Here is a 112,288-nt window from a genome sequence, read left to right on the forward strand (position 1 = left end):
ACGTTGTGCTTTTGTGCTTGCGCTTCATGAAGTCCTTGGCGGTCTCGACCGCCACCGCGGCGTCGCGGCAATAGGCGTCGGCGCCGACGGCCTTGCCGAATTCCTCGTTCAGCGGCGCACCGCCGACCAGCACGACATAATCGTCGCGGATGCCCTTTTCCTTCATCGTGTCGATGACGACCTTCATGTAGGGCATGGTCGTGGTCAGCAGTGCCGACATGCCGATGATGTCGGGCTGGTGCTGTTCGATCGCATCGAGATATTTCTCGACCGCATTGTTGATGCCGAGGTCGATGACGTCGAAGCCGGCACCTTCCATCATCATGCCGACGAGGTTCTTGCCGATGTCGTGGATGTCGCCCTTGACGGTGCCGATGACCATCTTGCCCTGCTTCGGCGCGCCGGTRGCGGCAAGCAGCGGACGCAGGATGAACATGCCGGCCTTCATCGCRTTGGCCGACAACAGCACTTCGGGAACGAACAGGATGCCGTCGCGAAAATCCTCGCCGACGATGCGCATGCCTTCGACCAGCGCYTCGGTCAGCACCTTGTAAGGCRCCCAGCCGCGCTCGAGCAGGATGTTGGTGCCTTCCTCGATCTCTTCCTTCAGCCCGTCATAGAGATCGTCGTGCATCTGCTGCACCAACTCGTCGTCGGAAAGTTCGGAAAGGATGATCTCGTCGTCGGACATTTGTATCGAGCTCCTGCCGGCATCGCGACTGCGTCGCAAGGCACACAATATTCGCGTTCATACCTAACCCGCTGGGGGCATGTATCCATAGCTGATTTGCGACTTCCCGCAAAAGGAAAGCGACCGTAACTCTCTTGGAATTCTTGTCGATTTTGCGACAGCCGTTGGCGCTGGCGGGCCGTTTCGAATAGGGTGCTTGGCTACGATCCGGCAAGAAGCGGCGATACGCTGCCGCAATGGATTCCGGACAAGAACAAATTCAGGGAAGAGCGATCATGAGCGAACACGCGGCAGTCGATCAGGAAGCGTCAAACGCGCGACGCGGGCGCGGCGCCAGCGGCGGAGCGGCTGCCCGGCGTGCAGCCCGTTCGGGCGGCGGCCCCGGCACCCAGCTCACCTATATCAAGCGCAAGATCAACGTCTATGAGGTGCTGGACGAGGAAGGCCTGGCGCTGATCGAGAAGAACACCGACACGGTGCTCGAGGAGATCGGCATCATCTTCCGCGACGACGCGGAAGCGTTGCAGCTGTGGAAAGAAGCCGGCGCCGACGTCAAGGGCGAACGCGTGCACTTTCCCAAAGGGCTCTGCCGGTCACTGCTCAAGACCGCGCCGTCCGTCTACACCCAGCACGCCCGCAATTCCGAGCGCTCGGTGCAGATCGGCGGCAACGCCACCGTCTTTGCGCCGGTCTATGGACCGCCCTTCGTGCGCGATCTCGACGGCGTCAGGCGCTATGCGACGATCGAGGATTTCCAGAATTTCGTGAAGCTCGCCTATATGGCGCCGTCGATCCACCATTCGGGCGGCACCGTGTGCGAGCCGGTCGATGTGCCGGTCAACAAGCGCCATCTCGACATGATCTACAGCCACATCAAATATTCGGACAAGCCGTTCATGGGCTCGGTGACAGCGCCCGAGCGCGCCGAGGACACCGTCGCCATGGCCAAGATCGTGTTCGGCGACGACTTCGTCGAAAACAACACGGTGCTGACCAGCCTGATCAACGCCAACTCGCCGATGGTGTTCGACGAGACCATGCTCGGCGCGCTGAAAGTCTATTCGCGCCACAACCAGGCCTGCATCGTCACGCCGTTCATTCTCGCCGGTGCGATGAGCCCGGTGACGGTCGCCGGGACGCTGACGCAGGTTTTGGCCGAGGTGCTGGCCGGCGCGTCGTTCACCCAGCTGATCCGGCCGGGCGCGCCGGTGCTGTTCGGCACTTTCGCCTCGTCGATCTCCATGCAATCGGGCGCGCCGACCTTCGGCACGCCCGAGCCGTCGCTGGTGTCCTATGGCGCCGCACAGCTCGCACGTCGCCTCGGCCTGCCGTTCCGCACCGGCGGCTCGCTTTGCGCATCCAAGGTTCCGGACGCTCAGGCGGCCTATGAAAGCGCCAACACGCTGAACTCGACCATCCTGGCCGGCACCAACTTCGTGCTGCATTCAGCCGGCTGGCTCGAGGGCGGGCTCGCCTCCTGCTACGAAAAATTCATGATGGACATCGACCAGCTCGGCATGACGCAGAAGTTCTCCGAGGGCGTCGATCTGTCGGAAAACGGCCAGGCGATGGATGCCATCCGCCAGGTCGGACCGGGCAGCCATTATCTCGGCTGCGACCACACCCAGGCCAATTTCCAGACCGCCTTCTATCGCTCCAACATCGCCGACAACAATTCCTACGAACAGTGGCTGGCCGAGGGCGAGAAGACCGCGCCGCAGCGCGCCAACGAGCTCGCCCGCCGTTGGCTGGAAAGCTATGAGGCACCACACCTCGATCCGAGCACCGACGAAGCCTTGAAGGACTTCATCGCCAAGAAGAAGGGGTCGATGCCCGACGCCTTCACTTGAAAGGAGCCCGAGTCAGGCGGGGCTAAAGTCGCCAACATCATTCACAAGGAAGTCTGGCGGAGCGCATTCTCCGATCCGGTCAAGAAGGAATGATTGCGCCTGCCGGCAGCGTTGACCGTATCGCTTCGGCGCTTCTCGCCAACGGCCTTGTTCTGCGTGGCGGCTTCAATTTTGTGCCGGGCGATGTACCGCCACCGGGCCAGTCAGGCGCTCCGGCCAAATCCGTGCTGCTGGTGGGGCAGGCGGGTGCTGCGTCCTGGCCGCATTTCCTGCGCTGGCGGGAACAGCAATCGCCGACCATTGCCAATCCGCTCGACACCTGGTCGCGTGAAGTGATCGGGGCGGTGGCGGAGGTATTCGGGGCGAGGGCCATTTCACCGTCCGACAAGCCCTATCTGCCATTTCAGCAATGGGCGATGCGGGCGGAGGGGCTGAAGCCGTCACCGCTCGGCATCCTCATGCATCCGCACTATGGGCTGTGGCACGCCTATCGTGGTGCGCTGCTGTTCGAGCAAGAACTTCCTCTCCAAGCCGTTGAGACGCCGCTCCACCTTTGCGATGCATGTGTGGAAAAACCTTGCCTGAAATCCTGTCCGGTCGACGCTTATTCCGAACAAGGTTTCGCCCACCAATCCTGTCTGGCGCATGTGCGGGGAGCGAATGGCGGACCGTGCCGAAGCGGCGGCTGCCTCGACCGCAACGCCTGTCCGTACGGCACGGCCTATCGCTATCCATCGGAGGTCCAGGCCTTTCATATGGCGGCATTCGCCGGTCTGTAGTCGCCACGCCATCCTGCACGAAATGTTGACTGCCGGGTTCAGGGAACGCCTTGTTCTGGCGGCTCACGCGGATATGTATCGCGCATCTAATGAACGGAGCAGGCGATGACGAAACAAGACCTTCAGATCAAGACCAGGGATGGCGTTGCCAGGGCAGGACTTTTCCGCGCCGCGAACGCGTCCCCGGCCAAGGCCGGCATCATCCTGTATATGGATGCGTTCGGGCCGCGCGCTGCGCTCGATGGCATGGCGGAACGGTTGGCGGGCGAAGGCTATGCGGTGTTGGTGCCGGACCTGTTCTACCGCAATGCGCCCTACGGGCCGTTCGACGCCAAGACCGCCTTTGCCGAGGAAAAGACCAAGACAGTGCTGATGGCGCTGGTCACCGGCACCACGCAAGAGATGACCATCAGCGACAGTGGTGCATTCGTCGATGCGCTGGCTGCCGAGGGTGTTACCGGACCGATCGGGACGGTGGGCTATTGCATGGGCGGCGCACGGGCATTGAACGCCGCTGCAACCTATCCCGAGCAGATAAGGGCGGCGGCCAGTTTCCATGGCGGCAATCTGGCCAGCGATGCCGCCGACAGCCCGCATCGCAAGGCTGCCTCGATCAAGGCGCGTGTCTATGTCGGCACGTCCGGTGTCGACAGAAGTTTCCCGCCTGAGCAGTCAGCACGACTTGCCGAGGCGCTGCGAGTTGCGGAAGTCGACCATGTGATCGAGAACTATGTCGGCATGGCGCATGGCTGGTGCGTGCCGGATCATAGCGTATTCGATGCGATCGGCGCCGAGCGCCATTGGAAGCGGTTGACGACGCTTTTTGCCGAAACGCTGATCTAAAACGGACCGGGACGTTGCCTGCGGTCGCACCGAACTGGTAGAGACTTGCACGATTGGCGCCGCCTGCTGAACGGCGCCGTCAGCGGGAACGATTTAGCCTGATGCAATCCTATGATGTCGTGATCATCGGTGCGGGTGCCGCCGGAATGATGTGCGCCGTGGAGACGGCCAAGCGCGGCCGTTCGGTGCTGATCCTCGATCACGCGGCGATGCCTGGCGAAAAGATCCGCATCTCCGGCGGAGGCCGGTGTAATTTCACCAACATCCATGCCAGCCCGAAGAACTTTCTCTCAGGCAATCCGCATTTCTGCATCTCGGCGCTCAGCCGCTATACGCAGCGCGATTTCATCGCGCTCGTCGAACGCCACCGCATCGCCTATCACGAAAAGACGCTGGGGCAGTTGTTCTGCGACGGCTCCGCACGCCAGATCATCGACATGATGGTCGCGGAAATGCGGGGCAGGGGCGTGGAACTGGTACTATCGTCTGAGGTCGTGGACGTCCGCAGAACCCTGGAAGGATTTGCGGTCACCCTCTCCACCGGCAAAGTCATTTGCCCGTCTCTGGTCGTGGCATGCGGCGGCAAGTCGATCCCCAAGATGGGGGCGACCGGCTTCGGCTACGAGCTTGCCGAACGGTTTGGCCTTGCGATTGTCGAAACGCGGCCAGCGCTGGTGCCGCTGACCTTCGACGCAAAAACGCTCGACGTGGCGGACCTCATTCGCACCGCCAAGCGCGGCAACGGGCGGCAAGCCGTGCAGACGGTGCTGGCAAATCATCTGCCGAAACGGCTTGCACAGTCGATCGCCGAGCGCACCGGGATCGACGCCAACCTCGCCGATCTTTCGGACGCTGAGATCAAAATCATCGCCGCGGCGGTCAATGACTGGCGCATCAAGCCGGCCGGTTCGGAGGGCTATCGTACCGCCGAAGTGACGTTGGGCGGGGTCGACACAAACGGACTCGACCAGAAGACGATGCAGGCGAAATCCGTGCCGGGCCTGTTTTTCATTGGCGAAGTCGTCGATGTCACGGGCTGGCTGGGTGGCTATAATTTCCAGTGGGCGTGGTCGTCCGGCTGGGTTGCGGGGCAAGCGGCCTAAAGCACCAAAAATGGCGACGATGCTACTTCCGTGCCTTCGCCAGCGCTTTCTTCTGCTTTTTAGCCTGGTTGTAATCGATGGCGGCCCGGACGAGGTCTTTCAGCGCGCGCTCATCGAGCTCATCGCCCTCGAAAAGATCGATCGCACGCCACACCTTGCCGTCCAAACCCGCGTTGAAGAGCTTGCCGGGGTCCGGCAGGCTGGCGCCGTGGGAAAAGGTCAGTTTCACCTTGTCCTTGTGGGCGTTGCCGACGGCGATCATTCCGTGGCGGGACCACACCGGGCTTCCCATCCACTTCCATTCCTCGATGATCTCGCCATCGGCTTCAAGAATGGTCTTGCGGACGCTGGCGAGCGTCTTGCCACGCCAGTCCGTGAGGCCCGCGATCAGCTGGTCGATCTGTTGCGATGGAATCATTGCGTGCCTTTCTCTGCCACGACGCGTTTTGTTTGCCGCGCTTTACCAGCGCGCCAGCTGGGTGATCTGAACGAGGTTGCCGCAGGTGTCGTTCAACTGGGCGATGGTCGAGCCGGTCACCTCGGTCGGCGGCATGGTGAACTCGCCACCGCTCGCCTTGATGCGCTCGTAGTCACCCTTCACGTCGTCGGTGAAGAACATGACGGCGGGCTGGCCCTGCTTGAAGATGGCTTGCTGATAGGCCTTGGCGGCCGGGTTGTCGTTGAGCGCGAGTTGCAGCTCGGTTCCATCGGGCTCTTCGGCCGAGGCCACGGTCAGCCAGCGATAGGGCCCGTTGCTGAAGTCGGCCTTCTTGGTGAGGCCGAGCACTTCAGTATAGAAGCGCAGGGCGTTTTCCTGGTCGTCCACATAGACGCTGGTCAGCTTGATCTTCATCGCTATTTCTCCTCTGTCCGCCCTGTCGGAAGGGCGTGGTTTGAATTGTGCTGGCAGGCTTCGATCAGTCCGCTGGCGCGGCTACGGGATCCAGCCGGGCAGGGCGGCGGCCTGCTTCATCCAGTCCGCCATCTGCTCCTCGTCGAACGCGTCGCCTTCGCGGATGTCGATCCAGCGTGCGTCCTTGCTTTTCGCCGTGCCGCCCGGCGGGACCGGCCGCAACGACATGCCGCTGAAAAAAGTCACCTTCACGTAGTGGGCCAGGACATGGAACGTCACGAACCAGCCTTGGCCCTCGATGCCGTAGAACGGCGAATTCCATCTCACGGCTTTGCGTACATCAGGCACATTGCGCACGATGAGTGCGTCGAGGCGCTCGCCGAGGCCGCGTTTCCAGCCCGGCATAGCAGCGATATAGGCCTGCACCGGCGCGTCGCCGTCCCCTTTCGCGATTTGCGGGTTGCCGCCCGACAGCAGGACTGGTGCGGCCTTGGCCGCGACCTTGGTCGATTGCCCCTGCGTCTTGGCCATTCTGCCCATTCCTATGCGCCCGCGCGTTCCCTGCCGGTTCCTTTGGCGGCATACGGCAGCACGAACATGTACAAGCCACTGAACAGCAGCAAGAAGAGCGGCAAGAGCGGCGAGTAGACAATCCAGGCAGGCGGCTGCCCCAATGCCATGGCAACGAAGTTGGCGATGACGGTCAGCGTAAAGATGATCGACAGCCAGCGATGAGTTTGCCGAATCCACTTGTTCCAGTCCAATGAGACCTCCCGTTAAAAACGAGCCGAAGCGGACCCGGTGATCCGCTCGGCGGGTTTCAATCCATTCGCGCCAGGACCTCAGCCAGGTTTGCAAAGTACTGCCGCCACCCACTCGTCGCACCCCGGTATGCCTGCTCCTGATCCGGCCGGAAGCCGGACTGCTCCATGCGCAATCGAGTGCCTGTGCTGGTCGGAATGAGAGTCCATGTGACGACACTCTCGAGGCCATAGGCCTGCCAGGTGTAGGACAGTGTCTTGTTCGGCTCGATTGCGGTTACCTGACAGTCAACGACGATGCTCACGTCAGGCTGCGGGTCCTTTCGCAGATTGAAACGGTGACCCGCGACTGGCTTGAAATCATTCTTCATCAGCCACTCCTCGATCAAATGCGGTTGGGTGAGCGCGCGCCAGATCTTTTCAGGCGGATGAGGTATCTCTCGTTCGACAACGACGGAGCGCGTTTCGGTCGCAATGTTGGTCATTGGTCCATTCTATTGAGCAGATTTTCGAGGTCGTCGAACCGGCTCTGCCAGAATGCGTTCATCTGGTTCGTCCAGTCAGTCAGCGGTGCAAGTGCGCGGAGTTGGGCGCTGTAATGGGTCTGTCGTCCCTCATGGCGGTCGCGCACCAGCCCGGCATGCCTGAGCACGCCGAGATGCTTTGATACGGCTGGTTGCGAGACCCCGGACTGAGCCGTCAGAGCGCCGACCGTCTGTTCGCCTTCCCGGCACAGGCGCTCGAAGATTGCCCGACGCGTCGGATCGGAGAGCGTTCGGAAAAGGACATCGTGAGCATTCGTCATTGGGATCGATAACTCGGCGGCTATTGATCGACGTATAACTGCAGAGATATGTATCTGTCAAGCAGGGCAGCGATGGCCACGATCTGCCGTTTCCAAAAAAATCTTTCCATTGCCCCAAGGAATCGCCATTAGCCTTCGTCCAACAGGCAAATGATGGCGATGATGCTGGATGAGAGCGAAGCCTCCGACGCCGAACTGATCGGGCGGGCGAAGGGCGGAGACAGGGGGGCCTTCAGCAAATTGCTGGAAAGGCACTATGACTTCGTCTATCGCGCCGCCTATCGCTGGTGCGGCAAGAAGGCCGATGCCGAAGACATCGCCCAGGAAGTCTGCGTCCGGCTCGGCCGGGCGATCCGCGACTATCGCGGCGGCGGCGCCTTCACGACATGGCTCTACTCCGTGACCCTGAACGCCGCGCGCGACATGATGCGCAAGTCCGCTCGCGATATGGCAAAGACGGAGGCCTACGGCGTTCACGCGCTGATCTCGGGCGAGGCTTCGGCAGAGCCGGAAGACCCGGCCGAAGCATTGTGGGCGGCGGTGCGACAACTGCCGGACAAGCAGCGCGACGCCGTGCTGCTTGTTTACGGCGAGGGCTTGAGCCATGCGGCTGCCGCCGAGGCGATGGCGATCTCGGAGGCGACGGTTTCCTGGCACATCCATGAAGCGAAGAAACGGCTGAAGACGCTGATGCGCTCGGCCGGGGAAGTGTGACCATGGTCGACGACAACGAACTCAACAGACTGCGCGACATCGCGGCACCGGCGCCGGGCGAGAGCGCGAAGGCTCGCGCCTTCGAAGCCGCCATGCGCGCCTATGACCAGGAGAATATTTCGACCGTGGCCCAAGGATCGGTTGGCGGGCTTCGTCTCACAGAGCGAGCACAAAAGCTCTGGAGCGAGATCATGCAAAAGAAACTCATTGCCGCGCCGGCTCTTGCCGGGCTCGTCGCCCTGCCGATCGCCGGATACGCCACCTTCCACATGCTGAGGGAACAGCCGCCGAAATTCGGCGGCGACGAGAAGATCGGCGAAACGCTGGCCGACAAGCCTGCGACGGTGAAGCAGACGACCAACGAGCTCAAGCCGGCCCGCACCGAACTGGAGAAAGACAAGAAGGCCGACGCGGACGTGGAAAGCCGCGACGCCACCGATGCGCTTGTCGCGCCGGCCTCACCGCCGAAATCCGAATCGACCATTGCAATCGGCGGTGCACAGCAGGAGGCGGCGAAGAGCGCTCCCCGACAGGATGCTACTGGCGCCGGAAGTGTGGCAATGAATAGTGCACCCCCGGCACCGGCCCCGACAGGCGAATTTGCGCTGGACGGTACTGTAAGTGCCCCCAGCATGTCGCGGAGTCTCGCGCCGGCCGAGTCCAAGCTGATGGCGCAGCAGCCAGCCATGGCTCCGGCCGACCAGGTTCAGCCGCAAGAGCAAAACCGCGACCGCATCGAGGATTTCAAGACCAATCCGGTGCATGCCGCGCTTGAGGATCCGGTCTCGACCTTCTCGATCGATGTCGACACGGCTTCCTATTCCTTCGTGCGGCGTTCGCTGAAGGAAGGGTTCGTGCCGCAGGCCGATACGGTCCGCGTCGAGGAGATGATCAACTACTTCCCTTATGACTGGAAGGGCCCGGACACCGCCACGACGCCGTTCAACTCGACGGTCAGCGTCATGCCGACACCGTGGAATACGCACACCAAGCTGATGCATGTCGCCATCAAGGGTTTTGACGTCAAGCCGACCGAGCAGCCGAAAGCCAATCTGGTCTTCCTGATCGACGTGTCGGGCTCGATGGACGAGCCGGACAAGCTGCCGCTGCTCAAGTCGGCTTTCCGGCTTCTGGTCGGCAAATTGAAGGCAGACGACACGATCTCGATCGTGACCTATGCGGGTGAGGCCGGCACCGTGCTGATGCCGACAAAAGTTGCCGAGAAGGACAAGATACTCAATGCCATCGACAATCTGCAGCCCGGCGGCTCGACGGCCGGCGAGGCGGGCATCAAGGAAGCCTACAGGCTTGCCCAGCAATCCTTCGTCAAGGACGGCGTCAACCGGGTGATGCTCGCCACCGATGGCGACTTCAACGTTGGCCAGACGGATGACGACGACCTGAAGCGGTTGATCGAGAGCGAGCGCAAGACCGGTGTCTTCCTGTCGGTGTTCGGCTTTGGCCGCGGCAATCTGAACGACCAGATGATGCAGACCATCGCCCAGAACGGCAACGGCACGGCCGCCTATATCGACACGCTCGCCGAGGCCGAGAAGGTGCTGGTCGAGGACGCCTCCTCGACGCTGTTCACCATCGCCAAGGACGTGAAGATCCAGGTCGAGTTCAACCCGAACAAGGTCTCGGAATACCGGCTGATCGGCTACGAGACCCGGGCGCTCAACCGCGAGGATTTCAACAATGACCGCGTCGATGCCGGCGATATCGGTTCGGGTCATTCGGTCACCGCGATCTACGAGATCACGCCGAAGGGCAGCGGTGGCGAGCAGATCGATCCGCTGCGCTACGGCCAGGCGTCGGTGGACAATGGGGGCGTCGCCAATGCCGGCGAATATGCCTTCGTCAAGATCCGCTACAAGCTGCCCAACGAGGACGTCTCGAAGCTGATCACCACGCCGGTGACTTCGGCCAACGAGGTGGCGTCGTTCGACGAGGCCGGCACCGACCAGCGCTTCTCCGTGGCCGTCGCGGCCTTCGGCCAGAAGCTGCGCGACGAGGATGCAACCGCGAAGTTCGGTTACGACAAGATCATGGAGATTGCCACTGCCGCTCGAGGATCCGACCCGTTTGGGTACAGGTCCGAGTTCCTCTCGCTTGTGCGCCTTGCCTCGGCGCTGGGCGGAAATCGGTAGTGGTGATGACGGCCGGTTTCTTTCAGATGGGATCGTTCTGATACGGGAAACCGACCCACGGGCGGGTGAGGCAGGCCGGCGAGGGATTCATTCCTTGCCGGCCTTTTTTTGCGGATTGTTAAATTGCGTTGGATTTCCGGTAGATGATCGCAATTTCCTCTTGTTACGCAGAGGCTAATGTTTGGGCTTGAGGGGGCCGGAATTGCTGATCAGGACTGTTGCGAACTCGATAACCCGAGATATGCCGGCACTTGGATCGCCAGCCTCCACGCCATCGGCGGAATCCAGGCGCATCAGCGATGATGTCGCTCAAGCGCGTAACACCGCCATATCAGCGCTGAACAATGATCGTTTTCGAGTCATGCTGGAGCAGATCTCCGACCCCACTGCATCGGGCGCACTTATGACGATGCGCGGCGATACGGCCGCCGGCGCCGGTACCGATTTCAAGTCGGCGCAGTCGAGCTACGCCGACAACAGCGAATAATCAGAAACGATAAGGGTCAGGCCCGGCTGCGGCGACGCTCGCGGCGGGCTTCGCTGGTCTCAGCGGTGTTTTCCGTCGCCACCTTGTTGCGCATCGGACCGATACGCTCGACAATCGCGCCAACGGTCGGACGATCCGCCTTGGTGTGCGCGTCGAGTGCCTTGCGCATGGCGGCAAGGTGCTGGAACGAGGTGCCGCAGCAGCCGCCGACGATTTTCGCACCGGCATCGACGGCGAGACGCACATAGTCGGCCATCAGTTCCGGCGTGCCGGAATAATGAATCTCGGTGCCGCGGAATTCGGGAATGCCGCAATTGCCCTTGACGATCACAGTCGCCTCCGGCTTCGCCTCGGTCATGTCGAGCAGCGATGCCAGGATGTCGGAGGCGCCGACGCCGCAATTGGCACCGACGCCGAGCGGCGCTTGCGACAAGCCGTCGACGACGCCGTGGATGTCCTTCGGCAGCAGGCCCATCATGGTGCGGCCGGCGGTGTCGAAGGACCCGGTGTAGGTGTAGGGCAGGCCGACGCGGATGGCGGCTTCGGCAGCGGCGCGGATCTCGTCGGGAGCCGACATGGTCTCGATCCAGGCGACTTCGGCGCCACCGGCCTTGAGACCCTCGATCTGTTCGGCAAAGGCGTCGACAGCCTCGTCAAAGGTCATGGCGCCAAGCGGCACCAGCAATTCACCGGTCGGGCCGACCGAGCCGGCGACGATCACCTTGCGGCCGGCCTTGTCGGCGACGGCACGCGCAATCTCGGCGGCGCGCTTGTTCAGCGCGTGCACGCGGTCCTGCGCATGATGCAGCTTCAGCCGGTGACGGGTGCCGCCGAAGGAATTGGTGAGAATGATGTCGGCGCCCGCATCGACGAAATTCTGGTGCAGGCTGGTGATGGTGTCGGGCGCCGTCTCGTTCAGCAGCTCCGGCGCTTCGCCAGCCTCCAGCCCCATGGCGAACAGGTTGGTGCCGGTGGCGCCATCGGCCAACAGCACGCCCTTTTCAGCCAGCAGCGCATCGATCGGGTTGGTCGTCGTCATCGGATTGGCTTTCATGTTTCGAAATTCGGATAAGGATATAAAGAAGTCTTTATGTGTAGTCAATGATATTGCGGCGATTGACTGGCGATGTCGACGGCCGGGCGTTGGGTTGAATGGCCAACGATTGCCGTCGATCAGGCAGAGCTTGATGCGAAGGACATGTCAGCCAGATTGCGCGCGAAGGCGGCGGCTTCGTGCGGGTTGACGTCGGCGGCACGGATCAGATTGTCGAAATGCTGGGTCAAGGCCTGGACCGGCTGGGTGGCGTTCAGCACCACATACATGTCGCCGACATAGATGGCCGCCCGATAGGGGCCGAAGATGGTGAGGGGAATGGAATAGCGCATGCGGCCGTCATACAGAAACAAGCGGAACGTCGGGTAGAGATCGTCAAGCAGCGTTGCCATATGGGCCAGTTGTTGTCGGCGGTCGGCCTCCGGAAAACGGTCCCACACGCCCAGGCCGCGGGCAAAGATCTCCAACGTATGGCGTGGCATGCAGACTTCCATGTCGGTTTCCGGCCGCCGGTTGTAGTCGATGCGGTATTGGGTTTCGTTGGCTTGCGTCTGACGGCTCCTGTTGGTGATGTTGGCTTCATAGTCGACGAGCGCGTGTGTTCGCAGAAGATCGGGGATGCCTGCCGGCACATAGCGGATCTTGGTACCGGCCGCCTCGGCGAACCACTTTGCCAGCAGCGTGCGGTCGAAGCCGTCGCGCGCTTCCTCGATCTCCAGGCTCTCGCGGATCTCGCCGGTGACACCCTCGTCCTGGCTGAGGCCAAGCAGCCAGTCCAGCGACACTTTGAACTCGGCAGCGATATTGAGCAGGGTTTCCGCCCGGGGCAGGCGTGTCGAGGCGCCGGACAGCAGTTGCGACAGGGCCGACCGATCGATGCCGACCGCGGTCGCGAAAGATGACTGGTTGAGATCGGACCTTGTCAGGAGCAGCTTCAGACGCTCCCGAAAGATTGCTGACAGATCTCGTTTGTCCATCACTTGGCTCCGCGAATCAGGAGGAAAAATTTGCGCCAAAGCTGCCGAATGGATGCCTCAGGCGTAAATGAATCCCCAAGTTTGTTTACAATGTGTAACATGTGCTGTCAAAAATGCGCAATCGCAACATTTTGTACACTTTGTCTCGTTGAGTGGAATCGCTTCTCCTGACACAATGATGTCAGGAACCAGTTGGGGTTCCGGCGACTGAGGGACAGTGGTCGATAGCATGACTAGCATGAGCATCAGACAGCGTAGCGTACCGGCCATCGAATGGCCGACCGTGGTTCTCGCATTCCTCTGCTACGCAACATGGTTCGCCACCGGCTTCCTGCTCTGGCCATCCTACCCGATCTCCGCGCTCGCCGTCCTGGCCTTCACCGCCGCATTGCAGTCGTCGATCATGCACGAAGTGCTGCACGGTCATCCGACGCGCAATGCTCGGATCAATGAGGCCTTTGTGTTCCTGCCGATCGGTCTCGTCTGGCCGTTCCGCCGCTTCAAGACCATTCATCTGCGCCATCATGCCGACGAGCGGCTGACCGATCCGCTGGACGATCCCGAGAGCTACTACCAGGCGCTCTGGCAGCATGACGACTTGCCGCCGACGATGAAATTCCTGCTCAAGATCAACAACACCATGGCTGGCCGCTTCGTGCTCGGCCCCTGGCTGTCCTGCGTCGGCTTCTTCATCGACGACGCCAAGCACATAATCGCCGGCGACAAGGCGATCCGCAAGGCGTGGTTGCTGCATGCGATAGGCCTCGCCATCGTGATGCCCATCGTGCAGTTCGGCTTCGGCATCCCGCTGTGGCTCTACATCCTGGTGCCGGTCTGGCTCGGCCAGTCGCTGATCTCGATCCGCACCTTCGCCGAGCATCAATGGTCCGAACACCCGGAGGGCCGCACGGTGATCGTCGAGCGCTCGCCACTGTCGTTCCTGTTCCTCAACAACAATCTGCATTTCGTCCACCACAAGAGCCCGACCGTGGCGTGGTACCGGCTGCCGAAGCTGTTTCGCGACCGTCGCGACGAATGGTTGCGGATGAACAATGGCTATGCCTATCCGAACTATTTCGCGCTGATCAAAGCCTATGCCTTCAAGGCGAAGGAGCCGATCGTGCATCCGGTGCTGCGGCGCGCGCCGGAGCCAGGCAGGGCGTTCAAACCTCGCATCAGGGCGCGCAACATAAATGGGCTCGGCTCCGCGCCGGTTCCCGCCGAGCCGCCCAAGGAATGAGTTTTGCGGCGAGTGGGTAATGCCTGCTAGACTGGCTGCGGTCGGTCCCCTTCAATCCCAGATACAACGGTCAGATTCCGGCATGAGCGAATTGGTTGCGGCGTTGCCGATGTATGACTGGCCCGAAGCGCGCGACGAGGTCGACGCCCAATGGGCGCGCTTGCGCGACGCCTTCCGGCGGAGGGGTATCGACGCGCCGCAAACGATCGTGCGCCGCAATGGCGACCTGCCGCCGGTGCCGGGTGGCATTCATGATGCCCTGGGAAAACTGATCGCGCCAGACCCGGCGACATTGCCGCCGGACGAACTCGACTTTCACAAGCTTTGGCTGCATCCGGCGCTGCTGTTTGCGCAGACCTGCTGGGGGCCAATGGAACTCGGCCTGTCCAAACACGTTCAGGTGGTCGGCCAGCCGAGCTACGACGCCTGTGAAGGCGGGCAGGGCGAGCTCTATTCGAGCGCGCTGGTGATGAGGGCGGGCGAGGGGCTGGAGGTTCGATCGCCTGCGGACGGCCGCGCACTCGTCCCGCGCGATCTGATCCGTGGCAAGCGCTTCACCTTCAACAGCCTTGATTCCATGTCAGGCATCATTGCGCTGACGCGCGACCTGCAAGCGGCCGGCGAAGACCTGGATATATTCTCGACGCGCAGCGAAAGCGGCGGCCATCGCGACTCGATCGTCGCTGTGGCCGAAGGCAAGGCGGACGTCGCGGCCATCGACTGCGGAAGCTGGGCGCTGGCGCAGCGTTTCGAGCCGGCGGCGCAAGCGGTGAAGGTCGTCGGCTGGACGGGACGGCGCAAAGGCCTGCCGTTCATCACCGCCGCAACGACACCGGAAAAGACGGTCAGGGCGATGCGCGAGGCCCTTGCCGGACTAGCCGAGCAGCCTCGCATCCAACGGGTAGGTTGAAAGTTTTTCGTTGCCGGTTTCGGTGATGAGAATCTGCTCTTCGATCTTGACGCCTTCGCGTCCGCCAAGCCGGCCGATATAACTTTCCACGCACAGCACCATGCCTGACTCCAGCACGCCGTCCGGCGTGTCGGGGGTCCAGTCGCTGGCATGCGGCAAGGTCGGGTATTCGTCGGCCAGGCCGACGCCGTGATAGAGCACGCCGTAGCGCGTAGGAAAACAGTCTCCGGGCGGCACCGCCGAGCGTTCGACAAGGTCGCGGAACGAGGTGCCCGGCTGCATCAATTTGGTATTGTAGGTGATTTGATCTGCGGCGATGCGGAACAGGTCGCGCTGTTCGTTGGTCGGCTTTGCATCGCCGCACAGCCAGGTGCGCGACAGGTCGGCGCAGAAGCCGTAGGGGCCGATCAGGTCGGTGTCGAAGGCGACGAGGTCGCCGGCTTCGATCTTGCGCGACGAGCATTCCTGGAACCACGGGTTGGTGCGCGGGCCTGACGTCAGCAGCCGTGTCTCGATCCATTCGCCACCGCGCGCAATGTTGCCGCGATGCAGTTCGGCCCACAGTTCGTTCTCGGAAATGCCAGGCCGCAGAGCCTGCTCCATCTCGCCCATCGCCGCCTCGCAAGCGACGATGGCGCGGCGCATGGCGAGAATCTCGTCCGATGATTTGATCAGCCGCGCATTTTCCATCACCGCTTCGCCATTGCCGATCGTCACACCGAGCCGGGCGAGTTCCTCGACGCCTTCCGGGTTGATGTGATCGACCGCGATGCGGCTGTTGCCACCGCCATGTTCCCTGACCAGATCGGCAATGCTGGCGGCCCAGCGGCGGACTTTTTGCTCGGTCAGTTCGCCGCCATAGAGATACATCCATGAGACAGCCGGCCGCACCTCGTCGACGACGCCGGAATGGTCGGACAGGTGCTCGCAGGAAAAATAATCGAACAGCACCACCGGCCCGTCGGTGGCGACGAAACAATGCCGTGTCGGATTGTGCGCCACCCACAGCTGCATGTTGGTGGAATCGGTAGCATAGCGGATGTTGACCGGGTCGTAGAGCAAGGCGCCGGCATAGTCGCGGCGCTTCAACTCGGCGCGGATGCGGTCCAGCCGGTATCGGCGCATCGTCGGCAGATCGGGAGCGGTAATACCTGCCGCTGCCCATTCAGCTTCCGCCTGCGCGCCATAGCCCAGCACATGCTGGTTGAGCGACGCCGCCTTCTGGCGGGAAACGTCGCGCAGCGCCTCGATCGAGCCCGGCTCGAACGGCATGATCTTGCGATGGCGGCCAAAGCTTCCCTTCGGCCCAGCGCTGTCCATGGCCGAACCTCAGGTCCGCATCTTCTCGCCACTCGGGTCGAACGGTGCTTCGACGTTGATGCGGGCCGGGCGCCGGTGTCCCAAGATCTCGATCTCGAACAGCCCGGCACTTTCGTCCTCGGCAAGTGCCGCCGGGACGTAACCCTGCGCCATCGACTTCTGCACATAGTGCGCATAGCCGCCTGATGTCACCCAGCCGACCACGCGCCAGTCGCCGTCGACGATGCCGCGCACGGCCGAAGCGCCTTCAGCTGCCTTGGAGCCGCGTACTTCCTCGCCGCCATCGTCGAAGCGCGGCGCGCCGTAGCCATGCGGCTTTTCCACCGTGCCGTAGTCCTTGGAGACCTTGGCCCAGATCGGCTCGTCGCCCATCACATCGGCGTCGGCGGCATCGACGATGAAGGAGACACGGCGCAGTTTTGGCCCCTCGGCCTGTTCCTTAGCGGCAGCCTCGCGGCCGATGAAATCGTTCTTCTCGAGCTTGATGAAGCGGTCCATCGCACCTTCGAATGGTCCGTAGATCGGCCGCAATTCGCGAAACCAGGTCGGGAAGTTCTTTTCCAGGCGCATCGAAAGCAAAGCGCGCATGCCGAAATCGACGAGGCCGAATTCCTCGCCGGCATCCTTGATCGCCTTATACACAAGGCGCTGGTAGGCCGGCGCCATCCAGATCTCGTAGCCGAGATCACCGGTGTAGGTGATGCGGTTGACCAAACAGGGCGCACCGCCGACCGCCATCTCGCGGAAATCCATGAAGCGGAAGGCTTTTGTCGAGATGTCGACATCGACGAGCTTCTGCAAGAGGTCGCGGGACTTAGGCCCGGCGATCGACAGACCGACCAGCGTCTGGTCGAAACGGTGGATGCGCACGGAACCGTCCTTAGGCAGATGCTTCTCGAACCAGCGCATGTGATATTTCTGCGCCGCCGACGAGCCCCAGATCATGAAGCGGTCTTCGCCGGCCTTGGCAATGGTGAAGTCGCCGATCAGCTTGCCGAATTCGTTGATCATCGGCGTCAGCACGATGCGGCCGGTCTTCGGCATACGGTTGGTCATCAGCCGGTTGAGGAATTCCTCCGCCCCCGGTCCGGACACTTCGTATTTGGCGAAGTTGGCGATCTCGGTCACGCCGACGCGCTCGCGGGTCGCGCGCACTTCCTCGCCGATCGGCCCAAAATCATTGGAGCGATGGAAGGAGACGATGTCCTTCGGCTCCTTGCCCTTCGGGGCGAACCAGAGCGGGGTTTCGAGACCCCAGGAGTCGCCCATGACGGCGTTGTTTGCGAGCATCGTGTCGTAGAGCGGCGTCGTCTGCGCCGGGCGTGCGGCCGGCAGTTCCTCATTGGGGAAGCGGATGGAGAAGCGGCGCGAATAATTTTCGCGCACCTTGGCGTTGGTGTACCGCAGGCCGGCCCATTCGCCGAAGCGGGCGACGTCCATGCCCCAAACGTCGAAGCCGGGATCGCCGTGGACCATCCAGTTCGACAGCGCCAGACCGACGCCGCCACCCTGGCTGAAGCCGGCCATGACGGCGCAGGCGCACCAGAAATTGGTCAGGCCCTGCACCGGGCCGACCAGCGGGTTGCCGTCGAGCGCGAAGGTGAAGGGGCCGTTGATGATCTGCTTGATGCCGGCCTTCTCGATGCCGGGGAAATGCTTGAAGCCGATCTCCAGCGACGGCGCAATGCGGTCGAGGTCGGGGGCGAGCAATTCATGGCCGAAATCCCACGGCGTGTTGACCGGCGACCACGGCTTGCATGCCTTTTCATAGGTGCCGAGCAGAATGCCGTTGCGCTCCTGGCGGGTGTAGATCTCGCCCTTGAAGTCAAGCACGCCGATCATCTCGCGACCGGTCGACTTGTTGAATTCCTCGACCTCCGGCATTGGCTCGGTGAGCAGGTACATGTGCTCCATGGCCAGCACCGGCAGTTCGACGCCGACCATGCGGCCGATCTCACGTGCCCACAGGCCGCCGCAGTTGACGACATGCTCGGCATGAACCGTGCCTTGTTCGGTGACGACATTCCAGGTGCCGTCGACCTCTTGCGTCAGCTCGACGACGCGGTTGCGCAGCACGATCTCGGCGCCAAGCTTCTTGGCCGCCTTGGAATAGGCGATCGTGGTGCCGGACGGATCAAGATGGCCCTCGACCGGATCCCACATGGCGCCGACGAAATTGGTCTCGTCCATCAGTGGGAACATCGCCTTGGCTTCGGATGGCGTGATCAACTCGGTGTCCATGCCGAGATAGCGGCCCTTGGCGTGGGCGAGCCGCAGGAAGTCCATGCGCTCCGGGGTATCTGCCATCATCACGCCGCCAGTCAGGTGCAGCGAGCAGGATTGGCCGGAAATCTCCTCGATCTCCTTGTAGAGTTGCACCGTATAGGCCTGCAGCTTGGCGACGTTGGGGTCGCCGTTCAGCGTGTGGAAGCCGCCCGCCGCGTGCCAGGACGAGCCGGAGGTAAGCTCCGAGCGCTCGATCAGCATGATGTCGGTCCAGCCGGCCTTGGCCAGATGGTAGAGAACCGAGCAGCCGACGACGCCGCCGCCGATGACAACCGCTTTTACATGAGATTTCATCAAGATAGGTCCGTTTTTGCGTAAACTGAGTCAGGTTTTTGGGTCGGCGGTGGAACGCGCCTCGACGCCGAGGTCAGCGGTCGCCGCGTGCCATTCAAAAGTCGGTCGGTGCACCGCCCTCGGACCGGCGCTTTTCGACGAAGGCGTTGAGTTCCTCGCGAATGGCCGGGTCCATATAGGGCTCTTCAAATGATGCTAGCCGTTCCTTCCACACCTTGTTGGCCTTTTCCAGCGCCGTCGGCGAGCCGGCTTCCGCCCAGGTCTCGAAATTGCGCCAGTCGGAGAGGATCGGCGAGTAGAAGGCGGTCTTGTAGCGGTCCTGCGTGTGCTGGGTGCCGAAGAAATGGCCGCCGGGACCGACCGACTGGATGGCATCGAAGCCGAGCGCTTCTTCGGACAGGTCGAGCGGGGTCAGGAATTCCGCCACCATCTGCAGCAGGTCGATGTCCAATATGGTCTTCTCATAGGAGCAGCGCAGGCCGCCCTCGAGCCAGCCGGCCGCATGCATCATCAGATTGCCGCCGCCCTGGATGGCGCCCCACAGCGAGAACACGCTCTCGTAAGCCGCCTGCGCATCGACCGTGTTGGCGGCGCAGGTGTTGGAGGTGCGGTAGGGTATGTTGTAGCGGCGGGCAAGCTGGCCGCCGACCAGCTGTGCCTTCATGTATTCGGGCGTGCCGAAGGCCGGCGAACCGGACTTCATGTCGACATTGGAGGTGAAGCCGCCATAGCCGACGGGCGCGCCCTTGCGCACCATCTGGGCAAAGGCGATGCCGGACAGCGCCTCGGCGTTCTGCTGCACCAGCGCGCCGGCGATCGTCACCGGCGCCATGGCCCCTGAAAGGGTGAACGGCGTGACGACGACGACCTGGCCCTTGCTCGACATCTGGATGATGCCTTCCATCATCGGCACATCGAGCTTGAGCGGCGAATTGGTGTTGATGATGGTGAAGACCGACGGCTCCTCGATCAACTGCTCGTGGCTGATGCCGCGCGCGATCCTGGCGATCTCGATGCCGTCGACGTTGCGCTCCTTGCCGAGCGAGTAGATGTGAAACACCTTGTCGGTCAGCGTGGCGAGGTCGCGGACGCACTCCAGGTGCCGGACCGACGGATGGATATCGGTCGGCTCGACCGGATAGCCGCCGGTGCAGTTCAGGATGTTGTGCATCTGAGCGAGCTTGAGGAAGTTGCGGTAATCCTGCTGGTTGCCGGGCCGGCGGCCGCGGTCGATGTCGGAGCAGTTGGGCGCCGATGCCATCATCGAGATGATCAGATTGTTGCCGCCGAAGCGCACATTGTGCGCCGGGTTGCGCGAGTGGATGGTGAACTCCGAAGGGCAGTGCGACACCAGCTCGAGGATCATGTCGCTGTCGAAGCGCACCCGCTCGCTGCCGTCGCGCACGTCGGCGCCATGTGCCTTCATGATGCGGCGGGCTTCGTCATGCAGAACATCGACGCCGATTTCCCTCAGCACGCGCAAGGAGGCGAGATGGATCGATTCCAGCTCGTCGTCCGAAACCAGCCTGGTCGGCGCGAGCGGGTTCTTCAGCTGGCGGAAAGCCGGCTGCTCGAACGCGGCCGAACCGCCGGCGCGCTTTCCAGCGCGGCCGCCACGACGGGCGCGGTCGGTGGCCAATGCCGGTTCTGCAGGTTGTAGGGCGGCGGTCATGATGGTCCTCGTACGATGCGGTAGCGGGCGGCATAATGGACCGGCGACCCGCCGGTCGTTGCGGAGGCGGCGACCACTAGGGCGAGGGAAGCGACATGCCGGAACGGCAGTTGCACGGCCAGAATATCGCGCGGATCGCGGCGATGCGCTGGCCTGAGAGCGGCGGCCGGATCGACGCAAAGTGAAACGCGTTACACATCCGTCTTTTACTTCTGCTATATTGGCGTGCCGAACGTCTCTGGAGGGAAAGCCATGCCTGACGTCGTCAAAGTGCGCGCCGCGACAAACAACGAAGTCGCGTTCCTTTCCTGGGATATAGACGGCATGATCCCGGGCTGCCTCGGCTTCGAGATCGTGCGCATCTATCCCGACACCGGCGAGGAACGCTGCCTGGCCTCCTGGGTGCCTTTCAAGGGCCAACGCAATCCACGATGGATTCCCCAGGATACCGGCGTCTGGCCGGTGCAGAAGACATTCTGGCGCGATCTCACCGTGCGGCGGCGGCGCGACAGCATCGACGTCAGGCCAGAGGGTGAAATGATAGCCTACCGGGTGCGGCCGGTCGGCGACATGAAGCCGGGTCTCGACCCGGTGCCGGTGCGACCCGATCAGATCGTCGATGGCAAACCCGCCTATACCGGGCCGGCGCGTCCGCTCGGTTATCTCGGCCAGGGTGCGGTCAGCCCACCGATCTTTCTCGGGCAGATGTTCGGTAAGGCGCGGGTTGCCTTCACCAATGGCGTGCTGTCGACGCAATGGATGTCGCATGCGCTGCAAGAGGCCGGCATCAAGGTCGGGCAGCGCGACAAGATCAGGGCGGTGCTGCAGGATCCGACCAGCAAGATACGCGCCTATCTGCATGGCGATGTGCCTGACGTGCTGACCAGCCTGCTGAAGCGGGCCAAGACCGAAGGCGGCACCGTCAGGCTGGCGCTCTACGAGCTTGGCGACGACGAGCTGTGCGACGCGATCGTCGCCGCCAAGGATGTCGTCGAGGTCATTCTTGCCAATTCGGGCAGGGACGACCAGACCAAGGCCTGGGACGCCGGCAACGCGCCGTACAGGAAGCGCTTGCACGACGCGGGCGTCGTGGTGAGTGACCGCCTGTTCAACAACAGCCATATCGGCCACAACAAGTTCGCAGTCTACCGCGATGGCCAGGGCAAGCCGCAAGCGGTGATGACTGGCAGCACCAACTGGACGTCGACTGGCATCTGCGGACAATCCAACAACGCCTTCATCCGCGACGATCCGGCGATGGCCGAGATATTCGACGCCTATTGGCAGCGCATGAAGGCCGACGTGTTCCCGCCGCCAGCCTCGGAAAGCGCTGCCGGCCACGTCGTGCAGACGCAAGGCGTGCCGTTTCGTAGGGAAAACCACCTGCCCAATCCGCTGAACGGCGCCACGGCAACGCTGGACGGCATGACGGTCTGGTTCTCGCCCAACGATCCCGACCGCAACAAGAAGGACATCTCGGTGCGGCCGGTCGACCTCGAGGATGTCTTCGCCCGCATCAAGGCGGCGAAACGCGCGGTGCTGTTCCTGGTGTTCAATCCGTCGCTGCTCGGCGAAAACTCGATCGTCGACCAGGCGGTCGCGGCAGCCAAGGCCGATCCGAATCTGATCGTGCAAGGCGCGATCAGCGACGAAACCGCGATGCCCAACTATGTCGCGCCGACCAAGGATCCAGTCACCCACAAATCGAACAAGGACGGCAAGTCGCCCTTCGTATTCCCGGAGAAGGTCTGGGAGATGCCGAACGTTTCCATCGTGCGGGCGGCAAACCTGACCGGCGCCACGATCGCCCGCGACTTCCAGGCAGAAGTACTGACCGTCGGCCATGCGATCGTGCACGACAAGATCGTCATCATCGATCCGATGGAGGACAACGCCACGGTCATCACCGGCAGCCACAATCTCGGTTACAAGGCGTCCTATGAGAATGACGAGAACATGGTGATCGTGGAAGGCGACAAGACTTTCGCCGCCGCCTATGCGGTGCATATGCTCGACGTGTTCGACCACTACAAGTTCCGCGCTTGGCGCAGGACGATCGGCAAGGGACCTTCCGACGATGACGGGATTTCCATCGACGACAAGTGGCTGAAGCCTTACGCCGACGGCAAGAAGGGGGCGATCGCCCGGTATTTTCCGTAGCCTCCACCAGGTCCAGCACCCGCCTGCCATTCGATGAGCGACCGATCGGCTTCAGCCGACAGGACGGGTCCGGTGGCGCAAGCGGATTTCGTCGTCCGGCCCTTCCTTTCCCCAAATCGAACCAGTAGCTAGTCGGGCTTGCCGGCGGGATGGCCTGCACTTTCAAATGGATGACAGTATCAGTATGGTCGCGACCGGCTCGAGCGAAGGCGAAGCGGGAACGCAGTGGGCAGCGCTTGCCGGCGTCACCGCAGCACTTGCCATGTTCGGCGCCGCGCAAGGGCTGAGCTCGCCGCTGTTCACGCTGCTGATGCAGAAGCAGGGAATGTCGCCCGCGCTGATCGGCTTGTCGGCGGCGATGATGCCGCTCGGCCTGATCCTTTCGGCTTCCTTCGTGCCAGCCGCGGTGCGGCTGGTCGGCGCACGCACGCTGGCGGTCGGCTGCTCGCTGATCGGCGCGCTCTGCTTTCTGGGCATCGGCTATCTGCAGGACTGGGTGGCCTGGTTCGTCATCCGCTTCATCATCGGCGTGGTCATCAATCCGCTTTACATACTTGGCGAGGTCTGGGCGCTGTCGCTGGCGCCGCCATCGCGGCGGGGCCGGGTCATGGGCGTGTTCAACACGCTGCTGGGCGCCGGCTATGCGGCCGGGCCATTCGCACTGACCCTGCTGGGCACGTCGGGCTGGGCTCCCTTCCTGGTCGGTGTCGCCGGCTTCACGCTCTGCGCGGTGATCCTGCACGCCGTCTCTTCGAAGCTCACCGGTTTCGAGGATGACGGCCAACCTGCCAGTGGCCTCGTCGGCTTTGCCAAGGTGGCGCCGGCACTGCTGCTTGCCGTCCTGGTTTCGGCAGCGGTCCAGCAAAGCACCTATGCGCTGCTGCCGGTGTTCGGCGCCAGCTACGGCCTGGCGGAGGCCGTGCTTGCCTCGCTGGTGATGGCGCTTTCGCTGGGCAACATCCTGCTGCAGATCCCACTCGGCCTGCTGGCGGAGCGTTTTGGCGGTCGTGCCATGATCATCGTCTGTGCGCTGGCAACCGCGACTTGCGCGCTTTTGCTGCCGCTGCTGGTCATGACGCCGCTGATCTGGGTCGTGCTGCTGGTGATGGGCGCCGTCGGCTACGGCGTCTACACAATGGCGCTGGTCGAACTGGGCAGCCGCTTCAAGGGCTCGGTGCTGGTCGCCGGCAACGCCGCCTTCGCGCTGATGTGGGGCGTCGGCGGTATTGTCGGCCCGCCGGGTGCCGGGCTGCTCATGCAAGGCATCGGCCCGCTCGGCCTGCCGGTCGTGATCGCCGGTCTCGACGCGTTGCTGGTGATGTTCGCGCTGTATCGCTCGTCCGTGCGCCGGAGCGGCAAGGCATGATCGCGAACGGTTCGAGCGACAGTGAGACGGCGATGCAGTGGGCGGCGATCACCGGCGTGATCGCGACCGTCTCGGTGTTCGCCATCGCGCAAGGCCTGTCCTATCCGCTGCTGAGCTTCATCCTGCAGCGCCAGGGCGTCTCACCGGCGATGATCGGCTTGTCGGCGGCAATGACACCGATAGGTTTCATCGTCTCGTCACCACTGATCCCGGCGCTGGCGCGCCGGTTCGGGGCAGGGCGCACGGCACTCTCCTGCGCGGCGCTTTCGGCGATCGTGCTGGTGCTGATCGGCTGGACGCAGGATGTCTATCTCTGGTTTCCGCTGCGCTTCCTGATTGGCGTCGTCACCAACCCGCTTTACGTGCTGAGCGAGATCTGGGTGATCGCGCTGGCGCCGCCGGCCCGGCGCGGCCGCGTCATGGGCGTCTATTCGACGATCATCTCGGCCGGCTTCGCGGCCGGGCCGCTTTGCCTGCTTGCCGTCGGCACGGAGGGCTGGCCGCCCTTCCTCGTCGGCATTTTCGCCTTCGTGCTGTGCGGCATCTGCCTGGCCTCGGTGCTGCCGCGTCTGCCCAAGGTCGACGAGGCCGGGCATCGGGTTTCCGTCCTGGGCTTCGTGCCGTTGGCGTGGCTGCTTTTGTTTGCCGTTATCGTTGCCGCCGGCTTCGAGCAGGGCGCGCTGGCCTTGCTGCCCGTCTATGGCACCCATCACGGCATCACTGAGACCCGCATGTCGGCGCTACTTTCGGTGATGATCGCCGGCAACATCGCCATGCAGGTGCCACTTGGCCTGCTGGCCGAAAGGCTCTCCGCGCGTCTGGTGCGGCTTGCTTGTGTCGCGATCACGGTGCTCGGCTGCCTGCTCCTGCCGTTTCTCATCGAGACGCCACTGATCTGGCCGATGATCTTTGTCTGGGGCGCTGTCTCCTATGGCATCTATACGATGTCGATCATCGAGCTCGGCGAGCGCTTCACCGGCTCGACACTGGTTGCCGGCAACGCCGCCTTCTCCCTGATGTGGGGAGTCGGTGGCATCGCCGTGCCGCCGCTGGCCGGCACGGCGATGGATATTCTGGGTGCAAGAGGCCTGCCGATTATCCTTGGCCTGATGTGTCTGACGCTGGCGGTTGCGAGCATCGTAGGTCGAAGGTCAGCCTGACGCTATTGTGGGATGCCGCAGCTCGTCATCGCCTCGCCATCTCGAAATTGCCCATATGTTACAATGGGCGTGACGTTCCTCAGGGTGCATCCGGCGCAGCATATCCTGAATTTCAACGGCACGATCAAAGTCGGGTATCAGGCCAAACTGAGACAACTCCGAATTCGCAAACACGTCGGGAAATCCACCGCAGTTGGTCAACGCGCTTATGGAACCTTCTTGATCCAACAAATCATAGCCCAGGAAGATGAAACCGCCCCAATCAATCGAATGCACGTCCGTCGACGGCTTTCGAATTACGCTTAAAATATTCAGTTCGTTCGTATCTGACAGTTGCGAAAGCAGAAACTCCAGGTCCACAAAGAAATCGAGCATCCAGTCCTCGTTGACAATGTGGGGCCAGTAGCTGTCCTTTGTCTCGCCAAGCGCGACCGGGCCAAGCATTCCATCGAGGGTGACGACTTCGGTCAGTTGGGTGAGGCCCGACCACTCGATGTATTTCGTCCATTCCGTGCCCCTGGACGGATCAAATCTCTCTTTCGCAATGTAGAGAAATTGCATGAGGCTTCCTCGTAGCGACACATGGCCGGATAAGGTTTCGCACTTGATGCGGTATGGCGGGTCGCTTCTCTCGCGCGTTCCAATTGAATTTCGGTAGTGGCATGACGATGTGTGCGACACCGAGCCTTGATGAGTTTACCGGAGACCCTATGACCAAGTCGACCACACAGACCCTGCCAAATTCCACCCCTTCGACCGAAGATCCCTTTCTCTGGCTGGAGGACAGGACAGCCAAGCAGTCGCTCGACTGGGTGCATGGTCAGAACGAGGTAACGGTCGGTGAACTGCAGGGCGATCCGTCCTATCAGGCGTCGTTCCAGACCGCGCTCGACCTGATGACGGCCGAGGACAATATCGCGGTCGGTGCCGCGATTGCCGGCCATGTCTACAATTTCTGGCAGGACAAGACCAATGTGCTCGGGCTGTGGCGCCGCACGACGGTGGCTTCCTACAAGACCGAGAAGCCCGACTGGGAAACGATCGTCGACTTCGACCAGCTAGCGGCCAAGGACGGAATCAAGTGGGTGTTCAGCGGCGCCAGCCGGCTCCATCCGGGCTTCAACCTCTGCCTTGTCTCGATGTCGCCGGATGGCGGTGACGCCAGCGAGATGCGCGAATTCGACATCGCGACCAAATCCTTTGTCGAGGGCGGCTTTCGCGCACCCGCTTCCAAGTCGGGCTTCAGCTGGCTGGACAAGGACACCGTCATCGTCTCGGCGGCTTTCGAGGAGGCGGACAAGACGCAATCTGGTTATCCGCGCGTGGTCAAGCTGTGGAAGCGCGGCACCAAACTGGAAGACGCGACACCGATCTTCGAGGGGCGGAAGGAGGATCTCGCGGTTGGCGCTGGCGTCGAGTTCGACGGCGACAGACGTTATCTGATCCTGGCCCAGACACTCGATTTCTTCGCCTCGCATATCTTCTTGCGGTTGCCTTCCGGCGAGAACAAACGTCTGCCGCTGCCTGACGACGTGACCGATACGGCGATCTTCAGGGACCAGCTCGTCTTCGGCGTGCGCAGCCCGTGGACGGCGCCGGATGGCACCTTGTGCAAGCCTGACGGCCTCTATTCGCTGGATTTGGCACACTGGGTAGAAACCGGCACGCTCGGCCTGGTGGAGACCTTGCTTGAGCCGGCATATCGCGTGTCGATTGCCGGCATTGCCCGCACGCAGGACCGCCTGTTCATCAATCTGATGGACAATGTGCGCGGCAAGGTTGTCGTCTGCGAGCGAAAGGATGGCGGCTGGTCGCAGAAGCCCGTGGCACTGCCCGAGAACGGCAATGTCGGCATCAGCCACGCCGAGCATTTCGGCTCCAGCGTTTCCTTCTCCTTCACCGACTTCCTGACGCCGAGTTCGATCATCTGGTCGGACGACGATGGCGAGACGCTCGCCACCGTGAAGTCGCAGCCGGCCCGCTTCGATGCGGCGCCGCTGATCTCGGAGCAGTTCGAGGCGCGCTCGAAGGACGGCACAATGATCCCGTACTTCGTCGTCCGGCGGCGCGACCACAAGGGTCCGGTGCCGACGCTGCTTTATGGCTATGGTGGTTTCGAAGTCCCGCTTCTGCCAAGCTACGCCGGCGTGCGCGGCAGGCTGTGGCTGGAAAGGGGCAATGCCTATGTCCAAGCCTGCATTCGCGGCGGTGGCGAGTTCGGTCCGGCCTGGCATCAGGCGGCGCTCAAGGGCAACCGCCAGAACGCCTTCGACGATTTTGCCGCGGTCGCGCAGGACGTCGTCAAGCGCGGGATTGCCACGGCGGCTTCGCTCGGCATCCAGGGCGGCTCGAACGGCGGCTTGCTGACCGGCGTTTCCTTGACGCAGCATCCCGAGCTTTTCGGTGCCGTCATCATCGAGGTGCCGCTGCTCGACATGCTGCGCTACACCGAATTGCCGCCCGGTGCCTCGTGGATGGCCGAATATGGCGATCCGTCGAAACCGGAAGATGCGAAGTGGCTTTCGGCCTATTCGCCCTACCAGCATGTCGCGGCCGATGCCGCCTATCCTCCGGTGCTGCTGACCACCTCGACCGCTGACGACCGCGTCCATCCCGGTCATGCGCGCAAGATGGCGGCCCGCCTGCAGGAAGCCGGCCACACCCGGACGCTGTTCTTCGAGGAGACCGAGGGCGGACATGGCGGCCGCGGCGACCGCCGGCCGCAGGCGGCGCAGACGGCGATGAAATATGTGTTCCTACAAAGGGCGCTGAGCGGCAACGCATGAGCCGGAGTCCCGGCGCTGCAAACGCAAAGGGTGGTTCGCCTCGACCGCCCTTTGCTCGCTCTTTGTTTTGACTCAATCCCTGGGGGAAAGCGCTACGCGCTTTTCCCGGGAAACCGCTTCACACTTTTCCCGGAATTGCTCTAAGGTGCCGTCCATGGCTCTCGTCAGGACATTGGCTCCCTTATTTGGGGCTCGCGCATTCCGGGTCGCGGTGACACCGTCACCGCGCACGCTGCGCGCCGAGCTTTTGCGGCTGTGCGCCCGCATCGGTTATTCACCACCTGCTTGCCTCTGACGCATTCGCTCCCGGCACGGCCGGATAGAATCCAGAGGAAAGATCAGATCAATGACCTATCAGAATTATTCGCTGAAGCAGCTTCAGCAGATCGACGCCGCGCACCATCTCCACCCGTTCACCGACCATAAGGAATTGCGCGAAGCGGGTTCGCGCATCATCACCCATGCCAACGGGCCGTTCATCTACGATACCGAGGGGACTGAGATCCTCGACGGCATGGCCGGGCTGTGGTGCGTCAACATCGGCTATGGCCGCGACGAACTGGCCGAGGCCGCCTACGCGCAGATGAAGGAGCTGCCCTACTACAACTCCTTCTTCAAATGCTCGACGCCGACGCCGGTGCTGTTGTCCAAGAAGCTGGCGGAAATCGCGCCGAAGCACGTCAACCAGGTGTTCTACGGCTCGTCCGGTTCGGAAGCCAACGACACGGCTCTGCGCCTTGTCCGCCACTACTGGGTGCTGGAAGGCAAGCCGGAGAAGAACCGCATCATCTCGCGCAAGATGGCTTATCACGGCTCGACCGTCGCCGGCACCTCGCTTGGCGGCATGGATGCCATGCACAAGCAGCTCGGCGGCGCGGTGCCCAACATCGTCCATGTGATGATGCCTTATGCCTATGAACTGGCACTGCCGGGCGAGAGCGATCATGATTTCGGCCTGCGGGCGGCCAAGGCCGTCGAGGATGCGATCCTCGAAGCCGGTGCCGACAAGGTTGCGGCCTTCATCGGCGAGCCGGTGATGGGGGCAGGCGGCGTGAAGATACCGCCGGTCAGCTACTGGCCGGAAGTGCAGCGCATCTGCCGCAAATACGATGTCCTGCTGATGCTGGACGAGGTCATCACCGGCTACGGCCGCACCGGTGAATGGTTCGCATCACAAACGCTCGGCATCGAGCCGGACACCATCACCACGGCCAAGGCACTGACCTCGGGCTACCAGCCGCTGTCGGCATTGCTGGTCGGCGACCGCATCGCCGCGACACTGGTCGGGAAGGGCGGCGAGTTCAATCACGGCTATACCTATTCCGGTCATCCGGTGGCGTGTGCCGTGGCGCTGAAGAACCTTGAGATCATCGAGCGGGAAGGGCTGGTCGATCGCGTCAGGAACGATACCGGGCCGTATTTCGCCAAGGCGTTGCAGGAGCGCATTGCCGGGCATGATCTGGTCGGCGAGGTGCGCTCGATCGGGCTGATGGGCGCGATCGAAATCGTCAAGGACAAGGCCACCAAGGAGCGGTTCCTGCCGTCGGGAAGTGCGGCGGTGACCGTGCGCGACCATGCGATCGCGCACGGCATGATGCTGCGCGCCACCGGCGACACGATGATCCTGTCGCCGCCGCTGATCTGGACCCGTGACACGATCGACATGGCTTGCGAGCGCATCTCCAAGGCGCTGGACCTGGCGCAGGCGGATCTGCGCAAGCGATAGGGATCGATACCTCGACCGGGCGTTCTCGATGGGAATGCCCGGCTTCGAGAAACATTTCGTTGGGGAACGAATTTCACCCTCAGCGCTTAGTGTGCGGGTCAGCAGCCGACGTGGCTGCGACAAGGGGACTGTTTCCATGAAAAAGACCGGCAAGAGCCGACGGCTGCAAGATGCAGCCAGCATCGGCGGTGACCTGATGCTGGCGCCGATGGTGGCGCTGATGCGGCTGCCGTTGATGGCGCTGGATGCCGGGAGCGGGAAGCCATGGGGCACGGAGACGGCGCGCGCGGTGAACGAGAAGACCGTGGCGATGGCCGAAGGGGCGTTTGCGGCGCAAATGTCCTTCCTGCAGTCGGCATCGCGGTTCTGGCCGGAAATCCTTGCCGGCCGCACGCCGTCGTTGTTCAACGGCGTCGCGGCGGAACGGTCGATCAGCGCCGCGCTGAAACCGGCAAGCCGTACGGTGAAGGCGAATTTTCGCCGGCTTTCCAACAAGGCCTGACAAAGAAAGGCCGCTCGGGAAAAACCGATTCCCGTTTTTCGAGGTCATACGCTAGAACCCATCAAGCACATCTGCCGATGGGGGAACATCATGGCCGGACAGCCGCTCAACCAGCCCGCCGAAATTCCGGCCGAACTTGACCGCTGGAACTGGGGCGCCTTCTTCCTCAACTGGATCTGGGGTATCGGCAACAGCACCTTCATCGCGCTGCTGGCACTGATCCCTGTCGTCAACATCGTCATGATCATCGTACTGGGTGCGCGCGGCAGCCGCTGGGCCTGGCAGAACCGCGCCTGGCGCGACGCGGAACAGTTCCGCAAGACGCAACGCAACTGGGCGATCGCCGGCCTTGTCATCTGAGTGGTCAGCATCGGCGGCTGTGCGGCGATGGTCGGCGGTATTCCTTACGTGCTGAAAGGCAGCGATGCCTATCACATGACCATGGACAAGCTTCGCGCCGACGACCGCGTCAAGGCCGCCCTCGGTGATGACCTGACCGAGAGTTTCTGGGTCGGTGGCCATCTCAATGTCAACGCGAATGGGGCGGGCGATGCCCAGTTCAGCATTCCGGTCCATGGCGCCAAGGGCAAGGGCACCGCCTTCTCGACCGCTGTCCGGACAGCAGGCACGTGGAGCCTGCGCCTGCTGGTCGTCAGGGTCGAGGGAGCCGATGCACCGATCGTACTGATCAATGAAGATCATGTCGCGATCGCGAATGCGGCAATCGGTATATAAAACAGGCTGCACTGATGAAACCGGGCGGAAATGCAAAAACCGCGCTCCATCGGGAACGCGGCTTTGCCAGATACGCATGGCGTTTCGCTACGCAAACACTTGGCGAAACTTACGGGCTCCGGTACGCGAGACCTGATCCGGAGCGCCGGGCGGATGCGATATGTCCGCCTCGCATTCCGTTTTACAGAAACATCGTTACCGGGGGGTTATCGAGAGCTTAAGCAAACCTAAATTTGACCGGTTTCTCTCAAGATACGCAAAAAACCCAGTTATATTAGGAGTTTATGGATTGGCTCCGCGCAGAAAATTAATGATTCCGGAAAAATCGGCGCCTGCATGCCCCTGGGCGTTGAACAGCGCATAGAGCTGAGCCGCCTCAGCACCAAGCGGGGTCACCGCGCCGGATCCTTGTGCTGCCTCCTGCGCCAGCTTCAGGTCCTTCAGCATCAGAGCGGCGGCAAAGCCCGGCTTGTAGTCGCGGTTGGCGGGCGAGGTCGGCACAGGGCCGGGCACCGGGCAGTAGGTGGTCAGCGACCAGCACTGGCCGGACGAAGTCGAGGCGACGTCGAATAGCGCCTGGTGCGAGAGGCCGAGCTTTTCCGCCAGCACGAAGGCCTCGGCGACGCCGATCATCGAAATGCCGAGGATCATGTTGTTGCAGATCTTGGCGGCCTGTCCTGCGCCGTCGCCGCCGCAATGGACGACACGCCCGGCCATCGGCTTCAGGATCGGCTCGGCGGCGGCGAAGGCATTGTCGGAGCCACCGGCCATGAAGGTCAGCGTGCCGGCCGCCGCACCGCCGGTGCCGCCTGAGACCGGTGCGTCGATGGACAGCAGGCCGTGCTTGGTGGCGACGGCATGCGCCTTGCGGGCCGATTCGACATCGATGGTCGAGGAATCAATGAACAGCGCTCCCTTTTTGGCCTTGGGAGCAATGTCTTCATAGACCGACAGCACATGCTTGCCGGCCGGCAGCATGGTGATCACCACATCGGCGTCCTTCACCGCGGCCGGTGCATTGGCCATGATGATGACGCCATGCTCGCGGGCGACCTTCAGATTCTCCGGCATCAAGTCGAAGCCATGCACGGCATGCCCGGCCTTGACCAGATTGGCCGCCATTGGATTGCCCATGTTGCCGAGGCCGATGAAGGCGATCGTCGTCATTGTCTGTCTCCCAGGTTCTTCTGGCGTCAGCGTCCGATCAAGGCTCGCGCGATGATGACGCGCATGATCTCGTTGGTGCCTTCGAGGATCTGGTGGACGCGCAGGTCCCGCACCAGCTTCTCGATGCCGTAATCGTGCAGGTAGCCGTAGCCGCCGAGCAGCTGCAGCGCGTCGTTGGCCACGGTGAAGCCGGTGTCGGTGACGAAGCGCTTGGCCATCGCCGACCATTTGCCGGCGTCCGGCGCCTTGCGGTCGAGCTTTGAGGCGGCGGCGTAGAGGAAGATGCGCGCCGCCTGCAGTTCGGTCTCCATATCGGCCAGCCTGAACTGCAGCGCCTGGAACTGGTTGATCCTGGAGCCGAACGCCTTGCGCTCGGCGGCGTAGGACAGCGCCTTGTCGAGCGCCGATTGCGCGCCGCCCAGCGAACAGGCGGCGATGTTCAGCCGGCCGCCGTCGAGCCCGGCCATGGCGATGCCGAAGCCGGCGCCTTCGCCCGACAAAAGGTTTTCCGCCGGCACCTTGCAGTCCTCGAAGATGACCTGGCGGGTCGACTGCATATGCCAGCCCATCTTGTGCTCGTTGGCGCCGAAGGATAGGCCGGGCGCGTCTTTGGGGACGACGATGGTGGAAATGCCTTTCGGCCCATCGGCGCCGGTGCGCACCATGACGGCGTAGATATCGCTGTCGCCGGCGCCCGAGATGAACTGCTTGGTGCCGTTGAGGACATAGTCGCCGCCGCTTTTCACCGCGCGCGTCTTCAGCGCCGCGGCATCCGACCCGGAGCCCGGTTCGGTCAGGCAGTAGCTCGCCAGCCATTCCATCGTAGTGAGCTTCGGCAGGAATCGCTGGCGTTGCTCCTCATTGCCGAAACGGTCGATCATCGAGGCGACCATGTTGTGGATCGAGATGAAGGACGAAAAGGCCGGATCGGCGTGCGAGAGCGCCTCGAAGATCAGCACAGCGTCGAGCCGGCCGAGCGCGGAGCCGCCGACATCGTCTCGGACATAGATGCCGCCGAGGCCCAGCGGCCCAGTCTCGCGGATCACGTCGGCGGGGAAGTGTTTCCTGCGGTCCCAATCGAGTGCGTTCGGCGCGACGCGGTCGGCGGCGAAGGCCTGCGCCATCTCCTGGATGGCGCGCTGTTCCTCGTTGAGTTCGAACTGGCTGGTGCTCGCATCGACCGCGGCGTCCATGGCGTGCTCCCTATGTGCTGGCCAGCTAAGATATGTTGATACTCAGGTGATGCCGGCCTGCAAACGTCGGTTTCCTGCACTTCCGGTGCTCACGTACCTTAAGTACGCTCCGCTCCGGTTCTCGAAAACCGCCGTTTTCGGCTCGGCCTGACCTGAATCTCAACACATCTTAAGCTCGCTGGCCTGTTGTTTTTGGCTTTGCGCGCGCACCAATCTAGACCAATGATGCCGCCGCGCAACCCGACCTCCCGCGGAGCGGCTGTGCATCAATGCATGTTCGGAGCGAGACGTGGCGACAAAATTCGATGAAGTGCTGGAACGGTTCCACGCCTATCTCGCTTCCGTGGACGACGCCCTGGTGCGCGACGTCGTGGCGGGGATCGCCTGGGACATGCCAGCCCGCGCGCTGGAGCCGCATCCGCTTGGCTGCCTGCGCCACCTCGATCGCGCCGCCGAACTGGCGCCGCCCGATGCCAAGCCGCTGGTGCGATTGCTTGCGGAACGTCGGAATGATCTCCGCTGGGGGCAGACCTATAGCAAGGCGGATTTCGGTGAGGCATTCATCGACAATTACGGCTGGCTCGAAGTGTTCGGCACCCGTGGCCACTTCGCCAATGACCAGGTTGCGGCCGGCCTGCTGATTCTTGGCCCCGATATCGTCTATCCCGACCATCATCATGTTGCCGAGGAGATCTACATCCCGCTGACCGGCGGCACTGAGTGGCGGATGGGTGAGAGCGGGTTTCGCCGGCGCGCGGCCGGCGAGGTCGTCCACCACGCTTCCAACGTCAACCACGCCATGCGCACCGGCATAGTGCCATTGCTGGCGCTCTACATCTGGCGCGGCGGGCCACTGGCTGCAAAATCCACGATCACCGGAACCGTGGCGCAGGGCAGGGGCTGATGGCCAAGGCGATCATGCTGCAAGGCACGGGTTCGGATGTCGGCAAGACGGTGCTGGTCGCCGGCCTTTGCCGGGCAGCAAAAAAGCGTGGGCTGAAGGTGAGGCCCTTCAAGCCGCAGAACATGTCGAACAACGCTGCGGTCGCCGACATTCCCGGCGACAACAAGGCCAGCGGCGGCGAGATCGGCCGCGCGCAATGGCTGCAGGCGATCGCCTGCGGTGTGGCGCCGTCGGTCCACATGAACCCGGTGCTGCTCAAGCCGCAGACCGATGTCGGCGCGCAGGTCATCGTGCAGGGCAAGGTGTTTGGCGAAGCGCGGGCGCGCGACTATCAAGCACTGAAGGGCCAACTGATGGACGCCGTGCTGGACTCCTGGAACAAGGTCGGCGAGGGCGCCGACCTGGTCATCGTAGAGGGTGCCGGTTCGCCGGCCGAGATCAACCTGCGCAGCCGCGACATTGCCAATATGGGCTTTGCGACCCGCGCCGACGTGCCGGTGGTGCTGGTCGGCGATATCGATCGCGGCGGCGTCATTGCATCGGTGGTCGGCACGCATCTGATCCTGCCGGAAGAGGACCGGCGCATGATCGTCGGCTACCTCATCAACAAGTTTCGCGGCGACGTCTCGCTGTTCGACGATGGCATAAGGTCGATCGAGAAATTTACCGGCTGGCGGTGTTTTGGCGTGGTGCCGTGGCTGAAGGCGGCAGCGCGGCTGCCTTCGGAGGATTCGGTGGTGCTAGAACGGCTGGCGTCCGGCGAGACGCGCGCGCTGAAGGTGGTCGTGCCGATGCTTGGCCGCATCGCCAATTTCGACGATCTCGATCCGCTCAAGGCCGAACCGCAGGTCGAGGTGGTGTTCGTGCCGCCCGGAAAGCCTTTGCCGGCCGATGCCGGGCTGGTGGTCATTCCCGGCTCCAAGTCGACGATCGGCGATCTCTTGAAATTCCGCGAGAACGGCTGGGACCGGGACCTTCTTGCCCACTGCCAGCGGGGCGGCCATGTCGTTGGCATTTGCGGCGGCTTCCAGATGCTTGGCCGCTCGGTGCACGACCCGGACGGCATCGAAGGCAGCGTAACCGAAGCCGAAGGGCTTGGCCTGCTCGACGTCGAGACGGTGATGGAACCGGAGAAGACGGTGCGCAATGTCAGTGCCCGCTCGGTACAATTCGATCTGCCGCTCGAGGGCTACGAGATCCACCTTGGCCACACCACGGGTCCGGACACCATGCGACCGTCGGCGATCATCAATGGTGTCGAGGATGGCGCTATCTCCGCCGACGGCAAGGTGATCGGCACCTATATGCATGGCCTGTTCGGCGCCGACGGCTTTCGCGGGAAATTCCTTGAAAGCCTCGGCATCAAGGGTGGCGGCATCGATTATCGGGCCGAAGTCGAGCGGGCGCTGGACGAGGTCGCAGCCGAGTTGGAAAGCCACCTCAACTGCGACGCAATTTTCGCGCTGGCGCGCTAGACCTTGCCTATGCCTTGTCGCCAGCCTTCGGCCAGTAGGTCCCGAACGACCAGACACTGCCTTCGGGATCGCGGCAGATGAACTCGCGGCTGCCATAGTCGCGGTTGGTCAATTCCTGGATGATCGTGGCACCGGCCTTCCTGGCTTTGGCATAGGCGGCATCGGCATCGTCGACGGCAATGTAGATCGACTTGCCGCCGCCTGGGCCGGGCTCGCCGACCATCTTGCCGTAGTCGTCGTCGCGCACCGTGCCCAGCATGATCATCGACGAGCCGAAAACCAGTTCGGCATGGTGCACGACATCGCCTTCGCCATAGCGAGCACGGACGCTGAAGCCGAAGGCTTCGCACAGCCAGTCGATCATTTTTGCCGCGTTCTTGTAGCGCAGGGCAGGGTAGAGGCGCGGCGCTTCCGTGGTGGTGGGCATGGGAACTCCTTCACTTGGGTTGGTCGATGAACCTTGATTGTGCATGCCCAAAAACGCTGCGCACTTTTGGGCGACATGCATCACTCTGGTCGAAGGCCGTTCCAGCGTCTTGAAGAAATGTTACCTGGCAAGTGCGGTCGGCGTCTCGCCGGCAAGGTCGCGGAATTCGCGTACCAGATGCGCCTGGTCGGCATAGCCGCAATCGGCGGCGATATCCGCCCAGTCGACGGTCTGCTGCCTTGACAGGCCGAGCGCCCGGTTGAAGCGCACGATGCGCGACAGCGTCTTGGGGCCGATACCGATCGCATCGGAAAAGCCGCTGGCGAGATGCTTGCGGCTCCGGCCCAGCTTTTCGGCAAGCACCGAAATGCGGGTCCGGCCGCCAGAGGTGATGATGCGGTCATAGGCCCAAGCGATTTCGAGCGGGGTTTCGGCGGCATTCTCGAGACGGGCTGCGACGAAGGCTTCGGCGATGTCGAAACGCGCCGCCCAGTCCGGCGCGTTGCCAAGCCGCTCGCGCAGCGCCATGCCTTCGCCGCCAAGCACGTCGTCGAGCACGACCATGCTGTCGGTCAGTTCGCTCATCGGCTGTCGGAAAAACCGGCGTGCGCCGAGCGGCGTGAAGTTGACCTGGACGCAGCAGGCGCCGCCGAAGGATTCAATCACCACCGGTCCGGCAAAAAGGCCGGCGGCGAAACTGGCGAAATTGTCACCCGGCGCCTTGCCGAGGCCGATGGCGAAGGGTTCGGCAAAGCTGATCACCAGCGGCACGGTCAGCGATGCGTATTCGACATTGTGGAAATGGCCAGCAGCCGTTTCGCGATAGCCGCAGATGTCGGTGACGATGCCTTCAAGTGCAGGACTGGGCAGGCGCCGGCGCATCTCGAACCGCCCGGCAATGGAGCGGTCCTGTTCCTTCCGGTGCTGCATCTCGACTGGCATCGGCCATCCTTCCGCCGAGGCAAATCTAGCAGACCATTGGCCAGAATCAAAAGCGCCCGGCTTTTGGCCGGGCGCTCCAGGTCCCCACTTGAAGGGAAACTGGTCAGGCGCCGCGCATCAAGCAGCCGCCGGCAAGCACGATGAAGGCAATAAGAACAATCCACACCGATGCGAGTGGAATGAACGCAAGAACGCTAAGCGCGGCAAGAACACCGATGATGGCGATAACAACTGCAATGATGAAAACAATTTGGGTGGGTGCGCTAAGATTCATGTCTGGCTCCTCGCAACATGATTCGAACAGCGGCATTCTATCAGGGCGGGTGTTCACACACCAATCATGACACGCAGCGGGTTCGCCGGGTCGGCCAAGAGCTTCACGGCCAGCGCAAGGCAGACGACCACCAGCAGCGGCTTGATCAGTCTTGCACCGATGCGCATGGCCAGGCTGGCGCCGACGCGAGCGCCGAGGAATTGGGCAACGCCCATCATCAAACCGATCTTCCAGTAGACGACGCCGACCGCGGCGAAGACGATGAAGCCGCCGATGTTGGAGGCGAAATTGAGCAGCTTGGTATGCGCGGTCGCCTTGAGCACGCCGTAACCGGCGAGTGCTACGAAGGCCAGCATGTAGAAAGAGCCGGCGCCGGGTCCAAACAGGCCGTCGTAGAAGCCGATTGCGGGCGCGACAGTCAACCCGAACAGGAACGGTGACAGCCGCTCGGCACGGTCGACATCACCCATGTTGGGTTTTATGGCGAAATACAATGCGATGGCGATCAGCAGAAGCGGCAGCGAGGCGCGTAGAATATCGCCCGGCACAATCGTTGCCAGCAAGGCACCGGCAGTGCCGCCGGCAAGCGCCAGCAAGGCTGACGGCAGCTGTCGTCGCAGGTCGACATGGCCATTCGCGGCATAATGCATTGTGGCCGAGCCAGAGCCGAACATGCCTTGCAGTTTGTTGGTTCCAAGCGTTTCGATCGGTGAGAAACCGGCGAGAAGCAGTGCGGGAATGGTGATCAATCCGCCGCCGCCGGCGATCGAGTCGACAAAGCCCGCGGCAAAGCCGGCGAACGCCAGCATGGCGACGGTCTGGGTGGTGAGGTCGATCATCTGAAGTGTGGAAATGTCCGGTGGGCTGAGATATAGGGCGTTCGACCACGACGGCCCTGTTTGCGCAAGGCCGATTCCGCGCTACCTCTATTCAAGCGCGTCGCGCTTGGGTGAAATCATGCGACGCATCTGAATCGGAAAGGGGCTCCTGATGGCATTCGCATTGCTGGACCAGATACGCTCGATCTTCGACGGCGACCCGGGTGTGCGCAAGGTGGCGGACGATCCGGTCTTGTCGGCGGAACTCTTGATGCTGTTCCGCATGATCCTGGCCGACGGGTCGGTCAGCGAGAGCGAGATGGTTGCCTTCCGACGCATCTGCAAGGACGCCTTCGGCATTGCCGAAACCAGCATCGACAGCGTCATCGAATATCTCAACGAGTTCGGCTACGAGACCAACGGCTCGCAGGCCATCGCGCTGTTCCGCGATCTAGACCTCGAGCGGCGCAAGCAACTGGCCCGCCATATGGCCGAGATCGCCAAGGCGGATTCGCAGCTGGCCGAGAGCGAGGTGCGGCTGCTCCGCCGCACCCTCGACCTGCTTGACATCAGTCCGGTCGACGTGGTCAAGCCGGAAGGCTGAGGCGCTGGTCGCGCAACGGTTTCGCTAACGCAGGGGGCGTTTGAATGGCCTTTGCCGACAGCTATCTGGGACAATTGCGGGCGTTGATCGGGGATCGTCTGGTGCTCATGCCGGGCGCTCGCATCGTCATCGAACGCGCCGACGGCAGCATCCTGTTGCAGAAACGAACTGATTTTGGCTTGTGGGGCCTGCTTGGCGGCAATGCCGAGGAAGGCGAGGGCCTGGAGACCGTGGTGGTCCGGGAGGTACTCGAGGAAACCGGGTTGATCGTCAGCGATGTCGAGCCGTTCGGGTTCGGCTGTGACCCGCACTATGAAACCTTCCAGTTTCCGAATGGCGATCGCGCCCAGTTTTTCGCGCTGATGTTCTACACGCGCTCCTTTGAAGGCGAGCCAGCCGTCGCCGATGACGAGAGCAGTGCCGTCGGCTGGTTCGCGCCCGACGACTTGCCCGAAATGCTGCCCAATATGGCCCGCAGCATCGAGGCCTATCTCCGGTTCAAGACCACCGGAATATTCCAGATGATCTGAGAGGCTATTTGGAAATTCTTCTCTGGCGGCCATCTAACGGCGTTTTCTGCGCTTCCGGGCTCACGGACCCGGAATATTCCAGATGATCTGATGGGCTAACCCTGTTCCTGCATCCGCCGAGCGATTGCCCGCTGCAGGTTCGGGGCAGCAGTGACCAGCGCCTTGGCCGCCTCGGATTGCGGGTGATCCAGCACCTCGTTCGTCTTGCCGCGCTCGACGATCTTGCCGTCATGCATGACCAGCACCTCGTCCGTGATGGCACGGGCGACGGACAGGTCGTGTGTGATGAAGAGATAGGCGATGCCGAGTTTTTGGTTGAGCTCGGCGAACAAATCCAGGATCTGGGCGCGGATCGAGACATCGAGCGCCGAGACCGGCTCGTCGGCGACGACCAGCTTGGGGCGGGTGATGATGGCGCGGGCGATCGAAAGGCGCTGGCGCTGGCCGCCGGAAAACTCATGCGGATATTTGTCCATGTCGCGCTGGTCGAGGCCGACTTCATGCAGCGCATGCGCCACCATTTCGTGGCGCTCGGCGCGCGTGGGCTTCTTGTCCAGAACATGCAGGGGTTCGGCGACCAGTTTTTCAACCTTCTGGCGCGGGTCGAAGGAGCCGTAAGGATCCTGGAAGACAACCTGCATGTCACGCCGGGCCGGCTTCAGTTCCGCTTCGCTCTTGCCGGTGATGGACTCGCCGCGAAACCGGATCGTGCCCGAGCTTGGTCGGTCGAGCGCCAGGATCATGCGGGCGAGCGTTGACTTGCCACAGCCGGAGCGACCAACCAGCGCCACCGATTGGCCCGGCGCCATCGACAGGGATACATCGTCCACGGCACGGATATCAGGCGCACGCCTGAACAGCGAGGTGCGCGGGCCGGGATAGTCGCGCGTCACGCCCTCGACCTGAAGCAAGAGTTGGCTCGATCCGACGCCATGCGGCCTCGCCCGCGCCGGCACATGCATCGAGGCCTGCGCCAGTTGGCGCGTGTAGGGGTGGAGCTGTTCGGACAGCGTGCGCGCCGTGTCGCCGGCCTCCATCACCTCGCCGTGGCGCAGGATGGTGATGCGGTCGGCCATCTCGGTCACCACCGCAAGATCGTGCGAGATCAACAGCAAGCCCATGCGGCTCTCCGCGACGAGGTCGCGCAGGAGGTCGAGGATCTGGGCCTGCAGAACAACGTCGAGCGCCGTCGTCGGCTCATCGGCAATCAGCAGCTTCGGTTTCAACGCACAGGCGATGGCGATGACGACGCGCTGGCGCTGGCCGCCGGACAGTTCGTGTGGATAGCGCGAGAGAGGGAATTTTGCCGAGGGCAGGCCGACGCGGTCGAGCATTTTTCGCGCACGCTCCTCGGCCTCGGCGCGGCTTGCCCTGGTGTGCCAGCGTATGCCCTCGGCGACCTGTTCGCCGATCGTCTTGACCGGATTGAGCGCCGTCATCGGCTCCTGGAACACCATGCCGATGTCGTCACCGCGCAGCGCGCACATCTGGTCCTCGGTTGCCGCGAGGATGTCGATGCCGTCGAACGAGACGCGCCCGGTGGCGCGCGCGGCATGAGGCAGAAGCTGCATCACCGCCAGCGCCGTCATCGACTTGCCCGAACCGGATTCACCGACCAGTCCCATGACCTCGCCGGGCGCAACGGAAAGCTCCATGCCTCTGAGGATCGGCGTGTCGCCTATGGTCAGCGACAGGTTCTCGACCTCGAGCAGGCTCATCGCTGCCGCCGCGATTTCGGGTCGAGGATGTCGGCGATGCCATCGCCCAGAAGGTTGAGCCCAAGCACGGTGACGACGATCGCCATGCCGGGAAAGATTGCCATCCACGGCGCCACCACCATGCGGGTCTGCGCGTCGAACAGCATGCGGCCCCAGCTCGGCATTGGCGGTTGGGCGCCCAGGCCCAGATAGGAAAGCCCAGCTTCGGCCAGGATGCCCAGCGCGAACTGGATGGTGCCTTGCACCAGAAGCAGCGTGGCAATGTTGGGCAGCACATGTTCGATGCTGATCTGCGTGCTGCTCTTGCCGGCGGCGCGCGCGGCAAGGATGAACTCGCGCGGCCAGATCGCCAGCGCGCCGGCCCTGGCGACACGGGCAAACACCGGAATGTTGAAGATGCCGATGGCGATGATGGCGTTGACGGCGCCCGGTCCGAAGATGGCGGTGATCATGATGGCCGACAGCAAGGCGGGGAAGGCGAAGACGAGATCGTTCAGCCGCATCAGCGCCTCGTCGACGAGGCCGCCGCGCGCCGCGGCAAAGGCGCCGAGCGGCACGCCGACACCCATGCCGATGCCGACCGCGACCAACGCCACGGCAATCGAATTGCGGGCGCCGACCATGACCATCGACAGGATGTCGCGGCCGAAATGGTCGGTGCCGAACCAGTGCGCCAGGGAGGGGGCTTGCGTCTTGTCTGATATCACCAGTTTCGTCACATCATAGGGTGTCCAGACGTAGGAGACGATCGCCATCGTCAGGATCAGCAGGGTGATGACGAAGCCGGCAACGAAAGCGGTGTTCCTGAACGCCTTGGCCAGGATGCTGCCGAACGTCTCCTCGGGGATGTCGATGTGCAGCGTCATTGCCTGCTCCTCAGGCGCGGATCGACGACTGCATAAGAAAGATCGACAAGGAGGTTGACGGCAATGACGGCGGCGACCAGCAACATGACGACGCTTTCGACGACGATCAGGTCGCGCTGGGTGATCGCCTGGAACACCAGCCGGCCGAGGCCGGGCAGATAAAAGACATTCTCGATGATGATGGTGCCGGCAAGCAGGAAAGCGAACTGCAGGCCAAGAATGGTCAGTACCGGGATCATGGCGTTGCGCAGCGCGTGCCGCCACAGCACAGCGCGAAAAGGCAGGCCCTTGGCGCGGGCAGTGCGGATATAGTCCTCGTTCAGCACCTCGATCAGCGCCGAGCGGGTGACGCGCGCCAGGATGGCGGCTTGCGGCAAGGCAAGCGCCACTGCCGGCAGCAGCAGCGATTTCAGCGCCGGCCAGGGGCCGGCGCTCCAGCCGGGAAAGCCGCCGGCCGGAACCAGCCGCAGCCAGACGGCGAAGACATAGATCAGCATCAGCGCGAACCAGAAATTGGGGACAGCGACGCCAAGCTGAGCGGCGCCCATCGCCACCGTATCGCCGGCCCGTCCGCGCCGGCTGGCGGAAAACAGGCCGACCGGAATTGCGATGATGGTGGAGAGCGCCAGCGCAATCAGCGCCAGCGGCAGGGAGACAGCCAGCCGCTCGCGCACGAGATCGATGACCGGCACCGAATAGGTGTATGAGCGGCCGAAATCGAGACTGAGCAGGCCGCCGGCCCAATGCAGGTAGCGCCAAGGCAGCGGCGCGTTGAGCCCCATCTGGTTGCGCAACAACTCGACCTGGTCGGCGCTGGCGTTCATGCCCAGCATCAGCCGCGCCGGGTCGCCGGGCAGGATCTCCAGCACGGCGAAAACCACTATGGAGGCCAGCACCAGCGTGGTGACGGCGATGGCGAGGCGCTTGAGGAGATAGGGCGTCATGGGGCCGCTGCGTTGCCGAGGGCAGACAACAAGTGACGATAGCGTTCTGCGACGCCCCCCTCTGTCCTGCCGGACATCTCTCCCTCAAGGGGGGAGATCGGCAATTTCAGCGCAGGCGCTACAACGGCTTCATTGATGAATGGCGAAAGCGCTGACAAGAGCGAAGTATCCCCCCTTGAGGGGGAGATGCCCGGCAGGGCAGAGGGGGGCGCGAAGGAGCGCAAGCGGCGCCTTTTGGCCAACAGCCTTACTCGCTCCACTTCACCTTGGTCAGGTCATTGGCCTGGATCGGTGCGTTTTCCCACAGTCCTTGCAGCTTGGCATCCCAGACGCCGACCTTGGGCAGTTCGAAGAGGAAGCCGACCACGGCATCATCGGCCAGGATCTTCTGCGCCTGTCTGAGCAGTTCCTTGCGCTTGGCCTCGTCAGAGGTGAGGTTGAGGTCGGCAATCACCTTGTCGAAGGCGGGGTTGTCGTAGTTGAAGTAATAGTCCTTGCGCGAATAGATATCGATGTCGTTGGGCTCGGTGTGCGAGACGATGGTCAGGTCGTAATCCTTCTTGGTGAACACCTGATCCAGCCATTGCGCCCATTCGACCGGGATGATCTCGAGATCGATACCGACGTCGCGAAGTTCCGAGGCGATGATCTCGCCGCCTAGCCGCGCGTAAGAGGGAGGCGGCAATTTCAACGTCGCCTTGAAGCCGTTCTCCAGTCCCGCTTCCTTCAGCAGTTCCTTGGCCTTGGCGACATCATGCGGATAGCGGCCGGTGAGGTCGACATAGTCCTTGTTGGCCGGTGACATGTGCGAGCCGATCGGCTGGCCGAGGCCGGCCGAGGCGCCGTCGATGATCGCCTTGCGGTCGAGCGCAAAGGAGATCGCTTGTCTCACCTGTAATTTGTCGAAAGGCGGCTTCTTGTTGTTGATCGACAGGAGGGTTTCGCCTTCGGTCGCGCCGATCACCACCTTGAAGCGTGGGTCGTCCTTGACCTGGGCGACGCTGTCGGCATCGAAGAACGGGAAAGCCTGGATGTCGCCAGACAGCAGCGCCGGTACGTAGGCCGCCGCATCCGGCACGATGCGGAACTCGGCCTTGTCGAGAGACACCGGCGTGCCCCAGTAATTGTCCGACTTGACCAGCGTGATCGACGACCCCTTGGCCCAGCTCTGGAATTTGAACGGGCCGGTGCCGATCGGCTTCTCCTTGTTGGTGTCGGCCGATTCAGGCGCCACGATCACCGCGTCGCCCCAGCCCATATTGTAGAGGAAGGACCCTTGCGGGTTCTTCAATGTCACCTTGACCGTTGCCGGGTCGACGACATCGACCTTGTCGATCGCTGCGAACAGACCCTTCTGCGCATTGACCGAATTGTCGGCCCGGGCGCGGTCGAGCGAGAACTTAACATCACTGGCGTCGAAATCGGTGCCGTCGTGGAATTTGACGCCGGTGTGCAGCTTGAAGGTGTAGACCTTGCCGTCATCGGAAATGGTCCAGCTTTCGGCCAAATCCGGCAGCACCTCGCCATTCGGCCCGATGCGGGTCAGGCCCTCGAACACATTGGCGTAGAGAACCTCGTCGATGGCTGCGGCAGCACCGGCGGTCGGATCGAGATGCGGCGGTTCGAGCGGGATGCCGATGACGAGGTCGGTTCGCGCGGCGAATGCCGACGTGCCAGTGGCCAGCGACAGCACCGCTGCGGCCAGGATGGTTTTCCACAATCTCATCGTGCAACTCCCCATGCGTTTTCAGACACGTGCTCAAACCCGGGCGATAGAAGCGTGATTTGGCCACGGAGTAAATTGCGTTTCGTTCTGCCCGGCAGGATGGCTGGGAATGTTTTTGCCGTGACAGCCCTGTCGGCTGGTCGAAGCTTGTTGCGATGCGACTATCCCGTGGCTGTGCCGCGCAGCAGCACGTTGAGCCCGATCGCCATCACCTTGGCCGCTTCCACCATGTCCGATATCCCGACCCATTCGTCCGGCCGGTGGGCGAGGTCTAGAATGCCCGGACCGTAGGCGATGCAATCATAGATATGGCCGATGCGGGCAATGTGCTTCTGGTCGTAGGTGCCGGGCGAGATGACATAGTCCGGTTCGCGGTCGAAGATCGCCATGATGCCTTGCGCCACCGCCTTGACCACGGGCGCGTCGCGCTCCGTCATCAGCGGCAGCACTTCCATCAAGTCGCGGATCTCATAGTCGAATTTTTTCCGCTCGCGCTTCAGCCGGTCGAGAATGCCGGTCACTTCACCTTTGACCGTGTCGAGGTCCTCCTCGAGCAGGAAGCGGCGGTCGATGGTCAGCCGGCAGGAATCGGGCACGTTGGGCGAAGGCAGGCCGGGCCGGAAATCCTCGGTCTGGCCACCGTGGATGGAGTTGATGTTCATGGTCGAGCGCTTGGCGCCTTCGGGCACCACCGGCATGCGCGTCGTCTTGCGATCGAGCGCGGGGAATAGTTCATCCTCGAAGGCCTGCAGGACGGCGCCCATATGGCGCACCGCATTGTCGCCGAGAAACGGCATCGAGCCGTGCGCGATCTCGCCCTTGGTCTCGATCTCCGCCCACCAGACGCCGCGATGACCAAGGCAGATGCGGTCCTTGTTCAGTGGTTCGGGGATGATGACGTGGTCGACCCTGGGTTTCGAGAAATAGCCGAGCCTGGCCAGATGGGCGACGCCGCCGAAGCCGCCGGATTCCTCGTCGACAGTGCCCGATATTTCGATGGCGCCTGGAAAGTCGGGAAACACCTCCATGAAGGCTTCCGCTGCAATGACCGAGGCGGCAAGGCCACCCTTCATGTCGCAGGCACCACGGCCGTAGACCTTGCCGTCGCGGACCACGCCGGCAAAGGGATCGACGCTCCATCCGTCGCCGGCTTCGACAACGTCGATATGCGAGTTGAAGTGGACGCAGGCGCCCGGCGACCGTCCGTCGAACCGTGCAACGACATTGACACGCGGGTAGCGATCGGTGTCGCCGGGTGTGCCCTCGGCACGGATGAATTCGGTCTCGAAACCACTCTTCTTCAGTCGCGCACCGAGATATTCGGCGCATGGCCGATAGGCCTCGCCGGGTGGGTTGATGGTCGGAAATCGGATCAGGTCGGCGGTCAGCGCGACGACATCGTCGCGCCGGTCATCGATCGCCTTGAGGAGTCGCTCGTTCATGCGACGAGTTGAGCAGCGATATCAGCGGTTTTGCAAGCCCGACGGTGAACAGACCGGTGCGGCGTGTCGTTGCGGCAACTATCGCGCGAAATCGTTCAAATTCGCTGCTTTGGATTGGCGAATTGGTCAAGGAGTGTGTGCTATCGCATCACTCGCCATTAAAAAGATGAAAAACAACGTGATGGCAGGCAAGTAAGGGGCAATCAAAGGGGTTTGATCGCATGAAAAAGACTGTTCTCATGGCAGCCGTGTTTGTCGCGATGCTGTTCGGTGCCGCGGGGCAAGGCTGGGCGGCCAGCCTCGTTGCAAACATAGACGTGTCGTCGCAGACGATGACGGTCAGATACGGCTTTTCGGTTTACCGGTGGAGCGTGTCCACCGCGCGATCCGGCTATTTCACGCCGCGCGGCACCTATCGGCCGCAACGCACGGCCCGGATGTGGTATTCGCGCAAATACCATATGTCGCCAATGCCTTATTCCGTGTTCTTCCATGGCGGCTATGCCATCCATGGAACTGGCGCCGTCAGGCAACTCGGCAGGCCGGCATCGCATGGCTGCGTGCGGCTGCACACGGCCAACGCCGCGACCTTCTATTCGATGGTGCGGGAAGTGGGTTTCGGCAACACGCGGATCGTCGTGACGAACTAGGGCCGTCAGTCGGGCATCGTCCGCGGCGCAGTCTTGTCTTATGTTAGCCGGTTCAACGTCGGTGGATTGCTGAACCGGTCTAACTGTTTGTTGGCACTTTCTTGTGAATTGCTTTGGCTGTCGACGCCAGTGGCAAGTCGGAACGCATAACAATCCTGGCATGGTCACTGCCGACTGCCGGGGCCTCTTTCTAAAGCGGCGCCAATTTTCATTACCATGTGGAAAGCATTGGTATGAGACGTTCCGCCGGTGGTGGCAGCACCTGGGCGACCAGCTTCTATATGAGATGTCCTTACTTTTTGCAGGCCGGTCAATCGGTAACCAGAAGTCTCGCCACTGCGCACCGATTGTCGGATTTGACGGATGCTCTCCCAGCCAGAAATGGACGATCGTGTTTCCAGTCGGCCCGCCGGGGTGGTCATTCTTGGTGGGGCGCACGGGACGCTGGCGCTGGCCAGGAGCCTTGGCGCGCAGAAAGTGCCGGTCTGGCTGATAAGCGCCGACACGCCTCTGCCCCGCTTTTCGCGTTACGCTCATCGGCAGATGACGTGGCCCGGCCCCGAGGATGACGGCGCCGTTGCCTTCCTGCTCGACCTGGCTGCGACCCAGGGATTGGGCGGCTTTCTTCTGGTTGCTGGCGGCGACCCTGAAGTTCGCCTGGTGTCGCAAGCCATTGAGCAACTGTCCGATATATTCGACGTGGTGCTGCCACCATGGCAGCAGCTGAAATGGGTTTGTGAGAAGCCGCTTCTGTATCGCCGTGCCCGTGAACTGGCGCTCGCCATTCCGCTGACCTACGAGTTGACTTCGGTTGAGCAGGCAGGGGCGGCCGAGCTTCGCTTTCCCGTCATCCTGAAGCCGAACATGGGCGGGCGCAGCCGTTTCGCCCGTGCAAAGGCCATTCTCGCCAACGACCAGGCGTCGTTCCTGTCCGCCTACAAATGGGCCGCCGAAGAGATTGGTTTTGAGAATGTCGTCGTCCAGGAAATGATAGCGGGAGGAGGAGAAAACCAGTTTTCCTACGCGGCGCTTTGGAACCGGGGCGCGCCGGTGGCCGAGTTCACTGCCCGCCGCAGCCGGCAATATCCGGTCGATTTTGGCTATACCAGCACGTTCGTGGAGGTCGTCGACGAGCCGCAACTGATCGACGCCGCGCGCCGGCTTCTTGGATCGATCGGCCACCACGGACTGGTGGAGGTCGAATTCAAGCGCGACCCCCGCGATGGCTCGTTGAAGATACTCGATGTCAATCCGCGACCCTGGACATGGTTTGGGCTTGCCGCTGCCGCGGGCGTCGATCTCGGCGCCATGCTTTGGGCGATCAGATCGGGCCGCGAGGTCGGGGCGGTCTCGGCGCGGCCGAATACATCCTGGATGTACCTGGTTCGGGATATAGTGGCCGTCAGCAAGTTGATCTCAAGTGGCCGGCTGACAAGGCGGGCCTATTTGCGCTCGTTCGGCTCGGTGCGGGCATGGGCGACATTCACGGCAAGCGACCCGATGCCGGGCCTGATCGACATACCCTTGACCATGTGGAGAGTGCTGACGAGGCGAATACTTCGTAGGCGGTGAAAACAATTAACCGACAACGCCAGGTCATCTGCCGGACAGGCGGTAGAATGCGGTTCATTTCCGCATTCTTAACCTGGGAATGTTTAGGACGACGGGGTGTCCGACCGGGTTTCAGTCGGGATCAGGCGTCGAGAAAACGGAACCACGAGACCAGTGACATGATCGCTCCCATGCCCAGGACCGATTGCGAGGTGGCTGTGATCGGTGCCGGACCGTTTGGTCTGGCCGTTGCTTCCGCCCTTAAGGCGGCGGGCATTGAAACGATCGCCTTCGGTGGCGCCATGTCTTTCTGGCGCGACCACATGCCAAGAGGCATGCGGCTGCGCTCACCCTGGCATGCGACCTATATCGGCCACACCAAAGGTCCGCTCTCGCTTGATTCCTACGCAGCGGTACTTGGAATCTCGCCGCGCCAACCGCTGCTGCTTGAAAACTTCGTCGACTATGGACTGTGGATACAGGCCCAGGCGGTTCCCGATCTGGATACGCGCATGGTTGGCCGTGTCGAGACGGCGAGGGGAGGGTTTCGCCTCGCCCTTGCTGATGGTGATGCCGTCCAAGCGCGGCGTGTCGTCGTTGCCACTGGGCTGATGAATCAGCAGATGATCCCCGCCGTCTTCAATGGAATGCCCGCCGAACTGGTCAGCCATGCCAGCGAACATGCCGGCTACGAGGCCTTCCGCGGCAAGCGGGTCGCGGTCATCGGGCGCGGGCAGAGCGCCTGCGAATCCGCGGTGCTGCTCAAGCGTAGCGGGGCGGATGTCGAACTTGTCTGCCGTGGCGACATCCATTGGCTCGGGTATCGAACGCTGTCGGGAAACAAAAGCTGGAGTTTGCGCGACTTCGCTTCGGAGCGTCTTGCGTCTCCCTCCAGGGTCGGCCCCTTCCCACTGTCCTGGCTGGTCGAAGTTCCAGGCTTCGTGCACCGGTTTCCGGAGGCAGCCAGAGACGGGCTCAACATCCGCAGTCTTGGGGCCGGCGCGTCAGGCTGGCTGAAGCCGGACTTCGATGGAATAAAGGTCAATGCTGGCAGCAGGATTGTCGGTGCTGCCGCCAAGGACCACGCCATCGAACTGCGGTTCGAGAAGGATGTCGCCACCTTCGATCACGTGCTGCTGGGAACTGGCTACCGGATCGATATCGCCAGGCTCGGGCTGTTCGCGCCCGATGTGCTTGCCGCCATCGCGCGTCGGGAAGGGGTCCCGGCGCTCTCCGCGGGGTTCGAGTCGAGCATTCCAGGCTTGCATTTCGTCGGTGCGAGCGCCGTCGGCAGTTTTGGCCCGCTGATGCGTTTCACTGCCGGCACGCCATACGCCGCGCGCAACGTCACGCGTTTCGTCAAGGCCAGAAGCAAGAGCTACGCTCCGGCGCGAAACTGAAAGACCGCGTAGTCTATGGTTCGGATCGCATCGAGGAAGCCGGGCATCGGCGGCACGGGAAGTTCGATGAAAACGCCGGCCTCGCGGATTGCCGGCCTTGCCCAATCGATGGCGCGATGGCTTGAGCTTCCGTAGACGATGAAGCAGTCCCGCCTGTGCCGTTCAAGCGACGACACGAGATTCTTCAGAACGATGTCGAAAACATCCTTGGAAAAAGGATTGTAGAAATAAACCACCAGCGGCGCATCGGGAAATTCGTAAGCCGCCGCGTCCGCCTCGACGACGCTGAGCGCGCGGCATTTCTGCGACGGATTCGTGAAGTGCCTTATGTTGCTCCTGGCGATTTCGACCAGCTCGCGAGCGAACTCCACCCCGATGATCTCTGCAAACGGATAGCGCGACGCCAGCAACAGCGTCCGCGATTTTCCAGAGCCGATGTCGATGAATGTGCGGCCCTGGAGGTCCTGGGGCAGCGACTTCATGATGAAATCAAAGGTTTTCGGCGAGGTGCATACCGCTTCGTTGCCCTTGCTGCGATGCGGGCCGACGACATCGAGCGCAGCGAGCTGGATCGAACCGGCCGTATCGACATCGTGCCGGCGATCCCATTTTCGCGCGAGGCGGTCGGCGACGATATAGCGGACGTTCCGCAGGACAAAGCCAACGCTCGCGCCGATCCCATGCTGACGAACGAGCCTGACCGGCTCCAGCAAGCCTCGCTGGCGGATAAAGGACCAGGCCCTGCCAAAACGGCCAAACGAGCGGTCTTCGAGCCTATCCCGGTCGGCGCGACGCGTTTCGAGACTAACCATGCAACGGTCCCAGCCGATGAACATCCCTGGGATATCTGCGCCCCGGCCGTTTAAGATTCCCTGACCAACAAAGCTACGAATGTCAGGACCGGTGGCAATCAACGGGCTTAGGCGCCAGCGACAGGCGCTCCCGCCTGCAGGGGCCGCTTTCTGCGCCGGCCGCCGATCTCCCACCTTTTGTGGAACCACATCCACTGACCAGGGTCTTCGCGCACCCAGCGCTCGACCACGTCGTTGAGAAGCTGGGTGGTGGCACGGACGTCGACGATGCCGTCAGCGGTCCGCGGCAAGGTCAGCTTGTCCTCGATCTCGAGCCGGAAGCGGTTGCCCGGAAGCCTGACGCAGCGCGCCGGATAGACGTCGCAGTCGTAGTGACGGGCAAGGGTCCCCAGCACGCGATTGCTCTGGCAGGGACGGCCGAAGAACGTCGTCTCCAGGCCGTTGGTGAATTTCTGGTCGACCAAGACACCGATGTTGCCGCCATTCTCCAAGACCCCGGCCAACGCAAACGAGGCGCCGGCCATCGATGGTAGCAGTGATCCCATGGTCGAGCGGCGCGTCGAGAGGATGTAGTCGGCGAGATAGGGATTGTTGGGAGGGCGAAACAGCGCCGTGATGTTCATGCCGAAGGTCGCGGCGGCCACCGGCAGCAATTCGAAATTGCCGAGATGGCCGGTGAAGACGATGTGCGGCTGCTTTTCGGCGGCGATCTCGATGAAGTGTTCTATCCCCTTGACCTCGACGCGTCCCGGACTGGTGGCGGCGGGATCGTAGTCGAACAGGGCGTCGAGAAAGATGTATTCGGCGGCCAGGCGGGCCATGTTGCCCCACATGTCCGATGCGATGGCCTGGATCTCGGCTTCGCTCTTTTCCGGATAGGCCTTGCGCAGATTGTCGACGGCGACCTGATGGCGCCCGACCCGAGGGCCGACACGGCGTGCGACGCGGTCGGCGAAATTCAGCGCGCTGTCGGCCGGTAGCAGGCGCAGCATCGAGATGATCATCATCGCCGCACGCGCCACCAGCCAGTAGTTCAACTGGCGCAGCTGCCTGCCATAGCGAAATTTGAAATCCCGGCGAAACTTCTTGAACACTGAGGTCAAGCTCTAGTCGACGCGCAGGATGATCTTGCCGAACACGTCGCGGCCTTCCATGCGCTTTAGCGCGGCATCGATATCGTCGAAGCCGACTTCGGTGTCGATGACCGGCGCGACCTGTCCCGCCGCCATTTTCTGCATGGCGTTGGCCATATTCTCCATGCGGCAGCCGAAGGAGCCGAGCAGTTTCAACTGCTGCTGGAACAGCTGCATCAGGTTGATCTGCGTCGAGACGCCAGAGGTCGAGCCGCAGGTCACCAGGCGACCGCCGCGCTTCAGGCACAGCATCGAGGCGGCAAAAGTGTCGGCGCCGACATGTTCGAAAACGACGTCGACGCCCTTCTTCTTGGTCAGCTTGCGCACGACGCCTTCGAAACGGTCGTCGCGATAGTTGATGACATGGTCGGCGCCGAGCGCCCTGGCCTTGTCGATCTTGTCGTTCGAGCCGACCGTGGTGATGATCGTGCAGCCCATCCGCTTCGCCAGCTGGATGGCCGCCGAGCCGATGCCGGAGCCACCGGCATGGACCAGGATGGTCTCGCCTGGCTGCAGCCGGGCATTGTCGAAGAGCATGTGCTCGACGGTGCCGAAGGTGACGGGCGCAACAGCAGCACCGATATCGGTCACGCCGGGCGGGGCGGGGACCAGCAGGCGTGCCGGCAGGTTGATCTTCTCCTGCGCGAAGCCGTCGAGATGGAAGCCGTGAACCCCCGAAACATGTTCGCAGAGATTGTCGCGGCCTTCGCGGCAGGCACGGCAAAGGCCGCAGGTGCGCGCGCCGTAGATCGACACCAACTGCCCGGGCAGCAGGCTGGAAACGCCGGGACCGACCGCCTCAACCTCGCCGGAGGCTTCCGCGCCGACGACCAACGGCAACTTGCGCTTGGCGAAGGCCATGCCGCGCCAGCCCCAGACGTCGATGTGGTTCAGCGCCACCGCCTTGATGCGCAGCGTGACTTCGCCGAGTGCCGGCGGCGGGGGAGGCGGCAGGTCCACCGTTTCAAGACGGCGGTCCTCGATAAGTTGCAGTGCGCGCATGGAGCCTGTCGGTTCTGTTTGGCGGAAAAAGGTCGCTTAGACCGGTTCCCGCGCCATGACAAGGCAAGTGTTCTGGCCGCCGAAGCCGAAGGAGTTCGACAGAACGGTGCGAACCTCGGCATTGCGCTTCTTGTTCGGCACCACGTCAAGCACGATCGCCGGGTCGGGATTGTCGTAGTTGATGGTCGGCGGAATGACGCTTTCGCGCATCGTCATCAGCGAGAACGCCGCCTCGACCGCGCCTGCCGCCGACAGCGTATGGCCAATCATCGATTTGTTCGACGAGACCGGCATCGAGCCGATCCGCTCGCCGAACACTGTCGACAGCGACAGGTGCTCCATCTTGTCGTTTTCCGGCGTCGAGGTGCCATGGGCGTTGACGTAGTCGATCTCGTCTTTGCTCAGGCCGGCATCGGCAAGGGCGGCACGAACTGCGGCGATCGCCGGCGAACCGTCCGGCTTGGAGCGGGTGCGGTGGAAGTCGTCGGCCTTTTCGCCACAGCCGCGCAGGATGCCGAGGACGGTCGCTCCACGGGCGAGTGCTGCTTCCAGCGATTCCAGCACGAGCGCGCCGGAGCCCTCGGCCAGTACGAAGCCGTCGCGGTCCTTGGAGAAGGGTTTCGATGCCTTTTCCGGGATGTCGTTGTGGGTCGAAAGTGCCGACAGCAGCGAGAAACGGATCAGTGCCTCGGCGGTCGCCGAACCGTCGGCGCCGATCGACAGCGCCCGGTCGCATTCGCCGCGGCGGATCGCCTCGACACCGAGCTGGATGGCGGTGGCGCCGGAGGCACAAGCGGTCGACAGCGTGATCGGCAGGCCGCGTGTGCCGAAACGATCGGCGAGACGGTCGGCGATCGAGCCGAACTGTGTGGTCTCGAAAATGTCTGTTTCCTTCAGCCCGCGCGCCACCCGCAGCAGCCTTTCGGCGCCGGCATCCTGTTTGTCGGAATTGTAGAGCGAGAAGCGTTCGGCCCAGTCAAGTTCGACCGGTGGCGAAGCCAGGAAAAGCGGACCGCCGAAATCACTGGAATTGAGACCGGCTTCGGCCACGGCCTCGTGCGCGGCGGTTTCGGCCAGTTCGTAGGTGAGCGGGCTGGCGCCCTTCGAGCTCGACGCCAGGAAGTCGACGGTGCCGGAGATGCGGGTGTTGAGATGGTCGACCGGAAAGCGGGTGATCGGGTGGATGCCCGATTTGCCCGAGGTCAGCGCCGCCCAGTTATCGGTCTTGCCGACGCCAAGCGACGTCACCACGCCGATGCCGGTGACGGCGACGATCGGCCTGCCCATGTGATCGTTCAGATTGGCCATCCGGGAGCCCTCGAGCGTTTGTCGTTGCAGCATGGATCGCGGAACGCCGCCTCAGGCGGCGTTGACCAGCGCCATGCCCTCGAATTGGTGATAGCCGATCGCCGTTGCAAGGACGGTTGCGGGAACGCCTTCGAATGGCGTCTCGGCAGCGGCGTCAAAAACAGGGTAGGCGGCCTTGCGGTCGACGGCGAGTGCGGCCAGCGCCACGGCGAACGGAAACTGCGCTTCCTTCATGTGTCCGGTCAGCGTCGAGAAGCCGCGAGAAGCGATCGCCGTATTGGCATCGAGCGCTACTTTCTCGGCGTCGGTTGCCGCATGAGCGCCCGACGCGCCCGACAGGGCAAGCAGCTTGCCGTTCGGCAGCGCCGCTTGGCTGAGCAGCGCTGCGATCTCGGCGCCGAGTTCTCCGCGCCGCCGCCTGGCGCGGCCGGAGACGACCGGCCCGAGTTCGGCATAGATCTTGCGCCCACGGCTTGTCGCGTGTTCGCGCTGCTCCAGCACCAGGAAGGCGCCACCGGAGCCCGACACCACGCCGCCACCTTCAGAGCCCTGTCTTTGCCAGACCGGCTTCCACGGGCCGCGATGCAGGTAGCCGGCAAGTTCGTAGCCGAGCAGCATGTCGGAATGTTCGGTCTGGAAGGCGCCGCCGACCAGGATGTGGGTCGACTGGCCGGAGCGGATGCGCGCGGCAGCCGTTTCGACGGCGGCGACGCCCGCACCTTCCTCACCCATGAAGGTTCTGGACGAGCCGGTCACCTTGTGGACGATGGAGATGTTGCCGGCGAGCAGATTGGAAAGCTGGGCCAGGAACAGGGTCGGCCGCAGTTCTGTGGTCAGCTTCTCGTTCAGCAGCACGTCGCGGTCGTTGCGGCTTTCGGAAGCGGCGAGAATGGCGGCATCGACCGCTTCGTCACGTTCGCCGCCACCGGCGGCCACAACCATGTCCATGGTCGTGCAGAGTTCGTCATTGCCCTTGATGCCGGCGTCGTCCAACGCCAGGCCGGCGGCATAGGTGCCGAGCCTCTGCCAGGTCTCCATCTGACGCTGGTCGCCGCGCTTGGCGATCTGCAGGTTCCAGTCGATCTCCGGCAGGGGGTGGACGGTGTAGGGCGCGAAACGCGCGGCCTCGAGCACCGGCTGCAGGCCGGGCTGGGCGAGCTTCTGCCAGTGGGCGTCCGGACCCTCTCCCAGCGAGGAGACAAGGCCGATACCAGTGATGACGACGTCGCGGGGGCTGCTCATGGGCGGCTTTGTGGGTCAGGCGGCAGAGCGCGTCAAGATCGCGCGCTCAACTGACGTCAAACAGTCTTGGCGGCGACCAGCGCGTCGATCTTGGCGCACAGGTTCTTCATGACGAAGTAATCGTCGGTCGAAGCCTTGCCGTCATTGACCTCCTGGGTCCACTTTTCCAGCGGCACCTTGATGCCGAATTCCTTGTCGATGGCGAAGACGATGTCGAGGAAATCGAGGCTGTCGATGCCGAGATCGTCGATCGTGTGGCTCTCGGGCGTGATGGTGTCGATATCGATCTCGCTGGTGTCGGCAATGATCTTGGCGACTTTGTCGAACGTGGTGGACAAGAGGCTTTTCCTTCGGTTGCGGGCGGAATCTGTCCGCATGTGTTTGGGCGCTGTCTAATCGGTTTTTCCCGGCAGGAAAAGGCCTGATACGCGGAGCGCAGATGGGTAGGGCGCTCAAGAAACGCAAGAAGGGCCACCGGTCGACCCGGCGGCCCCTCCCATTGACGTTACGTAAGCTCAGCTGTCGCGGAGCTTGACCAGGTCGTTGAGCAGCCCGCCCGTTCCGTTGTGGACGGTCAGCCGCTCGACCTTGCCGGCAATGGTTTCCAGAGCCTCGAGCTCCTTCAGCCGCAGCATCACCGGGTTCTCCGCCATCACCTTGGCCGTGTTAAGCAGCGAACGCGTGGCGTTCGTCTCCTCGCGGCGACGGATGATGTTGGCCTCGGCCTGCTTTTCAGCCGACACCACCTGGTTGAGGATCTCGCGCATCTCGCCCGGCAGGATGACATCCTTCAGGGCGATATCGCTGACCTCCACACCGATCTCCGCCATGTCGGCGCGGACCTTGGCCGCCGCTTCCTCGTCGACCGTCACCTTCTTCTCAAGGATCTGGTCGAGCGTCAGCGCGCCAAGCGTCTTGCGGAAGGCGTACTGCAGGGCACGGTAGAGGGCTTCGGAGAAGTCCTTCACAGCGCTCACCGCCTTGACCGGATCGACGACCCGGTATTCGGCGGCGATGTTGACGCGGATCGTGACGCGATCCTTGGTCAGCACTTCCTGCCCGGCAACGTCGAGCGACTGGCGCTTGAGGTCGACGACCTTGATCTGCACCATGCGTCCGACGTTCCAGAAAGCATGCACGCCCGCCGACAGCGTCCGCACGAGGACACCGTCGATGAACAGCAGTCCGGCCTGGCCGTCGACGACCGGATGGACGGACATCAGTTCCGCCTTCCGGGCCTGGCCGAGCCGGCGCATGACCGCCGCATCGATGGCCAGATCGGCCAACGTGTCGATCAGCGTCACCTTCCACGGACCGGCATCCGTCCACAGCACGAGCTTGCGATCCGGCGCCAGCACGGCATGCAGGTTGCCGTCACGCTCGATGACGGCGACGTCCGTGCGCCCGGTGCGAACGACGGTGAAATGACGCGCGGCTACATCCGGGAGCTTGTCGAACAACGCCTTCTCGTATGCCGAAACGAATTCCGGGTTCTTCAGATCGTGCCGCGACACCTCGAGGCTTCCGCGCCGGTTGGCGAGCCAATGTTCGCCCGGCAGCAGGACAGCCTTGATCTCACCCTTGTAGAGGGTGAGGGCACGTTCGTTTTCCCTTACGAGGACGCGCTCGCGTCCAAGAACCTTGTCGAGAATGGTCATTGTCTTACTCCTGTCGGGCATGGCCCCATGCGAGGCGTCAAGTCATGCGTCGATCTTCCCTTCGTTTCTCGTTTCACATCGTCTCTTGCGTCATGGTCCGGCACGAATGATCCGGGGACTGGTGGCATCAATCCGTGGCGGACCTGCGGGAGCGGATCGCGAGGCAGCGAAGCGGGCGCCGGAGGCCTTGGCCTCCCTTGCCGGCGACGCTGCGCCTTGACCATCACCGCGGGCCTGGCCGCGAGCCGATGGCGTCAGACTTTCAGGATGACCCACGCCCTAAGGCTTGGGCCTTCCGTCAGATCTTCGGCATTCCAGTCCCCGGACCGTTTTTCAGATAACACCGTGGCAGGGTGCTGGCTTATCAGGCCAATGGAGAAGGATTCGAACCTTCGACAATCAGAACCTAAATCTGATGCTCTACCAAACTGAGCTATCCGTGGTGCAGACAGCAGGAATCGAACCTGCGACCTCCGGACCCAAATCCGGCGCTCTCCCGCTGAGCTATATCCGCGATCCCAATCCCCAAAGCGGCGCCGTATACAGGGCGGCAAAGCCGCCTGCACGGGCGGAGACGAAAGCTCCAACCGTTGTGCTCGCTTCGGTTTTCGTGACCGGGTGCGCGCCTATAGCCCCTGCGACGGGTTGTCGCAAGCGGCATTGTCATGGCCAATTTGCGGCTTCTTTCCGTGGTGGCATTTCGGCAACACAAACGGCAGTCGCCGGCGTGCGCTTGTGTGTACCAATGTACCCTGGTACACGATGGCCATGGATATAGAGCGCGTGCAGACAGGGGTTCGCCTGGAAAAGCGGCTGGTGAAGGTCCTCAAGGCCTTGGCTGAACATCGCGACATGAGCCTCGGCGATCTCATCGAGGGCATCGTGCTGCATGCTTTCGAAGGGCAGACGCCGTTTTCGCCGGCGACACTCGAAACAATTGGCCAATTGAAGCGCATCTATGGGCTGGAGCTTGGCGCCGCGGACAGCCACCGTCTGACCGAACGGAAGGGCGAAGGCGGATGACGAGCCATCTTGAGCGTTGCCACAGCATCGTCCTTTCCGGTCCGGTCGATCGCGTCTTTCCGCTGTTCTCGCCGATCGGCGAGACCTTGTGGGTGGAGGGCTGGGATCCGGAGTTTCTGCATCCGCAAGGCGGCGAAACGCAGCAAGGCATGGTCTTCCGGACCGCCCACGGTGATGAGACGATGCTCTGGGCCTGCGCTGACTGGGATCCTGTCGGGCATCGTGTCCGCTATGTCAGGGTCACGCCGGATTCACGTTTCGGATTTGTCGAGGTGGCTTGCCGTCCGGCGGCGGATGGCGGCACCGAGGCATCGATCGCCTACACGTTCACCGCCCTGAACGCGTCAGGCAGGTCGTATCTATCGGCGCTGACGGAGGACGCGTTCGCGCGCATGATCCAGGCGTGGCAAGTCCGCATCGATGCGTGGCTGCTCACCGACGCGTCAGTCGGTCATCACCACGACTAGAATGTGACCCGGCCGAGCACGCGCAGCCCATCGCCCTGCGGCTCGACGACCACGGCTTCGCCTTCGCGGGGCGAGACGCCGGTCAGCGCCACGATGTCTTCCAGATGGGTGACCATGACCAGATTGTCGGAGCCGGAATAGGCGCGGATTTCCTTCATGATCGCCGCGATCTGTGCCGCCTTCTGCGTCTCATCCCCCTTCAGGAGATCGAGCGGCGCAAACAGCTCCGGCTCGGCCTCGAAGGCGATGCGCGCGGTGTCGAGGCAGCGGCAATAGCGGCTGGACAACACCCGCTCGATGGGTGCCGCCCGCGCCGCAAACAAGGCGCCGATCTTGCTCGCCTGCTGCTTGCCGCGCGCCGACAGGTTGACCTGAGTGGCGCAGCTGTCGATGTCGAAATTGGCCGGATCGGTGGTGCCGGTGACCATGGCATGGCGAAGCAGCACGACATGTCCGCCGTCGCGCAACAGCGCCCAGCCGGCGTCCGTTGCGTGGGCCGCGGCCGGGATAGCGAACAGAAGCAAAGCCAACAAAAATCGAATCATAGGCTATCCTTCTCCGGTTCCCGGCATGGGCTCCGGTGACTCGACATATAGGGACGGTAAAGCCAGCCGAAAGACAAGGCGCGGTAGGACAGAGCCCTACTTCTTCGCCAGTTGTTTCTTCACCAGATCGATCTTCTGGTCGGTCAACGGGATGGGCATCGTATAGCCGGCTTCGGTAAAGCCTTGCTTGGCGTTCTCGAAGAATTCGATCGCCTTTCGATATTCGGCCTTGCCGCCGCCATAGCTGGCGCGGTTCCAGTGGATGTCGCCGAGATTGTTCTGTTCGAAGGCCCACTGCATCGGCTGGCTTTCGCGGGTGAACACCTTCAACGTTGCCGTGAAGGCGGCCTCGGCATCGCCGAGATATTTGTCGGTCCGCTGGAGATTGCCGAGGTTGAGAAGGCTCATGCCGATGCCGTTCTGGGCATTGGCCCAGTCGACGGGTGCGGCTTCGACGGTCAACACTTCAAGCGCTGCCCGCCGCGCGGCGATGGACTCAAGCAGGGTCTTCGGGTCGGCGTTGCTCATGCTCAGCCAGTGCAGCGTCGAGCCAAGGCCGGCCTGGGCCAGCGCCCATTGCCGCGGGTTCGTCTCGCGCTTGTATTCGCGCAACGCATCGCGGTAGGCGGCGATCGCCTCGCCATAGTGTTCCGGCTTGTCGGTCACGCCTCCAAGCAGCTGCAGTGTGTTACCGAGATTGTAGTGGCTCATTGCCCAGTCGAGCGGGAATTTCCGTCTGACATAGACCTGTCGGGCGGCCTGGAAAGCCGCCGCCGACTGTTCTAGCCTGGCCGCGTCGCGGGTGCGCTGGCCAAGCGTCTGGTAGATCGAACCGAGATTGTTCTGCGCCGACGCCCAGTCCATCGGAAAACGCTGCCGGGTAAACACCGTCAGTGCATCGTCATAGGCCGCTGCAGCCTCCTCGAGCGCGCTGGTGCCCAAGTCGAAGCGGGCGACGCCACTCAGCGCATTGCCGAGGTTGAGCCGGCTGGTGGCCCAGGAGACCGGGAAGGTTTCACGGGTTCGCACCTCAAGAGCGGCGCGGAAGGCGTCGGCCGCCGCGTTGATCTTTTCCTTGTCGTTGAGCTGGATGCCAAGCGACACAAGCGTATTGCCGAGATTGTTCTCGACCATCGCCCATTCCACAGGCGCCTTTTCGCGCGTGTATTCCTGAAGCGCCAGCCGGTAGGCCGCCTCCGCTTGCGTCAGATGCTCGCCGGCGGCCTCGCGCTCGGACAGTGCGTAGAGCGCCAGGCCGAGATTGTTCTGTGAAGCGGCCCAGTCGAGCGGCACCTTGTCGCGCGGGCGCTTCTCGAGGGTGGCCCGCATTGCCGCCACCGCTTCATTCAGGCGCTTTGGGTCGCTCTCACGTTCGCCGATCTTCAGGAGCACATTGGCCAGGTTGTTCTGCGCGGCAGCCCAGTTGAGGTCGTCCTTCTCGCGCTCGAACACGATGAGGGAATCGCGAAAAATCTGTGCCGCTTCGTCGAGATGAGCGGTTTCGGTCTCGCGCTCGCCGATGGTCTGCAGCACCACCGCCATGTTGTTGCGGGTGATCGCCCAGTCGCGATTCTGTTCGCCGTTGGGGATAAAGTTCAGGATGATGCGATAGGCCTCGATGGAATGCTGCAGCGCCTCGAGATCGCCAGAGGCATAGCCGAAAGCATTCAACGCCTCGGCTTCCTGGTTCTTGTAGTTCCAGCGCAGCTTGTCGTCCCATTTTTCGGCCAGCGAAAACGCCTTGGCGTAGTCGCCGGCGGCGGACTTATAATCGAAGACCAGCGCCGAGGCATCGGCGCGCCTGGCGTAGATCGCGGCATCGGCAAGGCGCTTCTGCTTGACGAGATCTTCGGCTTCATCGACCGCAGCGCCTGCCTGCTCGACCCGGCCGACCGCGTCATCGAGGAATTTGCGCGCCGTCACGATGGCGCCCTGGGCGATGGCCTCGTCGGCGGACGCGACGAGGCGCTTGATCTCGGGATCGTCGGTGCGCAACGCCGCGCGCTCGGACATCATCTTCTTCAGGCGCTCGGCCTGGGCGTCGAGCACCTTTTGCAGATCTGTTGGATCCTCGGGGATTTTTTCCGTGCCGAGCGCCTTCAGCACGCCATAGAGCGCGTCGAGCGGCACGCCCTCCTGCAGCGAGGCCAGTTCCACCTGGGCCCGCTTCGGGTCGGGCAGGTCGGAAATGGTCAACAGCAACTGCCGCCGCTCGCTGGTGATCAACCCGTCGTCGCCGGTCGGCTCCGGTGGCGCAATGCCGAAATAGAGCAGGCGGCGCAGGCTCTCATTGACCCAGGGGCGCTGCTTGGCCTTGGTGTCGAGGTAGACCTCCTCGGTCACCATGCGCATGACCGAGCCGAACTCGGTGCCTTTCATCGCCGCGAGGTGGCGCAGCAGAGCGGCCGCGTAAGGGCTGTTTTCGCCAACCGCGCCATCGAGTGCCGGGCGACCGGGTTCGGCGGCGAAGCCGACCACGGTGCCCAGGCTCGCGTCTGCCGCCGCCGCGTTGCCGAGGGCCTTGGCACCACGCACCGGCTCCAGGCCGCCGGCGCCAATCGGCGAGGCGGAGGCGGTCGGGGCGCGCCGCACCACTGCGTCCGCCGGAAACGGATTTGTGCGGCATGCATCGAGCAGCACGATCGTAACCGGCACGGTCGTCTTCAACGCATCCATGACGGCGGAAATCGGCACCAGGGCCGCGTCAGCATCTTTCAGGGACGATATGTCGGCATCGACCGGCACCAGATAGTTCTCGCCGCCGGCCTCGATGCCATGACCGGAATAATAGATGAAGGCGACATCCGCGCCTTCGGCATCCTCCGTGAAACGCTCCAGATCGCGCTTCAGCTTGGTGCCGTCGCGGTCGGTGACGTTGCGAGCGTCGAAGCCAAGGTCGGTCAGCATCTTGGCCATGTCGCGGGCGTCGTTGGCCGGGTTGGGGAGGGCGGCGATGTGTTCGTATTTCGACTGGCCGATGATCAGCGCCACACCCTTCAGGCTTTTCGTTTCGACGGCCTGAAGCGCTGTCGCGGCAAGGCAAAACAGGGCAGTGGCGAAAGCTGTCAGCCACGCCTGCCGGAAAAGATTACGCTTCGAAGTTTCGACAAAGGCCATTTGTCGTTCGCGCCCGCCCCGATGATCCAAACCCTCTATAACGCTGCCAGCCGACCATGATCAAATTCAGGCGCGATTGCGCCACGACCGTGGCTCGCCTATCACGGGAAAAATGTCTCCGCTCACCGAAACCGTCCTCTTCGTCTTCAGCCTTGTCGCGCTCGGCTATCTCGCCGGGTTCACAGGCTATCTCAGACCGGCGAGCGGCGAGGGGATATCCGATTTCGCGGTCAGCGTGGCCATGCCGCTGCTGTTGTTCCAGACCATGGTGAACGCCGATTTCCACGGCGTCGCGCCATGGTCCCTGTGGGGCGCCTATTTCGCGGCGGTAGCGATCACCTGGGCCGCCGGCCATCTCGTCACCACGCGGATCTTCGGACGGGATGCACGTGCCGGGGTCGTCGGTGGTGTGTCGTCGGCCTACTCCAATGTCGTGCTGCTCGGTGCCCCCTTCATTCTCGGCATATTCGGGCCGAGCGGCTTCGAAGTGCTGTCGCTGCTCGTCTCCGTGCATCTGCCGGTCATGATGATGGCGTCGATCGTCCTGTTCGAGATGTTCGGCCGGACTGGCAGCGAGCCTATGCACCCCTTGCGTATCGTCCGCAGTTTCCTGCGGCGGCTTTTCATCAATCCACTGATCATCGGTATTCTGGCGGGACTGGCGTGGCGCCTCAGCGGCGTGCCGCTGCCCGACCTTACCATGCGACTGGTCGATGCGCTGGCCGATACGGCCGGGCCGGTGGCGCTGTTTGCCATGGGGCTCAGCCTGCGTCGCTTCGGCATTTCGGGGAATGTCCGTCCGGCGCTTGCGCTTTCGGTGCTGAAGCTGTTCCTGATGCCGGCGCTGGTTCTTGCCTTCGTCTGGCTGCTCGGCCTGCCACCCTTGACGGCCAAGGTGGCGGTCGTGATCGCGGCGCTGCCGTCTGGCATCAATTCCTATCTCATCGCCGTGCAGTTCAACACTGGCCAGGCGCTGGCATCCAACCAGATGACCATCGCCACGGCCTGCGCCGCCGTGACGACTGCTTTCTGGCTGACGGTGGTGCTCCACGTTTTCTGAAAGGTTATGCTGATATTCAGACAATGCCGGTCTGCGATCTTCATGCCATATGTCGGCCTGCTCTCGCCTCGGGCTGGCCCAACCCCTATATGCCATGTAGCGATTGCTTGCGGGCCTTGCGCTAGGTAAAGAGCAGTGGCTCCGGCGTGCCGGCTTCAGTTCCATGGCGCACGCTCACCGAAGACTTCACAGACCGGCCCGTCAGTGCGCCGAACGGAGGATAGACCATGCTTCAGAAAACCAGCCATTTCATGCGGCAGGCCAATCTCATCAACGGCGAATGGGTGCAGGCCGACAGCGGCCAGACGGTCGACGTCAACAACCCGGCCACCGGTCTCAAGATCGGCACTGTGCCGAAGTCGGGCAAGGCCGAGACCCGCCGTGCCATCGAGGCCGCCGAAGCTGCCTTCAAGTCGTGGCGCAAGACGACCGCGCTCGAGCGCTCGAAGCTGCTGCGCAAGCTGCACGACGCGATGATGGACAATCAGGACGTGTTGGCCGAATTGCTCACCATCGAGCAGGGCAAGTCCCTGTTCGAGTCCAAGGGCGAGATCGGCTCGGCCGCTTCCTACATCCTGTGGTTCGCCGAGGAAGGCCGCCGCACCTATGGCGACGTCGTGCCCTCGCCATGGGCGGACCGCCGCATCCTGGTCACCAAGGAACCGGTTGGCGTCATCGCCGCCATCACGCCGTGGAATTTCCCGTCCTCGATGCTGGCCCGCAAGCTCGGCCCGGCGCTTGCCGCCGGCTGCACCGCGGTCGTCAAGCCAGCCTCGCAGACCCCGTACTCGGGTCTGGCCTGGGGCGCGCTGGCCGAGGAAGTCGGTTTCCCCAAGGGCGTCATCAACATCCTGACCGGTTCGGCCAGCGAGATCGGCGACGAGATCTGCGCCAATCCGCTGGTATCGAAGATCACCTTCACCGGGTCGACGGAGGTCGGCAAGCTTCTCATCCAGAAGTCCTCGGTCACCGTCAAGAAGGTGTCGATGGAGCTTGGCGGCAACGCGCCGTTCATCGTCTTCGACGACGCCGATCTCGAGCGTGCCGTCGCCGGCGCGATCACCGCCAAATACCGCAATTCCGGCCAGACCTGCGTCTGCACCAACCGCTTCCTGGTTCAGGCCGGCGTCTATGACAAGTTCGTCGAAAAGCTCGCTGCCGCAAGCAACGGGTTGAAGGTCGGTTCCGGCCTCGAGGACGGCGTGCAGCAGGGACCGCTGATCGACGAAAAGGCTGTCGAGAAGGTCGAGGAGCTGATTGCCGATGCGACTGCCAAGGGCGGCAAGATTGTCGCCGGGGGCAAGCGTCATGCGCTCGGCGGGTCTTTCTTCCAGCCGACGGTCATCGCCAATGCGACGCCCAAGATGCGCTTCATGAAGGAAGAGATCTTTGGCCCGGTCGCACCGGTGTTCAAGTTCGAGACCGAAGAGGAAGCCATCGCGCTCGCCAACGACACCGAATTCGGCCTCGCCTGCTATTTCTACACCGGCGATCTCGGCCGCGCCTTCCGCGTCATGGAAGGTCTGAAATACGGCATGGTCGGCGTCAATGAAGGCCTCATCACCACCCCCGAGGCGCCGTTCGGCGGCGTCAAGGAATCCGGCCTCGGCAAGGAAGGCGGACATCAGGGCATCGAGGACTACCTCGACACCAAATATGTCTGCATCGGTGGCCTCGGCCTCTGATAGGCTCGCTCCAAGCGGGCAGGTCTGTGACCTGCCCGCTTGAGTCGAGAAAACCAGCCGAAATTCTCTGAATCAACTGGCGTTTGCGAGCATGGCGAATGAAGGACGGTGAGGTTTTCGGTACGACGCAGGCAGGCGAGCCGGTGCGTCGCTTCGCGATCAGGGGTGGCGGTCTTACCGCCAACATCATCGGGCTCGGCGCAATCATCCAGGATTTGCGCCTCACCGGACACGATGCGCCGCTGGTGCTCGGCTACAACAATTTGGCAGCCTATGAGACCGACACCGCCTTCTTCGGTGCGGTCGTCGGCCGCTACGCCAATCGCATCCGGGACGGCCGCTTCACCATCGCCGGCCAGCGCTACCAGACCGAACGCAACTTCCTCGACAAGCACACGCTGCATGGCGGCTCGCAAGGCTTTTTCCACCGGCCGTGGACGGTTTCGCTGCATGGCAGGGATTTCGTCACGCTGACGCTGCATGATCCCGACGGCACGATGGGCTTTCCCGGCGCGCTCGACGTCACCTGCACCTACCGGCTGAAGATCCCCGGCACGCTCAGCGTCGAACTCACCGCGACCTGCGAGGAGCCGACGCTGTGCAATCTCACCCAGCATTCCTATTTCAACCTGGATGATGGTGGCGCCGGCGACATTCTCGACCACAGGATGATGCTGAATGCCGGCGCCTATCTGCCCGTCGATGGCGACATGATCCCGACCGGCGTGGTCAAGCCGGTCGACGGCACGCCCTTCGATTTCCGCCAGGCGCGGCCGCTGCGCATGGAGACCGAGGGCGAACAGCTGCCCTATGACCAGAATTTCTGCCTCGCTCCGACGCGTGGGCCGCTCAAACAGGCGGCTTGGACGCAAGGGGCGAGTTCCGGTGTCGAGATGGAGGTGTGGACCACGGAGCCCGGCGTCCAGCTCTACACCGGCCAGTACGTGACGCCGCGCAAGGGGTTGGAAGGGCGAGACTACAAGGCCTTCTGCGGGTTCTGCCTGGAGCCGCAGGTCTGGCCGGATGCGCCGAACCGGCCGTATTTCCCGCAGGCGACGCTGTGGCCCGGCGCGATCTACCATCATGTGACGGAATATCGGTTCCGGCTGCCCTAAGGTCTGTTGATATTCAGGTCAGGCCGGCCTGCAAATGGCTGATACCTGTGGTTCCGGTGCTCACGTACCCAAACGTACGCTCCGCTCCGGTTTTCGGAACCCGTTATTTTCGACTCGGCCTGACCTGAATCTCAACGGACCCTAGCCGTCGAAAGCGGTTCGTAGAACCTCGAACGGGGCCAAGGCCCCGCGCACCTGTACTACGGCTGCGGCGACGCGGTGTGCGCGCAATACGGCATCCACCGGGGCGTGACCGGCGAGGCGTGCGGCGAGATACGCCCCATTGAAGGAATCGCCCGCGCCGGTTGTGTCGACGGGTGCGGCGACATGGATGGCCGGCACGTCGTGCGATGTTCCGTTGTCGGCAATCAGTGCTGGCGCCTCGCCGTTCTTGACGACGACCTCGCTGACCAGTTGCCCAAGCCGGGCGGCGGTCGCTTGCGGCGTTGCATCGCCGAACAGCATCTGCTCGTCGGGAAAGGTCGGCAAGGCGATGTCGGTGACGGCAAGCGCTTCGGCGATCGCTGCCTGCGCATCCTCGTGCCGGCGCCAGAGCCGCGGCCTGTAGTTGGGGTCGAACGCGACAGTCGAGCCTGCCGCCCGCGCCCTGGCCACGGCCGCCAGCAGCGTAGCCCGCGCGGCATCGTCCAGAATTGCCAAAGTAATTCCGCTGAAGTAGACAAGCACCTGATTTTCCAGGTTTTTCGACAATGCCGCATGATCGGAGGCGAGCTGCCGGGCGGCGGCGTCGCCACGCCAGTAAGTGAAGGAGCGCTCGGCGCCGGTCAGCGTGATCGCGTAGAGACCGGGCCGCGCCCCGGCTATGACCGGGCTGGAACCGATGCCGATGCCGTTTTCAGCGAAGAAAGCGATCTGGCCTTGTGAGAAGGGATCGTCACCAAAGGCTGAGACATAGGTTGCTGGCCGCTCAGTGCTCAACGCATGCAGCGCCCACAGCGTGTTGAATGTGTCGCCGGCAAAACCCATGCGCCAGTTCGGGCCGGTCTGGCCCGAGAGTTCGAGCATGCATTCGCCGATCGAGGCGACGCCGTTTCCCGCCATCTACAATCCTCCAGTGATCCCGGTGCTGTAGCTTTTTGCCACGGGCAGCGCCATGCTTGGCAAGCAGGCTTTTTTCCGCCACAGCGTTTTCCCACAGGCTGGCGGGATGCGATCCGTCCGGCAAAACGTTGTCTGCAGAAGAGGAACCGGTTTGGCATCGTTATGGCGTTATCTTCTGGCGGGTCTTGGTCTGGCTGCCTTGCTGGTCGGCATTCTCGCGGTCGTCTATCTGACGGCGCCGCGATCGTCGCAGCCTGCCGGCCCGGATGTCTCGCGGACGAAGAACACCGACAACGGTCTTTTCGTGGCAAGTTTTTTGCCGGAGCGGGGCGTCGTGCGGCAAGGCGAACTGGAATCCTGGCTGCTGACCCTGAAGACAAAGGCCGGCGCGCCGGTGGAGGGGGCCGCGATCGCGATTTCTGGCGGCATGCCGCAGCACAATCACGGCCTGCCGACCAGCCCGCAGGCGACCGACTATCTCGGCGACGGGCGCTATCGGATCGAAGGGGTGAAATTCACGATGAGTGGCTGGTGGCAACTGCACTTCGCCATCTCGGCCACGGCCGGCTCGGACACGGTGCTGTTCAACGTGGTGCTGTGAGCGACCGATGAGGCACTTTCCGCGTTTTCTGGCGCTGTTGGCGGCCATCGTCCTCGTCGGTTGCGGCAAGCCGGATTTCTCCGACGCCGAGAAGAAGACCGTCGCCTCGCTGGCACTGTCAACGCTGCCGTCCCTGAAGCCCGACACCACCAACCGCTTTGCCGATGTGCCGGCGGCCGCCGCACTCGGCTCGACGCTGTTCTTCGATCAGGGGATGAGCCGCGACGGCACGGTGTCCTGCTCGACCTGCCATAAGATCGACCGCCAGTTCCAGGACGACCTGCCGCAAGCGGTCGGCGTCGGCCACACCAACCGGCGCACCATGCCGCTGGCGGGCGTGGCGCGCGATCCCTGGTTCTTCTGGGATGGCCGCCGCGACAGCCTGTGGGCGCAGGCGCTGACGCCGCTCGAAAATCCGCTGGAGCAGGCGGGAAACCGTACCGCCTATGCGCATTACATGAAGACGCGATTCGGCGAACGCTATGAGCGCATCTTTGGACCGCTGCCCGATTTTTCCGGCATGCCGTTGAATGCAAGCCCACTCGGAACCGATGCCGAGAAGGCCGCCTGGAACGCGATGAGCGGCGCGCAGCGCGATGCCATCAACGGCGTCTATGCCAATATCGGCAAGGCTATCGCCGCGTTCGAACGGTCGATCGAGCCGGCGCCGACGCGCTTCGATCGCTTTGCGCTGGATCTCGCCACCGGCGCCGAGGCGAAAGGCGATGCCGCCTTTTCCCAGGAGGAAATCCTCGGGCTGAAACTGTTCATCGGCAAGGCCAATTGCGTGACATGTCACAATGGGCCGCGCTTCACCGACAACAGTTTTCACAACACCGGCGTGCCACCTGTCGCGGATCTGCCGCCCGACCGCGGCCGCATCGATGCGGTACGCCAAGTCGAGGCCGACCCGTTCAACTGCCTGGGCGCCTACCGTGATGGCGACGCCAGTGCCTGCGGCGAACTGCGCTTCATGGTCAAGGATGGGCCGCAGCTGATCCGGGCCTACAAGACGCCGTCGCTGCGCGGTGCCGCCACGCGTCCACCCTATATGCATGCCGGGCAGTTTTCGTCGCTCGACGAGGTGATCGCGCACTACGCAAAGGCTGCGCCCAGCGTTGAAGGGACATCCGAAATCCATCCGCTGGAACTGTCGGATCGCGAACGTGCGGCGCTGGTGGCCTTCCTGAAGACGCTGGCCGAGTGATCTACCTATCCTTGACCGTCTCCATCGCCACGAAGGTCGAGGTCTGGGCGACATGGGGCAGGGCCGAGATGCGTTCGCCAAGCACGCGGCGATAAGCAGCGATGTCCCTGGTGCGGACCTTCAGCAGATAGTCAAAGCTCGACGCCATCATGTGGCACTGCTCGATCTCCGGTACCGCCTGCACGGACCGGTTGAAGGCATCGAGTGCTGCGGATCGGGTATCGGACAGTTTCACCTGGACGAAGGCGACATGACCTTCGCCCATGCGCTCGCGGTCAATGATCGCCTGGTAGCCCCTGATGTAGCCGTCCTTCTCCAGCCGCTTGACCCGCGCCTGCACCGGTGTCTTCGACAAGCCGACCTTTGCCGCCAGTTCGGACATCGAAAGCCGGCCATCACTTGCCAGCGCTGACAGGATATTCCGGTCGATGCGGTCCAATTGGTCTTCTGTCATCGAAAACACAGTCCATATGCCAAATCTAGACCGCAATGTTAGACCGAATGACCTAAAATGTCGATTTCTTCGGACCGACTGAAATTCGCACTTGTGCTAGCTTGCGCCATTCGGTCCGGTGACCGCCGGCCCGATCCCCTTTGCTCGATCCACGGGACCGCCATGCCGCTAGATACCATCCGCCAGCAGATCCGCGCCAACTATCTGCCCGACGAAGACGAGGCGGTGCAGCGACTTGCCGAGGCCACGGGGCTTTCCGCGAAAGACCGCAAGGCGATCTCGGCCCGCGCCGCCGATCTGGTGCGGGCGGTGCGCGGCTCGTCGGACCCCCGGCTGATGGAAGTCTTCCTTTCCGCCTACGGCCTTTCCACCAAGGAAGGCGTGGCGCTGATGTGCCTGGCCGAAGCGCTGCTGCGCGTGCCCGACACCGAGACGATGGACGATCTCATCGCCGACAAGATCGCGCCGCACGACTGGTCGGCGCATTCGGGCGGTTCGAGCTCCATCTTCGTCAACGCCTCGACCTGGGCGCTGATGCTGACCGGCCGCGTCCTCGATGAAGGCGAGGGCGGCATCGAAGGCACACTGCGCTCCATGGTGCGCCGGCTGGGCGAGCCGGTCATCCGCAAGGCGGTGGCGGCAGCCATGCGCGAGATGGGCGAGCAGTTCGTGCTCGGCCGCACCATCACCGAGGCCGTCAAGCGCGGCCGGCCGATGACGCAGAAGGGCTATCTCTATTCCTTCGACATGCTGGGCGAAGCCGCACGCACCGAGGCCGACGCGTTGCGTTATCACAAGGCCTATGCAGACGCGATTTCCTCGCTCGATTCCGGTTCCAACGGCCCGGACATCCGCCAGAATCACGGCATCTCGGTCAAGCTCTCGGCGCTGCATCCGCGCTACGAGGTGGCGCAGAAGGACGAGATGCTGCCTGTCATGGCCGAGCGGCTGTTGTCGCTGGCGCTGGCCGCGCGGCATTCGCGCATGGGTCTCAACATCGATGCCGAGGAGGCCGATCGCCTCGATCTGTCGCTCGACGTCATCGACCGGGTGCTGGCCGAGCCGGAGCTTGCCGGCTGGAACGGCTTTGGCGTCGTCGTCCAGGCCTATGGCCCGCGTGCCGCCTTTGCCATCGACTGGCTCTACGCGCTGGCGAAGAAATACGACCGCACCATCATGGTGCGGCTGGTCAAGGGCGCCTATTGGGACACCGAGATCAAGCGGGCGCAGACGCTCGGGCTTACCGGTTATCCCGTCTTCACCCGCAAGGCCAACACCGACGTTTCCTACATGGCTTGTGCCAAAAAGCTGCTGTCGATGACCGACCGCATCTATCCGCAATTCGCCACCCACAACGCCCACACCGTCGCCGCCATTTTGTCGATGGCCGGGGACCGCGATTCCTTCGAGTTCCAGCGTCTGCACGGCATGGGCGAGGCCCTGCACGAGACGGTGCGCAAGGCCGAAGGCACGCGCTGCCGCATTTATGCGCCGGTCGGCGCGCATTCCGACCTGCTTGCCTATCTGGTTCGGCGGCTGCTGGAGAACGGCGCCAATTCCTCCTTCGTGCATCAGCTAACTGACGAGGAGGTCGAGCCCGAGGACATCGCCCGCGATCCGCTCGAAACGGTCGAGAGCCAGGGCCCCGCCGCCAATCCGGCGATTGCCCGCCCTTCCCAGATATTCGGCGCTGGTCGCCGCAATTCGAAGGGTTTTGATATCACCGACACGGTGACGCTGGCGGCGATCGACAAGGCCAAGGCTGCGTTCGCCGGCCCCGATCGCTGGCATGCCAAGCCGATCACGCGGGCCGCCGGTTATGGCAAGCAACGGCCGATCGTCAATCCGGCCAAACCCGCGGAAGTCGTCGGCACGGTCAGCGAAGCCGCCGCCAAGCAGGTGGCGACCGCCGTGCGCATCGCCGTGGAGGCGCAGCCAGCCTGGGCAAAGCGTCCTGTGGCCGACCGCGCCGCCATCCTCAATCGCGCCGCCGATCTCTATGAGGCCAACGCCGTCGAGTTCTTCGCACTGGCCACCCGGGAAGCCGGCAAATCGCTGGCCGACGGTGTGGCCGAGGTGCGCGAGGCCGTCGACTTCCTGCGCTACTACGCTGCCGAGGCGGCCAACGCCGAACCGGGCACGCAGGCGCGCGGCGCCATCGTCTGCATTTCACCGTGGAATTTCCCGCTCGCCATTTTCACCGGCCAGATCGCGGCGGCACTCGTCACCGGCAATTCGGTGATCGCCAAGCCGGCCGAGCAGACGCCGCTGATCGCCTTCCGTGCCGTCGAAATGCTACGCGAGGCCGGTGTACCGGAAGACGTCATCCAGCTTCTGCCCGGCGACGGGCCCTCGGTCGGCGGCCCGCTGACTGCTGATCCGCGCATCGCCGGTGTCTGCTTCACCGGCTCGACCGAAGTCGCCAAGCTGATCGAAAAGCAACTGGCCGAGACTGCCGCGCCCGACGCCATGCTAATCGCCGAGACCGGCGGCTTGAATGCGATGATCGTCGATTCCACCGCGCTGCCCGAACAAGCGGTGCGCGACATCCTGGCCTCGGCCTTCCAGAGCGCCGGCCAGCGCTGCTCGGCGCTGCGCGTGCTCTATGTGCAGAAGGACGTCGAGAAGAAGATGCTTGAGATGCTGAAAGGCGCCATGGAGGCGCTCAGCATCGGCGATCCCTGGCGGATTTCGACCGATGTCGGCCCGGTCATCGACGACGAGGCGCAGACTTCGATCCGCGATTACTGCACGAAGATGGGCCTGCAGGGCCGGCTGATCGCCAAGCTCGAAGCGCCGAAGGATGGCCGCTTTGTCGCGCCGCATGTCTTCCGGGTCAAAGGCATCGAGGACATGGAGCGCGAGGTGTTCGGGCCAGTGCTGCATGTCGCCACGTTCGACGCCGACGAGATCGACGCGGTCATCGCCGCCATCAACCGCAAGGGCTATGGCCTGACCTTCGGCCTGCACACGCGCATCGAGGGCCGCGTGCAGCATTTCGTCGACGGCATCCACGCCGGCAACATCTACGTCAACCGCAACCAGATTGGCGCCGTCGTCGGTTCGCAACCGTTTGGCGGCGAGGGGCTGTCGGGCACCGGGCCGAAGGCCGGCGGCCCGCACTATCTCCGTCGCTTCCGCAAGGGGCCGGAGGCCGGCACGCACATTGCCGAAGGCCACAAGGTCACGGCGACCGAACTTGCCGACAATCTGCCCGATCCGGCGTTGGGTGGCTGGTCGACGCGGCCCGACCGGATTGCCATCCTGAGGAAGCATCTGCGCGGCAAGGGTGCCGCGGCCATTGGCGCCGCCGCCGGCATCGACTTCGGCCAGGTCGACCTGCCCGGCCCGACCGGCGAGGCCAACACGCTGTCGCTGTCGCCGCGCGGACGAGTTCTGTGCCTCGGTCCCGATCAAGACACGCTGCTTGCCCAGGTGATCCAGGCACTCGCCGCCGGCAATGCGGTGCTGGCCGTTGCACCGGGCGCACCGGCGGCGCTGTCTGCGCTGACCGGCAAGGGCCTGCCGCTGGCCGCCATCGACGGCCGTCCGGATCCGGTCGAAGCGCGCTCGCTGCACGTCGATGTCGTCGCCTTCTCGGGCACTCAGGAGGCCGCGCGCATTGTTCGCAAGGTCATCGCCGACCGCTCAGGGCCGATCGTGCCGCTGGTCAGCGAGGTGCTCAACCCGGCGGCCTATGCGCATGAACGCGCCGTCTGTGTCGACACCACCGCGGCGGGGGGCAATGCCAGCCTGCTGGCCGGCTCCTGAAGGACCGGCTGGTCACACCTCTTCGGGTGCGCAGCCGAACTTCAGCAGATTGCCGTGCGGGTCCCGGATATGGAATTCCTTCATGTTCCACGGCCGCACGGTGAACGGACTGAGTTGCCTGACACCGCGCGCTGAAAATTCGGCATGCAGCGCCGGCACCTCGCCGCCCCTGATATAGCAGGACGAAACTTCGGGGAGTTTGCGGTCGTCGCTCTTCCAGAAATGGATTTCGATGTCGCCCCGGCGCACGATCAGATAGTCGTCCATCTCCGGCTCGACGACACCAAAGCCGAGCTCATCGCGGTAGAAATCGCGCGTTGCCTCGATGTCGGGCGAGGGCAGGATCGGAATGCTGCGCGCAGGATCTTGGGCAGGCGTTGCCATCTCAGGCCCCTTCCACGACGGAAAAACCCTCGAATTGCGGATGGCCGAGATAGTGGACTTTCGTGGTGCCGACATTTCTGTGGGCGGCACGGAAATTCTCGGACTTGGTCCAGGCGACGAAATCATCGTGGCTCGCCCACACCGTGTGCGAGGCAAACAGCGTGTAGCCTTCAGTCTCGTTGACCGGGCCACGCAGCAGATGGAACTCCCGGAAACCTTTCATCTGGGCAAGGCTTGAATCGCGGTTCTTCCAGACGGCTTCGAAATCGGCTTCCGAGCCGGTCTGCACCTTGAAGCGGTTCATGGCGATGTACATGGAGGTTCCTTTCATTCGGGTGTTGATGGTTGACGCCGCGACAGTTTCAAAATGGGCCGATTTCGGCCTCGAACGCCAAACTCTTGCTCACGGCCTGTGGTGGAATTGGAGGAAAAGGAGCTGCCTTGCGCACGATGCCGAGCGCGACCTTGTCGAAATTCGGCGATCCAGAGCTTTGCACAATGCGCAGGTCATCAATGCCGCCGCGGCTGCCGATGATGAATGTCACAACGGCATTGTTGCGAGCAGCCAACTGTACCGAAGGCGGGACGCCGCGATTGACACGGCTGAGCTTTCGGAAGACGTCGCCGCGGTAATTGTCTTCCGCCGCGCTGCTTGCCTCCTTCTGTTTCTTGCCCTTGCTGGCCGCCTGCGCCAATCGGTCCTGGCCATTCGCCGTGCCACGCTTCTCATCCGCTTGGCTGGTGCTGGGCGGGGCGGCTGCCGGAGTTGGCCTGGCGCTGGGAATCGCTTGCTGCTCCGGGACGACGGCAGGCTCGGCCTGAACGGTCGGCTGTGCAAGGGTTTCAGTCTTTGCAACGATGCTCCTGTCATCGGTGCGCGGGGCTGTCGCCACCAGAATGTCCGGCGTGACGGAAGGCTGTTTGACAGGCGCTGACAAAGGCTCGACCGGCTGTCTGGCGGTTTCTTGAACAGGTTGAGACGGCTCTGTTGGTGTCGTCGGCCTGGCCGCCTTTGAAGGCTCTGATTTGGTCGGCCGTGGATTGGGCACCAGCTTGACATTTACAGCCGCCGGATCCTGGTCCAGTGCGCTGCCGACCACCTTGTCTCCGGACTGATCGCTGCCCTCCGACCGCATGGCATCCTGGGAATCGAATGTCCCCGAGGGCGAAATCAGAAAACCCGCCGCCACCGCCGCATGGAGCAGGCAGGAGACGATGATCGCCGCCGTCCATCTGCGGTTCCAGGCCGATGGCCGCGGCGGCGCAAGCGGCTCGGTTGGCACGATCGCCAGTTCGGCGCCGGGTTCGGGGAGGGGACTGATGTCACGCATGTCGCGGGACGAGACCTGCAGCGACCCGTGCGGACTTGTCAAATCAAGATCGCTTGGTCCAAACGACAAGCCGGCCAGGGGCCGTGCCACCGTGCTTTGCAGGAATGCGGGATGCAGTCCCATCTCAGACGCCGAAGGCGATACCGGTCTTGGTGTCGGTCTTCAGCTTGCGCATGCAGGCGTTCGGATCGACGGCTGTGCCGGCGCATTCCGTCGCGCTGTTGATCAGCACACGGCTGACCTTGGCGCAGTCGGTGCCGGTCAGATCGAAGCGTGTCACCTTGGTCTTGCCCGCAGGCAATTCCTTGAAGTCGAGCACGGTCAGCCGGTCGACGATGCCTGCCTCGTTGAACAGGGCGATCTCGAACGCCGCCTTGGAGAGGTCGGCGCCGAGGTTGTTGCTGACCACGAAGGTCAGGCGGCACCCCTTGTCGGAGGCTTGCGCGCCGTTGAGTTCGAGGGCCAGCGCGGGAACCGGCGCGGACTGCTCAGGCCATGCCGGAACCATCGCAAGCGACATCGCCAACGTCGAGGTCAGCAGACGAAGGGGTGTCCTCAAGCTCGTCATTGCCGTCAGCCTCCAAATCGCATCGTTGCCGCCAGCTTCAGCGTTATGCCCGGTTCATAGACCGCGACCGTCGTGCTGCCGTTCAACGGGTTGGCGTATTTGACATCGAACAGATTGTCGGCACGGAAATCGACCTTCAGATTGTCGGTCGCCTGATAGCTGGCGAAGGCGTTGACCAGCGTATAGTTCTTGGCCACCGCATTGCCCTTCGGCTTGCCATTGTACTGCACTTCGCCACCGACGGTCAGCTTGTCCTCAAGGAAGCGCAGGCCGAGTTGAGCCGTGACCTGAGAGGACGGGATGGTGGCAAGGTCTGCCCGGTCTCCTTCATAGGATATGGTGTGACCATTAATGATGGAGGCGGAAAGTCCGGCATAGCCCCATGCCGCATCGTAAACGCCCTCCATCTCGAAGCCGTTGATCTTGGCCTTGGCAAAATTCTGGTACTGGAAGCAGATCGGGATGCCCGGGCCGAACGGGCAGCCGCTGGTCGGGTCGAACGGCGACAGCGTCACGCCGTCGATATAATCATCGACATTGTTGTTGAAATAGGCCGCCTTGATGCGAAGCGCGTCGCCGGCCTCCAGGATATCATCTTGCTTGTAGTTGACGCCGAATTCCGTCGTCTTGCCGGTTTCAGGCCGCAGGTTGGGATTGGGCAGGAACGGGAAGGAAACACCGGCCGGATGGTTGCCGCTGATCAGCGTCTCCGTCAGCGAGGGAGAACGGTACCCTTCCGCATAGGTGCCATAGAATTGCAGGCCGGCAAGGCCAGCGCTTTCGAAGGGCGAGACGCCGACGGTGACGCGCGGCGACACTCTATCGCCTGAAGTCTCGTGGGTATCATCCTTGAGGCCGTAATTGTCGTAACGCAGCCCGGCGATGACTTCGACCCAATCCCAGGTGAGCTTGTCCTGGACATAGGCACCGGAAACGTTGCGCTTGCCGGAAGGCGTGTAGAAGCTGTCGCCGCCGGCCGTGCCGCCGGTATTGACGTTGTCACCCGCCCAGTCACCGCCATAGGTCAGTTCGTGCGCGACGCCGGCGGTCTCGAACCTGGACGTGTTCCAGATGTCGATGCTGGTCGTGCCGACATCGAAGGTCGAGGTCGAACCTGTCGGCAGCACCACAGGCAGGCCGGTGACCGGATCAAAGCGTTTTAGCGGGACGAGGCTCGTCAGGTCGAGGTTGGTCTTGTTGTAGGAGGTGTTGATGTGGAGATCGAGCCAGCTCTTGTCTTCGTCGGTGACGTTGTAGCGGGCTGTGAAGGTGTTCGACTTCAGGTCGACATCATTCACCGGCGCGCCACCGCTGATCTCGTTCCAGCCATCGCTTGAGCCGACCCAGCCGAGCTTCAGCTCACTGTTGTCGGTCGGCCGGATGGTGGTCTTGAGCAGGCCGCTGAGTACGTCGAAGCCGGTGCCCTTGACGGTGTCGCCATCGCCATCCTTGTAGTCGTCATAGTTGCGGTAGACGATGTTGCCGAGCGCATCCCAGTTCTCGTTGAAGCGGTAGGCGCCGGATGCGCTGGTGGTCCAGCCCTTGCCATTGCTCTCATAGCGCCCGGTGACGGAACCAGCCCATGTCTCATTCGGCTTGAGGAAATCCTCGGCATCCTTGGTGTCGAAGAAGATCACGCCGCCGATGGCGCCCGAGCCATAGGTATTGGCGACAGGACCACGGATCACGTCGACGGATTTGACGAGCTCCGGATCGATGTAGAAGGTCGACTGCGTGCCGTGGTCGGAACGCTGGAAATTCTGGCGGGCGCCGTCGACGATAACCGCGACGCGGCCGAAATCCTGCAGGCCGCGGATGTTGATGCTGGTGCTGACGCGCCTGGCGTCGGCCTGCGCCGCGATACCGGGCACACCGAGCAGCATCTCGTTCGGCGTCGTCGCCATGCGGCGGTCGAGCTGTTCCTGGTCGATATGGCTGGCCGAAGCCAGCGATTCGATCGCTGTCTCGCCGGTGCGGCTCAGCACCAGGATCTTGTCGAGCAGTGTTGCGCCCGCCGGGGCGGGCTTGGCCTCTTCAGCCTTCGGCGATTGCGCCGCTTGCTGGGCGCTGGCTGGTGGCGCCAGCACAGCGACTGCCGCGACGCTTGCCAGCAAGGCCGTCATTGCTCTTGCCGTGGATCGCCCGCCAAGACCCTTATCAGACGGGCCAGTGTCAAACCGGCCACGCCATTCCCAATTCATCAACCCCATGCCCCAACTCCAAAGTCCAGGTTCGTTGCTGGCTGGCCTGGGGCTCGCTGGCGTTTTTGATCGTGTCCGGCGTCTTAAATGTTGACTCATTTACTCCGGTATTGCACTGACTAGTAAACATGATTATTCGAGTCAAGAAATGAATCGGCATTTATGCAGGCCTAGCCAGGCTCCCGGCACAGGAAAGGGATCGATCCAGATGAACACGCACAATCCCAATGACTTTCGCTATCGCGTCCGTCGTTCCGACGACGCCTCCACCCGTTTCGACCGCGTTCCGCTGGCGGTGCGAACGCTGTCCAGCAACACCCTGTTCCAGGGCGAGCACGAGATCGGCATCGAGCATCACGGCGCGCTCTACCGGCTGAAGATCACCCGCCAGGGCAAGCTCATTCTCAACAAGTAAGGCAAGGCAGTAGGAACGAAACATGGACCAGCGCGTAAAACCCGCCCCGCATGAAATCCGGCGAGCACGGACAGAGAATCCGAAGACGCGCGAGCGTGATCTGGCTGCCCAGCTCGGCATTTCGGAGGCCGAGCTCATCGCCGCGCATTGCGGCGACGGGGTTGTCCGCATCGAGCCGCGCGTCAATGATCTCCTGACCGACCTCGAAGCAGTCGGCGAAGTCATGGCCTTGACCCGCAACGAAAGTGCGGTGCACGAGAAGATCGGCGTCTACGACAAGATCGTCACCGGCAACCACAATGCCATGGTGCTCGGCGAAAACATCGATCTGCGCATCTTCCCGAAAGTCTGGGCGCACGGCTTTGCCGTGGAAAAGCGCGATGGCGACGACATCCGCCGCAGCCTGCACTTCTTCGACGCGGCGGGCGAGGCGGTGCACAAGGTGCATCTGCGGCCTGCCTCCAGTCTCTATGCCTACCAGAAGCTGGTCGCCGCGCTCGAATCGTCGAACCAGGAGCCGACGATCGACATTTCTGGACACATCCCCGACGACGAGGTCCATGGCGGGGAGACCACCGCCAATCTCGACGATTTGCGCGACCGCTGGAGCCGGCTGACCGACGTGCACCAGTTCTTCGGCATGCTGAAGACGCTGAAGCTCAGCCGCAGGCAGGCGGTGCGCATGGTCGGCCAGGACTATGCCTGGCTGCTCGATAATGACGCCGTCCGCGCCATGTTCCATCATGCCGCCGAGGGCGAGATGCCGATCATGTGCTTTGTCGGCAATCGCGGCTGCATCCAGATTCACTCCGGTCCGGTCAAATCCATCAAACCGATGGGGCCATGGATCAACGTACTGGACGAGACCTTCCACCTGCACTTGCGAACCGACCACATCCATGAGGTCTGGGCGGTGCGCAAGCCGACCAAGGACGGTCACGTCACCTCGCTCGAAGTCTATGATGCCGACGGCAAGATGATCATCCAGTTCTTCGGCAAACGCCACGAAGGCGAGAGCGAGCGCGACGACTGGCGATTCCTGGCGGAACACCTGCCGCGCATCCCTAGCCCGACCGCAGCCTGAGGACGCTACCTATGGTTTCCTTTTCCAGACTGGCGCCTGTTCTCAGGCTGGCGCTTGGACCGGCAATCGGTCTCTCCCTGGCTTTTGTCGCCTTGCAGCCCGGCAACGCCGCCGAGGGTGCGACCGTCTTTGCCGATCGCTCGAAGATAGTTGCCATTGGCGGCTCCATCACCGAGATCGTCTACGCGCTCGGCGAGGAGAAGCATCTGGTGGCTCGCGATTCCACCAGCCGGTATCCGAAAGCCGCACTTGACCTGCCTGATGTCGGCTATATGCGCCAGCTGTCGCCGGAAGGTGTGCTGTCGGTCAACCCGACCGGCATCCTGGCGCTGCACGGCAGTGGTCCCAAGGAAGCCGTCGATGTGCTGAAGAAGACGAGCGTCCCGTTCATCGAAGTGCCCGAACACTATAGCCACGAAGGCATCCTGGAGAAGGTCCGCATCGTCGGCAAGGCACTCGGCGTCGCCGCCAAGGCCGAGGTGCTGGCCAGGGAGCTTGATGCCAAGCTCACCGCGGCCGAAAAGCAGACGGCCTCGATCAAGCAGCGCAAGCGCATCCTGTTCGTGCTGTCGATACAGGGCGGCAAGATCCTGGCGGCCGGCAGCGAGACGGCGGCCGACGGCATGGTCAAGCTGGCGGGCGCGGGCAATGCCGTGGAAGGCTTTTCCGGCTACAAGCAAATGTCCGACGAGGCGATCATCACCGCCAGGCCGGACGTGATCCTGATGATGAACAATGCCGGGCCTCCGGTGTCGGACGACGAATTGTTCTCCAACCCGTCGATCGCCTCGACGCCGGCGGGTGCCACACGCAAGCTGATCCGCATCGACGGCGCCTATCTGCTCGGGTTCGGGCCGCGCACGGCCGACGCCATCCACGACCTCGCCGTCTCGCTTTACGGCGGCCAGGTCACGGACTGAGTGGGACAGATCATGGTCGATCAATCGATCGCCGGCCCGGCTCCGGTGATGACCGGTGCATCCGAAGGCGACCGCTCGGGTCGCGCCCGCATCGTCATCCTTCTGCTGTGCCTGGGACTCGTCATCGCCGCGCTTGTGTCGCTCACGTCGGGGGCGTCGGACGCATCGGCCGCCAATGTCATCAGCGACTGGCTGTTCGGCACCGTGCCTGATAACGCCGCGTTGAGCGCCCGCGACAGCCTGATCGTCTACGACATCCGCCTGCCGCGCATCATCCTGGGAACGCTGGTCGGCGCAGCACTTGCCGTCTCCGGCGCTGTCATGCAGGGGCTGTTCCGCAATCCGCTCGCCGATCCCGGCCTGATCGGCGTTTCGGCCGGGTCCAGCCTCGGCGCGGTTGCCGTCATCGTGCTCGGCGCCACGGTGCTGGCGCCGGTGACGGCCTGGCTTGGCACGCTTGCGCTGCCGTTGGCGGCATTTTGCGGGGGGCTCGCCACGACGCTGGTGCTCTACCAGGTTGCCACGCGACGGGGACGAACCTCGGTCGCCACCATGCTGCTCGCCGGCATCGCGCTGGCGGCGCTTGCCATGGCGCTTACCGGCATCCTGATCTTCATGGCCGACGACCGCCAGTTGCGCGACCTGACCTTCTGGCAACTCGGATCGCTCGGTGGCGCGACCTGGGCGAAGATCGCTTCGGTCGGACCGATCATCGTGCTGGCGCTGGCAGCGATGCCGTTCCTGGCGCGCGGCCTCAACGCACTGGCGCTGGGCGAGGCGACCGCCGGCCATCTCGGCATTCCGGTGCAACGGCTGAAGTACACGGCCATCATCGGTGTCTCGGCGGCGGTCGGCGCATCCGTCGCCGTCAGCGGCGGCATCGGTTTCGTCGGCATCGTCGTGCCGCATCTGCTGCGGCTGCTGATCGGTCCCGACAATCGCTACCTGCTGCCGGCGTCGGCGCTGCTCGGCGCCTCGCTGCTGCTGTTGGCCGACGCCGTCGCGCGCACCATCGTGGCGCCGGCCGAATTGCCGATCGGCATCGTCACCGCGATCGCCGGTGCGCCGTTCTTCCTGTGGATACTGCTGCGCAAGCGCGGCGTCGTTGATTTGTGATTTGGGGACCTGTGAGGCTGGGATGATCGACGCAAGGGATGTTTCCGTGACGATCGCCGGCGAGCGGATAGTTGCCGGTGTCGATTTCGCCGCACACCCCGGCGAAGTGACGGCAATCGTCGGCCCCAACGGATCCGGCAAGACGACCTTCCTCAAGGCGCTGTCCGGCGAACTTGCCTACACCGGACATGTCGTCCTCAACGGCGGCGATCTCTCGGCGATGAAGCCGGTCGAGATCGCCGTCCATCGGGCCGTGCTGCCGCAGGCTACGACGCTGTCGTTTCCGTTCACGGTGCGGGAGGTGGTCAAGCTCGGCCTTGTCGGCGGCCGCTCGGGCGTCCTGCCGGGCGAGGACGCGCGGCTGCCGGAGCGTGCGCTGGCGCGTGTCGACCTCGACGGTTTTGCCGGGCGTTTCTACCAGGAGCTTTCGGGCGGCGAGCAGCAGCGTGTCCAGCTTGCACGCGTGCTGTGCCAGGTCTGGGCGCCGGTGCTCGACGGCAAGCCGCGCTATTTGTTCCTCGATGAGCCGGTTTCCAGCCTCGATATCAAGCACCAGCTGATCATCATGAACATCGCCCGCGACTTCGCCAGAAGGGGCGGCGGCGTGGTCGCCATCCTGCACGACCTCAATCTGACGGCCATGTTTGCCGACCGGATTTTTGTCATGCATCGCGGCCTGCTTGCTGCCACCGGCTCGCCGCGGGATGTGCTGAGCGACGATCTGATCGAAAAAGTGTTCGACTGCCGGCTCAGGGTCGGCGTGCTGCCGGCCGGCGACATGCCGTTCGTATTGCCGCAGTCGACGGTCTGTTGATACTCAGGTGAGGCGGCCTGCGAATAGTGGTTTCCTGCGCTTCCGGTACTCACGTACCCGAAAGTACGCTCCGTTCGTTCTCGACTCAGCGTGACCTGAATCTCAACGGACCTACTCAGACTCGGGAGACTTGCTCAGGCAGCAGGTGCGCGGCGCTCCACCAGCATGTCGATACCGAGCAGGTTGCGCACATTCGGCCGCGCCGCCACGAGATCGGCGATCGTGTAGCGCTCCAGCACCGCGAAGAACGCGTTCAGCGCCTCGCGCAATGCCGAGTTCAGCGCACAGCTGTCGACCAGCGGGCATTCGGCGGCATCGTTCTCGAAGCATTCGGCCATGGCGAAGCTCTCTTCGGTCACGCGCACGACATCGAATAGGCTGATGGACTCAGCGGCACGGCCAAGCCTGACGCCGCCATTCCTGCCACGCACGGTCTCGACCAGGCCGTGCTCGACCAGCGGCTGCAGGATCTTGAACAGGAACAGCTCCGACACCGAATAGGCGGCCGCGATCTCGGGGATGCGGCTCAATCGATCATTGTTGGCGGCACAATACATCAGGATGCGCATGGCATAGTTGGTCTGGCGCGTAAGCCGCATTTTGTCCTCACAACGCGCTGGAGCGGTAGAACCACGCCAGATTTCAAAACTTTACTGATGCGGCTTTGACCCCGAAATTTCGGATTCGCCACATTGGCCTGGGCGGAATATGGCCTATACCTTGGAACAATTCCAGACTAGCCGGGCACAATAGATGAACATTCTCGTCAACTTTGTGTGTGCATCTGGGCAAGGTGCGAGCGAAACCGGCTGTAACGGGCATTTCGCCTGATGAAACACTAAATAGGCCCGAGATTGACGAGGAGCAGCTCATCCATGTCACAATCGGTCCAGTCGCTGGCGCCTGTCCGTTTCGATGCCGACGCGGAGGCCAAGCTTTCCGCCTTGCGGTGGACAAAGTTTATCGCGGCTGCGGCGCTGGCGCTTTGCGTGCTGGTGTTTGCGCTCGCCAAATCGTTCGAGCACATCTATCCGTGGCTCGGCTTCGTCGCGGCCTTTGCCGAGGCCGCGACCATCGGCGGGCTGGCCGACTGGTACGCGGTGGTGGCGCTGTTCAGGCGGCCGCTTGGATTGCCGATCCCGCACACCGCCATCATCCCCGAGAACCAGAGCCGCATCGCCGACAATCTCGGCCGCTTCATCGAGGTCAACTTTCTTGCCCCGGAACCAGTGCGTGAAAAGCTTGCCGAGGTCGATTTCTCGGCGCTCGTCGCCGACTGGCTGGCCGATGCCGAACGTGCGGCCGGCCTGTCGCGCTTCGTCGTGCGGCTGGTGCCGCAGACGCTTGCCGCCGTCGAGCAATCCGGCCTGCGTGGTTTCGTCACCAGCCGCATGCTGGAGCAGATCRAAAAGGTGCCGCTGGCGCCGCTGGCCGCCGAGCTGTTGTCGGCGCTCACCGACGACCGTCGTCACCAGAAACTGTTCGACGAATTCACCAAGGTGATCGGGCGGTTCCTCAACGACGAGCAGGCGCTGACGACGATGCGCGAGAAGATCCGCGAGGAGTTGCCATCGCTGTTCAACCTGTTCCGCGCCGACGCTTACCTGCTGAAGAAGATCGTCGCTTCGGCCGGTTCGCTGCTCGACGAGGTGCGGGCCGATCCCGACCATCCAATGCGCGCCGAATTCGACCGTTTCGCTCAAGCCTTCATCGAAAGGCTCAGGACATCGAAGCAATATGCCAAGCGCGCCGAGAAGCTGAAACGCGATTTCCTTGCCCGGCCGGAGGTCAGGGGATTGGCCGGCGACATGTGGGCAAGCCTTAGCCAATTCATCGAACAGGACGCCAAGGCGCCCGAGTCGATCATCCGTACGCATCTCGCCAACATGTTCGTCGAGATCGGCCGCCATCTTGCCGGCGATGCGCAGATCCGGGCCGACATGAACCAGGGGTTCGTGGTGGCGCTTGCTTCGTTCGTGGAGAGCCAGAAGAGCGGCGTGTCAAAATTCATCGCCGACCAGGTCAAGCGCTGGGACCTGGCGCAGCTGACACGGCTGATCGAGATGAACATCGGCAGGGACCTGCAATACATCCGCTTCAACGGCATGATCATTGGTGGGCTTGCCGGTGTCGTTCTCCATGTCGCCGAGCGACTGTTCCTCGTCGGCTGACGCATTCGGACCTAGACCGATTCCACTGCGTTCGAATGGACACGCGGCACTTCGGTGCTATTCTCCTGTCCGGGAGCCCAATCGGCGGCGACAGGGGAGAGACCATCATGGCCAAGCAACCGGAATCCGATTCCTTCATGGACATGTTCGGCAAGTTCGGCCGTGACCTGAAAGTGCCCAACGTCGATGTCGAGGCAATTCTTGCGCATCATCGCAAGAACCTCGAAGCGCTGGAAAAATCGGCCCGAGCCAGTGCCGCCGGCGCGACCTCGCTGTTGTCCAGGCAGCGCGAAATGCTGCAGGACACGCTGCGCGAGGTTACCGAGATGGCGCAAAGCTACAGGGCGCCGGGCAATCCGCAGGAACTGATGGCCAAACAGACGGAATTCGCGCGCAAATCCTTCGAGGCTGCGTTGAAGAATGCCGGCGAAGTGGCTGAACTGGTCAAGAAATCCGGCACCGAATCGGTCGACATCCTGCGCACGCGCATCAAGGAGGCGATGGAGGAAATCCGCGCCGGCTACGACAGGAAGTAGTGGTCTCCGGCCAAGGTGGCATTGTTGCCGCCGGCAGCCTGAAAGCCCAAGAAATCCCGATTTGCCCTGCCGTTGCAGTGGGCGGCATGGCATGATCGCGGCCGAAGTCGGCGGAACGGATTCGCGCAGGGCGAATTGACAGGGGCCGCCAGTTCGTGGTCCGGAGGCGTTGAAAGCTATCGGGAAACCAGGAATGACTGAAATACGGCCCAAGACGCCGCCGACCTACGAGCAATTGAGGACGATGGCCGGGCAGGAGCTTGGCGTGTCTGAGTGGACCACGGTCGACCAGAATCGTATCAACCAGTTCGCCGAATGTACCGGTGACCATCAATGGATTCATGTCGACCCTGAGCGGGCGCGACGGCAAAGCCCGTTCCGCACGACGATCGCGCACGGCTACCTGACGCTGTCGATCATCGGCGCACTGGCGCTCGGCATGGGCATCGTGCCCGAAAACACCCAGGCTGCCTTCAACTACGGCTTCGACAAGGTGCGTTTCCTGGCGCCGGTCAAGGTCGGCGCGCGCATCAGGCTGCGCACCACGCTGCTGTCCATGGAGGACAGAGGCCCTGGCCAGTATCTGATGAAGGCGGCCAATACGGTCGAGATCGAAGGCGAGGAAAAGCCGGCGCTCACCGCTGAAACGCTGGTCATGCTCTACGAGCGCCGCAAACGGGCAGGGGCGTAAGCGGCCCCCGACTAGGTCACGGCTTACTGAACATTGGGCTCCGCGCGGCCAACGGTGCGGGCCGAGAGCAGCGCAAGGAACAGCGCGACGAGCGCCAGTGCCGTTGCCGTCTGAAAGGTTACCTGCATTCCCCGGGCAGCGGCCACGGAACTCAGAATGTCTTGTTCCCCAGCCGATGCGACGGCGAAGACGGCGCCCATCAACGATGCGCCGGTGATGAGGCCGAGATTGCGCGACAGATTGAGCAGGCCGGAGACGACACCGCGCTCGCCGGCGCCGACACCGGTCATGATGGCTGCATTGTTGGACGTCTGGAACAGCGCGTAGCCGATGCAGGTGATGGTGATCGGCACGACATAGCTGGCAATGCCGAGTTTCGTCATGGCGAGCGACAGCAGGAACGTGCCGATGGCAAGGCAGGCCAAGCCGGCAACCATCATCCTGTGGGGCCCGAAGCGATCGGTCAGGCGTCCGGCCAGCAGCGCCGACAGGGCCGAGACGAGCGGACCGGTCGACAGCACGAGGCCGACCCTTGCGGCATCGAGTCCGAGCCCGCGCGACAGGTAGAACGGGGCAACCACCAGGGTCGCCATCATCACCGTTGCGACGACGATGCTCATCGCCAGGCTGGCGCTCAACTGGAGGTCACGAAAGCTGGCAAGCTTGATCAAGGGGTTCTTCACTTTCGCCTGCGCTGCGGCGAACAGAACGACGCCGATCCCGGCAGCTATCAGCAGGCCGAGGTTGAGTGCGCCGAAATTGCCCCTGCCAAGCGTCATGGCCAGCGCATAGGCGGCCAGCGTCAGGGCCAGCAGGGCAGTGCCCACGGCGTCGAACTTGCCCCGATCAGCCTGGGCTGGCTTGCCGCGCGCCGGCAAGGCACGATAGGCGAGGGCGAAGGTGAGCATGCCCAGCGGCACGTTGACGAGGAAAATCGCCCGCCAGCCGAAGCCCGCGATCAGAAGGCCGCCGAGCGAGGGCCCGAGTGTCGTGCCGATTGCGGACATGGCGCCGAGCAGGCCCATGGCGCTGCCTGTTTTGGCCTTGCTCACCGTTTCGGCGACAAAAGCCAGCGTCAGCGCCATCATCAGCGCCGCACCAAGTCCTTGCACGGCCCGCGCGGCGATCAGCAGCCAGAGCGTTGGCGCCAGGCCGCAGAGTATGGATGCCAGCGTGAACAGCGCGATGCCGCCAAGCAGCAACGGCCGGCGCCCGAACATGTCGGCCAGCCGTCCGGCGCTGACAATCAATGTGGTGATGGCGAGCAGATAGGCCAGAACAACCCACTGCACCGACTGGAACGAAGCGCCGAACGCTTGCATCAGCGACGGCAGGCCGACGCTGGCAATGCTGGTTCCCAGCGACGACAGTAGGGTGGCGAGCGAAAGGCTCGCCAGCGCCCGTCGGGAGGATTGGACCTGGGGCGGCGCCGATACGCGCTCATTTTGCTCTGCGATTGTCAAGGCGATCTCCTTTCCATCGGCTCCAGAACCGGAGCTGTCGGAGATCTAGTCTCTTGGATGATATGGCGGAAGGCGCAGCGTTTGCATGCTATTCGTGCACCAAACGCCATATCATGTGCTATGATCCGCCGATGGCATCGCCCGATCTCAATTTGCTCGTCGCTCTCGACGTTCTGCTGACCGAAGGCAGTGTGGCGCGCGCCGCCAATCGTCTTGGTCTCAGCCCCTCGGCGATGAGCCGGACGCTGGCGCGGCTGCGCGAGGCGACGGGCGATCCGCTTCTGGTTCGCGCCGGCCGCGGCCTGGTTCCGACACCGCGTGCGCAGGAGTTGCGGCAGCAGGCCGGTCGCGTCGTCCAGGATGCGGAAGCACTTCTGCGCCCTGCCACGCTCCTCGACCTTTCGGGCCTCGCCAGCACTTTCACACTGCGCACCAATGAAAGCTTCGTGGAAGAGTTCGCGCCGCGCCTTGTTGCTCGCATCGAAGCGGAGGCGCCATGCGTGCGACTGCGTTTCGCGCCGAAGTCCGACAAGGATGTCACGCCGCTGCGCGAGGCGGCGGTTGACCTGGAAATCGGCGTCGCCGGTGAAACCGGGCCTGAGATGCGCATTCAGGCCCTGTTTCGCGACCGCTTCATCGGCGCCGTGCGCGCTGGCCATCCCATGAGCCAGGGCGTCATGACGCCCGAGCGCTACGCGGCCGGCCGCCACATCAGTGTTTCGCGGCGTGGCCGCGAGAAAGGGCCGATCGATGAAGCCCTTGAGCGGCTCGGACTCCAGCGGACTGTCGTGTGCATGGTTTCCGGCTTTTCGGCCACGCTTGCCTTGGCGCGTGCATCGGACCTGATTGCCAGCGTGCCCGAGCGGCACACCGAAGGCGCACGCGCCGGCATGCACAGCTTTCCGCTGCCGGTCGCCACCGTGGAGGTCACCATCTCCATGCTCTGGCATCCGCGTCTCGATGCCGATCCGGCACAGCGCTGGTTGCGCGACTGCGTGCGGGAGGTCTGTGCGGCTCGCTGACCACCTCGCAACGTCAACGCGCCATCGCCGCCTCAACCACCTTGAAAATCCGCTCGTCCGCGCACTGGGCGACGTTGAAGCGCAGGAAGCGGCTGGCTGTCTGGGACAGGCTGAACGCATTGCCGGGCGCCAGCACGATGTTGTCGGCGAGAGCCCGGCGGGCGACTTCGGCCGCATCGACGCCATCCGGCAGGCTGCACCATAGGAACATGCCGGCCGGCTGGTCGATCCAGGGCGTGATGCCGATTGCCCTCAGGCGGGTGCTCGTCTCGCCCATGGCGCGCGAAAGCCGCGCCCGCAGCAGATCCATGTGCTTGCGGTAGCTGCCGTCCTTCAGCAGAGTCAGCACCAGTTCGGCCGCAAGCCGCCCGCCGCCGAAGGTGGTGGCGATCTTGAGATCGGTCAGGCGCTCGATCCAGTCGCGGGGTGCTGCGATGAAGCCGCAGCGAACAGACGCCGACAGCGTCTTGGAGAAACTGCCGATCTGGACGACCCGGCTCAGGCCATCGAATGCCGCCAGCCTGGGGGCGGACGCATGTTCGAAATCGGCAAAGATGTCGTCCTCGACGATGGTCAGGTCGGATTGATCGGCGAGCTTGAGCAGCCGGTGGGCCGTGACTGGCGACAGGATCGCGCCGGTCGGGTTGTGGATGGCCGAATTGGTGATGTAGAGGCGAGGCCGGTGCTCGGCCAACGCCTGCGCGAACAGGTCGATGTCCGGCCCTGACTGCGTGTAAGGAACGCTGACGACCTTGGCGCGATGGGCGCGCAGCAAAGCATGAAAATTGAAGTAGCAGGGATCGTCGACCAGTACCGTGTCACCGGGCTCGATCAGAAACCGGCACAGGAGATCGATGGCCTGCGTGCCCGATTCCGTCAGCATGATCTGTTCGGGAGAGGCTTCGATGCCATGCTCGGCCATGCGCCGCGCCAGCAGGTTCCGCAGCGGCGGCAGGCCGAGCGGCGTGCCGTAGTCGGCGAGCGCGACATCATCGGCGCGCGCCACGGTTCGCAGCGCGCGGCGCAACCCTGCCTGGGGCATCCACGCGGCCGGCAGCCAGCCGCAGCCGGGTTTCAGACTGTCATCGCCTGCCTCCAGCGACTGGCGCGAGATCCAGAGCGGATCGACCGCGCGGTCGAGGCGGGGCCCGATCTCGGCCAGAGACAGCGGCGCCAACGAGCCGGCGGCATAGAAGCCTGAGCCCGGCCGGGAACGGATCGTGCCTTCTGCGGCGAGCCGCTCATAGGCTTCGACCACGGTGGATTTGGAAACCTGCATGGATTTGGCGAAGGCGCGGATCGACGGCAATCGCGCTCCCGGAGTCAGGCTGCGCGCGGCAATCCGCTGGCGGACAGTTGCCATCACGCTCTCGACCAAAGTGACCGTGTCCTCAGTCTCAAGCGCTGCTATCGTCATCTGTACTGCCTTTTTGACCATTACAGTTTTGCAAAATTGTACCCCATTGTCTCTGGCGACGCCATAGGCGCAGGCCCGATAGAGGGCGAAACAAACGGAGCCTGTGATGGACAAGATGGCGAGCGGCTGGCTGAACGGATTCGTCGGCGTGCTGATTTTCAGCGGTTCGCTTCCGGCAACGCGCGTCGCCGTGATGGATTTCGATCCAACCTTCGTGACATCGGCCCGCGCGGCGATTGCCGGACTGCTTGGTCTCGCCCTGCTGTTGGTGTTCCGCCAAAAGCGCCCGGAGCGAGGGGATCTGCTGTCGCTGGTCATCGTCGCGCTCGGCGTGGTGGTGGGTTTCCCGCTGCTGACGGCACTGGCGCTCAAACACGTCACCTCGGCCCACTCCATCATCTTCGTCGGCCTGCTGCCGCTGGCGACGGCGATTTTCGGCGTGCTGCGCGGCGGTGAACGTCCTCGCCCGGCGTTCTGGCTGTTCTCGTGCGTGGGCAGCGCGCTTGTCGCGGGCTTTGCCCTGATGCAGGGTGTGACAGCCTCGCCGGTCTGCGATGGTCTGATGCTGGCCGCCATCGTCGTCTGCGGCCTGGGTTATGCCGAGGGTGCAGCGCTGTCGCGCAAGCTCGGCGGCTGGCAAGTGATCTGCTGGGCGCTGGTGCTGTCGCTGCCGATCATGCTGGTGCTGACTTTCGCGACGCTGCCGCGATCCTTTGCCAGCGTCGGCTCCAACGCCTGGATCGGGCTCGCCTATGTCTCGCTGTTCAGCATGCTGATCGGCTTCGTGTTCTGGTACCGCGGCCTTGCGCAAGGTGGCATCGCTGCGGTGGGGCAGTTACAGCTTTTGCAGCCGTTCTTTGGCCTGGCACTGGCGGCGACGCTGCTGCATGAGCAGGTCAGTCCGCTAATGGTCATCGTCACGCTCGGCGTGGTGCTGTGCGTGTTCGGCGCGAAGAAATTTGCCAGATAGTTCCGGGGTTGCGGCTCCCACCCCTAGAACTTCGTCACCACCCCGATGCCGATACCCTCGAAGCCGCCCATCGCCATCAAGGCCGCGGGCGCCTCGTCGAGGCTGATCTTCTTGCCGACCAGAAGTTCGGGCTTGAGCTTGCCGTTGCGGATCATCTCCATCATCGCCTGGTAGCGATAGGCCTGCATGCCGTGGCTGCCGAGAATCTCGAGCTCGAAGGCAATCACCTTGTCCATCGGCACCTGCGGGCGGGCGTGCTCGCCCAGCATCAGGCCGACCTGCACATGGCGGCCGCGCCGGCGCAAGTTGGCGATCGAGTTGAACGAGGTGGTGGGGTGGCCGAGCGCGTCCATCGACATGTGCGCGCCGCCGTTGGTGATCTGCTTCACGGCCTTGACGACATTCGGCGTTTTCGACGCGTTGATGGTGGCGACGGCGCCGATCTTCGTGGCGAAATCGAGTTTCTCGTCGGTGAGGTCGATGGCGATGACATTGGCGCCCATCGCGCTGGCGATCATGATCGCCGACAGGCCGACGCCGCCGCAGCCATGCACCGCCACCCATTCGCCCGGCGTCACCCGGCCCTGATCGACGATGGCGCGAAACGAGGTGACGAAGCGGCAGCCGAGGCTGGCGGCGGTGGCGAATTCCATTTCGTCGGGCAAGCGCACGAGATTGGTGTCGGCGTGTTCGATGGCGACATATTCGGCGAACGAGCCCCAGCCGGTGAAGCCGGGCTGCGTCTGATGTTCGCAGACTTGGTGATTGCCCGAGGTGCATTCGAAGCAGTGGCCGCAGCCGACGGCGAACGGCACGGTGACGCGCTCGCCGGCCTTCCAGCGGGTGACATGCTTGCCGGCGGCAACCACGACACCGGCCAGCTCATGGCCCGGTACATGCGGCAGACGGATGCCGTCGTCATGACCCATCCAGCCATGCCAGTCGCTGCGGCACAGCCCGGTCGCCTCGACCTTGATGACGACGCCATCGGCAGCCGGTTTCGGATCGGGAACGGTCTGGATCGTCGGCGCTTCGCCGAATTTCTCGAAGACGACGGCTTTCATTGGTAACTCCCAACCTTCAAATGGCCTGTGGGAAACGATAGCCGATTCCCTGTGCGGTCAAGCGGAAATCGAATCCGCCAAACGGACTGACCAGTTGGCGCTGGCGCTACGCGTCGGCGGCCTTACTCGGCATCGATCTGGTTCTGGGGCGCCGCCTTCTGGAAGGCCGGCAGCGCCATGCAGGCGGCGTTGATGCGCGCGATCGTCGGGTAGGGTGTCATGTCAACGCCGAAGCGCGCATTGCTGGTGACCTGCGCCGCCAGGCAGATGTCGGCCAGGCCCGGCATGTTGCCATGGCAGAATGCTCCGGTCTCGGCCGAGGCAACCAGCATCTTTTCCAGCGGCTGAAAGCCTTCGTTCACCCAATGGCGGAACCAGTTGGCGATGTCCTGGTCGCCGGCGCCGAACAAGGTGCGCAGCGAAGTCAGCACGCGCAGATTGTTCACCGGATGGATATCGCAGGCGATCATCTGCGCCAGCATCCGGACCCGCGCCCGGCCAGCCGCGTCCTTCGGCAGCAGCGGTGGTTCGGGACGGGTCTCGTCGAGGAATTCGATGATCGCCAGCGATTGCGTCAACAGCGTTCCGTCGTCGAGGATCAGCGCCGGCACCAGCCCTTGCGGATTGACCGCGAGATAGGCTGGTTCCAGATGCTCGCCATGGCGCAGGTGATGCGGGACATAATCATAGCTCAGCCCCTTCATCTCCAGCGCAATCCGCACCCGATAGGAGGTGGAGGAGCGATAGTAGTTGTGCAGGACGATGTCGCTCATGCGCTTACTTCGGCTGGCCGACGGTGATTTCGATCGTGCCGATGCCGTCGATGCCGCCAGTCATCGTGTCGCCTGGGCCTACCGCGCCGACGCCGGCCGGCGTGCCGGTGAAGATCAGGTCGCCGGGTTCCAGTTCCACCGCCTCGCTGCAGATCGATACGATATCGGCGATCGGCCAGATCAGTTCGGCGAGGTCGGCATCCTGCCTGATCTTGCCGTTGACGGTGAGCCAGATGCGGCCCTTTTGCGGGTGGCCGGATTTCGCTGCGGGGACCAGCGGGCCGCAAGGCGCGGAGCGGTCGAACGCCTTCGACCAGTCCCAGGGCCGCGCCGTCTTCTTGGCTTCATCCTGCAGATCGCGGCGGGTGAGGTCGATGCCGACGCCATAACCCCAGACATGATCTAGAGCCCGCTCGCGCGTGATGCGGAAGCCTGGCTTGCCGATCGCAGCGACCAGTTCGATCTCGTGGTGCAGATTGCCGGTCAGGGGTGGGTAGGGGATGGTGGTGCCGGAATCGACCACCGCATCGGCCGGCTTGGTAAAGAAGAAGGGCGGATCGCGCTCGTCATTGCCGAATTCGCGGGCATGCGCCGCGTAGTTGCGGCCGACGCAGAAGATGCGGCGCACCGCAAAGCGCTCGGGCGAGCCGGCAACGGCCACCGATGATGTTGCGGGCGAGAGAAGGACGAAGGCGGTCATGTGGGTCTCTGCTTGGTTGCCGGAACATTCGGCCGATTTGTGCGGCCGGGCAAGGCGAATGGATCGAGAAAGCGCCGACGGCGCTTTCCGACGGAGATGGCGATGTACTATTTGGCAATAATCTGGCCATGGTCGCGAGGGTATTCTAAAGCGCGTCGCGTTTGAACGGATTTGAGGCGCCGCGCTTTGGTCTTTGTCTCATGCATGTCGTTCACCCAAAACCGGGGCCACTTTTGGGCGACATGCATCAATCGCCCCTAACTGAAATGAACCCCATGACCGCAATCCACGATCGCGCCCGGTTCCTCATCATCGATGACCATCCGCTGTTTCGCGAGGCGCTGCACAGCGCGGTGCAGATGGCCTATCCGGAGGTCGACACGGTGGAGGCGCGTTCGATCACCGAGGCGCTCGACCTTCTGGCCGGCGCCAAGCCATTCGATCTGGCACTGCTCGACCTCAGCATGCCCGACGTGCACGGCTTCGAAGGGCTGCTGCAGCTCAGGACCCGCTATCCGCGCCTGCCGGTGGTCATCGTCTCGGGCTATGAGGAGCCAAAAATCATTTCCGAGGCGCTGTCCTACGGTGCCGCCGGCTTCATTCCGAAATCGGCGCGCAAGAGCGACCTGGCCGCCGCCATACGCTCAGTGATGGAAGGCGCGATCTATGTGCCGGAAAACTATGAGGGCCGCACGCCCGACGCCGACAGCATCGACCGCGCCGATATGGTGCAGCGCCTGTCGACGCTGACGCCGCAACAGCTGCGCGTGCTGCAGATGCTGCGCCAGGGCCTGCTCAACAAGCAGATCGCCTACGAGCTGCAGGTCGGCGAAACCACGGTCAAGGCGCATGTGTCGGAAATCCTGCGCAAGCTTAATGTGTACAGCCGCACGCAAGCGGTGATCGAGGTGTCGAAACTGGACAATGCGGAGCTGTTTCGAGACCAAGCGGGGTTTTGAGGCGAAGCGGAACGGGGTGGGGTGGCGGTGCCGGTTGGCAAAAGTGCTTCTCGTCATTTTTGAAATTTAATAATACGACCGATTGACGTACTTTCTCGCGAGATGACGCGTTTTCTGGTTAGCCCATCTAGACGACACAATATCCGACAAATAGGGCTGGAGTTCGCGAAGGTCTTCGTCTGCTAGTGAGGGCAGCCATGCTGCGGCTTTCTCGGATGCTAACCGTGACTTTGATAAGAATGCTGCCGCAACGATCTTCCACATAGGAAAATTCTGTTGCGTGCGTCCATCAATCCATTCTTTGACGGTATCAGCGGCGGTCAAGAACGAATCATCCAGCAACGAAAAAAGTCGGAAGAAATCTCTAACTTCTTTGAGATCATAATCGCCCCTTAGACCCTCTAGCGTCCATGAATTATTTTCATATCGCAATCGCGGTTGATCTACCATTGTTAAGTCACCTCGTTATGCAATGGCGGCCGGGCGAACATCGCAAAAAGCGCACTGTCACCGTAATTCTCACCTTGAATTTATCTATCTCTCTTTACGGTAATTTATAACATGACTAAATTTGTCAATTCGATAAAAACAAAAGCGGTCAATGTTATTATCAAAAGAAAGATTGTTTGTTTACGTAGCATATTATCATCAGCAATACGAAAAATATTAAAGCTTCTGAAGAATATTTTTCATAAAATATCGCATGTTTCGGGGCGCTAAAGCGATATAGACGAAACAATTTCTGACGCTTCATCCAACTCCTTATTCAATACGGTCGTTTTCCACGTCCAGGGCGACGTATGTCACGAATGCAAAATCGTTTCCGTTTGATAGGTACCACGCGGATAACGTCTTATCTTTAGTCTCTGAGGAGACGCCGACGCACATCGTGCTGTCAAATTTTCGTGCCCAAATACGCTTGGCGTCTATGAGGTTGTTTTGACAAAATTCAATCATGAACGATCTAAGGACGTCGAAACCTGCGTTTGGCTTTTCCCCGCCACGATATTTTGCGATAGAGAATTGAAGGGCGCCGACACCTGATGCTCTAGCCAAGGTGGGTGGTGACCTGCGGGAAGGTCGTCGGTTATGTCTTCCCATGCGGCAGGCAGGTCGAAGGTGATGTCATAGAACTGTACTATCATTGTCGATTCTTTGGGCCGGGTGATTTGTCAGGGCGAGCGGCGAACATGATGAAAGTGCACTGTCGCCGTAATTTCTACCACTCAAAATCAAACTTTAGTGAAACGCAACCCTGTCAATCCTTTGGATTCAAATAGCTTCTTGAATTTATCAGAAACAATTATGTGAAACCTCGTGCCGAAATTATCTTTCAGTCGAAAGACGTTGAGATCCGTGTAAAACACGTCACTCACTTTCAAAATCATAAATCTGGTATATATCTCCGTCGTCAGACGTTTCATAAGACGATCTCGAAAAGTCAAAGCCATCAACTTCTTCCATTTGAACATATATCGCTAGATCGTGCTTATCGGTCCTTGCCGTGTAGAAGGTGTGCCGACCTCGCTAAATAATCGAACCAAACAGATCGAATATTTCACGCTTTGCGAAAAGAACTCCAAGATGGGAAGTTGGTAGAAAGTCTCCAATTGGGAGCGACCGCTCGTAATCAAAGCGAAAGTGCAATCTCCTTTGGTCGATCGTCCTGGTACCTTCCATCGCTAAGAAATCTTGTGATCCATAGTCGCTGCCGTCATCAACAAGGATGCTATAACGACGAGAATCCGGTTCAGCTCGCCAATACATTCCTTGATGGTGGCTAAGCCAGCAGATGCGCCAGCAGCGCCCTCAATTGTGCCGGCTTCAGCGGCTTGCGCATCAGTTCGATGCCGCCGGCGCGCGCCGCCTTGGCGACGGCTTCGGAACTGTCGGCGGTGACGATCAGCGCCGGCACGGCGCGGCCGAGATAGTCGCGGACCTCGGCGATGGTGGCCGTACCGAGATCGCCGCCGTCGAGATGCTGGTCGGCAATGACGATGTCGGGCACCCAGTCGGTATCGCCCAGCATGTCGAGGGCGTCGTCGGTCGAGGTCGCGGCCCGCACCAGGCATTGCCAGCGTTCGAGCAGGAAGGTCATGGCCTGCAGCACCTCGACATCGTTCTCGATCAGCAGCACCTTGGTGCCGAACAGGCCGTAGCCGCGCGGCCGTTCCATGTCGGCGCTGTTGGCGATGGTGTCGGCCGGGGCGCCGATGCCGACCGGAACGTCGATGTGGAAGATCGTGCCGCGCCCGACCTTGGATGAAAATGTCACGGGATGGCCGAGCGCGCTGGCCATGCGGCGCACGATGGCAAGCCCGAGCCCGAGACCGCCGCCGTCCAACTCGGCATTGGCCGACGAGGTGCCGCGATGGAATTCCTCGAACACCGCCTCGCGCTGGTCTTCGGGAATGCCGCAGCCGGTATCGGCGACGTCGATGCGGATGGTGTCGCCACGATGTCTGGTGCCGACCAGCACACCGCCCGAGCGTGTGTAGCCCAGCGCATTGGAGAGAATGTTCTGCAGAATGCGGCGCAGCAGCGTTCGGTCGGAGCGGACCACGGCGTTGACCGGCCGGAATTTCAGCGACAGTCCCTTCAGTTCCGCCACCGGCAGGAAATCCGAGCGCAGCGAGGAGAACAGGGCCTCCAGGCTGACGTCGCCGGTGTCGGGTTGCACCACGCCGGCGTCGAGCTTGGAGATGTCGAGCAGGGTGCGCAGCAGGTCCTCCATCGTCTCCAGCGAGCGCTCGACCTGCCGCACCAGCTTCCTGCCCTCGTCGCTGGTCTGTACTTCGGCCAGCGCCGAAACCGAGAGGTGGGCCGCGTTCAGCGGCTGCAGCACGTCGTGGCTGGCGGCGGCGAGGAAGCGGGTCTTGGACAGGTTCGCCAGTTCGGCGTTTTCTTTGGCGGCGCTGAGGTCGATGTTCGACTGCTCCAGCCGGCGCAAGGTCGAATGCAACTCCTCGGTGCGCGTGCGCACGCGATTTTCCAGCGAAATCGCGGTCTGGAACAGCGAGAATGCATTGCCCTGCTGGTCCATCGACCGCTCGACACGGCTGACCAGTGCGGCGTTGATCTTCTTCAGCTTTTCGAGATCGTTGATGTCCCTGAGCGGCATCTTATTCCGCCGCCTGTCGTTCGCCAAAGGCGATGCCGGTGAAAGTCTGGTTCAAATGCATCGACCGGTATTGTTCGCCATAAGTGCCGAAGCCGATGACATTGTTGACCCGGTAGAGCTCCGAGATATCGCGAAACACCTGACGGTTGCGTGCGTCCAGGCGGCGCAGCACGCAGTCGAAGCCGAGGATCATGTCGATGCCGCCAAGCCGCTCCTCGACATCCCTGAGCGCCGCGCGCGTCGATTCGACCATGTCCTTGGGTTGGGCGATCGACAGCACGACACCGTCGTCTATGGCGCAGAAGAACGACAGCGAGCCATCGGGATGCATCTTCTGGATCGACCGGCAATAATACTCGCCGCCCACTTTCACCACCACCGGATGCGAGGCAAAACTCAGCGGCGTCAGCGTCTGCGCGACGATGCCGACGGACGCGGCGTATTCCTCCGCCGCATTGGTGGCGTTGAACTCGCGCACGATGCGGTGATCGGGATCGGCCGCCGTAACCACCAGCTTCTCGTCGGTGGGAACGAAATTGTCGGTCTTGAAGACGTGGAAAGGGATTTCGGTGGCGATCAGCACGATGATGGCGCTGTCGGAGGTGACGTTGCCGTTCGAGATCAGGCGCGTCGTCTCGAACTTCAGGTCGTCGCCGGCCGAGCCGCCGAGCAGCGGTATGTCGTCGAGGCCCCAATGGATGGCCGAACTCACGGCTTCCTCGGCATAGCAGAGCCCGTCGATGAAGCAGAGCGCGAACGTGCCTTTGGTGCGGTCGCAACCCAGGCGCGCGCGCAGCGACCGCCGCAAGGCTTCGACCTCGCTGGTGATCCTGTCCATGCCCGACGAGGACAGATCGTCGACCATCACGCTGACGGCGGTGAACGCTGCGGACGGAAGCAGCATGGCGAGCACGTGGCCATCCTCGAGGCCTTGCGGCGTGATCTCGCCGGCGGTCGAGCAGCCCGCGTGATGAAGCGCTGGCGCGTGGCTCATGAGCGCCCGGGAAAGGGTGTCGGCCTCGACCAGGCTCTGGGAAAAAAACAGCAAGGCAAAGCCGGCGTCGATTGCCGCAGCCTCCAACGCGATCGCCTTGGCGAATGCGTCCATGTCGGGCTCATCCGTGGTGAGCGCCGACAGGCCGCATGCATAGCGCGTCCGTGAACTGGCCAGCGGTGTTCTCCGCATTTCCTCCGACGCTGTTTTATGCGCGTCGGGCGCGCGGGCGTCTGATAACATTGTTGCCCTCAAACCCTGTTTTGGCAATGGGCGACCGGGGCCGCGCGTTTGGGCCCAGCCCATGACCGAAAGTACAATGTAACGAGTTTGCGACGTGCTGTTTTTTGTCCATTGTGCAGTGTACGAATAACGCATGGCCAAAGCGCCAACACCGCGTCGGCCAGCGTGATGACCAAGGTTGATACCCAGGGAGGAAGCATGTCGGACGTTTCGTTGATGGTGAACGGAAAACGGGTCAGCGGCGCTGCCGAAGACCGAACGCTTCTGGTTCACTTCCTGCGCGAAAATCTCGGCCTTACCGGAACGCATGTCGGTTGCGACACCTCGCAATGCGGCGCCTGCGTCGTCCATGTCGACGGCAAGGCGGTCAAATCCTGCTCGATGCTCGCGGTACAGGCCTCCGGCTCGACCGTGGTGACGATCGAGGGCCTTGCCAATGGTGCCGATCTGCATCCGGTGCAGGCCGCCTTCAAGGAACATCACGGGCTGCAGTGCGGCTTCTGCACGCCGGGCATGATCATGACGGCGACCGACATGATCAACCGCCACCCCGAAGGCCTCGACGAAGCGACGGTGCGCACAGAGCTCGAGGGCAACATCTGCCGCTGCACCGGCTACCACAACATCGTGAAGGCGATCCTTGCCGCATCGAAGACGATGTCCAAGGGGTCGAAGGGCAAGGCCAGGCAAGCGGCGTGAGAAGGAAGTGAGTTGCGAATAGGGAGTAGCGAATAGTCAGCAGTCTGACGAAACGCCAACTCACCACAATTCGCCATTCACTATTCGCTATTTCAGCATTTCGGGAGGAATTTCTGATGGGCATTGAAGGTGTTGGCGCTCGGGTCGCGCGCAAGGAAGACAAACGATTCATCACCGGCGCCGGCCGCTATGTCGACGACATGGTGGTTCCCGGCATGAAGCACGCAGCCTTCGTGCGCAGCCCGCACGCGCATGCGCAGATCAAGAAGATCGACGTCAAAAAGGCTCAAGCCATGCCCGGCGTCATCGGCGTGCTGACCGGCAAGGAGCTCAAGGCCGACGGCATCGGCAACCTCATCTGCGGCTGGATGATCCACTCCAAGGATGGTTCCCCGATGAAGATGGGGGCGTGGTCGCCACTTGCTTTCGACCGGGTCCGCTACGTCGGCGATGCCGTCGTCATCGTCGTGGCCGAGACCAAGGGGCAGGCGCGTGATGCCGCCGAGGCGGTCGAGATCACCTACAAGGAACTGAAGGCCGTCGTCGATGCCTCGAAGGCGATGGACAAGGGTGCGCCGCAGATCCACCCCGAGGCCGACAACAACCTGATCTTCGACTGGGACATCGGCAATGCCGACGAGACAGCTGCGGCGTTCAGGAAGGCGGCCCATGTCGTCAAGATGGATATCATCAACAATCGCCTCGTGCCCAACGCCATGGAGCCGCGCGCGGCGCTTGGCCACTACGACAAGGCCGAGGATCACTACACCTGCTGGACGACCTCACAAAACCCGCATGTGGCGCGGCTGGTGATGAGTGCCTTCTACAACGTCGCGCCGGAAAACAAGCTGCGCGTCATAGCGCCCGATGTCGGCGGCGGCTTCGGCTCGAAGATCTACATCTATCCCGAAGAGATCGTCTGCCTGTGGGCGTCGAAGAAGACCGGCGTGCCGGTCAAATGGGTGGCCGACCGCACCGAGAGTTTTCTGACCGACGCACATGGCCGCGACCATCACACCCATGCTGAAATGGCCTTCGACAACGATCACAAGATCCTCGGCCTGAAGGTCGAGACAAAGGCCAATCTCGGCGCCTACATGTCGCTATTCTCGTCGGCGACGCCGACATACCTCTATGCGACGCTGCTGTCGGGCCAGTACAACATCCCCGCCATCCACGCCAATGTGAAGGCGATCTACACCAACACCGCACCCGTCGATGCCTATCGCGGGGCAGGGAGGCCGGAAGCAACTTTCGTCATGGAACGCATGATGGAGACCGCCGCGCGCCAGTTCGGCGTCTCACCCGCGGAGTTGCGCCGCAAGAACTTCATCACCTCGTTCCCGCACCAGACGCCGGTCATCATGTGCTACGACGCCGGCGACTATGCCGCTTCGCTCGACGCGGCAATGAAGGCGTCGGACTATGCCGGCTTTGCCAAGCGCAAGGCTGCCGCAGCCAAGAAGGGGCTGCTGCGCGGCATCGGCATGAGCTGCTACATCGAGGCCTGCGGCATCGCGCCCTCGGCGGCCGTAGGTTCACTGGGCGCCGGTGTCGGCCTGTGGGAATCAGCGGAAGTGCGGGTCAATGCCGTCGGCACGATCGAGGTGCTGACCGGCTCGCACAGCCACGGCCAGGGCCACGAGACGACCTTCGCCCAACTGGTCAACGAACGCTTCGGTGTGCCGCTCGATTCGGTCTCGATCGTCCATGGCGACACCGACAAGGTGCAGATGGGCATGGGCACCTATGGCTCGCGCTCGGGTGCTGTCGGCATGTCGGCCATCGTCAAGGCGCTCGACAAGGTCGAGGCCAAGGCCAAGAAGATCGCCGCTCATCTGCTCGAAGCGGACGAGGGCGACATCATCATCGAGAACGGCGCGCTGAAGGTCGCCGGCACCGACAAGAACGTGCCATGGTTCCAGATGGCGCTCGCCGCCTACACCGCCCACAATCTGCCGGGCGGCATGGAGCCCGGGCTGAAGGAAACGGCGTTTTATGATCCGTCGAACTTCACCTTCCCGGCCGGCTGCTACATCTGCGAGGTCGAGGTCGATCCGGAAACCGGCATGACCGAGATCATCCAGTTCGTCGCCGCCGATGATTTCGGCAACATCATCAACCCGATGATCGTCGAGGGCCAAGTGCATGGCGGACTGGCGCAAGGCATCGGCCAGGCGCTGCTCGAAGGCGCCCACTATGACAATGGCGGCCAGCTGCTAACCGCGAGCTTCATGGATTACACCATGCCGCGCGCCGGCGACCTGCCGTCGTTCAAGGTCTCGACGTCGAACACGCCATGCCCGGGCAATCCGCTCGGCATCAAGGGCTGCGGCGAAGCCGGCGCCATCGGCTCGCCGCCGGCGGTGATCAACGCCATCACCGACGCCATCGGCAGCAACGATCTTGCCATGCCGGCATCGCCGTCCACCGTGTGGGCAGCGATCCGCGCGACGACGAAACACTGAGGAGGAACGAGCATGTATTCGGTCAACTATCACCGCGCCGCCTCGGTCGCCGACGCCGCCAAACTGGTCAAGGCGGGCGATGCGAAGCTGCTTTCGGGCGGCATGACGCTGATCCCGGCGATGAAGACACGGCTTGCCGCGCCCTCCGATCTTGTCGACCTGTCGAAGATCAAGGAGTTGCAGGGGGTCAAGGTGTCGGGCAAGACGGTGACCATCGGCGCCGCGACCACGCATTACGACGTTGCCAATGACGAGAAGCTGAAGAAGGTCTGCCCGGCGCTTGCCCATCTGGCGTCGCTGATCGGCGATCCGGCGGTGCGCCACCGGGGGACGATCGGCGGCTCGATCGCCAACAACGATCCGGCGGCCGACTATCCGGCGGCGCTGCTGGCACTGGGCGCCACTATCGTCACCAACAAGCGCGAGATCGCCGCAGACAAGTTCTTCAAGGGTCTGTTCGAGACGTCGTTGAAGGACGGCGAGATCGTCACTGCGGTCAGCTTCACCGCGCCGGCCAAGGCGGCCTACGAAAAGTTCCGCAACCCGGCATCGCGCTACGCGATCGTCGGGGTGTTCGTGGCCAAAGGCAAGGATGGCGTCAGCGTCGCCGTCACTGGCGCCGGTGATGACGGCGTCTTCCGTTCGAAGGAGATTGAGGCAGCCCTGGCCAAGAATTTCGCGGCCTCGGCGCTCGAAGGCGTGAAGGTACCAGCGAAGAATTTGATGACCGACATCCACGCTTCGGCCGACTACCGCGCCAATCTGATCGCGGTGATGGCCAAGCGCGCTGTGGCTGCCGCCACCGCCTGACACCATCAGCCGCGCACAAGGAAAGGGGCCCCTGCGGCCCCTTTTCGCGTGCGGTCGGTTCCGATGGAATCGCCGACGCGCGCCAACCGTTTGCTTGAAGCAATTCCCGTCCAGACTTCGCCAGGAACTGCGTCAGCGACAATCTCGCACTTGCACAAAGCGATATTGCACTGCACTATGCCGGTGACCAAACGCGAGCCGGGTTGTTAGTGTCGATCACGGCCTGCGACCCTTTCAGCATCTTTCAATGCGAAGGGAGCCGGCATGACCGACATCTCCGCGACGCATGTCGTTGCGTCCCGACCCGTCGCCGACAGAGCGGCCAGAACAAGACTGGCCTATCTCGATGGCTGGCGCGGCCTGTCGATTGCCCTGGTGCTGATCGGCCATTTCTTTCCTGTTCCCGGGATCAATCTGGGTGTGCTGGGCGTCGAATTCTTCTTCGTGCTCAGCGGCCGGCTGATGAGCGAGATCCTGTTCATCGAGCGCTACCCGCTGAAGAAGTTCTTCAAGCGCCGTTTCTCCCGCATCTATCCGGCACTTCTGGTCTTCGTTGTCGTGTCCATGATTGCGCTCTCCGGCACATTCATCGCCTTCAAATGGAAGGCGGCGCTGACCGCGCTGACATTCACCTACAATTATGCCGGCATTCTCGTCACGCGGGCGGGCGCACTCGACCATATCTGGTCGCTCTGCATCGAGGAGCACGCCTATATCATCCTGGCGCTGATCAGCGTCGTCGTCTTGAGCCGCTCTCGCGTCGTCGTGCTGCTCCTGGCGCTGGCCTTGCTTGCCATGGCCAATGGAGCGGTTTCGTACTGGGTGTTCGGGATGGACTACGAAACCACCTACTGGCGCACCGATGTGCATATCGCCTCGATCCTGCTGTCGGCCTCGATCTGCCTGCTCAAGGCCGATGGCAGGCTGCCGGCGATCTTCCGAGGCAGGCATGTGGCGCTGGCGGCATCGGTCTTCGCCGTTCTTCTGTTCCTCGATCCAGTGCCGACGCCGATCCACTATCTCTTCGCGGTGCCGCTGCTGGCGCTGGCCGTCAACGCACTCGATTTCAGCCCGCGCTATCTGACCGGATTGCTGTCCTCCTGGCCGATGGCGACGCTGGGGCTGTGGTCGTACTCGCTCTATCTGTGGCAGCAACCGTTCTACAAATTTGTCTACGAGCAAGGCAGCGCTCCGATCCCGATGCTGGCCGGGGTCTTTGTCTGCGCGCTTTGCAGCTACTACATCGTCGAGCGACCGGCACGCGAATGGCTCAACCGCAACTGGTAATGCCGCAGCGCTGTCGGCCCTAAGCCGACCGGCGCTTCTTGTCCGTCAGATACCGCTTGAGGCCGGCTTCGCCGCGCGGCGTCGTCCAGCGATGGTTCCAGGCGAAGGCCTGCCGCAGCAGCGGTGCGAGGAATTTGAGGATCGGCCGAAGTACCGTGACCTGCCAGGTCAATTGCACATGGGTGCCGGTGCCGGACGGCGACAATTCCGCCCGCCACAGCCCGTCGAAATCGCCAAGGGTTTTCACCACCACCAGCCTGCCAGGTTCGAGTTCGGCGGCCTCGATGATGAAGTTCAGCTCGTAGGGCAGGGCGCCGCGAGCCCGTGCCCTTGCGCGCGAACCGATGGTCGCCTTGCCCTTCCTGTCGAGTGGCACCACTTCCTTGTAGACATCGCCCCACCAGATCGGCAGCAGTTCGGCATCCGAGAGCACCTCCCACACTTCCTGCGGCGTGCCTTCGGGGATGTGCCAGTTTTCGTCGAATCGAAAGACGTTGCTCGGCATCGCGTTTCCTCCGGTTGGCGGAAACATTCATATTAGCTGCGGCTTCTTTGTGTGGCCAGCGCCAGAGGGATCAGGCGGAGATTCGCCTGATGTATCAGGCGGCGATCTGCCTGATGTATCAGGATAGATTCGCCTGATGTATCAGTCGGAAATCCGTCTGATGTAGTAGCGCACCGCCTTCTTGCCGCCGTGGATGACGGCGTCGCCGGCTTCGGCGAAGCCAAGCGCGGCGTGGAAGGCATCCGAGGCGGGGTTCGGCGGGTCAGTGTTGACCTCGCAGGTGACCAGCGCGTGGCCGGCGCGCTCAACGTGGCCGAACAGATCCTGATAGAGCCGGCGCGCATGGCCGCGGCCACGCGCTTGTGCTGCCACGACGACACGGTCGACATAGACAAAGCGGGGGTAGCGTTCGCGGAACCAGACGAAGTTCGGGCTGTCGTAACGGGCGTCCTGGTCGAAGGTCATGATGAACGCTTCGAGATTGCCGATGCGCCGCGTGTAAAACGCCTCGCCGAGCAGGAAAGATAGCCGTTCGGGCTCCAGCCATGACAGTTCGGCTGCGTGCTCGTTGTTGAGCGCGAGGATCGCCGCTTCGTCTTCGGCCGATACAAGGCTGATCGGGGCAGGGGTCGCGCTCATGCCTTCACAGCCGCAATGGTGGCCGCCACGAGGTCCGTGTCGGTCAAGGTGTTGCGGTACTCGCGGTCGAGGTCGGAGCCGCCCATGCCGACATGCGAGTTGCGGTAATCCATGGCGCTCGGCACGTCCTTGAGAGCGGCGAAATGCATTTCTGACAACCCGGTCCTTCTGCGCACTTCGGCGATGTTGCCGAGGTCAAGCCCGCCACAGCCGAGGATGACGATGCGGGCGCCGGCCTGTCGAACCAGATCCGCCAAMAGCGACATGCCCTCGACCGCTGTGTCGCGCTGGCCGCTGGTCAGCACGCGGCCGACCTTGCTGCGGATCAGTGCTTCGAGCGCCTCGGTGGGGTCGCGGGTCATGTCGAAGGCGCGGTGGCAGGTGACGTTCAAGGAGCCGGCGGCTTGCGTCAATTCACTCATGCGCGCCTCGTCGATGGTGCCATCGGCGTTCAGGCAGCCAAACACCACGCCGGGCACGCCGAGGTCGCGCAGCGCTGCGACATCGGCGAGCATCGAGGCGTACTCAGTTTCGCTGTAGAGAAAATCGCCGCCGCGCGGCCGCACCATGACGTGGAAAGGCACGGTCGCCTGGTCGAGGGCAGCGCGCACCGTGCCTAGGCTCGGCGTGATGCCACCTTCAATGAGGCTGGCGCACAGTTCGACCCGATCGGCGCCGGCCGCCTGCGCGGCCAGCAGGCCATCAATGCCTTCGACACAGATTTCGATCAGCGGCAGGCGAGTTTCTTTGGTCAAGGGGCAATCCAATCGATGATGTCGCCGCAAGCCGTAGCATCGGGCCGGTTGGCGCGAAAGCGTGAACAGCGCTCGGCCATTTGGGCCAGGCGGTAAACTCCCTGCTTGACAGTCAAATAACCGTTGAGTTATTGAATAATCATAACCGGATGGTTATTAATCTCACTATCCGAACTCAGAAAGCCTGGATGCGCGGCATCCGGGCCCGACGAGACACGCCCTGACGAAACCCTTCAAGGAGAAGACCATGCAAGCAAGGATCAAGAATCCGGTGGTGCTCATTCCCGGATCCCTGCAGGCGCTGCTGGCGCTGGACAAGTCGACCGAAGCGGCCGAATTACCCTATGTGACGCGCAAGCTCATTCATCTGCGAGCCAGCCAGATCAACGCCTGCAGCCTCTGCGTCGACATGCATGCGCGCGAGTTGAAGAAGGCCGGCGAAAAGGACGAGCGCGTCTTTGCCCTCGCGGCATGGCGGGAGACGCCGTACTTCACCGATGCCGAGCGCGCGGCTCTGGCGCTGGCCGAGGCCGGCACACGGCTCGCCGACCGGCCCGACGCGGTGCCGGACGACGTCTGGGACGAGGCCGCGCGGCATTACGATGAAAAGGCGCTCGCCGCCCTGGTCATCCAGATCGCCCTGATCAATGCCTTCAACCGGCTGAATGCCACGACACGGCAGATGGTCGGCGCCTGGGGCTAGCCTTGGAGCAAAGGCGCGTCGGCCTTGGCCGCTACTGGCGCAACTCCGTGTTCTTGGCGCCTTCCTCGACCTGGTCGATCACCAGCAGCTTGACCGGACCATCGCCGATGTTGGTGGCCTGGTGCCATTGGCCGATCATTTCGATGATGAAATCTCCGGTCTTGTATGTGTTGCTGTTGCCGGTCTCGACATTGGTGACCTTCAGCGTCCCCGCCTGGACATAGGCGTAGCGCGGGAAGGGGTGTCTGTGGACCGGCAAGGTCGCACCCGGTGCAATGTCATAAGTCGACACCAAAACCTGCACGTTCTTCTGCGGCAGCGTGATCGGCTGGCCGGAAGCAGTCGTCGTGCGTGATGCCAGCGGCGTCACGACGACGGGCGTGCCGCTGCTGTCCAGCGCCAGGGCGGGGTGTGCAAATGACGCGACCGCCAGCAGCAATGCCGATGCCAAGATTTTCCGCATGTATCCTCCCAAAGCAACACATCTATCGCGCGGCGGCCCTCCGCGTGCAAGCAGGCCTTCTCGACGCGAGCGGCTTTCTCACGGCTCCATTGCCTTGAGCGCCGCCGGGACCGGATAGTGGGCGCCGTCGTAGCGTAGCCGGTAGGTCCGCTTCACGGACTTGCCTGGATGAGACTGGCACTCGCCATCCTTGTCGGGCAAGGGTTCGTCGGTATCCGCCTGCTCGATCGCTGTGATGTCGTGATAGCCATGGTGGCTCGCCGCGCCCATCGCCAGGCTGACCTGGCTGGAATGAAAGGATCCGGCGCAACTGGCGTCGCCTTCGCCGCCATGGCCGGTCACGGCAAGGCCGCCGAGCACCAAGTGCAGGGTGTCGCCGGCGACTGCATAGAGCCGCAGGCCGGTTTCGTTGAATGGATTGGCCTGCGAATGGGTTGCCAGTTCGATGCGCAGGCCAAAGGCGGAGACATCGGGTGCCAGCCGATAGCGACCGGTATCGAATTCGACCTTGCGGATGGCGATGGCGTCATCGGTCATCAGGCCGGGCTGGAGCAGGCGCTGGCGCACGCCCAGGCTCTTCCTGTCGACGACCAGAAGCTCAATATCGCCAACATGCCCGTCATCGCTGGATACGGCGCTGTCGATCAGCGGCACTGCGACCAGCAGCAGGTCATCATGGGCAGGCCAGACCTTGCAGACCAGGCCAACTGGGTTTTCGTAGTCCGGGAGCGTCAGGGGGATGCTGATGTGTGGTTCGAGGATCAGCGAGGCGCCGTCGACGTTCTTCTTGGCCTTGGGATAGGCCTGCTGCACCAGGGCGACAACATCGCCGCAATCGCCGGCCGAGGCCCTGGCGGGAGACAGACTGGCCGCGGCGAGGCCGAGGAAGAGGGTGCGCAACACTGTTCGCATGGGATTCTCACGTTGCAGGGCCGAGTTCGCTTGGCGATCCGCCTGTACCACAGTTGTTGCGTTTGGACGGGCCCGGATTTTGCAACGTTACCTTCATCAACAAGATCAGTCGCCACTCCGCGCTCGCCGCTCGATGAAGCTTCTTATATTAGCCAGCAACGATATATTAACGGCTGTGATGCAGCCTTCCCGATGGGGACGGGGGAATGCCCTCCCCATCGACGTTCCAACGCGTGTCCTTGGAGCCGCGGGACGCTCGACCAATGCGGGGAAAACGCATGAGTGTCGGAACAGCTCTCGAACAATTGCTGCGATTGATCCATCGCAGGGCCATGAAATTGGCCGCGTTGCCGGAGGATGAAAGGGATTTACACTACGATCTCATTCGCCGCACATGTTGCGAAGCCGCCGAGCACGTTGGGCAAAGCCCCGACAAGGCAGCCATCACGGCAAACGATATGGTTGAGTTTGTTCGCGCACTGGTCGGAATCATAGAAGTGGGTCGTGAACCAGACCAAGGGCGAAGCGCCGATCGCCCGCTGCCAGCACGCCATTTTGGCAGCCGGGAGAATGTCACTACGCCTAGCGTCGGCGCTTCATTGGTGTCGCCAATTTGGCGTGACATTCGGCGTACTTCGGGGGCTGGATCTCGCTAGTCCAGACTGCCAGATCGAAAGCGACGCCTATGGCGAAATTACTCCCAGTTGTTGCGTAGACGCCGGCGTTGCCGCCAGTAGGTCCGCTGCCCGCCGCAGGGGAGCGCTAACTTGGGTTCTCCAGGCGGTTCGCTTTGCGCCACGCCTCGTATTCCCCGCGGGCATCGTCATGCAGCGGATAATATCGTTGGAGAGACCCGCCCTCCATGAGCTTCGCTCGTGAGAACTCCTCCCAATCGTGATGCTTCTGCGATTCATCGATCACTTTTGCGGCCATTGCCACGGGAAGCACCACCACCCCGTCGTCGTCGGCGACGATGATGTCGCCGGGGATCACCGTGACACCGCCACAGGCAATCGGAACGTTGACGGCATTGGGATAGATGCTGGTCTGCACATGATAATTTGGCGTCCAGCCGCGCAGCCACAGCGGCAGATCGAGCTTTTCGACATTGGGCCGGTCGCGCATGCAGCCATCGATGACGATACCCGCGCCGCCTCTGCCCTTGAAATACGTCGACATCATATCGCCGAAGACGCCAGAGCTCATGTCGCCACGCGCGTCGACCACGACCACGTCGCCCTCCTGCGCGTGATAGAGCACGTGCCGGTGCAGTTGCGTCTCCGGATCGGCATATTCTCCCTCGTTGAAGAGGTCCGGCCGCTGCGGCAGGAACTGCAGCGTCAGCGCCGGCCCGACGATCGACTTCCCGCGGTTCTGCGGCACGGGACCGACCATGTGCGGATTGCGGAAACCCATGTGGCCAAGCGTGCCGGCAACCGTCGCGGCGCCGATTTCCCTTAGCGCGTCGATCAGGTCTTTAGGCGGTCGCGTAATGTCGGGGGTATGCGTCATTTTAGACTCCGGTGGATGGAACTACCAGTTGGTAACAGAACCGTCGCGGCGCTTGAGGTGAGGCGCTTCCCAGAAACGAAAGCTCTCCGCCTGGACTGCCTCTTCGTTGACCTCGACGCCGAGCCCCAGCAGGTCGCTGACCGGATAATCGGGGCCGTCGAGTTGTGGTTGCACAGGGAAGAAGTCGGAATTGTCGAAGCCCAGCTTTCTTTCGGGCGCCCTAGTCTCAAGCCACGCGAAGTTGGGTACCGCGGCGGCGAGATGCACGGTCGCGGCCGTGCACACTGGGCCGAGGGGATTGTGCGGCATCAGGTCCACATAGTGCGCCTCGCTCCAGCCAGCGACTTTCATCGCCTCGGTGAACCCGCCGACATTGCAGATATCGAGCCGGTTGAACTGATGGATGCCGCGCTCGATGTAGGGCAGGAACTGCCACTTGCTGGCAAATTCCTCGCCGATGGCAAAGGGGATGTCGGTCATCGTCCGCAGGGATTCGTAGGCCTCCGGTGTCTCGTCGCGTATCGGCTCCTCGAGGAAATCAAGCACGCCACGGCCGAGCTTGTTGCAGAAGCTCGCCGCCTCGGCCACCGACAGCCGATGGTGATAGTCGATGCCGAGGACGACGTCGTCGCCCAGCGCCTCGCGCGCCTTGTTCAGCATGGTCGCGGTAACGCCGATCGATTCGCGAGGCTCGAAGATGTCCCTGCTGCTTTGCCCGACGGGGAAGAAGCGGATCGCCTGCCACCCCTGTGCGCGCAGTTCGCGGGCTCGTTCGATGGCAACATCGCCCTCGGCCTCGTCTCCGGTCGAGGCGAAGGTGGGGATGCGGTCGCGCTGCTTGCCGCCGAGCAGTTCGTACACCGGCACTCCAAGCGCCTTGCCCTTGATGTCGTGAAGGGCGATGTCGATGGCGGAAATCGCCGCCTGCAGAACGCGCCCGCCTTCGAAGTACTGGCTGCGATAGACTTCCTGCCAGATCCGCCCGATCTGCATGGGATCGCGGCCGATGAGAAACTCGCGATAGTGCTCGACCGCGCCGGCCACGGCCCTCTCGCGACCGCTCAAGCCGCTCTCGCCCCAGCCGAAAATGCCGTGATCGGTCTCGACCTTGACGAGCATCTGGTTGCGCGTTCCCACCCACACCGGATAGGGCTTGATCGCAGTGATCTTAAGCTTCGTAGTCATCCAAGCCCACGTCCCACAAGCATCCGCCCGGTCTCAATCGGCCTTGAGGGCCATTTCAGTTTCGCCGTCGAACAGATGCATGCGCTCCTGGTCGAACTCGAGCCAGATCTGCTCATCGGGCGCGACGGCAATGGTCGGCGGCACGCTGACATTGACGATTGCGCCGGACAGGAACGCCTGAACGAAGGTGACGTCTCCGGTCGGCTCCACCGTGTAGGCCTTTGCCGGGACGCTGCCTGGCACTGCACTCTTGTGGAGCTTGATCGTCGAGTGACGTGCGCCGAGCACGACTTTCTTGGTCGTTGCCCCCGCGACTTTGCGGGCGTTGCGCGGCGAGAGCTCGAGGCTCCAGCCCTCCGCGCTGGTCAACACGGCGTTGCCGTTCGCTGTCGATGCCTGCAGCGGAATAAGGCTCATCGCCGGGCTGCCGATGAAGCTTGCGACGAACATGTTCATCGGATGGGCAAAGACCTGCGCCGGCGAATCGTATTGCTGCAGGAAGCCGCCGTTCATCACCGCCATCTTGTCGGCCATGGTCACGGCTTCGAGCTGGTCGTGCGTCACATAGATGATCGTCGCCTTGAGGTCCTGGTGGAAGCGCTTGATCTCCGACCGCATCTGCACGCGCAGCTTGGCATCCAGGTTGGAGAGCGGCTCGTCCATGAGGAACACGGCCGGGTCGCGGACGAGGGCACGGCCCAGGGCTACACGCTGCTGCTGCCCTCCGGAAAGTTCGCGCGGCTTACGCTCGAGCAGGTGCGTCATGTCGAGCACTCGCGCCGCGTCCTTGACCTTTTTGTCGATCTCGTCCCTGGGCAATTTGCGCATCTGCAGCGGGAACGCCAGGTTCTTATAGACCGATTTCTGCGGATAGAGCGCGTAGTTCTGGAACACCATTGCGATGTCCCGATCCTTGGGGTCGAGGTCGTTGACTACGCGGTCGCCGATGACGATGTCGCCCGACGTGATCGGGATCAGCCCCGCAACGAGATTGAGCGTGGTTGTCTTGCCGCAGCCTGAAGGACCGACGAGCGCGACGAACTCGCCGTCGTTGACCGTCAGCGAAACGTTGTTGACAGCTTTGAAGCCGCCATAGGTCTTGACGAGATCTTTGAGGACCACGTGGGCCATCGGCAACTCCCTAGTGTTTGACCGCGCCTTCTGTAAGGGCGCGTACGAAGTATCGCTGCAGGACGAGGAACAACACGACGACGGGCACGCTCATCATAAAGCTGGCCGCCATCAGGCCCGGAAAGTCCGTCGTGTTTTCCGAGAAGAAGCGCTGGATGCCGACCGGCAGGGTCAACTGCTCGTTCTTGGAAAGGAAGGTGTAGGCGTAGATGTACTCGTTCCACGCGCCGATGAAGGAATAGATCGCGGTGGCGATGATCCCGGGCGTCGAAAGCGGCATCACGATCAGGATGAAGGCCTGGAACCGCGTCGCCCCGTCGATGCGCGCCGCCTGCTCGAGCTGCACCGGGATGTTGTCGTAGAAGCCCTTGAGCAGCCAGATCGCCAGCGGCAGGCCGAAAGTGAGATAGGTGAGGATCAGCGAGCCATGCGTGTTCACCAGCCCGAGCATGCGCATCAGTATAAACAGCGGCACGAGAAAGATCACAGCCGGGAACATGTTGCGCAGCAGCACGGCGAAGAACAGGAAGTTCCGGCCGGGGAAACGGAAGCGCGAGAAGGCGTAGGCCGCCGGGACAGCCACGATCACCGAAAGGATTGTCGTGGCAGTCGACACGAAAAGGCTGTTCCAGAAGAAGCGGAGGAAGTCCTGACCGACGCTGTTCTGCGGATCGAGCAGCTTCTGGTAGCTGGCGAGGGTAGGCTCGTCTGGCCACCATTGCGGCGGGAATTGCATCGCCGCAAAGCCCGACTTGATCGAAGTGAGCAGCATCCAGATCATCGGCAACGCGGTGTAAAGCAGCATGAACACAAGGAAGATGCGCCCGCCCCACCGCCATCCGTCGACACGCATTCGGCGACGGGCCTGACCCCGAGAGGCTGTCTCGGCAATCGTGCTCATGCGCTCCCCTCTTTGCGTTCGTTGCCGCTTAGCGCACGGACATAGAAGTAACCCAGCGTCATCAGGATGAGGAAGAGGAGCACCGAATAGGCCGATGCCACGCCCCAGAGCTGTCGTCCGAAGGCGAGCTCATAAATGTGGGTGATCCAGATATGCGATGCGTTGGACGGCCCGCCGCCGGTCATGATCCAGGGGATGATGAAGGAATTGAAGTTGGCCACTGCGAGCAGCAGGATGGTCACTG

Annotated in this window: 108 protein-coding genes and 2 tRNA genes (1 of these 110 cut by a window edge); 50 read left to right on the plus strand and 60 right to left on the minus strand. The window is 62.8% G+C overall.

The features are described 5' to 3' along the window. Positions 1–691 (minus strand): corrinoid protein (locus AC1D2G_RS23085; RefSeq protein WP_477416842.1); only part of this gene is annotated, 691 nt, incomplete at its 3' end. Positions 692–966: 275 nt separating this feature from the next. Between AC1D2G_RS23085 and AC1D2G_RS23090 the strand changes: the two genes are divergently transcribed. The 4 genes from AC1D2G_RS23090 to AC1D2G_RS23105 all read left to right on the plus strand — a co-directional run bounded on the left by AC1D2G_RS23090 (position 967) and on the right by AC1D2G_RS23105 (position 5,266). Further along, positions 967–2,541 carry a trimethylamine methyltransferase family protein gene (locus AC1D2G_RS23090; RefSeq protein WP_095087381.1) on the plus strand — a complete coding sequence of 525 codons (1,575 nt, stop codon included), beginning with the start codon at positions 967–969 and terminating at the stop codon, positions 2,539–2,541. Positions 2,542–2,630: 89 nt separating this feature from the next. Next, a complete protein-coding gene (locus AC1D2G_RS23095; protein WP_477416844.1) occupies positions 2,631–3,320 on the plus strand; it encodes a hypothetical protein in 690 nt (229 codons plus the stop codon). A gap of 105 nt (positions 3,321–3,425) precedes the next feature. Then, positions 3,426–4,163 carry a dienelactone hydrolase family protein gene (locus AC1D2G_RS23100; protein ID WP_477416846.1) on the plus strand — a complete coding sequence of 246 codons (738 nt, stop codon included), beginning with the start codon at positions 3,426–3,428 and terminating at the stop codon, positions 4,161–4,163. Positions 4,164–4,264: 101 nt separating this feature from the next. Further along, positions 4,265–5,266: a BaiN/RdsA family NAD(P)/FAD-dependent oxidoreductase gene (locus AC1D2G_RS23105; RefSeq protein ID WP_477416848.1), complete on the plus strand. Its 1,002-nt coding sequence runs from the start codon at positions 4,265–4,267 to the stop codon at positions 5,264–5,266. 22 nt (positions 5,267–5,288) lie between these two features. Here AC1D2G_RS23105 and AC1D2G_RS23110 read toward each other — a convergent pair whose 3' ends face one another. The 6 genes from AC1D2G_RS23110 to AC1D2G_RS23135 all read right to left on the minus strand — a co-directional run bounded on the left by AC1D2G_RS23110 (position 5,289) and on the right by AC1D2G_RS23135 (position 7,685). After that, positions 5,289–5,684 carry a DUF1801 domain-containing protein gene (locus tag AC1D2G_RS23110; RefSeq protein ID WP_477416849.1) on the minus strand — a complete coding sequence of 132 codons (396 nt, stop codon included), beginning with the start codon at positions 5,682–5,684 and terminating at the stop codon, positions 5,289–5,291. A 42-nt stretch (positions 5,685–5,726) separates the two neighbouring features. After that, positions 5,727–6,119: a VOC family protein gene (locus tag AC1D2G_RS23115; protein WP_477416851.1), complete on the minus strand. Its 393-nt coding sequence runs from the start codon at positions 6,117–6,119 to the stop codon at positions 5,727–5,729. Between the two features lie 81 nt (positions 6,120–6,200). Continuing rightward, the gene (locus AC1D2G_RS23120; RefSeq protein WP_477416853.1) at positions 6,201–6,650 is read right to left on the minus strand and encodes a DUF1801 domain-containing protein; all 450 of its coding nucleotides are present in this window, start codon (positions 6,648–6,650) and stop codon (positions 6,201–6,203) included. A gap of 11 nt (positions 6,651–6,661) precedes the next feature. Next, positions 6,662–6,883 carry a hypothetical protein gene (locus tag AC1D2G_RS23125; RefSeq protein ID WP_477416855.1) on the minus strand — a complete coding sequence of 74 codons (222 nt, stop codon included), beginning with the start codon at positions 6,881–6,883 and terminating at the stop codon, positions 6,662–6,664. Positions 6,884–6,939: 56 nt separating this feature from the next. Next, entirely contained in the window at positions 6,940–7,365 is a 426-nt protein-coding gene (locus AC1D2G_RS23130) for an SRPBCC family protein (RefSeq protein ID WP_477416857.1), read from the minus strand. Continuing rightward, positions 7,362–7,685, minus strand: coding sequence for an ArsR/SmtB family transcription factor (locus tag AC1D2G_RS23135; RefSeq protein WP_477416859.1), 324 nt, complete (start codon positions 7,683–7,685; stop codon positions 7,362–7,364). Before AC1D2G_RS23135 ends, AC1D2G_RS23130 begins: the two co-directional genes overlap by 4 nt. 153 nt (positions 7,686–7,838) lie before the next feature. On the opposite strand from AC1D2G_RS23135, the gene AC1D2G_RS23140 reads away from it, so the two are divergent. From AC1D2G_RS23140 to AC1D2G_RS23150, 3 genes are all read left to right on the plus strand, one after another. Beyond that, positions 7,839–8,399, plus strand: coding sequence for an RNA polymerase sigma factor (locus AC1D2G_RS23140; protein ID WP_095087997.1), 561 nt, complete (start codon positions 7,839–7,841; stop codon positions 8,397–8,399). 2 nt (positions 8,400–8,401) lie between these two features. Then, the gene (locus tag AC1D2G_RS23145) at positions 8,402–10,549 is read left to right on the plus strand and encodes a vWA domain-containing protein (protein ID WP_477416861.1); all 2,148 of its coding nucleotides are present in this window, start codon (positions 8,402–8,404) and stop codon (positions 10,547–10,549) included. A gap of 361 nt (positions 10,550–10,910) precedes the next feature. Beyond that, entirely contained in the window at positions 10,911–11,036 is a 126-nt protein-coding gene (locus AC1D2G_RS23150; protein WP_477344334.1) for a hypothetical protein, read from the plus strand. A gap of 16 nt (positions 11,037–11,052) precedes the next feature. On the opposite strand, the gene bmt is transcribed toward AC1D2G_RS23150, so the two are convergent. Together bmt and AC1D2G_RS23160 are read right to left on the minus strand one after the other, a co-directional pair. Beyond that, complete coding sequence (gene bmt, locus AC1D2G_RS23155) at positions 11,053–12,075, minus strand: betaine--homocysteine S-methyltransferase (RefSeq protein WP_477417151.1); 1,023 nt, start codon at positions 12,073–12,075, stop codon at positions 11,053–11,055. A gap of 134 nt (positions 12,076–12,209) precedes the next feature. Then, the gene (locus tag AC1D2G_RS23160) at positions 12,210–13,067 is read right to left on the minus strand and encodes a helix-turn-helix domain-containing protein (RefSeq protein ID WP_477227533.1); all 858 of its coding nucleotides are present in this window, start codon (positions 13,065–13,067) and stop codon (positions 12,210–12,212) included. A 229-nt stretch (positions 13,068–13,296) separates the two neighbouring features. Between AC1D2G_RS23160 and AC1D2G_RS23165 the strand changes: the two genes are divergently transcribed. Together AC1D2G_RS23165 and AC1D2G_RS23170 are read left to right on the plus strand one after the other, a co-directional pair. Continuing rightward, on the plus strand, positions 13,297–14,307 hold the full coding sequence (locus tag AC1D2G_RS23165; RefSeq protein WP_477416863.1) for a fatty acid desaturase: 1,011 nt from the start codon (positions 13,297–13,299) through the stop codon (positions 14,305–14,307). Positions 14,308–14,389: 82 nt separating this feature from the next. Next, entirely contained in the window at positions 14,390–15,217 is an 828-nt protein-coding gene (locus tag AC1D2G_RS23170) for a phosphate/phosphite/phosphonate ABC transporter substrate-binding protein (protein ID WP_477227531.1), read from the plus strand. On the opposite strand, the gene AC1D2G_RS23175 is transcribed toward AC1D2G_RS23170, so the two are convergent. The 3 genes from AC1D2G_RS23175 to AC1D2G_RS23185 all read right to left on the minus strand — a co-directional run bounded on the left by AC1D2G_RS23175 (position 15,182) and on the right by AC1D2G_RS23185 (position 20,789). Further along, positions 15,182–16,537: a M24 family metallopeptidase gene (locus tag AC1D2G_RS23175; protein WP_477416865.1), complete on the minus strand. Its 1,356-nt coding sequence runs from the start codon at positions 16,535–16,537 to the stop codon at positions 15,182–15,184. The two genes, AC1D2G_RS23170 and AC1D2G_RS23175, sit on opposite strands and share 36 nt — an antisense overlap. A gap of 9 nt (positions 16,538–16,546) precedes the next feature. Next, positions 16,547–19,117 (minus strand): GcvT family protein, encoded by a 2,571-nt coding sequence (locus AC1D2G_RS23180; protein ID WP_477416867.1) that lies wholly within the window; start codon positions 19,115–19,117, stop codon positions 16,547–16,549. Positions 19,118–19,211: 94 nt separating this feature from the next. Further along, positions 19,212–20,789, minus strand: coding sequence for a trimethylamine methyltransferase family protein (locus tag AC1D2G_RS23185; RefSeq protein ID WP_477416869.1), 1,578 nt, complete (start codon positions 20,787–20,789; stop codon positions 19,212–19,214). 252 nt (positions 20,790–21,041) lie between these two features. On the opposite strand from AC1D2G_RS23185, the gene AC1D2G_RS23190 reads away from it, so the two are divergent. The 3 genes from AC1D2G_RS23190 to AC1D2G_RS23200 all read left to right on the plus strand — a co-directional run bounded on the left by AC1D2G_RS23190 (position 21,042) and on the right by AC1D2G_RS23200 (position 25,475). Next, the gene (locus tag AC1D2G_RS23190) at positions 21,042–22,949 is read left to right on the plus strand and encodes a phospholipase D-like domain-containing protein (protein WP_477416871.1); all 1,908 of its coding nucleotides are present in this window, start codon (positions 21,042–21,044) and stop codon (positions 22,947–22,949) included. A gap of 184 nt (positions 22,950–23,133) precedes the next feature. Continuing rightward, complete coding sequence (locus AC1D2G_RS23195; protein WP_477304824.1) at positions 23,134–24,315, plus strand: MFS transporter; 1,182 nt, start codon at positions 23,134–23,136, stop codon at positions 24,313–24,315. After that, on the plus strand, positions 24,312–25,475 hold the full coding sequence (locus AC1D2G_RS23200; RefSeq protein ID WP_477416873.1) for an MFS transporter: 1,164 nt from the start codon (positions 24,312–24,314) through the stop codon (positions 25,473–25,475). The genes AC1D2G_RS23195 and AC1D2G_RS23200 overlap by 4 nt, the downstream gene beginning before the upstream one ends. Here AC1D2G_RS23200 and AC1D2G_RS23205 read toward each other — a convergent pair. After that, complete coding sequence (locus AC1D2G_RS23205; RefSeq protein WP_477416875.1) at positions 25,467–26,036, minus strand: hypothetical protein; 570 nt, start codon at positions 26,034–26,036, stop codon at positions 25,467–25,469. The genes AC1D2G_RS23200 and AC1D2G_RS23205 overlap by 9 nt on opposite strands. A gap of 149 nt (positions 26,037–26,185) precedes the next feature. Between AC1D2G_RS23205 and AC1D2G_RS23210 the strand changes: the two genes are divergently transcribed. The 5 genes from AC1D2G_RS23210 (at position 26,186) to AC1D2G_RS23230 (ending at position 31,224) form a co-directional block, all read left to right on the plus strand. Then, the gene (locus tag AC1D2G_RS23210) at positions 26,186–28,261 is read left to right on the plus strand and encodes a prolyl oligopeptidase family serine peptidase (RefSeq protein WP_477416877.1); all 2,076 of its coding nucleotides are present in this window, start codon (positions 26,186–26,188) and stop codon (positions 28,259–28,261) included. A gap of 346 nt (positions 28,262–28,607) precedes the next feature. Then, entirely contained in the window at positions 28,608–29,987 is a 1,380-nt protein-coding gene (locus tag AC1D2G_RS23215) for an aspartate aminotransferase family protein (RefSeq protein WP_477416879.1), read from the plus strand. A gap of 136 nt (positions 29,988–30,123) precedes the next feature. Beyond that, positions 30,124–30,489 carry a hypothetical protein gene (locus AC1D2G_RS23220; RefSeq protein WP_095087418.1) on the plus strand — a complete coding sequence of 122 codons (366 nt, stop codon included), beginning with the start codon at positions 30,124–30,126 and terminating at the stop codon, positions 30,487–30,489. 90 nt (positions 30,490–30,579) lie between these two features. Beyond that, complete coding sequence (locus AC1D2G_RS23225; protein WP_477416881.1) at positions 30,580–30,849, plus strand: hypothetical protein; 270 nt, start codon at positions 30,580–30,582, stop codon at positions 30,847–30,849. After that, positions 30,850–31,224 (plus strand): cytochrome c oxidase assembly factor Coa1 family protein, encoded by a 375-nt coding sequence (locus AC1D2G_RS23230; RefSeq protein WP_477416883.1) that lies wholly within the window; start codon positions 30,850–30,852, stop codon positions 31,222–31,224. It begins immediately after the preceding gene. Between the two features lie 282 nt (positions 31,225–31,506). On the opposite strand, the gene mmsB is transcribed toward AC1D2G_RS23230, so the two are convergent. Both mmsB and AC1D2G_RS23240 read right to left on the minus strand, forming a co-directional pair. Beyond that, positions 31,507–32,391, minus strand: coding sequence for a 3-hydroxyisobutyrate dehydrogenase (gene mmsB / locus AC1D2G_RS23235; RefSeq protein WP_477416885.1), 885 nt, complete (start codon positions 32,389–32,391; stop codon positions 31,507–31,509). A gap of 26 nt (positions 32,392–32,417) precedes the next feature. Further along, entirely contained in the window at positions 32,418–33,584 is a 1,167-nt protein-coding gene (locus tag AC1D2G_RS23240) for an isobutyryl-CoA dehydrogenase (protein ID WP_477416887.1), read from the minus strand. Between the two features lie 289 nt (positions 33,585–33,873). On the opposite strand from AC1D2G_RS23240, the gene AC1D2G_RS23245 reads away from it, so the two are divergent. Further along, the gene (locus AC1D2G_RS23245) at positions 33,874–34,488 is read left to right on the plus strand and encodes a dimethylsulfonioproprionate lyase family protein (protein WP_477416889.1); all 615 of its coding nucleotides are present in this window, start codon (positions 33,874–33,876) and stop codon (positions 34,486–34,488) included. Then, a complete protein-coding gene (locus AC1D2G_RS23250) occupies positions 34,488–35,963 on the plus strand; it encodes a cobyric acid synthase (RefSeq protein WP_477416891.1) in 1,476 nt (491 codons plus the stop codon). Before AC1D2G_RS23245 ends, AC1D2G_RS23250 begins: the two co-directional genes overlap by 1 nt. Before the next feature lie 7 nt (positions 35,964–35,970). On the opposite strand, the gene AC1D2G_RS23255 is transcribed toward AC1D2G_RS23250, so the two are convergent. The 4 genes from AC1D2G_RS23255 to AC1D2G_RS23270 form a co-directional block, all read right to left on the minus strand. Beyond that, entirely contained in the window at positions 35,971–36,390 is a 420-nt protein-coding gene (locus tag AC1D2G_RS23255; protein WP_477416893.1) for a VOC family protein, read from the minus strand. Positions 36,391–36,510: 120 nt separating this feature from the next. Next, complete coding sequence (locus tag AC1D2G_RS23260) at positions 36,511–37,332, minus strand: helix-turn-helix domain-containing protein (protein ID WP_477416895.1); 822 nt, start codon at positions 37,330–37,332, stop codon at positions 36,511–36,513. Positions 37,333–37,435: 103 nt separating this feature from the next. Next, positions 37,436–37,606: a hypothetical protein gene (locus AC1D2G_RS23265; protein WP_477416897.1), complete on the minus strand. Its 171-nt coding sequence runs from the start codon at positions 37,604–37,606 to the stop codon at positions 37,436–37,438. A gap of 53 nt (positions 37,607–37,659) precedes the next feature. Then, positions 37,660–38,445 (minus strand): TSUP family transporter, encoded by a 786-nt coding sequence (locus tag AC1D2G_RS23270; protein WP_477416899.1) that lies wholly within the window; start codon positions 38,443–38,445, stop codon positions 37,660–37,662. Positions 38,446–38,596: 151 nt separating this feature from the next. Here AC1D2G_RS23270 and AC1D2G_RS23275 point away from each other — a divergent pair, with 151 nt between their 5' ends. Further along, complete coding sequence (locus AC1D2G_RS23275) at positions 38,597–39,028, plus strand: TerB family tellurite resistance protein (RefSeq protein ID WP_095087434.1); 432 nt, start codon at positions 38,597–38,599, stop codon at positions 39,026–39,028. 44 nt (positions 39,029–39,072) lie between these two features. Further along, complete coding sequence (locus AC1D2G_RS23280; RefSeq protein ID WP_477416901.1) at positions 39,073–39,558, plus strand: NUDIX domain-containing protein; 486 nt, start codon at positions 39,073–39,075, stop codon at positions 39,556–39,558. A 95-nt stretch (positions 39,559–39,653) separates the two neighbouring features. Here the strand turns inward: AC1D2G_RS23280 and AC1D2G_RS23285 are convergent, their stop codons facing one another. From AC1D2G_RS23285 to AC1D2G_RS23305, 5 genes are all read right to left on the minus strand, one after another. Further along, on the minus strand, positions 39,654–41,276 hold the full coding sequence (locus AC1D2G_RS23285; RefSeq protein WP_477416903.1) for an ABC transporter ATP-binding protein: 1,623 nt from the start codon (positions 41,274–41,276) through the stop codon (positions 39,654–39,656). Then, entirely contained in the window at positions 41,273–42,142 is an 870-nt protein-coding gene (locus AC1D2G_RS23290; RefSeq protein ID WP_477227513.1) for an ABC transporter permease, read from the minus strand. Before AC1D2G_RS23290 ends, AC1D2G_RS23285 begins: the two co-directional genes overlap by 4 nt. After that, positions 42,139–43,086, minus strand: coding sequence for an ABC transporter permease (locus AC1D2G_RS23295; RefSeq protein ID WP_477416905.1), 948 nt, complete (start codon positions 43,084–43,086; stop codon positions 42,139–42,141). The genes AC1D2G_RS23290 and AC1D2G_RS23295 overlap by 4 nt, the downstream gene beginning before the upstream one ends. A 247-nt stretch (positions 43,087–43,333) precedes the next feature. Beyond that, a complete protein-coding gene (locus AC1D2G_RS23300) occupies positions 43,334–44,812 on the minus strand; it encodes an ABC transporter substrate-binding protein (RefSeq protein ID WP_477416907.1) in 1,479 nt (492 codons plus the stop codon). A 161-nt stretch (positions 44,813–44,973) separates the two neighbouring features. After that, positions 44,974–46,254, minus strand: a complete 1,281-nt coding sequence (locus AC1D2G_RS23305) for an acetylornithine deacetylase/succinyl-diaminopimelate desuccinylase family protein (protein WP_477416909.1) — start codon at positions 46,252–46,254, stop codon at positions 44,974–44,976. On the opposite strand from AC1D2G_RS23305, the gene AC1D2G_RS23310 reads away from it, so the two are divergent. From AC1D2G_RS23310 to AC1D2G_RS23325, 4 genes are all read left to right on the plus strand, one after another. Beyond that, positions 46,253–46,450, plus strand: coding sequence for a hypothetical protein (locus AC1D2G_RS23310; RefSeq protein WP_143748794.1), 198 nt, complete (start codon positions 46,253–46,255; stop codon positions 46,448–46,450). The two genes, AC1D2G_RS23305 and AC1D2G_RS23310, sit on opposite strands and share 2 nt — an antisense overlap. A 25-nt stretch (positions 46,451–46,475) precedes the next feature. After that, entirely contained in the window at positions 46,476–46,904 is a 429-nt protein-coding gene (locus AC1D2G_RS23315) for a L,D-transpeptidase (RefSeq protein WP_095087450.1), read from the plus strand. A 363-nt stretch (positions 46,905–47,267) separates the two neighbouring features. Next, on the plus strand, positions 47,268–48,476 hold the full coding sequence (locus tag AC1D2G_RS23320) for a carboxylate--amine ligase (protein ID WP_477416911.1): 1,209 nt from the start codon (positions 47,268–47,270) through the stop codon (positions 48,474–48,476). Between the two features lie 170 nt (positions 48,477–48,646). Next, the gene (locus tag AC1D2G_RS23325; RefSeq protein ID WP_477416912.1) at positions 48,647–49,855 is read left to right on the plus strand and encodes an NAD(P)-binding domain-containing protein; all 1,209 of its coding nucleotides are present in this window, start codon (positions 48,647–48,649) and stop codon (positions 49,853–49,855) included. Here AC1D2G_RS23325 and AC1D2G_RS23330 read toward each other — a convergent pair. The 9 genes from AC1D2G_RS23330 to AC1D2G_RS23370 form a co-directional block, all read right to left on the minus strand. Then, on the minus strand, positions 49,834–50,769 hold the full coding sequence (locus AC1D2G_RS23330) for a class I SAM-dependent methyltransferase (RefSeq protein WP_477416914.1): 936 nt from the start codon (positions 50,767–50,769) through the stop codon (positions 49,834–49,836). The two genes, AC1D2G_RS23325 and AC1D2G_RS23330, sit on opposite strands and share 22 nt — an antisense overlap. Before the next feature lie 5 nt (positions 50,770–50,774). Continuing rightward, positions 50,775–51,761, minus strand: coding sequence for a lipid A biosynthesis lauroyl acyltransferase (locus AC1D2G_RS23335; protein ID WP_477417153.1), 987 nt, complete (start codon positions 51,759–51,761; stop codon positions 50,775–50,777). A gap of 12 nt (positions 51,762–51,773) precedes the next feature. Beyond that, positions 51,774–52,802, minus strand: a complete 1,029-nt coding sequence (locus AC1D2G_RS23340) for a zinc-binding dehydrogenase (protein WP_477227505.1) — start codon at positions 52,800–52,802, stop codon at positions 51,774–51,776. A gap of 36 nt (positions 52,803–52,838) precedes the next feature. Continuing rightward, complete coding sequence (locus AC1D2G_RS23345; protein WP_477304383.1) at positions 52,839–54,110, minus strand: beta-ketoacyl-ACP synthase; 1,272 nt, start codon at positions 54,108–54,110, stop codon at positions 52,839–52,841. A 51-nt stretch (positions 54,111–54,161) separates the two neighbouring features. Next, entirely contained in the window at positions 54,162–55,352 is a 1,191-nt protein-coding gene (locus AC1D2G_RS23350) for a beta-ketoacyl-ACP synthase (RefSeq protein ID WP_477304381.1), read from the minus strand. A gap of 56 nt (positions 55,353–55,408) precedes the next feature. Further along, entirely contained in the window at positions 55,409–55,690 is a 282-nt protein-coding gene (locus tag AC1D2G_RS23355; protein WP_477416916.1) for an acyl carrier protein, read from the minus strand. 177 nt (positions 55,691–55,867) lie between these two features. Continuing rightward, positions 55,868–57,010, minus strand: a complete 1,143-nt coding sequence (locus tag AC1D2G_RS23360) for a slipin family protein (RefSeq protein ID WP_477416918.1) — start codon at positions 57,008–57,010, stop codon at positions 55,868–55,870. A gap of 369 nt (positions 57,011–57,379) precedes the next feature. Next, a tRNA-Leu gene (locus AC1D2G_RS23365) sits at positions 57,380–57,448 on the minus strand. A 2-nt stretch (positions 57,449–57,450) separates the two neighbouring features. After that, positions 57,451–57,524: transfer RNA gene (locus AC1D2G_RS23370), tRNA-OTHER, on the minus strand. Positions 57,525–57,793: 269 nt separating this feature from the next. Here AC1D2G_RS23370 and AC1D2G_RS23375 point away from each other — a divergent pair. Together AC1D2G_RS23375 and AC1D2G_RS23380 are read left to right on the plus strand one after the other, a co-directional pair. Next, entirely contained in the window at positions 57,794–58,033 is a 240-nt protein-coding gene (locus AC1D2G_RS23375; RefSeq protein ID WP_477416920.1) for a hypothetical protein, read from the plus strand. Further along, entirely contained in the window at positions 58,030–58,500 is a 471-nt protein-coding gene (locus AC1D2G_RS23380) for an SRPBCC family protein (RefSeq protein WP_477416922.1), read from the plus strand. The genes AC1D2G_RS23375 and AC1D2G_RS23380 overlap by 4 nt, the downstream gene beginning before the upstream one ends. Here AC1D2G_RS23380 and AC1D2G_RS23385 read toward each other — a convergent pair. After that, a complete protein-coding gene (locus AC1D2G_RS23385; RefSeq protein WP_457150920.1) occupies positions 58,497–59,045 on the minus strand; it encodes a histidine phosphatase family protein in 549 nt (182 codons plus the stop codon). The two genes, AC1D2G_RS23380 and AC1D2G_RS23385, sit on opposite strands and share 4 nt — an antisense overlap. Positions 59,046–59,141: 96 nt before the next feature. Then, a complete protein-coding gene (locus tag AC1D2G_RS23390; RefSeq protein WP_477416924.1) occupies positions 59,142–62,162 on the minus strand; it encodes a caspase family protein in 3,021 nt (1,006 codons plus the stop codon). Positions 62,163–62,274: 112 nt separating this feature from the next. On the opposite strand from AC1D2G_RS23390, the gene AC1D2G_RS23395 reads away from it, so the two are divergent. The 3 genes from AC1D2G_RS23395 (at position 62,275) to AC1D2G_RS23405 (ending at position 66,022) form a co-directional block, all read left to right on the plus strand. Next, entirely contained in the window at positions 62,275–63,222 is a 948-nt protein-coding gene (locus AC1D2G_RS23395) for an AEC family transporter (RefSeq protein WP_477416926.1), read from the plus strand. Between the two features lie 227 nt (positions 63,223–63,449). Then, positions 63,450–64,907: an NAD-dependent succinate-semialdehyde dehydrogenase gene (locus AC1D2G_RS23400; RefSeq protein WP_095087470.1), complete on the plus strand. Its 1,458-nt coding sequence runs from the start codon at positions 63,450–63,452 to the stop codon at positions 64,905–64,907. 98 nt (positions 64,908–65,005) lie between these two features. Next, positions 65,006–66,022 (plus strand): aldose epimerase family protein, encoded by a 1,017-nt coding sequence (locus AC1D2G_RS23405; RefSeq protein WP_477227496.1) that lies wholly within the window; start codon positions 65,006–65,008, stop codon positions 66,020–66,022. Positions 66,023–66,163: 141 nt separating this feature from the next. Here AC1D2G_RS23405 and AC1D2G_RS23410 read toward each other — a convergent pair whose 3' ends face one another. Then, positions 66,164–67,084: a sugar kinase gene (locus tag AC1D2G_RS23410; RefSeq protein WP_477394683.1), complete on the minus strand. Its 921-nt coding sequence runs from the start codon at positions 67,082–67,084 to the stop codon at positions 66,164–66,166. A gap of 151 nt (positions 67,085–67,235) precedes the next feature. Here AC1D2G_RS23410 and AC1D2G_RS23415 point away from each other — a divergent pair, with 151 nt between their 5' ends. Beyond that, a complete protein-coding gene (locus AC1D2G_RS23415; protein WP_095088046.1) occupies positions 67,236–67,685 on the plus strand; it encodes a FixH family protein in 450 nt (149 codons plus the stop codon). Between the two features lie 7 nt (positions 67,686–67,692). After that, entirely contained in the window at positions 67,693–68,892 is a 1,200-nt protein-coding gene (locus AC1D2G_RS23420; RefSeq protein WP_477394685.1) for a cytochrome-c peroxidase, read from the plus strand. Position 68,893: 1 nt separating this feature from the next. Here AC1D2G_RS23420 and AC1D2G_RS23425 read toward each other — a convergent pair whose 3' ends face one another. Continuing rightward, positions 68,894–69,346: an Lrp/AsnC family transcriptional regulator gene (locus tag AC1D2G_RS23425; RefSeq protein ID WP_027029407.1), complete on the minus strand. Its 453-nt coding sequence runs from the start codon at positions 69,344–69,346 to the stop codon at positions 68,894–68,896. Positions 69,347–69,508: 162 nt separating this feature from the next. Between AC1D2G_RS23425 and putA the strand changes: the two genes are divergently transcribed. Further along, positions 69,509–73,117: a bifunctional proline dehydrogenase/L-glutamate gamma-semialdehyde dehydrogenase PutA gene (gene putA, locus AC1D2G_RS23430; protein WP_477394687.1), complete on the plus strand. Its 3,609-nt coding sequence runs from the start codon at positions 69,509–69,511 to the stop codon at positions 73,115–73,117. A gap of 12 nt (positions 73,118–73,129) precedes the next feature. Here the strand turns inward: putA and AC1D2G_RS23435 are convergent, their stop codons facing one another. From AC1D2G_RS23435 to AC1D2G_RS23455, 5 genes are all read right to left on the minus strand, one after another. Continuing rightward, a complete protein-coding gene (locus AC1D2G_RS23435; protein ID WP_457150913.1) occupies positions 73,130–73,501 on the minus strand; it encodes a bleomycin resistance protein in 372 nt (123 codons plus the stop codon). 1 nt (position 73,502) lies between these two features. After that, positions 73,503–73,817 (minus strand): heme-degrading protein HmuQ, encoded by a 315-nt coding sequence (hmuQ, locus tag AC1D2G_RS23440; protein ID WP_457150912.1) that lies wholly within the window; start codon positions 73,815–73,817, stop codon positions 73,503–73,505. A gap of 46 nt (positions 73,818–73,863) precedes the next feature. Further along, the gene (locus AC1D2G_RS23445; RefSeq protein WP_477416928.1) at positions 73,864–74,637 is read right to left on the minus strand and encodes an energy transducer TonB family protein; all 774 of its coding nucleotides are present in this window, start codon (positions 74,635–74,637) and stop codon (positions 73,864–73,866) included. Positions 74,638–74,956: 319 nt separating this feature from the next. Continuing rightward, complete coding sequence (locus AC1D2G_RS23450) at positions 74,957–75,400, minus strand: hypothetical protein (protein WP_477416930.1); 444 nt, start codon at positions 75,398–75,400, stop codon at positions 74,957–74,959. Positions 75,401–75,405: 5 nt separating this feature from the next. Continuing rightward, entirely contained in the window at positions 75,406–77,610 is a 2,205-nt protein-coding gene (locus tag AC1D2G_RS23455) for a TonB-dependent hemoglobin/transferrin/lactoferrin family receptor (RefSeq protein ID WP_477416932.1), read from the minus strand. A gap of 199 nt (positions 77,611–77,809) precedes the next feature. On the opposite strand from AC1D2G_RS23455, the gene hemP reads away from it, so the two are divergent. Genes hemP through AC1D2G_RS23480 form a run of 5 tightly spaced genes read left to right on the plus strand, consistent with a single transcriptional unit; the run spans position 77,810 to position 81,950 of the window. Then, on the plus strand, positions 77,810–78,016 hold the full coding sequence (gene hemP / locus AC1D2G_RS23460; RefSeq protein WP_258594231.1) for a hemin uptake protein HemP: 207 nt from the start codon (positions 77,810–77,812) through the stop codon (positions 78,014–78,016). Positions 78,017–78,038: 22 nt separating this feature from the next. Beyond that, on the plus strand, positions 78,039–79,100 hold the full coding sequence (locus tag AC1D2G_RS23465; RefSeq protein WP_477416934.1) for a hemin-degrading factor: 1,062 nt from the start codon (positions 78,039–78,041) through the stop codon (positions 79,098–79,100). A gap of 11 nt (positions 79,101–79,111) precedes the next feature. Beyond that, entirely contained in the window at positions 79,112–80,020 is a 909-nt protein-coding gene (locus tag AC1D2G_RS23470) for a heme/hemin ABC transporter substrate-binding protein (RefSeq protein WP_477416936.1), read from the plus strand. Positions 80,021–80,032: 12 nt separating this feature from the next. Next, the gene (locus tag AC1D2G_RS23475) at positions 80,033–81,136 is read left to right on the plus strand and encodes a FecCD family ABC transporter permease (protein WP_477416938.1); all 1,104 of its coding nucleotides are present in this window, start codon (positions 80,033–80,035) and stop codon (positions 81,134–81,136) included. 22 nt (positions 81,137–81,158) lie between these two features. Then, complete coding sequence (locus AC1D2G_RS23480) at positions 81,159–81,950, plus strand: heme ABC transporter ATP-binding protein (protein WP_477416940.1); 792 nt, start codon at positions 81,159–81,161, stop codon at positions 81,948–81,950. Positions 81,951–82,084: 134 nt separating this feature from the next. On the opposite strand, the gene rirA is transcribed toward AC1D2G_RS23480, so the two are convergent. Then, entirely contained in the window at positions 82,085–82,549 is a 465-nt protein-coding gene (gene rirA / locus AC1D2G_RS23485; RefSeq protein WP_095087491.1) for an iron-responsive transcriptional regulator RirA, read from the minus strand. A gap of 276 nt (positions 82,550–82,825) precedes the next feature. Here rirA and AC1D2G_RS23490 point away from each other — a divergent pair, with 276 nt between their 5' ends. The 3 genes from AC1D2G_RS23490 to AC1D2G_RS23500 all read left to right on the plus strand — a co-directional run bounded on the left by AC1D2G_RS23490 (position 82,826) and on the right by AC1D2G_RS23500 (position 85,348). Further along, positions 82,826–84,121, plus strand: a complete 1,296-nt coding sequence (locus tag AC1D2G_RS23490) for a DUF445 domain-containing protein (protein ID WP_477416942.1) — start codon at positions 82,826–82,828, stop codon at positions 84,119–84,121. Between the two features lie 107 nt (positions 84,122–84,228). Continuing rightward, on the plus strand, positions 84,229–84,657 hold the full coding sequence (locus AC1D2G_RS23495; protein WP_095087495.1) for a phasin family protein: 429 nt from the start codon (positions 84,229–84,231) through the stop codon (positions 84,655–84,657). A gap of 193 nt (positions 84,658–84,850) precedes the next feature. Then, positions 84,851–85,348: a MaoC family dehydratase gene (locus tag AC1D2G_RS23500; RefSeq protein ID WP_477416944.1), complete on the plus strand. Its 498-nt coding sequence runs from the start codon at positions 84,851–84,853 to the stop codon at positions 85,346–85,348. A 23-nt stretch (positions 85,349–85,371) separates the two neighbouring features. Here the strand turns inward: AC1D2G_RS23500 and AC1D2G_RS23505 are convergent, their stop codons facing one another. Beyond that, on the minus strand, positions 85,372–86,811 hold the full coding sequence (locus tag AC1D2G_RS23505) for an MFS transporter (protein ID WP_477416946.1): 1,440 nt from the start codon (positions 86,809–86,811) through the stop codon (positions 85,372–85,374). 131 nt (positions 86,812–86,942) lie between these two features. On the opposite strand from AC1D2G_RS23505, the gene AC1D2G_RS23510 reads away from it, so the two are divergent. Further along, complete coding sequence (locus AC1D2G_RS23510) at positions 86,943–87,833, plus strand: LysR family transcriptional regulator (RefSeq protein WP_477416948.1); 891 nt, start codon at positions 86,943–86,945, stop codon at positions 87,831–87,833. 13 nt (positions 87,834–87,846) lie between these two features. Here AC1D2G_RS23510 and AC1D2G_RS23515 read toward each other — a convergent pair whose 3' ends face one another. After that, positions 87,847–89,250 (minus strand): aminotransferase-like domain-containing protein, encoded by a 1,404-nt coding sequence (locus AC1D2G_RS23515; RefSeq protein ID WP_477416950.1) that lies wholly within the window; start codon positions 89,248–89,250, stop codon positions 87,847–87,849. 106 nt (positions 89,251–89,356) lie between these two features. On the opposite strand from AC1D2G_RS23515, the gene AC1D2G_RS23520 reads away from it, so the two are divergent. Further along, entirely contained in the window at positions 89,357–90,220 is an 864-nt protein-coding gene (locus tag AC1D2G_RS23520; protein WP_477416952.1) for a DMT family transporter, read from the plus strand. Positions 90,221–90,243: 23 nt separating this feature from the next. Here AC1D2G_RS23520 and AC1D2G_RS23525 read toward each other — a convergent pair whose 3' ends face one another. From AC1D2G_RS23525 to AC1D2G_RS23535, 3 genes are all read right to left on the minus strand, one after another. Continuing rightward, positions 90,244–91,284 carry a zinc-dependent alcohol dehydrogenase family protein gene (locus AC1D2G_RS23525; RefSeq protein ID WP_477416954.1) on the minus strand — a complete coding sequence of 347 codons (1,041 nt, stop codon included), beginning with the start codon at positions 91,282–91,284 and terminating at the stop codon, positions 90,244–90,246. A gap of 122 nt (positions 91,285–91,406) precedes the next feature. Next, the gene (gene maiA / locus AC1D2G_RS23530; protein WP_477416955.1) at positions 91,407–92,057 is read right to left on the minus strand and encodes a maleylacetoacetate isomerase; all 651 of its coding nucleotides are present in this window, start codon (positions 92,055–92,057) and stop codon (positions 91,407–91,409) included. 4 nt (positions 92,058–92,061) lie between these two features. Continuing rightward, complete coding sequence (locus AC1D2G_RS23535; RefSeq protein ID WP_477416957.1) at positions 92,062–92,757, minus strand: fumarylacetoacetate hydrolase family protein; 696 nt, start codon at positions 92,755–92,757, stop codon at positions 92,062–92,064. A gap of 275 nt (positions 92,758–93,032) precedes the next feature. Here AC1D2G_RS23535 and AC1D2G_RS23540 point away from each other — a divergent pair, with 275 nt between their 5' ends. Next, positions 93,033–93,716: a response regulator transcription factor gene (locus AC1D2G_RS23540; RefSeq protein WP_477416959.1), complete on the plus strand. Its 684-nt coding sequence runs from the start codon at positions 93,033–93,035 to the stop codon at positions 93,714–93,716. 1,780 nt (positions 93,717–95,496) lie between these two features. Here AC1D2G_RS23540 and AC1D2G_RS23545 read toward each other — a convergent pair. Further along, positions 95,497–96,837, minus strand: a complete 1,341-nt coding sequence (locus AC1D2G_RS23545) for a hybrid sensor histidine kinase/response regulator (RefSeq protein ID WP_184873667.1) — start codon at positions 96,835–96,837, stop codon at positions 95,497–95,499. A gap of 1 nt (position 96,838) precedes the next feature. Then, positions 96,839–98,023, minus strand: coding sequence for an FIST N-terminal domain-containing protein (locus AC1D2G_RS23550; protein WP_477416961.1), 1,185 nt, complete (start codon positions 98,021–98,023; stop codon positions 96,839–96,841). 249 nt (positions 98,024–98,272) lie between these two features. Between AC1D2G_RS23550 and AC1D2G_RS23555 the strand changes: the two genes are divergently transcribed. From AC1D2G_RS23555 to AC1D2G_RS23570, 4 genes are all read left to right on the plus strand, one after another. After that, entirely contained in the window at positions 98,273–98,773 is a 501-nt protein-coding gene (locus AC1D2G_RS23555) for a (2Fe-2S)-binding protein (RefSeq protein ID WP_095088065.1), read from the plus strand. A 116-nt stretch (positions 98,774–98,889) separates the two neighbouring features. Beyond that, positions 98,890–101,241 carry a xanthine dehydrogenase family protein molybdopterin-binding subunit gene (locus tag AC1D2G_RS23560; RefSeq protein WP_477416963.1) on the plus strand — a complete coding sequence of 784 codons (2,352 nt, stop codon included), beginning with the start codon at positions 98,890–98,892 and terminating at the stop codon, positions 101,239–101,241. 12 nt (positions 101,242–101,253) lie between these two features. Further along, positions 101,254–102,051, plus strand: a complete 798-nt coding sequence (locus AC1D2G_RS23565; RefSeq protein ID WP_477416965.1) for an FAD binding domain-containing protein — start codon at positions 101,254–101,256, stop codon at positions 102,049–102,051. A 264-nt stretch (positions 102,052–102,315) separates the two neighbouring features. Next, a complete protein-coding gene (locus tag AC1D2G_RS23570) occupies positions 102,316–103,338 on the plus strand; it encodes an acyltransferase family protein (protein WP_477416967.1) in 1,023 nt (340 codons plus the stop codon). Between the two features lie 19 nt (positions 103,339–103,357). On the opposite strand, the gene AC1D2G_RS23575 is transcribed toward AC1D2G_RS23570, so the two are convergent. From AC1D2G_RS23575 to AC1D2G_RS23585, 3 genes are all read right to left on the minus strand, one after another. Then, complete coding sequence (locus AC1D2G_RS23575; RefSeq protein WP_477416969.1) at positions 103,358–103,843, minus strand: SRPBCC family protein; 486 nt, start codon at positions 103,841–103,843, stop codon at positions 103,358–103,360. Between the two features lie 141 nt (positions 103,844–103,984). Next, positions 103,985–104,482: a GNAT family N-acetyltransferase gene (locus AC1D2G_RS23580; RefSeq protein ID WP_477416971.1), complete on the minus strand. Its 498-nt coding sequence runs from the start codon at positions 104,480–104,482 to the stop codon at positions 103,985–103,987. Continuing rightward, positions 104,479–105,237, minus strand: coding sequence for a copper homeostasis protein CutC (locus tag AC1D2G_RS23585; protein ID WP_477416973.1), 759 nt, complete (start codon positions 105,235–105,237; stop codon positions 104,479–104,481). Before AC1D2G_RS23585 ends, AC1D2G_RS23580 begins: the two co-directional genes overlap by 4 nt. A gap of 247 nt (positions 105,238–105,484) precedes the next feature. Between AC1D2G_RS23585 and AC1D2G_RS23590 the strand changes: the two genes are divergently transcribed. Continuing rightward, positions 105,485–105,940, plus strand: a complete 456-nt coding sequence (locus AC1D2G_RS23590) for a carboxymuconolactone decarboxylase family protein (protein WP_477416975.1) — start codon at positions 105,485–105,487, stop codon at positions 105,938–105,940. A gap of 31 nt (positions 105,941–105,971) precedes the next feature. Here AC1D2G_RS23590 and AC1D2G_RS23595 read toward each other — a convergent pair whose 3' ends face one another. Both AC1D2G_RS23595 and AC1D2G_RS23600 read right to left on the minus strand, forming a co-directional pair. Further along, the gene (locus AC1D2G_RS23595) at positions 105,972–106,403 is read right to left on the minus strand and encodes a cupin domain-containing protein (protein WP_457153148.1); all 432 of its coding nucleotides are present in this window, start codon (positions 106,401–106,403) and stop codon (positions 105,972–105,974) included. A gap of 78 nt (positions 106,404–106,481) precedes the next feature. Then, complete coding sequence (locus tag AC1D2G_RS23600) at positions 106,482–107,315, minus strand: PA3715 family protein (RefSeq protein ID WP_477416977.1); 834 nt, start codon at positions 107,313–107,315, stop codon at positions 106,482–106,484. A gap of 278 nt (positions 107,316–107,593) precedes the next feature. Here AC1D2G_RS23600 and AC1D2G_RS23605 point away from each other — a divergent pair, with 278 nt between their 5' ends. Beyond that, a complete protein-coding gene (locus AC1D2G_RS23605; protein WP_477416979.1) occupies positions 107,594–107,971 on the plus strand; it encodes a hypothetical protein in 378 nt (125 codons plus the stop codon). Positions 107,972–108,077: 106 nt separating this feature from the next. Here the strand turns inward: AC1D2G_RS23605 and AC1D2G_RS23610 are convergent, their stop codons facing one another. The 5 genes in view from AC1D2G_RS23610 to AC1D2G_RS23630 are tightly spaced (at most 33 nt apart) and all read right to left on the minus strand, a layout consistent with a single transcriptional unit that may run on beyond the window. After that, entirely contained in the window at positions 108,078–108,827 is a 750-nt protein-coding gene (locus AC1D2G_RS23610) for a ribonuclease activity regulator RraA (RefSeq protein ID WP_477416981.1), read from the minus strand. Positions 108,828–108,848: 21 nt separating this feature from the next. Then, positions 108,849–110,012, minus strand: a complete 1,164-nt coding sequence (locus AC1D2G_RS23615; protein ID WP_477416983.1) for a mandelate racemase/muconate lactonizing enzyme family protein — start codon at positions 110,010–110,012, stop codon at positions 108,849–108,851. 33 nt (positions 110,013–110,045) lie between these two features. Further along, positions 110,046–111,143 (minus strand): ABC transporter ATP-binding protein, encoded by a 1,098-nt coding sequence (locus AC1D2G_RS23620; RefSeq protein ID WP_477288119.1) that lies wholly within the window; start codon positions 111,141–111,143, stop codon positions 110,046–110,048. A gap of 10 nt (positions 111,144–111,153) precedes the next feature. Next, on the minus strand, positions 111,154–112,044 hold the full coding sequence (locus AC1D2G_RS23625) for a carbohydrate ABC transporter permease (RefSeq protein WP_477416985.1): 891 nt from the start codon (positions 112,042–112,044) through the stop codon (positions 111,154–111,156). Then, positions 112,041–112,288: the end of a carbohydrate ABC transporter permease gene (locus tag AC1D2G_RS23630; protein WP_457153281.1), read on the minus strand. 712 nt of this gene lie beyond the right edge of the window; 248 of the gene's 960 nt are visible here — the last part of the coding sequence; its start codon lies off the right edge, out of view — the gene reads right to left on this strand; it ends in the stop codon at positions 112,041–112,043. The genes AC1D2G_RS23625 and AC1D2G_RS23630 overlap by 4 nt, the downstream gene beginning before the upstream one ends.

This window comes from Mesorhizobium sp. P2_C7, assembly GCF_056404515.1.

Excerpts from the sequence above, each read along its gene's own strand:
- AC1D2G_RS23250 (WP_477416891.1), top strand. The coding sequence starts at position 34,488 with ATGGCCAAGGCGATCATGCTGCAAGGCACGGGTTCGGATGTCGGCAAG.
- AC1D2G_RS23320 (WP_477416911.1), top strand. The coding sequence starts at position 47,268 with ATGCTCTCCCAGCCAGAAATGGACGATCGTGTTTCCAGTCGGCCCGCC.
- AC1D2G_RS23190 (WP_477416871.1), top strand. The coding sequence starts at position 21,042 with ATGCCTGACGTCGTCAAAGTGCGCGCCGCGACAAACAACGAAGTCGCG.
- AC1D2G_RS23580 (WP_477416971.1), bottom strand. The coding sequence starts at position 104,482 with ATGAGCGCGACCCCTGCCCCGATCAGCCTTGTATCGGCCGAAGACGAA.
- AC1D2G_RS23095 (WP_477416844.1), top strand. The coding sequence starts at position 2,631 with ATGATTGCGCCTGCCGGCAGCGTTGACCGTATCGCTTCGGCGCTTCTC.
- AC1D2G_RS23425 (WP_027029407.1), bottom strand. The coding sequence starts at position 69,346 with ATGACAGAAGACCAATTGGACCGCATCGACCGGAATATCCTGTCAGCG.
- AC1D2G_RS23595 (WP_457153148.1), bottom strand. The coding sequence starts at position 106,403 with ATGCGGAAAATCTTGGCATCGGCATTGCTGCTGGCGGTCGCGTCATTT.
- AC1D2G_RS23435 (WP_457150913.1), bottom strand. The coding sequence starts at position 73,501 with ATGGCAACGCCTGCCCAAGATCCTGCGCGCAGCATTCCGATCCTGCCC.
- AC1D2G_RS23265 (WP_477416897.1), bottom strand. The coding sequence starts at position 37,606 with ATGAATCTTAGCGCACCCACCCAAATTGTTTTCATCATTGCAGTTGTT.
- AC1D2G_RS23390 (WP_477416924.1), bottom strand. The coding sequence starts at position 62,162 with ATGGCCTTTGTCGAAACTTCGAAGCGTAATCTTTTCCGGCAGGCGTGG.
- AC1D2G_RS23470 (WP_477416936.1), top strand. The coding sequence starts at position 79,112 with ATGGTTTCCTTTTCCAGACTGGCGCCTGTTCTCAGGCTGGCGCTTGGA.
- AC1D2G_RS23140 (WP_095087997.1), top strand. The coding sequence starts at position 7,839 with ATGGCGATGATGCTGGATGAGAGCGAAGCCTCCGACGCCGAACTGATC.
- AC1D2G_RS23100 (WP_477416846.1), top strand. The coding sequence starts at position 3,426 with ATGACGAAACAAGACCTTCAGATCAAGACCAGGGATGGCGTTGCCAGG.
- AC1D2G_RS23170 (WP_477227531.1), top strand. The coding sequence starts at position 14,390 with ATGAGCGAATTGGTTGCGGCGTTGCCGATGTATGACTGGCCCGAAGCG.
- AC1D2G_RS23405 (WP_477227496.1), top strand. The coding sequence starts at position 65,006 with ATGAAGGACGGTGAGGTTTTCGGTACGACGCAGGCAGGCGAGCCGGTG.
- AC1D2G_RS23420 (WP_477394685.1), top strand. The coding sequence starts at position 67,693 with ATGAGGCACTTTCCGCGTTTTCTGGCGCTGTTGGCGGCCATCGTCCTC.
- AC1D2G_RS23260 (WP_477416895.1), bottom strand. The coding sequence starts at position 37,332 with ATGCCAGTCGAGATGCAGCACCGGAAGGAACAGGACCGCTCCATTGCC.
- AC1D2G_RS23475 (WP_477416938.1), top strand. The coding sequence starts at position 80,033 with ATGGTCGATCAATCGATCGCCGGCCCGGCTCCGGTGATGACCGGTGCA.
- AC1D2G_RS23160 (WP_477227533.1), bottom strand. The coding sequence starts at position 13,067 with ATGGACAAACGAGATCTGTCAGCAATCTTTCGGGAGCGTCTGAAGCTG.
- AC1D2G_RS23345 (WP_477304383.1), bottom strand. The coding sequence starts at position 54,110 with ATGGCCAATCTGAACGATCACATGGGCAGGCCGATCGTCGCCGTCACC.
- maiA (WP_477416955.1), bottom strand. The coding sequence starts at position 92,057 with ATGAGCGACATCGTCCTGCACAACTACTATCGCTCCTCCACCTCCTAT.
- AC1D2G_RS23620 (WP_477288119.1), bottom strand. The coding sequence starts at position 111,143 with ATGGCCCACGTGGTCCTCAAAGATCTCGTCAAGACCTATGGCGGCTTC.
- AC1D2G_RS23495 (WP_095087495.1), top strand. The coding sequence starts at position 84,229 with ATGGCCAAGCAACCGGAATCCGATTCCTTCATGGACATGTTCGGCAAG.
- AC1D2G_RS23340 (WP_477227505.1), bottom strand. The coding sequence starts at position 52,802 with ATGCGCGCACTGCAACTTATCGAGGACCGCCGTCTTGAAACGGTGGAC.
- AC1D2G_RS23300 (WP_477416907.1), bottom strand. The coding sequence starts at position 44,812 with ATGAGATTGTGGAAAACCATCCTGGCCGCAGCGGTGCTGTCGCTGGCC.
- AC1D2G_RS23105 (WP_477416848.1), top strand. The coding sequence starts at position 4,265 with ATGCAATCCTATGATGTCGTGATCATCGGTGCGGGTGCCGCCGGAATG.
- AC1D2G_RS23605 (WP_477416979.1), top strand. The coding sequence starts at position 107,594 with ATGAGTGTCGGAACAGCTCTCGAACAATTGCTGCGATTGATCCATCGC.
- AC1D2G_RS23625 (WP_477416985.1), bottom strand. The coding sequence starts at position 112,044 with ATGAGCACGATTGCCGAGACAGCCTCTCGGGGTCAGGCCCGTCGCCGA.
- AC1D2G_RS23090 (WP_095087381.1), top strand. The coding sequence starts at position 967 with ATGAGCGAACACGCGGCAGTCGATCAGGAAGCGTCAAACGCGCGACGC.
- AC1D2G_RS23310 (WP_143748794.1), top strand. The coding sequence starts at position 46,253 with ATGCGACGAGTTGAGCAGCGATATCAGCGGTTTTGCAAGCCCGACGGT.
- AC1D2G_RS23225 (WP_477416881.1), top strand. The coding sequence starts at position 30,580 with ATGGCCGGACAGCCGCTCAACCAGCCCGCCGAAATTCCGGCCGAACTT.
- AC1D2G_RS23205 (WP_477416875.1), bottom strand. The coding sequence starts at position 26,036 with ATGCAATTTCTCTACATTGCGAAAGAGAGATTTGATCCGTCCAGGGGC.
- AC1D2G_RS23130 (WP_477416857.1), bottom strand. The coding sequence starts at position 7,365 with ATGACCAACATTGCGACCGAAACGCGCTCCGTCGTTGTCGAACGAGAG.
- AC1D2G_RS23515 (WP_477416950.1), bottom strand. The coding sequence starts at position 89,250 with ATGACGATAGCAGCGCTTGAGACTGAGGACACGGTCACTTTGGTCGAG.
- AC1D2G_RS23395 (WP_477416926.1), top strand. The coding sequence starts at position 62,275 with ATGTCTCCGCTCACCGAAACCGTCCTCTTCGTCTTCAGCCTTGTCGCG.
- AC1D2G_RS23450 (WP_477416930.1), bottom strand. The coding sequence starts at position 75,400 with ATGACGAGCTTGAGGACACCCCTTCGTCTGCTGACCTCGACGTTGGCG.
- AC1D2G_RS23535 (WP_477416957.1), bottom strand. The coding sequence starts at position 92,757 with ATGACCGCCTTCGTCCTTCTCTCGCCCGCAACATCATCGGTGGCCGTT.
- AC1D2G_RS23120 (WP_477416853.1), bottom strand. The coding sequence starts at position 6,650 with ATGGCCAAGACGCAGGGGCAATCGACCAAGGTCGCGGCCAAGGCCGCA.
- AC1D2G_RS23455 (WP_477416932.1), bottom strand. The coding sequence starts at position 77,610 with ATGGGGTTGATGAATTGGGAATGGCGTGGCCGGTTTGACACTGGCCCG.
- AC1D2G_RS23615 (WP_477416983.1), bottom strand. The coding sequence starts at position 110,012 with ATGACTACGAAGCTTAAGATCACTGCGATCAAGCCCTATCCGGTGTGG.
- AC1D2G_RS23150 (WP_477344334.1), top strand. The coding sequence starts at position 10,911 with ATGCTGGAGCAGATCTCCGACCCCACTGCATCGGGCGCACTTATGACG.
- AC1D2G_RS23400 (WP_095087470.1), top strand. The coding sequence starts at position 63,450 with ATGCTTCAGAAAACCAGCCATTTCATGCGGCAGGCCAATCTCATCAAC.
- AC1D2G_RS23185 (WP_477416869.1), bottom strand. The coding sequence starts at position 20,789 with ATGACCGCCGCCCTACAACCTGCAGAACCGGCATTGGCCACCGACCGC.
- AC1D2G_RS23360 (WP_477416918.1), bottom strand. The coding sequence starts at position 57,010 with ATGACCATTCTCGACAAGGTTCTTGGACGCGAGCGCGTCCTCGTAAGG.
- AC1D2G_RS23465 (WP_477416934.1), top strand. The coding sequence starts at position 78,039 with ATGGACCAGCGCGTAAAACCCGCCCCGCATGAAATCCGGCGAGCACGG.
- AC1D2G_RS23165 (WP_477416863.1), top strand. The coding sequence starts at position 13,297 with ATGACTAGCATGAGCATCAGACAGCGTAGCGTACCGGCCATCGAATGG.
- AC1D2G_RS23195 (WP_477304824.1), top strand. The coding sequence starts at position 23,134 with ATGGTCGCGACCGGCTCGAGCGAAGGCGAAGCGGGAACGCAGTGGGCA.
- AC1D2G_RS23110 (WP_477416849.1), bottom strand. The coding sequence starts at position 5,684 with ATGATTCCATCGCAACAGATCGACCAGCTGATCGCGGGCCTCACGGAC.
- AC1D2G_RS23385 (WP_457150920.1), bottom strand. The coding sequence starts at position 59,045 with ATGATTCGATTTTTGTTGGCTTTGCTTCTGTTCGCTATCCCGGCCGCG.
- AC1D2G_RS23315 (WP_095087450.1), top strand. The coding sequence starts at position 46,476 with ATGAAAAAGACTGTTCTCATGGCAGCCGTGTTTGTCGCGATGCTGTTC.
- AC1D2G_RS23610 (WP_477416981.1), bottom strand. The coding sequence starts at position 108,827 with ATGACGCATACCCCCGACATTACGCGACCGCCTAAAGACCTGATCGAC.
- AC1D2G_RS23525 (WP_477416954.1), bottom strand. The coding sequence starts at position 91,284 with ATGAAAGCCGTCGTCTTCGAGAAATTCGGCGAAGCGCCGACGATCCAG.
- AC1D2G_RS23200 (WP_477416873.1), top strand. The coding sequence starts at position 24,312 with ATGATCGCGAACGGTTCGAGCGACAGTGAGACGGCGATGCAGTGGGCG.
- AC1D2G_RS23570 (WP_477416967.1), top strand. The coding sequence starts at position 102,316 with ATGACCGACATCTCCGCGACGCATGTCGTTGCGTCCCGACCCGTCGCC.
- AC1D2G_RS23240 (WP_477416887.1), bottom strand. The coding sequence starts at position 33,584 with ATGGACGCCGCGGTCGATGCGAGCACCAGCCAGTTCGAACTCAACGAG.
- AC1D2G_RS23545 (WP_184873667.1), bottom strand. The coding sequence starts at position 96,837 with ATGCCGCTCAGGGACATCAACGATCTCGAAAAGCTGAAGAAGATCAAC.
- AC1D2G_RS23280 (WP_477416901.1), top strand. The coding sequence starts at position 39,073 with ATGGCCTTTGCCGACAGCTATCTGGGACAATTGCGGGCGTTGATCGGG.
- rirA (WP_095087491.1), bottom strand. The coding sequence starts at position 82,549 with ATGCGGCTTACGCGCCAGACCAACTATGCCATGCGCATCCTGATGTAT.
- AC1D2G_RS23285 (WP_477416903.1), bottom strand. The coding sequence starts at position 41,276 with ATGAGCCTGCTCGAGGTCGAGAACCTGTCGCTGACCATAGGCGACACG.
- bmt (WP_477417151.1), bottom strand. The coding sequence starts at position 12,075 with ATGACGACGACCAACCCGATCGATGCGCTGCTGGCTGAAAAGGGCGTG.
- AC1D2G_RS23270 (WP_477416899.1), bottom strand. The coding sequence starts at position 38,445 with ATGATCGACCTCACCACCCAGACCGTCGCCATGCTGGCGTTCGCCGGC.
- AC1D2G_RS23325 (WP_477416912.1), top strand. The coding sequence starts at position 48,647 with ATGCCCAGGACCGATTGCGAGGTGGCTGTGATCGGTGCCGGACCGTTT.
- AC1D2G_RS23410 (WP_477394683.1), bottom strand. The coding sequence starts at position 67,084 with ATGGCGGGAAACGGCGTCGCCTCGATCGGCGAATGCATGCTCGAACTC.
- AC1D2G_RS23575 (WP_477416969.1), bottom strand. The coding sequence starts at position 103,843 with ATGCCGAGCAACGTCTTTCGATTCGACGAAAACTGGCACATCCCCGAA.
- AC1D2G_RS23555 (WP_095088065.1), top strand. The coding sequence starts at position 98,273 with ATGTCGGACGTTTCGTTGATGGTGAACGGAAAACGGGTCAGCGGCGCT.
- AC1D2G_RS23290 (WP_477227513.1), bottom strand. The coding sequence starts at position 42,142 with ATGACGCTGCACATCGACATCCCCGAGGAGACGTTCGGCAGCATCCTG.
- AC1D2G_RS23135 (WP_477416859.1), bottom strand. The coding sequence starts at position 7,685 with ATGACGAATGCTCACGATGTCCTTTTCCGAACGCTCTCCGATCCGACG.
- AC1D2G_RS23295 (WP_477416905.1), bottom strand. The coding sequence starts at position 43,086 with ATGACGCCCTATCTCCTCAAGCGCCTCGCCATCGCCGTCACCACGCTG.
- AC1D2G_RS23210 (WP_477416877.1), top strand. The coding sequence starts at position 26,186 with ATGACCAAGTCGACCACACAGACCCTGCCAAATTCCACCCCTTCGACC.
- AC1D2G_RS23550 (WP_477416961.1), bottom strand. The coding sequence starts at position 98,023 with ATGCGGAGAACACCGCTGGCCAGTTCACGGACGCGCTATGCATGCGGC.
- AC1D2G_RS23540 (WP_477416959.1), top strand. The coding sequence starts at position 93,033 with ATGACCGCAATCCACGATCGCGCCCGGTTCCTCATCATCGATGACCAT.
- AC1D2G_RS23115 (WP_477416851.1), bottom strand. The coding sequence starts at position 6,119 with ATGAAGATCAAGCTGACCAGCGTCTATGTGGACGACCAGGAAAACGCC.
- AC1D2G_RS23145 (WP_477416861.1), top strand. The coding sequence starts at position 8,402 with ATGGTCGACGACAACGAACTCAACAGACTGCGCGACATCGCGGCACCG.
- AC1D2G_RS23215 (WP_477416879.1), top strand. The coding sequence starts at position 28,608 with ATGACCTATCAGAATTATTCGCTGAAGCAGCTTCAGCAGATCGACGCC.
- AC1D2G_RS23180 (WP_477416867.1), bottom strand. The coding sequence starts at position 19,117 with ATGAAATCTCATGTAAAAGCGGTTGTCATCGGCGGCGGCGTCGTCGGC.
- AC1D2G_RS23500 (WP_477416944.1), top strand. The coding sequence starts at position 84,851 with ATGACTGAAATACGGCCCAAGACGCCGCCGACCTACGAGCAATTGAGG.
- hemP (WP_258594231.1), top strand. The coding sequence starts at position 77,810 with ATGAACACGCACAATCCCAATGACTTTCGCTATCGCGTCCGTCGTTCC.
- AC1D2G_RS23520 (WP_477416952.1), top strand. The coding sequence starts at position 89,357 with ATGGACAAGATGGCGAGCGGCTGGCTGAACGGATTCGTCGGCGTGCTG.
- AC1D2G_RS23480 (WP_477416940.1), top strand. The coding sequence starts at position 81,159 with ATGATCGACGCAAGGGATGTTTCCGTGACGATCGCCGGCGAGCGGATA.
- AC1D2G_RS23560 (WP_477416963.1), top strand. The coding sequence starts at position 98,890 with ATGGGCATTGAAGGTGTTGGCGCTCGGGTCGCGCGCAAGGAAGACAAA.
- AC1D2G_RS23275 (WP_095087434.1), top strand. The coding sequence starts at position 38,597 with ATGGCATTCGCATTGCTGGACCAGATACGCTCGATCTTCGACGGCGAC.
- hmuQ (WP_457150912.1), bottom strand. The coding sequence starts at position 73,817 with ATGTACATCGCCATGAACCGCTTCAAGGTGCAGACCGGCTCGGAAGCC.
- AC1D2G_RS23380 (WP_477416922.1), top strand. The coding sequence starts at position 58,030 with ATGACGAGCCATCTTGAGCGTTGCCACAGCATCGTCCTTTCCGGTCCG.
- AC1D2G_RS23565 (WP_477416965.1), top strand. The coding sequence starts at position 101,254 with ATGTATTCGGTCAACTATCACCGCGCCGCCTCGGTCGCCGACGCCGCC.
- AC1D2G_RS23590 (WP_477416975.1), top strand. The coding sequence starts at position 105,485 with ATGCAAGCAAGGATCAAGAATCCGGTGGTGCTCATTCCCGGATCCCTG.
- AC1D2G_RS23445 (WP_477416928.1), bottom strand. The coding sequence starts at position 74,637 with ATGCGGTCGGAGGGCAGCGATCAGTCCGGAGACAAGGTGGTCGGCAGC.
- AC1D2G_RS23305 (WP_477416909.1), bottom strand. The coding sequence starts at position 46,254 with ATGAACGAGCGACTCCTCAAGGCGATCGATGACCGGCGCGACGATGTC.
- AC1D2G_RS23350 (WP_477304381.1), bottom strand. The coding sequence starts at position 55,352 with ATGAGCAGCCCCCGCGACGTCGTCATCACTGGTATCGGCCTTGTCTCC.
- mmsB (WP_477416885.1), bottom strand. The coding sequence starts at position 32,391 with ATGACGACGATCGCCTTCATCGGCCTCGGCAACATGGGCAATCCAATG.
- AC1D2G_RS23175 (WP_477416865.1), bottom strand. The coding sequence starts at position 16,537 with ATGGACAGCGCTGGGCCGAAGGGAAGCTTTGGCCGCCATCGCAAGATC.
- AC1D2G_RS23255 (WP_477416893.1), bottom strand. The coding sequence starts at position 36,390 with ATGCCCACCACCACGGAAGCGCCGCGCCTCTACCCTGCCCTGCGCTAC.
- AC1D2G_RS23220 (WP_095087418.1), top strand. The coding sequence starts at position 30,124 with ATGAAAAAGACCGGCAAGAGCCGACGGCTGCAAGATGCAGCCAGCATC.
- AC1D2G_RS23600 (WP_477416977.1), bottom strand. The coding sequence starts at position 107,315 with ATGCGAACAGTGTTGCGCACCCTCTTCCTCGGCCTCGCCGCGGCCAGT.
- putA (WP_477394687.1), top strand. The coding sequence starts at position 69,509 with ATGCCGCTAGATACCATCCGCCAGCAGATCCGCGCCAACTATCTGCCC.
- AC1D2G_RS23510 (WP_477416948.1), top strand. The coding sequence starts at position 86,943 with ATGGCATCGCCCGATCTCAATTTGCTCGTCGCTCTCGACGTTCTGCTG.